General features: G+C 50.9%; 111 protein-coding genes (2 of these 111 running past the window's edge). 51 read left to right on the top strand and 60 right to left on the bottom strand.

Annotated elements, in window-relative coordinates; translation table 11 throughout:
• The 6 genes in view from ACTQ3K_RS00835 to ACTQ3K_RS00810 are tightly spaced (at most 39 nt apart) and all read left to right on the top strand, a layout consistent with a single transcriptional unit that may run on beyond the window.
• Nucleotides 1-1850, top strand: the 3' portion of a protein-coding gene (locus tag ACTQ3K_RS00835; RefSeq protein ID WP_441564788.1) for a peptidase U32 family protein. It extends 424 nt beyond the left edge of the window; only the last 1850 of its 2274 coding nucleotides appear in the window; its start codon lies off the left edge, out of view; the stop codon is at nt 1848-1850.
• Between the two features lie 8 nt (nt 1851-1858).
• The gene (locus tag ACTQ3K_RS00830; protein ID WP_441564786.1) at nt 1859-3301 is read left to right on the top strand and encodes an FtsW/RodA/SpoVE family cell cycle protein; all 1443 of its coding nucleotides are present in this window, start codon (nt 1859-1861) and stop codon (nt 3299-3301) included.
• Nucleotides 3225-4715: a peptidoglycan D,D-transpeptidase FtsI family protein gene (locus ACTQ3K_RS00825; protein WP_441565206.1), complete on the top strand. Its 1491-nt coding sequence runs from the start codon at nt 3225-3227 to the stop codon at nt 4713-4715. The genes ACTQ3K_RS00830 and ACTQ3K_RS00825 overlap by 77 nt, the downstream gene beginning before the upstream one ends.
• Nucleotides 4716-4751: 36 nt before the next feature.
• A complete protein-coding gene (locus ACTQ3K_RS00820; protein ID WP_441564784.1) occupies nt 4752-5195 on the top strand; it encodes an NUDIX hydrolase in 444 nt (147 codons plus the stop codon).
• Nucleotides 5196-5234: 39 nt separating this feature from the next.
• Nucleotides 5235-6746: a carboxypeptidase M32 gene (locus ACTQ3K_RS00815; protein WP_441564782.1), complete on the top strand. Its 1512-nt coding sequence runs from the start codon at nt 5235-5237 to the stop codon at nt 6744-6746.
• The gene (locus ACTQ3K_RS00810; protein ID WP_441564780.1) at nt 6721-7515 is read left to right on the top strand and encodes an MBL fold metallo-hydrolase; all 795 of its coding nucleotides are present in this window, start codon (nt 6721-6723) and stop codon (nt 7513-7515) included. Before ACTQ3K_RS00815 ends, ACTQ3K_RS00810 begins: the two co-directional genes overlap by 26 nt.
• A 171-nt stretch (nt 7516-7686) precedes the next feature.
• Here the strand turns inward: ACTQ3K_RS00810 and ACTQ3K_RS00805 are convergent, their stop codons facing one another.
• Nucleotides 7687-8904, bottom strand: coding sequence for a ribose-phosphate pyrophosphokinase (locus tag ACTQ3K_RS00805; protein WP_441564778.1), 1218 nt, complete (start codon nt 8902-8904; stop codon nt 7687-7689).
• A gap of 188 nt (nt 8905-9092) precedes the next feature.
• Here ACTQ3K_RS00805 and ACTQ3K_RS00800 point away from each other — a divergent pair, with 188 nt between their 5' ends.
• The 8 genes from ACTQ3K_RS00800 (at nt 9093) to ACTQ3K_RS00765 (ending at nt 17135) form a co-directional block, all read left to right on the top strand.
• Nucleotides 9093-10484: a DUF512 domain-containing protein gene (locus ACTQ3K_RS00800; RefSeq protein ID WP_441564776.1), complete on the top strand. Its 1392-nt coding sequence runs from the start codon at nt 9093-9095 to the stop codon at nt 10482-10484.
• On the top strand, nt 10477-11802 hold the full coding sequence (gene der / locus ACTQ3K_RS00795; protein WP_441564774.1) for a ribosome biogenesis GTPase Der: 1326 nt from the start codon (nt 10477-10479) through the stop codon (nt 11800-11802). Before ACTQ3K_RS00800 ends, der begins: the two co-directional genes overlap by 8 nt.
• A 1-nt stretch (nt 11803) precedes the next feature.
• Nucleotides 11804-12442 carry a glycerol-3-phosphate 1-O-acyltransferase PlsY gene (gene plsY, locus ACTQ3K_RS00790; protein WP_441564772.1) on the top strand — a complete coding sequence of 213 codons (639 nt, stop codon included), beginning with the start codon at nt 11804-11806 and terminating at the stop codon, nt 12440-12442.
• A 13-nt stretch (nt 12443-12455) separates the two neighbouring features.
• Nucleotides 12456-13463, top strand: a complete 1008-nt coding sequence (locus ACTQ3K_RS00785) for an NAD(P)H-dependent glycerol-3-phosphate dehydrogenase (protein ID WP_441564770.1) — start codon at nt 12456-12458, stop codon at nt 13461-13463.
• 15 nt (nt 13464-13478) lie between these two features.
• Nucleotides 13479-14681, top strand: coding sequence for an FprA family A-type flavoprotein (locus tag ACTQ3K_RS00780; protein ID WP_441564768.1), 1203 nt, complete (start codon nt 13479-13481; stop codon nt 14679-14681).
• Nucleotides 14682-14744: 63 nt separating this feature from the next.
• Nucleotides 14745-15398, top strand: coding sequence for an HAD family hydrolase (locus ACTQ3K_RS00775; RefSeq protein WP_441564766.1), 654 nt, complete (start codon nt 14745-14747; stop codon nt 15396-15398).
• A gap of 5 nt (nt 15399-15403) precedes the next feature.
• Nucleotides 15404-16351: a TIGR01212 family radical SAM protein gene (locus ACTQ3K_RS00770; protein ID WP_441578587.1), complete on the top strand. Its 948-nt coding sequence runs from the start codon at nt 15404-15406 to the stop codon at nt 16349-16351.
• Between the two features lie 148 nt (nt 16352-16499).
• Nucleotides 16500-17135, top strand: coding sequence for a lactate utilization protein (locus ACTQ3K_RS00765; RefSeq protein ID WP_441564762.1), 636 nt, complete (start codon nt 16500-16502; stop codon nt 17133-17135).
• A gap of 19 nt (nt 17136-17154) precedes the next feature.
• On the opposite strand, the gene ACTQ3K_RS00760 is transcribed toward ACTQ3K_RS00765, so the two are convergent.
• Complete coding sequence (locus ACTQ3K_RS00760; protein WP_441564760.1) at nt 17155-18273, bottom strand: PTS transporter subunit EIIC; 1119 nt, start codon at nt 18271-18273, stop codon at nt 17155-17157.
• Between the two features lie 181 nt (nt 18274-18454).
• Between ACTQ3K_RS00760 and ACTQ3K_RS00755 the strand changes: the two genes are divergently transcribed.
• On the top strand, nt 18455-19270 hold the full coding sequence (locus tag ACTQ3K_RS00755; protein WP_441564758.1) for a carbon-nitrogen hydrolase family protein: 816 nt from the start codon (nt 18455-18457) through the stop codon (nt 19268-19270).
• Between the two features lie 64 nt (nt 19271-19334).
• On the opposite strand, the gene ACTQ3K_RS00750 is transcribed toward ACTQ3K_RS00755, so the two are convergent.
• Complete coding sequence (locus tag ACTQ3K_RS00750; RefSeq protein ID WP_441564756.1) at nt 19335-19550, bottom strand: small, acid-soluble spore protein, alpha/beta type; 216 nt, start codon at nt 19548-19550, stop codon at nt 19335-19337.
• A gap of 251 nt (nt 19551-19801) precedes the next feature.
• Between ACTQ3K_RS00750 and rsmD the strand changes: the two genes are divergently transcribed.
• The 3 genes from rsmD (at nt 19802) to ACTQ3K_RS00735 (ending at nt 21708) form a co-directional block, all read left to right on the top strand.
• Nucleotides 19802-20368 carry a 16S rRNA (guanine(966)-N(2))-methyltransferase RsmD gene (gene rsmD / locus ACTQ3K_RS00745; RefSeq protein WP_441564754.1) on the top strand — a complete coding sequence of 189 codons (567 nt, stop codon included), beginning with the start codon at nt 19802-19804 and terminating at the stop codon, nt 20366-20368.
• Between the two features lie 6 nt (nt 20369-20374).
• A complete protein-coding gene (gene coaD / locus ACTQ3K_RS00740) occupies nt 20375-20851 on the top strand; it encodes a pantetheine-phosphate adenylyltransferase (RefSeq protein WP_441564752.1) in 477 nt (158 codons plus the stop codon).
• Nucleotides 20852-20937: 86 nt separating this feature from the next.
• Complete coding sequence (locus tag ACTQ3K_RS00735; protein WP_441564751.1) at nt 20938-21708, top strand: vacuolar family H+-ATPase subunit H; 771 nt, start codon at nt 20938-20940, stop codon at nt 21706-21708.
• A 72-nt stretch (nt 21709-21780) separates the two neighbouring features.
• Here ACTQ3K_RS00735 and ACTQ3K_RS00730 read toward each other — a convergent pair whose 3' ends face one another.
• A complete protein-coding gene (locus ACTQ3K_RS00730) occupies nt 21781-22695 on the bottom strand; it encodes a hypothetical protein (RefSeq protein WP_441564749.1) in 915 nt (304 codons plus the stop codon).
• Between the two features lie 72 nt (nt 22696-22767).
• Between ACTQ3K_RS00730 and ACTQ3K_RS00725 the strand changes: the two genes are divergently transcribed.
• The 25 genes from ACTQ3K_RS00725 to rsfS all read left to right on the top strand — a co-directional run bounded on the left by ACTQ3K_RS00725 (nt 22768) and on the right by rsfS (nt 47015).
• Nucleotides 22768-24255 (top strand): aminoacyl-histidine dipeptidase, encoded by a 1488-nt coding sequence (locus ACTQ3K_RS00725; RefSeq protein WP_441564747.1) that lies wholly within the window; start codon nt 22768-22770, stop codon nt 24253-24255.
• A 134-nt stretch (nt 24256-24389) separates the two neighbouring features.
• Nucleotides 24390-25208: a GTP pyrophosphokinase gene (locus ACTQ3K_RS00720; protein WP_441564745.1), complete on the top strand. Its 819-nt coding sequence runs from the start codon at nt 24390-24392 to the stop codon at nt 25206-25208.
• Nucleotides 25209-25226: 18 nt separating this feature from the next.
• Entirely contained in the window at nt 25227-26690 is a 1464-nt protein-coding gene (locus ACTQ3K_RS00715) for an RsmF rRNA methyltransferase first C-terminal domain-containing protein (RefSeq protein WP_441564743.1), read from the top strand.
• On the top strand, nt 26690-27349 hold the full coding sequence (locus ACTQ3K_RS00710; protein ID WP_441565204.1) for an HAD family hydrolase: 660 nt from the start codon (nt 26690-26692) through the stop codon (nt 27347-27349). The genes ACTQ3K_RS00715 and ACTQ3K_RS00710 overlap by 1 nt, the downstream gene beginning before the upstream one ends.
• Nucleotide 27350: 1 nt before the next feature.
• Entirely contained in the window at nt 27351-29258 is a 1908-nt protein-coding gene (locus tag ACTQ3K_RS00705; RefSeq protein WP_441564741.1) for a YgiQ family radical SAM protein, read from the top strand.
• A gap of 49 nt (nt 29259-29307) precedes the next feature.
• Complete coding sequence (locus tag ACTQ3K_RS00700; RefSeq protein WP_441564739.1) at nt 29308-30912, top strand: MBL fold metallo-hydrolase RNA specificity domain-containing protein; 1605 nt, start codon at nt 29308-29310, stop codon at nt 30910-30912.
• Between the two features lie 8 nt (nt 30913-30920).
• A complete protein-coding gene (locus tag ACTQ3K_RS00695) occupies nt 30921-31478 on the top strand; it encodes a hypothetical protein (protein WP_441564737.1) in 558 nt (185 codons plus the stop codon).
• 35 nt (nt 31479-31513) lie between these two features.
• On the top strand, nt 31514-32536 hold the full coding sequence (locus ACTQ3K_RS00690; protein WP_441564736.1) for an RluA family pseudouridine synthase: 1023 nt from the start codon (nt 31514-31516) through the stop codon (nt 32534-32536).
• Nucleotides 32520-33053: a Holliday junction resolvase RecU gene (locus tag ACTQ3K_RS00685; protein WP_441564734.1), complete on the top strand. Its 534-nt coding sequence runs from the start codon at nt 32520-32522 to the stop codon at nt 33051-33053. The genes ACTQ3K_RS00690 and ACTQ3K_RS00685 overlap by 17 nt, the downstream gene beginning before the upstream one ends.
• An 80-nt stretch (nt 33054-33133) precedes the next feature.
• Entirely contained in the window at nt 33134-34375 is a 1242-nt protein-coding gene (hisZ, locus tag ACTQ3K_RS00680; protein WP_441564732.1) for an ATP phosphoribosyltransferase regulatory subunit, read from the top strand.
• On the top strand, nt 34375-35022 hold the full coding sequence (gene hisG / locus ACTQ3K_RS00675; protein WP_441564730.1) for an ATP phosphoribosyltransferase: 648 nt from the start codon (nt 34375-34377) through the stop codon (nt 35020-35022). Before hisZ ends, hisG begins: the two co-directional genes overlap by 1 nt.
• 32 nt (nt 35023-35054) lie before the next feature.
• Nucleotides 35055-36344, top strand: a complete 1290-nt coding sequence (gene hisD / locus ACTQ3K_RS00670) for a histidinol dehydrogenase (protein ID WP_441565202.1) — start codon at nt 35055-35057, stop codon at nt 36342-36344.
• A gap of 10 nt (nt 36345-36354) precedes the next feature.
• Nucleotides 36355-36939, top strand: a complete 585-nt coding sequence (gene hisB / locus ACTQ3K_RS00665) for an imidazoleglycerol-phosphate dehydratase HisB (protein WP_441564727.1) — start codon at nt 36355-36357, stop codon at nt 36937-36939.
• Between the two features lie 26 nt (nt 36940-36965).
• Entirely contained in the window at nt 36966-38231 is a 1266-nt protein-coding gene (hisIE, locus tag ACTQ3K_RS00660; protein ID WP_441564725.1) for a bifunctional phosphoribosyl-AMP cyclohydrolase/phosphoribosyl-ATP diphosphatase HisIE, read from the top strand.
• Between the two features lie 27 nt (nt 38232-38258).
• Complete coding sequence (locus ACTQ3K_RS00655; RefSeq protein WP_441564723.1) at nt 38259-40127, top strand: TIGR03960 family B12-binding radical SAM protein; 1869 nt, start codon at nt 38259-38261, stop codon at nt 40125-40127.
• The gene (locus tag ACTQ3K_RS00650; RefSeq protein WP_441564721.1) at nt 40102-40818 is read left to right on the top strand and encodes a TIGR03936 family radical SAM-associated protein; all 717 of its coding nucleotides are present in this window, start codon (nt 40102-40104) and stop codon (nt 40816-40818) included. The genes ACTQ3K_RS00655 and ACTQ3K_RS00650 overlap by 26 nt, the downstream gene beginning before the upstream one ends.
• Nucleotides 40815-42017 (top strand): ribonuclease E/G, encoded by a 1203-nt coding sequence (locus tag ACTQ3K_RS00645; RefSeq protein ID WP_441564719.1) that lies wholly within the window; start codon nt 40815-40817, stop codon nt 42015-42017. The genes ACTQ3K_RS00650 and ACTQ3K_RS00645 overlap by 4 nt, the downstream gene beginning before the upstream one ends.
• A 44-nt stretch (nt 42018-42061) precedes the next feature.
• On the top strand, nt 42062-42433 hold the full coding sequence (locus tag ACTQ3K_RS00640) for a lipocalin-like domain-containing protein (protein ID WP_441564718.1): 372 nt from the start codon (nt 42062-42064) through the stop codon (nt 42431-42433).
• Nucleotides 42434-42648: 215 nt separating this feature from the next.
• Nucleotides 42649-42957: a 50S ribosomal protein L21 gene (gene rplU, locus ACTQ3K_RS00635; RefSeq protein ID WP_441564716.1), complete on the top strand. Its 309-nt coding sequence runs from the start codon at nt 42649-42651 to the stop codon at nt 42955-42957.
• A gap of 23 nt (nt 42958-42980) precedes the next feature.
• Entirely contained in the window at nt 42981-43319 is a 339-nt protein-coding gene (locus tag ACTQ3K_RS00630) for a ribosomal-processing cysteine protease Prp (RefSeq protein ID WP_441564714.1), read from the top strand.
• A 4-nt stretch (nt 43320-43323) separates the two neighbouring features.
• Nucleotides 43324-43614 carry a 50S ribosomal protein L27 gene (gene rpmA, locus ACTQ3K_RS00625; RefSeq protein ID WP_441564712.1) on the top strand — a complete coding sequence of 97 codons (291 nt, stop codon included), beginning with the start codon at nt 43324-43326 and terminating at the stop codon, nt 43612-43614.
• Between the two features lie 77 nt (nt 43615-43691).
• Complete coding sequence (obgE, locus tag ACTQ3K_RS00620) at nt 43692-44978, top strand: GTPase ObgE (protein WP_441564710.1); 1287 nt, start codon at nt 43692-43694, stop codon at nt 44976-44978.
• Between the two features lie 71 nt (nt 44979-45049).
• On the top strand, nt 45050-45340 hold the full coding sequence (gene yhbY / locus ACTQ3K_RS00615) for a ribosome assembly RNA-binding protein YhbY (RefSeq protein WP_441564708.1): 291 nt from the start codon (nt 45050-45052) through the stop codon (nt 45338-45340).
• Nucleotides 45337-46662 carry a nicotinate-nucleotide adenylyltransferase gene (gene nadD, locus ACTQ3K_RS00610; protein ID WP_441564706.1) on the top strand — a complete coding sequence of 442 codons (1326 nt, stop codon included), beginning with the start codon at nt 45337-45339 and terminating at the stop codon, nt 46660-46662. Before yhbY ends, nadD begins: the two co-directional genes overlap by 4 nt.
• The gene (gene rsfS / locus ACTQ3K_RS00605; protein ID WP_441564704.1) at nt 46659-47015 is read left to right on the top strand and encodes a ribosome silencing factor; all 357 of its coding nucleotides are present in this window, start codon (nt 46659-46661) and stop codon (nt 47013-47015) included. The genes nadD and rsfS overlap by 4 nt, the downstream gene beginning before the upstream one ends.
• Nucleotides 47016-47142: 127 nt before the next feature.
• Here rsfS and lexA read toward each other — a convergent pair whose 3' ends face one another.
• Nucleotides 47143-47757 carry a transcriptional repressor LexA gene (lexA, locus tag ACTQ3K_RS00600; protein ID WP_441564702.1) on the bottom strand — a complete coding sequence of 205 codons (615 nt, stop codon included), beginning with the start codon at nt 47755-47757 and terminating at the stop codon, nt 47143-47145.
• A 304-nt stretch (nt 47758-48061) separates the two neighbouring features.
• Between lexA and ACTQ3K_RS00595 the strand changes: the two genes are divergently transcribed.
• The 3 genes from ACTQ3K_RS00595 to vapC all read left to right on the top strand — a co-directional run bounded on the left by ACTQ3K_RS00595 (nt 48062) and on the right by vapC (nt 49090).
• Entirely contained in the window at nt 48062-48385 is a 324-nt protein-coding gene (locus tag ACTQ3K_RS00595) for a LysM peptidoglycan-binding domain-containing protein (RefSeq protein WP_441564700.1), read from the top strand.
• Between the two features lie 70 nt (nt 48386-48455).
• The gene (gene vapB, locus ACTQ3K_RS00590; RefSeq protein WP_441564698.1) at nt 48456-48686 is read left to right on the top strand and encodes a type II toxin-antitoxin system antitoxin VapB; all 231 of its coding nucleotides are present in this window, start codon (nt 48456-48458) and stop codon (nt 48684-48686) included.
• Nucleotides 48686-49090, top strand: a complete 405-nt coding sequence (gene vapC, locus ACTQ3K_RS00585) for a type II toxin-antitoxin system tRNA(fMet)-specific endonuclease VapC (RefSeq protein ID WP_441565200.1) — start codon at nt 48686-48688, stop codon at nt 49088-49090. Before vapB ends, vapC begins: the two co-directional genes overlap by 1 nt.
• A 51-nt stretch (nt 49091-49141) precedes the next feature.
• Here the strand turns inward: vapC and ACTQ3K_RS00580 are convergent, their stop codons facing one another.
• Nucleotides 49142-50206 carry a tyrosine-type recombinase/integrase gene (locus ACTQ3K_RS00580; protein WP_441564696.1) on the bottom strand — a complete coding sequence of 355 codons (1065 nt, stop codon included), beginning with the start codon at nt 50204-50206 and terminating at the stop codon, nt 49142-49144.
• 16 nt (nt 50207-50222) lie between these two features.
• Nucleotides 50223-50945: a tRNA lysidine(34) synthetase gene (locus ACTQ3K_RS00575; RefSeq protein WP_441564694.1), complete on the bottom strand. Its 723-nt coding sequence runs from the start codon at nt 50943-50945 to the stop codon at nt 50223-50225.
• Nucleotides 50946-51410: 465 nt separating this feature from the next.
• Between ACTQ3K_RS00575 and ACTQ3K_RS00570 the strand changes: the two genes are divergently transcribed.
• Together ACTQ3K_RS00570 and ACTQ3K_RS00565 are read left to right on the top strand one after the other, a co-directional pair.
• A complete protein-coding gene (locus tag ACTQ3K_RS00570) occupies nt 51411-52031 on the top strand; it encodes an AAA family ATPase (RefSeq protein ID WP_441564692.1) in 621 nt (206 codons plus the stop codon).
• Between the two features lie 2 nt (nt 52032-52033).
• Complete coding sequence (locus ACTQ3K_RS00565; RefSeq protein WP_441564690.1) at nt 52034-53377, top strand: MATE family efflux transporter; 1344 nt, start codon at nt 52034-52036, stop codon at nt 53375-53377.
• 125 nt (nt 53378-53502) lie between these two features.
• Here ACTQ3K_RS00565 and ACTQ3K_RS00560 read toward each other — a convergent pair whose 3' ends face one another.
• The 8 genes from ACTQ3K_RS00560 to ACTQ3K_RS00525 all read right to left on the bottom strand — a co-directional run bounded on the left by ACTQ3K_RS00560 (nt 53503) and on the right by ACTQ3K_RS00525 (nt 60744).
• On the bottom strand, nt 53503-54462 hold the full coding sequence (locus ACTQ3K_RS00560; RefSeq protein WP_441564688.1) for an aldo/keto reductase: 960 nt from the start codon (nt 54460-54462) through the stop codon (nt 53503-53505).
• 11 nt (nt 54463-54473) lie between these two features.
• Nucleotides 54474-55112, bottom strand: a complete 639-nt coding sequence (locus tag ACTQ3K_RS00555; protein ID WP_441564686.1) for an AAA family ATPase — start codon at nt 55110-55112, stop codon at nt 54474-54476.
• 147 nt (nt 55113-55259) lie between these two features.
• Nucleotides 55260-56171: an RluA family pseudouridine synthase gene (locus tag ACTQ3K_RS00550; RefSeq protein WP_441564684.1), complete on the bottom strand. Its 912-nt coding sequence runs from the start codon at nt 56169-56171 to the stop codon at nt 55260-55262.
• Nucleotides 56171-56743, bottom strand: coding sequence for a signal peptidase II (gene lspA / locus ACTQ3K_RS00545; protein WP_441564682.1), 573 nt, complete (start codon nt 56741-56743; stop codon nt 56171-56173). The genes ACTQ3K_RS00550 and lspA overlap by 1 nt, the downstream gene beginning before the upstream one ends.
• Entirely contained in the window at nt 56740-57846 is a 1107-nt protein-coding gene (gene aroB / locus ACTQ3K_RS00540; RefSeq protein WP_441564680.1) for a 3-dehydroquinate synthase, read from the bottom strand. The genes lspA and aroB overlap by 4 nt, the downstream gene beginning before the upstream one ends.
• A gap of 79 nt (nt 57847-57925) precedes the next feature.
• Nucleotides 57926-58687, bottom strand: coding sequence for an RNA-binding protein (locus tag ACTQ3K_RS00535; protein ID WP_441564678.1), 762 nt, complete (start codon nt 58685-58687; stop codon nt 57926-57928).
• 11 nt (nt 58688-58698) lie between these two features.
• Nucleotides 58699-59226, bottom strand: coding sequence for a cell division protein SepF (locus ACTQ3K_RS00530; protein ID WP_441564676.1), 528 nt, complete (start codon nt 59224-59226; stop codon nt 58699-58701).
• A 93-nt stretch (nt 59227-59319) separates the two neighbouring features.
• The gene (locus tag ACTQ3K_RS00525; RefSeq protein ID WP_441564674.1) at nt 59320-60744 is read right to left on the bottom strand and encodes an HlyD family efflux transporter periplasmic adaptor subunit; all 1425 of its coding nucleotides are present in this window, start codon (nt 60742-60744) and stop codon (nt 59320-59322) included.
• Between the two features lie 86 nt (nt 60745-60830).
• Between ACTQ3K_RS00525 and ACTQ3K_RS00520 the strand changes: the two genes are divergently transcribed.
• Nucleotides 60831-61037 (top strand): DUF378 domain-containing protein, encoded by a 207-nt coding sequence (locus tag ACTQ3K_RS00520; protein ID WP_441564672.1) that lies wholly within the window; start codon nt 60831-60833, stop codon nt 61035-61037.
• Between the two features lie 157 nt (nt 61038-61194).
• On the opposite strand, the gene ACTQ3K_RS00515 is transcribed toward ACTQ3K_RS00520, so the two are convergent.
• From ACTQ3K_RS00515 to coaBC, 40 genes are all read right to left on the bottom strand, one after another.
• Complete coding sequence (locus ACTQ3K_RS00515; protein WP_441564670.1) at nt 61195-61614, bottom strand: twitching motility protein PilT; 420 nt, start codon at nt 61612-61614, stop codon at nt 61195-61197.
• A 156-nt stretch (nt 61615-61770) separates the two neighbouring features.
• Nucleotides 61771-62790 (bottom strand): D-alanyl-D-alanine carboxypeptidase family protein, encoded by a 1020-nt coding sequence (locus tag ACTQ3K_RS00510; protein ID WP_441564668.1) that lies wholly within the window; start codon nt 62788-62790, stop codon nt 61771-61773.
• A 19-nt stretch (nt 62791-62809) separates the two neighbouring features.
• Nucleotides 62810-63205: a methylglyoxal synthase gene (gene mgsA, locus ACTQ3K_RS00505; RefSeq protein WP_441564666.1), complete on the bottom strand. Its 396-nt coding sequence runs from the start codon at nt 63203-63205 to the stop codon at nt 62810-62812.
• 2 nt (nt 63206-63207) lie between these two features.
• A complete protein-coding gene (locus ACTQ3K_RS00500) occupies nt 63208-64356 on the bottom strand; it encodes an FtsW/RodA/SpoVE family cell cycle protein (protein ID WP_441564664.1) in 1149 nt (382 codons plus the stop codon).
• Nucleotides 64357-64367: 11 nt separating this feature from the next.
• Nucleotides 64368-64649 carry a cell division topological specificity factor MinE gene (minE, locus tag ACTQ3K_RS00495; RefSeq protein ID WP_441564662.1) on the bottom strand — a complete coding sequence of 94 codons (282 nt, stop codon included), beginning with the start codon at nt 64647-64649 and terminating at the stop codon, nt 64368-64370.
• An 11-nt stretch (nt 64650-64660) separates the two neighbouring features.
• Nucleotides 64661-65452, bottom strand: coding sequence for a septum site-determining protein MinD (gene minD / locus ACTQ3K_RS00490; protein ID WP_441564660.1), 792 nt, complete (start codon nt 65450-65452; stop codon nt 64661-64663).
• 25 nt (nt 65453-65477) lie between these two features.
• Complete coding sequence (locus ACTQ3K_RS00485) at nt 65478-66146, bottom strand: septum site-determining protein MinC (protein WP_441564658.1); 669 nt, start codon at nt 66144-66146, stop codon at nt 65478-65480.
• A gap of 17 nt (nt 66147-66163) precedes the next feature.
• Nucleotides 66164-69091, bottom strand: coding sequence for a penicillin-binding transpeptidase domain-containing protein (locus ACTQ3K_RS00480; RefSeq protein ID WP_441564656.1), 2928 nt, complete (start codon nt 69089-69091; stop codon nt 66164-66166).
• Complete coding sequence (gene mreD, locus ACTQ3K_RS00475) at nt 69084-69608, bottom strand: rod shape-determining protein MreD (protein WP_441564654.1); 525 nt, start codon at nt 69606-69608, stop codon at nt 69084-69086. The genes ACTQ3K_RS00480 and mreD overlap by 8 nt, the downstream gene beginning before the upstream one ends.
• A complete protein-coding gene (gene mreC, locus ACTQ3K_RS00470) occupies nt 69605-70465 on the bottom strand; it encodes a rod shape-determining protein MreC (protein ID WP_441564652.1) in 861 nt (286 codons plus the stop codon). Before mreC ends, mreD begins: the two co-directional genes overlap by 4 nt.
• Nucleotides 70466-71161, bottom strand: a complete 696-nt coding sequence (radC, locus tag ACTQ3K_RS00465; RefSeq protein ID WP_441564650.1) for a RadC family protein — start codon at nt 71159-71161, stop codon at nt 70466-70468.
• 44 nt (nt 71162-71205) lie between these two features.
• Nucleotides 71206-71460: a DUF4321 domain-containing protein gene (locus tag ACTQ3K_RS00460; protein ID WP_441564648.1), complete on the bottom strand. Its 255-nt coding sequence runs from the start codon at nt 71458-71460 to the stop codon at nt 71206-71208.
• 149 nt (nt 71461-71609) lie between these two features.
• Nucleotides 71610-72893 (bottom strand): methionine gamma-lyase family protein, encoded by a 1284-nt coding sequence (locus tag ACTQ3K_RS00455; protein ID WP_441564646.1) that lies wholly within the window; start codon nt 72891-72893, stop codon nt 71610-71612.
• Nucleotides 72894-72909: 16 nt separating this feature from the next.
• Nucleotides 72910-73854, bottom strand: a complete 945-nt coding sequence (gene miaA / locus ACTQ3K_RS00450) for a tRNA (adenosine(37)-N6)-dimethylallyltransferase MiaA (protein ID WP_441564644.1) — start codon at nt 73852-73854, stop codon at nt 72910-72912.
• A 3-nt stretch (nt 73855-73857) separates the two neighbouring features.
• Complete coding sequence (mutL, locus tag ACTQ3K_RS00445; protein WP_441564642.1) at nt 73858-75849, bottom strand: DNA mismatch repair endonuclease MutL; 1992 nt, start codon at nt 75847-75849, stop codon at nt 73858-73860.
• Between the two features lies 1 nt (nt 75850).
• Nucleotides 75851-78508, bottom strand: coding sequence for a DNA mismatch repair protein MutS (gene mutS, locus ACTQ3K_RS00440; RefSeq protein WP_441564640.1), 2658 nt, complete (start codon nt 78506-78508; stop codon nt 75851-75853).
• The gene (locus ACTQ3K_RS00435; RefSeq protein ID WP_441564638.1) at nt 78508-79452 is read right to left on the bottom strand and encodes a C39 family peptidase; all 945 of its coding nucleotides are present in this window, start codon (nt 79450-79452) and stop codon (nt 78508-78510) included. The genes mutS and ACTQ3K_RS00435 overlap by 1 nt, the downstream gene beginning before the upstream one ends.
• 3 nt (nt 79453-79455) lie before the next feature.
• Nucleotides 79456-80886: a tRNA (N6-isopentenyl adenosine(37)-C2)-methylthiotransferase MiaB gene (gene miaB / locus ACTQ3K_RS00430; protein ID WP_441564636.1), complete on the bottom strand. Its 1431-nt coding sequence runs from the start codon at nt 80884-80886 to the stop codon at nt 79456-79458.
• Between the two features lie 35 nt (nt 80887-80921).
• Nucleotides 80922-82178: a glutamate-5-semialdehyde dehydrogenase gene (locus ACTQ3K_RS00425; protein ID WP_441564635.1), complete on the bottom strand. Its 1257-nt coding sequence runs from the start codon at nt 82176-82178 to the stop codon at nt 80922-80924.
• Nucleotides 82179-82190: 12 nt separating this feature from the next.
• The gene (locus tag ACTQ3K_RS00420; RefSeq protein ID WP_441564633.1) at nt 82191-82742 is read right to left on the bottom strand and encodes a 5-formyltetrahydrofolate cyclo-ligase; all 552 of its coding nucleotides are present in this window, start codon (nt 82740-82742) and stop codon (nt 82191-82193) included.
• Between the two features lie 59 nt (nt 82743-82801).
• A complete protein-coding gene (locus ACTQ3K_RS00415) occupies nt 82802-83029 on the bottom strand; it encodes a DUF896 domain-containing protein (RefSeq protein ID WP_441564632.1) in 228 nt (75 codons plus the stop codon).
• Between the two features lie 85 nt (nt 83030-83114).
• Entirely contained in the window at nt 83115-83963 is an 849-nt protein-coding gene (locus tag ACTQ3K_RS00410; RefSeq protein WP_441564630.1) for a patatin-like phospholipase family protein, read from the bottom strand.
• Nucleotides 83964-83977: 14 nt separating this feature from the next.
• The gene (gene proB / locus ACTQ3K_RS00405) at nt 83978-84820 is read right to left on the bottom strand and encodes a glutamate 5-kinase (RefSeq protein WP_441564628.1); all 843 of its coding nucleotides are present in this window, start codon (nt 84818-84820) and stop codon (nt 83978-83980) included.
• Nucleotides 84821-85190: 370 nt separating this feature from the next.
• Nucleotides 85191-86807, bottom strand: coding sequence for an NAD(P)/FAD-dependent oxidoreductase (locus ACTQ3K_RS00400; RefSeq protein WP_441564626.1), 1617 nt, complete (start codon nt 86805-86807; stop codon nt 85191-85193).
• Nucleotides 86804-88018, bottom strand: coding sequence for an NAD(P)/FAD-dependent oxidoreductase (locus ACTQ3K_RS00395; RefSeq protein ID WP_441564624.1), 1215 nt, complete (start codon nt 88016-88018; stop codon nt 86804-86806). Before ACTQ3K_RS00395 ends, ACTQ3K_RS00400 begins: the two co-directional genes overlap by 4 nt.
• Nucleotides 88019-88219: 201 nt before the next feature.
• Complete coding sequence (locus ACTQ3K_RS00390) at nt 88220-88834, bottom strand: hypothetical protein (RefSeq protein WP_441564623.1); 615 nt, start codon at nt 88832-88834, stop codon at nt 88220-88222.
• Nucleotides 88835-88933: 99 nt separating this feature from the next.
• Nucleotides 88934-90595 carry a putative polysaccharide biosynthesis protein gene (locus ACTQ3K_RS00385; RefSeq protein WP_441564621.1) on the bottom strand — a complete coding sequence of 554 codons (1662 nt, stop codon included), beginning with the start codon at nt 90593-90595 and terminating at the stop codon, nt 88934-88936.
• A gap of 14 nt (nt 90596-90609) precedes the next feature.
• Entirely contained in the window at nt 90610-91113 is a 504-nt protein-coding gene (ybeY, locus tag ACTQ3K_RS00380) for an rRNA maturation RNase YbeY (RefSeq protein WP_441564619.1), read from the bottom strand.
• Complete coding sequence (locus tag ACTQ3K_RS00375) at nt 91110-92108, bottom strand: PhoH family protein (RefSeq protein WP_441564617.1); 999 nt, start codon at nt 92106-92108, stop codon at nt 91110-91112. Before ACTQ3K_RS00375 ends, ybeY begins: the two co-directional genes overlap by 4 nt.
• A gap of 181 nt (nt 92109-92289) precedes the next feature.
• On the bottom strand, nt 92290-93675 hold the full coding sequence (locus ACTQ3K_RS00370) for a sporulation protein YqfD (protein ID WP_441564615.1): 1386 nt from the start codon (nt 93673-93675) through the stop codon (nt 92290-92292).
• Nucleotides 93668-93967: a YabP/YqfC family sporulation protein gene (locus ACTQ3K_RS00365; RefSeq protein WP_441564613.1), complete on the bottom strand. Its 300-nt coding sequence runs from the start codon at nt 93965-93967 to the stop codon at nt 93668-93670. Before ACTQ3K_RS00365 ends, ACTQ3K_RS00370 begins: the two co-directional genes overlap by 8 nt.
• Before the next feature lie 198 nt (nt 93968-94165).
• Entirely contained in the window at nt 94166-94342 is a 177-nt protein-coding gene (rpsU, locus tag ACTQ3K_RS00360) for a 30S ribosomal protein S21 (RefSeq protein ID WP_005603101.1), read from the bottom strand.
• Between the two features lie 107 nt (nt 94343-94449).
• Nucleotides 94450-97053, bottom strand: a complete 2604-nt coding sequence (gene alaS / locus ACTQ3K_RS00355; protein ID WP_441565198.1) for an alanine--tRNA ligase — start codon at nt 97051-97053, stop codon at nt 94450-94452.
• A 53-nt stretch (nt 97054-97106) separates the two neighbouring features.
• Nucleotides 97107-97250, bottom strand: coding sequence for a hypothetical protein (locus ACTQ3K_RS00350; protein ID WP_441564610.1), 144 nt, complete (start codon nt 97248-97250; stop codon nt 97107-97109).
• Nucleotides 97251-97432: 182 nt separating this feature from the next.
• Entirely contained in the window at nt 97433-97990 is a 558-nt protein-coding gene (gene efp / locus ACTQ3K_RS00345; protein WP_441564608.1) for an elongation factor P, read from the bottom strand.
• 94 nt (nt 97991-98084) lie between these two features.
• Nucleotides 98085-98594: a YqeG family HAD IIIA-type phosphatase gene (locus ACTQ3K_RS00340; protein ID WP_441565196.1), complete on the bottom strand. Its 510-nt coding sequence runs from the start codon at nt 98592-98594 to the stop codon at nt 98085-98087.
• A 27-nt stretch (nt 98595-98621) separates the two neighbouring features.
• Complete coding sequence (gene nrdR / locus ACTQ3K_RS00335) at nt 98622-99089, bottom strand: transcriptional regulator NrdR (RefSeq protein ID WP_441564606.1); 468 nt, start codon at nt 99087-99089, stop codon at nt 98622-98624.
• 14 nt (nt 99090-99103) lie between these two features.
• Nucleotides 99104-99364, bottom strand: coding sequence for a PRC-barrel domain-containing protein (locus tag ACTQ3K_RS00330; protein ID WP_441564604.1), 261 nt, complete (start codon nt 99362-99364; stop codon nt 99104-99106).
• A 59-nt stretch (nt 99365-99423) separates the two neighbouring features.
• Nucleotides 99424-101031 carry a peptide chain release factor 3 gene (locus tag ACTQ3K_RS00325; RefSeq protein WP_441564602.1) on the bottom strand — a complete coding sequence of 536 codons (1608 nt, stop codon included), beginning with the start codon at nt 101029-101031 and terminating at the stop codon, nt 99424-99426.
• A 22-nt stretch (nt 101032-101053) separates the two neighbouring features.
• The gene (gene coaBC / locus ACTQ3K_RS00320; RefSeq protein ID WP_441564600.1) at nt 101054-102244 is read right to left on the bottom strand and encodes a bifunctional phosphopantothenoylcysteine decarboxylase/phosphopantothenate--cysteine ligase CoaBC; all 1191 of its coding nucleotides are present in this window, start codon (nt 102242-102244) and stop codon (nt 101054-101056) included.
• 97 nt (nt 102245-102341) lie between these two features.
• Between coaBC and ACTQ3K_RS00315 the strand changes: the two genes are divergently transcribed.
• A complete protein-coding gene (locus ACTQ3K_RS00315) occupies nt 102342-103106 on the top strand; it encodes a type III pantothenate kinase (RefSeq protein WP_441564598.1) in 765 nt (254 codons plus the stop codon).
• Between the two features lie 128 nt (nt 103107-103234).
• Here ACTQ3K_RS00315 and ACTQ3K_RS00310 read toward each other — a convergent pair whose 3' ends face one another.
• Nucleotides 103235-103609 carry a PAS domain-containing protein gene (locus tag ACTQ3K_RS00310; RefSeq protein ID WP_441564596.1) on the bottom strand — a complete coding sequence of 125 codons (375 nt, stop codon included), beginning with the start codon at nt 103607-103609 and terminating at the stop codon, nt 103235-103237.
• Nucleotides 103610-103916: 307 nt separating this feature from the next.
• Between ACTQ3K_RS00310 and ACTQ3K_RS00305 the strand changes: the two genes are divergently transcribed.
• The gene (locus ACTQ3K_RS00305; RefSeq protein WP_441564594.1) at nt 103917-104729 is read left to right on the top strand and encodes a hypothetical protein; all 813 of its coding nucleotides are present in this window, start codon (nt 103917-103919) and stop codon (nt 104727-104729) included.
• Nucleotides 104730-104908: 179 nt separating this feature from the next.
• Here ACTQ3K_RS00305 and ACTQ3K_RS00300 read toward each other — a convergent pair whose 3' ends face one another.
• The 4 genes from ACTQ3K_RS00300 to ACTQ3K_RS00285 all read right to left on the bottom strand — a co-directional run.
• The gene (locus tag ACTQ3K_RS00300; RefSeq protein ID WP_441564592.1) at nt 104909-109915 is read right to left on the bottom strand and encodes a hypothetical protein; all 5007 of its coding nucleotides are present in this window, start codon (nt 109913-109915) and stop codon (nt 104909-104911) included.
• A 62-nt stretch (nt 109916-109977) separates the two neighbouring features.
• On the bottom strand, nt 109978-112293 hold the full coding sequence (locus ACTQ3K_RS00295; protein ID WP_441564590.1) for a transglutaminase-like domain-containing protein: 2316 nt from the start codon (nt 112291-112293) through the stop codon (nt 109978-109980).
• A 17-nt stretch (nt 112294-112310) separates the two neighbouring features.
• Entirely contained in the window at nt 112311-113480 is a 1170-nt protein-coding gene (locus ACTQ3K_RS00290) for a hypothetical protein (RefSeq protein WP_441564588.1), read from the bottom strand.
• A 26-nt stretch (nt 113481-113506) separates the two neighbouring features.
• Nucleotides 113507-115343 carry the 3' portion of a hypothetical protein gene (locus ACTQ3K_RS00285; RefSeq protein WP_441564586.1) on the bottom strand. 416 nt of this gene lie beyond the right edge of the window, so only the last 1837 of its 2253 coding nucleotides appear in the window; its start codon lies off the right edge, out of view — the gene reads right to left on this strand; its stop codon occupies nt 113507-113509.

Raw genomic sequence — 115343 nt, 5'->3', positions numbered from 1 at the left:
GTCTTGGTGCAGACCGGATTGTGACGGCCAGAGAGCTTTCCATTGCAGAGATTAAAAAGATCCATGACGCGGTCAATGTGGAGATTGAAACCTTTGTTCATGGAGCGCTTTGTTACTGTTATTCCGGACAGTGTCTGTTCAGCAGCATGATTGGCGGCCGAAGCGGAAATCGCGGACGTTGTGCCCAGCCCTGCAGACTGCCCTTTGCGTTACTGGAAAACGGAAAAAAGAAGCATCTGCGGGAAGGCGATTACCTTCTGAATCTGAAGGATCTTTGCGGGCTGGATTCCCTTGGTGAGCTTCTGGATGCCGGAGTCTGTTCCCTGAAGATCGAGGGGCGTATGAAAAGCCCCCGCTATACGGCAGGTGTCACAAGTGTGTACCGCCGTTATGTGGATCAGTATCAGCAGGCAGGGAGCAAGGGGTTAAAGGCTGACCTTTCCGACCGGGAATTCCTTCTGGAGCTGTTTGACCGGGGCGGTTTTTCCGATGGCTATTTCCATACTCATAACGGGAAATCCATGGTGGCGCTTCCGGAAAAACCGACGTTTCGCCAGATTGATGAAGCGCGGATGACGGCCTTGGATAAGGCTTATGTCGAAAAAGAAATCAAAGAAAAAATCAAGGGAACCTTAATCTTTTCCAAAGATTTTCCTGTTAAACTGTCTTTAAGCTGTAACGGTATTCCAATCGAACAGACAGGACCGGTGGTTCTTGCGGCAAAGAACCGGCCTATGACCGAAGCGGATCTGGAAAAGCAGATGAGAAAGCTGGGAGGCACGCCCTTTGATCTGGAAGAACTGCAGGTTATCACCGATGGAACGGGATTTCTTCCGGTGGGGGCTCTGAACGAGCTGCGCCGTGCTGCCGTGGAGAAGCTGACGGAAGCACTGTTAAGCCCGTATCGCAGGAAACAGGAAGAAACAGACCAGAATGAGAATCAATCTCATCGGGAGGCTCTGGCTGAAACGCAGGAGACGGACAGTTTCCAACGTGAAGACCGGCAGAACCGGGAAGCACAGTCTCCCCGTATTCCCCGCCTTTCGGTTCTCTGTGATACGGAGGAACAGGTTCTGGCGGCCCTTTCCTTCCGTTCTGTTTCGAGGATCTATGTATCGCTGGAGCAGATTGGCTGGGATCGGTTCCAGGCGCTTTCAGAAGCCTGCCACAGGGCCGGAAAGGAATATGTTCCGGCGCTTCCAAAGATCTGCCGCAGTGATACAGAAAAACTTCTCATGGAAAACCGTGAAAAATGGCTGACGCCGGAGACAGACGGGCTTCTGGTGCGGGTGATCGATGAAATTCCACTGATCCATGCATCGGAGATCAGCAGAGCGGACTGGTGCTGTATCGCCGATCATTCCCTCTATACCTTCAATCAGGAAGCACGCACGGTTTATCGTGATTTTGGCTTTTCTTCCGATACAGCTCCCATCGAGCTTAATGAGCGGGAATTGAAGGCAAGGGGGCTATCAGGAAGCGAGCTGATCGTGTACGGACGGCTGCCCATGATGGTATCGGCCCAGTGTCTGAAAAAGACCGGCGGGCAGTGCCGGAAGCAGCCGGGCCTTACGATGCTTACGGACCGGAAAAACAAGCATTTTCCGGTAAAAAATTTCTGCCGGTTCTGCTATAATGTGATCTATAACAGTGAACCGCTGTGGCTGGCGGATCAGATGGAATCACTTCTGGAACTCGGTCCGGAGCTTCTGAGACTTCAGCTTACAACGGAAACACGTTCCGAAGCCTGTGCGGTGATCGGAGCGTATGAAACTGCCCTTTACGGGGAACAACCGGAATATCAGCCGTCTGCATGGACGAGAGGCCATTTCAGACGGGGAGTGGAGTAGGTGCACACGTGACAAATCTTATTATCCAGGTGACAAAGTATATTATGCTGGTACTGATCCTTCTGTATACCTTGTCAACCTTTCATTACCTCAGAATGAAAACCCATAAAAAGCGGAACCGGGACTGCGCTCTTCAGCTGTTCTGTATGTTTATGCTGCATCTGACCGGCTATCTGGCGATCATTCTTTATACCGGAGAAACGATCATCCTGACCTTTTATCTGGCACAGGTGGTCTTCTTTATCCTGTATCTGGTCCTGTTTCGGGTCATTTATAAGAAATCCTCAAGACTGCTGGTGAACAACACCTGTATGCTCCTTGCCATCAGCTTCATCATGCTGACAAGACTGGGTGTGGAGCGGGCGGTGCGCCAGTTCATCATTACCGTCGCAGCGGCGGCTCTTGCCATGGCGGTACCGGTGGTGGTTCGGAAAATGCGCTATCTGTGGCGGTTCGGCTGGCTGTATGCGGCCATCGGAGTGGCGGCGCTGGGGGCGATCATGCTGTTCAGCCGGACGCAGTTCGGTGCAAATCTGTCCTTCAACATCGGCGGATTCTTTTCTCTCCAGCCATCGGAGTTTGTAAAGATTTCCTTTGTCTTTTTCGTGGCGTCTATGTTTCAGACCAGTATCAGTTTCAGGCGTGTGGTTGTCACAACGGCGGTGGCGGCGCTTCATGTGCTGATTTTAGTGGCCTCCAAGGATCTCGGCGCGGCATTGATCTTTTTCATTGCCTATCTTCTTATGCTGTTCGTCGCGACCCGGAGCTATCTGTACCTGTTTGGAGGTCTGGCGGCCGGAAGCGCTGCTTCGGTGCTGGCCTATAAGGTCTTTTCTCATGTGCGGACCCGTGTACAGGTATGGCGTGATCCCTGGGCGGATCCCACCGGAGACGGCTGGCAGATCCTCCAGTCCTTATTTGCCATCGGAAGCGGCGGCTGGCTTGGAAGCGGTCTGTATCAGGGTATGCCCGACACGATTCCTGTTGTGCGGTCGGATTTTATCTTTTCTGCCATCTCGGAGGAAATGGGCGGTGTCTTTGCCATTGCACTGATCCTGATCTGTTTAAGCTGTCTTCTTCAGTTTTTATGGATTTCCACCTGGATGGACGGCATGTTTTACAAGATTATTGCATTCGGGCTTGCCGCCGTATACGGTGCCCAGGTGTTTTTAAATATCGGAGGAGTGATCAAGTTTATTCCTTCGACCGGAATTACGCTTCCCTTTGTAAGCTACGGAGGAAGCTCGATTTTAAGTACCTTTATCATGTTTGGAATCATACAGGGACTCTACATCTTAAAACAGGACGAGGTGGATCGCATTGAACAGGAAAGAAAACTGGAGCGGCGCAGACGAGAAGTATACAAAAAAAGATATGGAGCAGGTCCGGCAGGCGCTGGAAACCCAGGAACGGGAAGAAAAAGAAATCCGGAAGGTCGAAAAACGTACTAAAAAGGTAAACCGGGAAATCCGGATCGCCAGTGTATGCTTTACGCTGATGTTTCTGGCGGTGATCGGGTATTTTTCGTATTTCATGATCGTGAAAAGCGGCAGTACCGTCAACAGCGCGTATAATGCAAGACTGGACACCTTTTCGGAAAAAGTAGTCCGCGGGGAAATTCGGGGAAGCGGCGGGGAAGTCCTTGCCCGGACGACGGAGGATTCTGAGGGAAACGAGATTCGGGAATATCCGTATGCCAATCTGTTTGCTCATATTGTGGGATATTCCGATGCAGGACAGACCGGCCTGGAGGCGTCGGCCAGCCAGTACCTTCTGACGACCCATTTAAATCTGATGGACCAGGTAAGCAACGAGACCCAGGATATCAAAAATCCGGCAGACAATGTGGTAACAACGCTGGATCCGTATCTCCAGCAGCTTGCTTATGATGCGCTGGGAGAATACAACGGTGCCTGTGTGATTCTGGAGCCGGGGACCGGAAAGATCCTCGCCATGGTCTCCAAGCCCGACTATGATCCCAACACCGTTGCGGAAAACTGGGCGGCGCTGACCTCCGAGGAAAACACCGATGCCAATCTGTTAAACCGGGCAACTCAGGGCCTTTATCCGCCGGGATCAACGTTTAAGCTTCTGACAGCGCTGGATTATATCCGGGAGAATCCCGCAACCTGGCAGGATTACCGATATGAATGTACCGGTTCCATGACATATGGTGACGCAGTTATGAACTGCTTTGACGGTCATGTACACGGAATGCTGGATCTGCGCCTTTCTCTGGCGAACTCCTGTAATACCTCCTTTGCAACCATCGGGGAACAGATCAATCCGGACAGTCTGCACAGCCTCTGTGAAAGCTTTCTGTTCAACAAAGGACTTCCGCTTCAGGATAATTTAGGATATAAGCAAAGCTCCTTTGTCCTGGATGGAAATTCCGGCCTTGCAGAGCGGGTACAGACAGCCATCGGGCAGGGAAAAACTATGATTTCGCCGATTCACAATGCCCTGATCGCGGCAACCATTGCCAACGGCGGAACCATGATGTCGCCTTATGCCATCGACCGGGTAGAAAGCCCGGACGGAAAGATTGTAAGACAGTTTACGCCGACAGCAGCCGGAAAACTTATGTCTGCGGAGGAAGCGGAAACTCTGACCAACTTTATGGTGGCGGTTGTCAATGAGGGAACCAGTCCGTCTCTTCAGTCCGATTCCTATCAGGTGGCCGGAAAGACCGGATCGGCAGAGTTTAATTCAAATAAGGAAGACAGCCATGCATGGTTTATCGGATTTGCCCCGGCAGAGAATCCGGAGATCGTTGTAAGCATTGTGTATGAAAACGGTGGCATTGGCGGTTCGGTGGCGACGAAAGGTGCAAAAAAGATTTTTGAGGGCTATTTTAATCGTTAGAGCGCACAGCAGAAGGACAGACCGGGAGGAATGGGAATGATTGAGGCAGTGAGCTGCGGAGGCGTGGTGATCTTCCGGGGGAAGATACTGGTTTTGTATAAAAATTATAAAAACAAGTATGAAGGCTGGGTCCTTCCGAAGGGCACCGTAGAGGCGGGAGAGTCTTACGAGGAGACGGCGCTTCGGGAGGTGCGGGAGGAAACCGGCGTTCAGGCCTCCATTGCCCGGTATGTGGGAAAGAGTCAGTATTCCTTTCATATTCCCCAGGATACCGTGGAAAAGGATGTCCACTGGTATCTTATGGCGGCGGACAGCTATTACAGCAAGCCTCAGCGGGAGGAATATTTTCTTGATTCTGGGTATTATAAGTATTACGAAGTGTATCATCTCCTGAAGTTCCAGAACGAAAGGCAGATCCTGGAGCAGGCCTATCAGGAATACCAGGAGTTAAAAAAACAGGGGCTCTGGCCGCTTCACTAGACTCTGGTCACCGACAGAGATTCCGCAGGAGGCAGACAAATGGAAAAAGGATTACAGAAGGAATATGAGGCATTTCTGGAGGAATGGAATGCACTCCAGACCACCCTTGTCTTATTTGACTGGGACAACGAAACAGCTGCGCCGGAAAACGGGGCAGTACGGACCGCTGCCGTGGTAGGACGGATTTCGGCCTCCTATCAGACGCTTTTAACCTCGGAAAAAACCGGGGCGCTTCTGGAAAAAGCAAAGCAGAGCAAGGGACTTTCGGATACCGAAACGAGGATTTTTCGTATCATTGAAAAGGAACGGAAGCGGCTGGCGGCAATCCCGGAGGACGAGTACCGGAAGTTTTCCGAGCTGCTCTCCGTATCCACCGGAAAATGGACACAGGCAAAAAAGAAGAATGATTTTTCCGTATTTGCCCCCGTTTTAACCGAAATCCTGGAGACAAAAAAGAAATTTGCCGCCCTCCAGGCAGAGCCGGGTCAGAGTCCTTATGATGCACTGCTGGTTCAGTTTGAGGAGGACTTCCCGACCAGAAAGCTGGACCGCTTTTTCGAAGCCTTAAAGCTGTCGATGATTCCGCTGGTAAAGAAGATCCGCGAAACCGGTATCCAGCCGCCCTATGACTTTTTATTCCGCTCCTATGAGATCGAGAAGCAGCGGCAGTTCAACCGGTATCTGGCAGCTTACCTGGGCTTTGATTTCAGCCGTGGCGTCCTTGCCGAGAGTGAACATCCCTTCACGACCAGTCTCCATAAGGACGATGTGCGGATCACGACCCATTATTATGAGAACAATCTGGAAAGTGCCATCTTCTCCACTATTCATGAAACCGGACATGCACTGTTTGAATTCGGAAACGGTGACGAGGTGACGCAGACTCCTGCGGCAGGCGGAACCTGCGGGGTTCATGAATCCCAGTCCCGGTTATACGAAAACATGCTGGGACGGAGCGAAGCGTTCTGGACTCCGCTGTATGAAAAATTAACGGAACTGTTTCCGGAGCAGCTTTCCGGCATTCCTCTTCCGGCCTTTATCTGTGCCATTAACCGTTCCGTTCCAGGTCCTGTCCGGACAGAGGCTGATGAATTAACCTATTGTCTTCATATCGTGATCCGGTACGAGCTGGAAAAGGAGCTGTTTGACGGAAGTCTGGACGTATATGAGCTGGAAACCGCCTGGGCTGATAAGTATGAGCAGTATCTCGGAATCCGTCCGAAGACAGCCGCGGAGGGCGTTTTACAGGATATTCACTGGGCCATGGGCGAGTTTGGATATTTTCCGTCCTATGCCCTCGGAAATGCCATGGCAGCGCAGCTTTATCATAAGATGAATACAGAGTTCGATATTGAAAAAACACTTCGGGACGGAAAGCCCGGCATGATCGCGTCCTGGCTGAGAGAACGGATCCACAAATACGGGGCATCCCGCTCGATGGAAGAGCTGTTAAAAGAGATTACAGGAGAACCCTTAAACCCGGTGTACTATACGGATTATCTGAAACGAAAATACGGAGGCCTTTATGAAGATTACGTACATTCATCATAGCTCCTTTGCTGTGGAGCTTCCTCATGCAGTATTTCTTTTTGATTATTTTAAAGGAACGATCCCGGATTTTCCAAAAGAAAAGCCGCTCTATGTATTTGCCAGCCATAAGCACCAGGATCACTTTGATCTAAAGATTTTCTCGCTGGCAGAGAAGTATCCGAGGATTCATTATATCCTTTCCCGGGATATTCATCTGAGCCCGGCCTATCTGGAGCGCCACGGAATTCCGAAGGAGCGCCTGTCTCTGGTGACTTTTATCGGAAAAGAGCAGACCAGAAAGTTTCGAAATGCGGAGCCGGTTTCGCCGGACGAAGCGGATCAGAAACCGCTGGTGCAGATTGAATCGGAATCACCGGTTTTAACCGTTGAGACGCTGACCTCCACCGATGCGGGTGTGGCGTTTCTGGTGACCTGTGAGGGTGTCCGCCTGTATCATGCCGGGGATCTGAACTGGTGGACCTGGATCGGAGAAATGAGCGAAGAGTATGAGGATATGAAAAACCGGTTTTTCAGGGAGATGGAGAAGCTTCGTGGGCGGATCTTTGACGTGGCCTTTGTGCCGCTGGATCCCAGACAGGAGGAGCGGTATTACTGGGGCTTTGATGCTTTTATGCGGACGGTCGATGTAAAAGCCGTATTTCCCATGCACTTCTGGGGAGATCCTTCGGTGATCGACAAGCTTCTGGCCGATCCGCTCTCCGAGCCGTACCGTGACCGGATACAGAGGGTCGGAAGAGAGGGAGAGGAATTTCTGTTTGCCGACAAATAAACGGTTATGCAGCGGACATGCACGGGCCAGGCTGGTTAAAATCCGATAAAATTTTGATTGATAAGAGATAACGTTTGTATTAACTTAAAATCTGCCGGAAATCACAGAATCGTGGTTCCGGCAGATTTATCAGTTACAGGTTTTAAGTGGATCATATGCAATCCGGCAATGTTACAGATTCAACTCCAGCTGCCTGAACTGCTCGCTTCTTGCTGCGTTGTAGCGGGAGATCAGCTTCTGGATCTTTGCAGAAGGATCAATGATGTTGTTGATGGACTGATCGTGGTTGATGGTATTGATGATGGCGGCCGTGAACTTGGTCATGTCTGCCTCAATGTACCAGGGCTTTGTTTTCAACTCATCGGGACGGTAGTTCAGGTTTGTGGTCACTACATAGTCGAAGTAGCCCTTCTGGTGGAATTCATCGAATTTCTCAAAGCCATCGGTAAAGAGTCCGAAGGTACAGCAGATAATGACCTTATCGGCATGACGGTCCTTTAATTCTCTGGCGGTATCCAGCATACTTTCGCCGGAGGAAATCATATCGTCCACGATGATGATCGTTTTTCCGGTCACATCATCCCCCAGAAATTCATGAGCCACAATGGGATTTCTTCCGTTGATTACTCTGGTATAGTCACGGCGTTTGTAGAACATACCCATGTTAACATTCAGGTTGTTGGCAAAGTATACAGCACGGCCCATGGCGCCCTCATCAGGGCTGATGACCATCAGATGATCCTTGTCGATCTGGATATCGTTATCACGCTCGAATACTGCCTTTACAAACTGGTAGGTGGGCATGAAGTTATCAAAACCATGAAGCGGGATCGCGTTCTGCACACGGGGATCGTGGGCATCAAAGGTAATGATATTTTCCACTCCCATGTTCGAAAGCTCCTCCAGTGCATAAGCAGAATCCAGAGATTCCCGCTTGGTACGCTTGTGCTGGCGGCTTTCATAAAGGAACGGCATGATCACATTGACACGGTGGGCATTGGCGATGGTCGCGCCGATGATGCGCTTCAGATCCTGATAATGGTCATCGGGCGACATATGATTCTGATGACCGCACACCGTATAGGTTAAGCTGTAATTGACCACGTCCACCATGATAAAGAGGTCGGTTCCGCGGACAGATTCATGAACCACGCCTTTTCCCTCTCCGGTTCCGAACCGGGGGCAGGATGCTGACAGCAGATAGGATTCGCAGTCGTAACCGCGGTACTCTAGGCTTGCCTGACGACGGAGCAGCTCTTCCGTATCATTTTTCCGGAAGGTAACGATGTGCCTGTCCACTTCCTCCGCAAAGGAACGGCAGCTCTCCAGCGCACAGAGCTTTAACGGCGCTACGGGAATTGTATTTTTAAAGGTAAAATCGTTGGACATTACGAGCCTCCAGTTGAAAATTTTTTCGGACAGGGTCTGAAACGGACGCAGATCACCTGCACACATTACCATTATTTATAACATTTTCAGACGGTTTGCGCAAGTATAAAAACACACACAAGCTTTACAAAAAAAGCAAATATTGGTATGATAGGAACGATGTAACGAAGTATAAGCGGAGAAATTTTATGAAAAAAACAGGACATGTCATTACCTGTGTTCCGGAGGGCTCCCTGGCTGAGGAGCTGGAGCTTATCCCCGGAGATACGCTTCTGGAGATCAACGGTCACAGGCTGGAGGATATTTTTGATTATCAGTATTATATGGAAGATACCTATGTGGAGCTGCTTGTCCGGAAGGAAGACGGGGAGGAGTGGCTTCTGGAGGTGGACAAGGATGAGGACGAGGATCTCGGCGTGACCTTTGAAAACGGGCTCATGGATGAGTATCGGTCCTGCCGGAATAAATGTATGTTCTGTTTCATTGATCAGATGCCGCCCGGAATGCGGGAAACGCTGTACTTTAAGGATGATGACAGCCGCCTGTCGTTTCTGCAGGGCAATTATATCACGTTGACGAATATGAGCGAGCGGGATATTGACCGGATCATCGCCTATCACCTGGCCCCCATCAATATTTCTGTTCATACCATGAATCCGGAGCTCCGCTGTAAAATGCTCCATAACCGGTTTGCCGGTGATGCGTTGAAAAAGCTGTTCCGCCTCCGCGATGCCGGTGTTGAGATGAATGGCCAGATCGTGTTATGCCGCGGGATCAACGACCGGGAGGAGCTGGAGTATACCATCAGGGAGCTGGAGCAGTTTCTGCCTTATATGCAGAGCGTTTCGGTGGTGCCTGTGGGACTCACGAAATTCCGGGACGGCCTGTATCCCCTGAAGCCGCTGACAAAGGAAGACATGGAGGATACCATTGACCGGATCGAGCGCTGGCAGCGCCATTTTTATGAGACCTTCGGAACCCACTTTATCCATGCCAGTGACGAATTTTATCTCATGACCGGGCGGGAACTTCCGGAAGAAGCACGTTATGACGGATATCTCCAGCTGGAAAACGGCGTTGGCATGATGCGGCTTCTGGAGCTGGAGGTGCAGGAAGCACTTTCAGACAGAACGATGCTCCGTTCATGGGCGGAAAACGAAAAAAACCGGATCGTTTCCATTGCCACCGGAAAGCTGGCAGCGCCCGTTATCAAAGCGCTGGCTTCTCAGGTTATGAAGGCCTGTCCGGGGCTTACGGTGCAGGTGTTTCCCATTGAAAACCAGTATTTCGGACCTCTGATCACCGTATCGGGACTGATCACCGGAACGGATCTGATCCATGCTCTGTCCGGAAAAGAGCTGGGAGAAGCCCTGCTTCTTCCGGAAAATATGCTAAGAAGCGGTGAGACCGTATTCCTGGATGATATAACCCTGGAGGAGGTACAGGCTGCTTTACAGACCAAAATCTATATGGTAACATCAAGCGGACAGGCGTTCGTGTCTGCGCTCATGGGCATGGACAGCCCCGATGTGGCAGAACGCTTCCGCCCTTATGAAATAAAGGAGAATCTTAATGAGTAAACCGATCGTGGCCATTGTGGGCCGCCCCAACGTAGGAAAATCAACGTTATTTAATGTACTGGCGGGAGACCGGATCTCCATTGTCAAGGACACCCCCGGTGTCACCAGAGACCGGATCTATGCAGACTGTACCTGGCTGGATAAAAAATTCACCCTGATCGATACCGGAGGAATCGAACCGGACGCAAAGGATATTATTCTTTCCCAGATGCGGGAGCAGGCAGAAATTGCGATCCAGACTGCCGATGTGATCATTTTCATCACCGATGTCCGCCAGGGACTGGTGGATTCCGATTCCAAGGTGGCAGATATGCTCCGACGCTCCGGAAAGCCGGTGATCTTAACTGTTAACAAGGTGGACAGCTTCGCCAAATATATGCCGGATGTCTATGAATTTTATAATCTCGGAATCGGTGATCCCGTTCCTGTTTCTGCGGCCTCCAGACTGGGGATCGGCGATCTTTTGGATGAGGTGGTCAAGCATTTCCCCGAAGGAAGCGGAGAGGACGAGGAGGATGACCGTCCCCGGATCGCCATTGTCGGAAAACCCAATGTCGGAAAATCGTCCATCATCAACCGGCTTCTCGGCGAGAACCGCGTCATTGTTTCCAACATTGCCGGAACGACAAGAGATGCGATTGATACAACCATAAAACGAAACGGCAGAGAATACGTGTTTATCGATACCGCAGGGCTGCGCCGGAAAAACAAGATCAAGGAGGAGCTGGAGCGGTTCAGCATTATCCGTACGGTCACCGCCGTGGAGCGTGCCGATGTGGTGGTTCTTGTCATCGACGCTACCGAGGGAGTGACCGAGCAGGATGCCAAGATCGCCGGAATCGCCCATGAGCGGGGCAAGGGCATCATCATCGCGGTCAACAAGTGGGATGCCATTGAGAAGAATACCAATACGGTCAACAAGTTTTCTTCCAAGATCCGCGAGATCCTGTCGTTCATGCCTTATGCCGATATTCTTTATATCTCTGCCCTTTCGGGACAGCGGCTTCCGAAGCTCTTCGACCACATCGATGCGGTCATCGAGAATCAGAACATGCGGATTGCCACCGGCGTGCTCAACGAGATCCTGATGGAAGCAGTTGCCATGCAGCAGCCGCCGTCGGATAAAGGACACCGGTTAAAGATCTTTTACATGACCCAGGTGGCCGTAAAGCCGCCGACCTTCGTGCTGTTTGTCAATGACAAGGAGCTGATGCACTTTTCCTACACCAGATATCTGGAAAATAAGATCCGCGAAGCGTTCGGCTTCAAGGGAACTTCCTTAAAGTTCATTACACGGGAGAGAAAGGATAAAGAATAATATGGAACGTTTGATTTGTCTGGCAGCCGGCTATGTGTTCGGCCTGTTCCAGACCGGTTATCTTTACGGAAAGATCGTACACAAGGATATCCGCCAGTACGGGAGCGGAAATTCCGGAACCACCAATGCCCTTCGGGTGCTTGGAAAGAAAGCAGGAGTCATCGTGTTTATCGGCGATTTTCTGAAGGCCATTATCCTCTGCCTGCTGATCAAGGGTATTTACGGACACCGAAATCCGGATATGGCTCCTCTTTTGATGTTATATGGAGGCTTTGGTGTGGTCCTTGGTCACAACTTTCCCTTTTATCTGAAGTTTAAAGGCGGAAAGGGTATTGCAGCCACCTCCGGCGTGATCATCACCATGGACTGGCGGATCACCCTGGTCTGCCTGGCGGCCTTTATTATCAGTGTGGGCTTAACCAGGATCGTGTCCATCGGATCGCTTTTAGTTGTTACGATCTTTCTTGGTATGTGGATCGGACTGGGAGCTGCCGGACTGCTGCCTCTTCACGGGGCATTCCTGACGGAATCCTATTTTGTCGTGATCGCCTTCGCGGCGCTGGCATACTGGCGCCACCGGGCCAATATCAGGCGGCTGTTAAACGGAACAGAGAACAAGTTCGGATCAAAGAAATCATAAAAGAGGAGACAGCATGACAAAGGTAACAGTGATCGGAGCGGGCACCTGGGGCATGGCGCTGGCGCTCCTGTTGGATAAAAAGGGGCAGCAGGTAACGGTCTGGTCGGCGCTTTCGGAGGACCGGAAGGCACTGCAGGAAACCAGGCTTCATAAAAATCTTCCCGGCATCATAATTCCGGATTCCATTGAAATCACCGGAGATCTGGATTGTATCCGCGGTGCGGAGCTCGTTGTTCTGGCAGTTCCGTCGGTCTACACAAGAGAGACCGCCCGGAAGATGAAGCCCTATGTGGCAGAAAATCAGATCATCGTTAACGTGGCAAAGGGCATTGAGGAAAGCACCTTAATGACCCTGAGCGAGCAGATCGAGGAGGAAATCCCCCAGGCAGATGTGGCTGTTCTTTCCGGACCCAGCCATGCGGAGGAGGTAAGCCGCGGACTTCCGACAACCTGTGTGGCCGGTGCCAGAACACAGAAGACCGCAGAGTTTATCCAGACCGTGTTCATGTGCCCGGTATTCCGTGTCTATACCAGCCCGGATATCATGGGGATCGAGCTGGGCGGCTCCTTAAAGAATGTCATTGCCCTCGCGGCCGGTGTGGCAGACGGCCTCGGTTACGGCGACAATACCAAGGCAGCGCTGATTACCAGAGGCATGGCAGAGATGACAAGACTGGCATTAAAAATGGGGGCCCACATGGAAACCATGTATGGCCTGAGCGGTGTGGGGGATCTCATTGTAACCTGTGCCAGCATGCACAGCCGGAACCGCCGCGCCGGAATCCTCATGGGACAGGGCAAGACCATGGAAGAGGCTATGCGGGAGGTCAACATGGTTGTAGAGGGCGTTTACAGTGCCAAGGCTGCCGCAAAGCTTGCCGATAAATATGAAGTATCCATGCCAATCACAAAAGAAATCAATAAGATTCTATTTGAACAGAAGAAGGCATCGGACGCAGTTGCCGATCTGATGCTTAGGGATAAGGGAATCGAACATCCCAGTATTCCATGGAAAAACTGACAGGAGGAGACAATCATGTATAACGTAAAAGCTATCACGGAAGATCTTTACTGGGTCGGCGGAAGTGACCGCCGGCTGGCGCTGTTTGAGAATGTGTATCCGATTCCCCGCGGCGTTTCCTTTAATGCCTATGTCCTTATGGATGAAAAGACAGTGCTTCTCGATACGGTAGACGCATCCATCAGCGGACTGTTTTTCGAGAATCTGGAGCATGTCCTGGGCGGACGTCCTCTGGATTACCTGGTAATCAACCATATGGAACCGGATCACTGCGCATCGATTGGTGATGTGGTGCTCCGCTATCCCGATGTGAAGCTGATATGCAATGCCAAGACTGTTACCATGTTAAAGCAGTTCTTCACCTTTGACGTGGATTCCAGAACTGTTCTGGTGAAGGAAATGGATACCCTGAACACCGGAAACCATACGCTTGTCTTTGTTATGGCGCCCATGGTGCACTGGCCGGAGGCCATGGTAACCTTCGACACCACCGATGGAACGCTGTTCTCTGCGGATGCCTTCGGAACCTTCGGTGCACTGAACGGAAATCTCTATGCCGATGAAGTGAATTTCGAGGCGGAATGGCTCCCCGATGCCAGACGGTACTTAACCAACATCGTTGGCAAATACGGTCCTCAGGTACAGGCTGTGTTAAAGAAGGCTGCCGGACTGGATATTAAGAGGATCTGTCCGCTCCACGGTCCCGTATGGAGAGAAAATCTGGGCTGGTTTATCGGAAAATATGACACCTGGAGCAAGTATGAGCCGGAAGAGCAGGCCGTTCTGATCGCCTATGGAACCATCTACGGCAATACCCAGAATGCGGCAGAGGTTCTGGCCGGAAAGCTGGCGGATCTCGGTGTGAAAAATATTGCCATGTACGATGTGTCCGTGACCGATCCTTCCTATGTTCTGGCGGAAGCCTTCCGCTGCAGTCATCTGGTGTTTGCGGCTTCGACCTACAATGGCGGTGTATTTACTCCCATGGAGACCCTGCTTTCTGAGCTGAAGGCTCATAATCTTCAGAACCGTACTGTTGCGGTCATCGAAAACGGTACCTGGGCAGCTACAGCCGGCAAGCAGATGAGGGAGGTCTTTGCTTCCATGAAGAATATGACCATTCTGGAAGAGGGACTGACGGTGAAATCCTCCCTGAAGGAAACCCAGCTTGTACAGGTGGAGTCACTGGCAAAGGCCATCAAAGCATCTATGGATTAACATCAAAGACCCTTCCGTCTCATTGGAATCTCAGGCGGGAGGGTCTTTTTGAGGAGTAAGAGTATGATCGATTTTCTATTATTTGACCTGGATGGAACACTGACAAATCCAAAGGAGGGAATTACCCGCTGCGTCCGTTACGGCATGGAGGCACTCGGTTATCCAGCTCCTCCGCTGGATGAGCTGACGCCGTTTATCGGGCCGCCGCTCCTTGATATGTATATGGAAACCTGCGGCTTTACAAAGGAGCAGGGGCTGTTAGCCGTCGCCAAATACCGGGAGCGGTTCGGAACCGTCGGCATGTTTGAAAATGAGGTTTATGAAGGAATCCCCGAGCTGTTAACGGAATTAAAAGCTGCCGGAAAGCATCTCGGCGTTGCCACCTCAAAGCCCAGTGTTTTCGCCGTTCCAATCCTGGAGCATTTTCACCTGGATGGCTATTTTGAACGCATCATCGGAAGTGAACTGGACGGAACCCGTGTGAAAAAGGGCGAGGTCATCACAGAAGCGCTCCGGCAGTTTGGAGAAGAAGAGACAAACGGCAGGGTTATCATGGTGGGAGACCGGAAGCATGATATTTCAGGCGCAAAGGAAAATCATATTCCGTCTATCGGTGTCTGCTACGGCTTTGGCGGAAGAGAAGAACTGAAAGAGGCCGGCGCCGATAATATCGCAGAAACCGTGGAAGAATTAAAAACGCTTCTGCTGTCATTATGAGTACGATGTGCAGGCTTTGGGACGATAAGCCATATCATTCCCTGGACTGGGAGGTTCAGCGGACATTTGGAAAAAAATTATACCGGCTTTCGGTGGATGGCGGAATGAACTGTCCCAACCGTGACGGAACCGTGGGAACCGGCGGCTGCATGTTCTGCAGTGCAGGAGGTTCCGGAGATTTTGCCGAGGACCGGAGATTTTCCGTTTCCGAACAGCTGTCTCTCGCAAAGAACCGGATCAGCCGGAAGCTTCCCAAAACAAAGCCCTACGGATTCATCGCCTATTTTCAGGCGTTTACGAACACCTATGCGCCGGTGGAATATCTGGAGAAGATCTTTACCGAAGCCATAGATACAGACGGGATCGAGGCACTTTCCATTGCAACCCGTCCGGACTGTCTGCCGCCGGAGGTTCTGGAACTGTTAGAACGGCTTAATCAGAAAAAGCCGGTCTGGATCGAGCTTGGCTTACAGACCGCTGACGACCGGACCGCCGATTTTTTCGGCCGCGGCTATCATACTTCCTGCTTTACGGAAGCGCGGGCCGCGCTGAGGCATCGGAACATCCCGGTCATTGCCCATGTGATCCTGGGCCTTCCCGGTGAAGGACAGGAAGAGGTGTTAAACACGATCCGTTACCTGAATGAGCAGAAAATCGACGGGGTCAAGCTCCAGCTTCTCCATATTTTAAAAGGAACCCGCCTGGCGAAGCTATACGAGGCGGACGGTGTCCACGCTCTGACCTTCCCGGAATATGAGGATCTTTTGTTTTCCGCGCTGGCGGCTCTCCGTCCGGAGACAGTCGTCCACCGGATCACCGGCGACGGACCAAAGCGGCTTCTGATCGCACCGTTATGGAGCACCGATAAAAAGAGGGTGTTAAATACTCTGCTGCATGATATGAAAGAGCAGGGCATTTATCAGGGGCAGTGGTTTCTGTCGGGGAAAGGTTAGTCCTTTTATATAAAATCCTATGGAACCTACAGATCCGGTCTGTTATAATAAGTAACAAACATTCCATTTTATCGGATTTTTGAAATAAGTACGATCGGAGGTTTATCTGGCATAGAATGGATTCAGCCAGGAAAAGGGAGGAAGGATTATGACGACAAGAGAACAATTTGCAGAGAAACGAGGAGAATCCGTAAAGAAAGCCCTGGAAGCCAGGGGATTTGAGGCATATTACTGTGCCACAGGAGCGGAGGCGAAGGAGCTGGCATTAAGTCTCATTGAAGAGGGAAGCTCAGTGTCCTGGGGCGGTTCTGTGACCATCCGGGAAATTGGTCTGACCGAGGCGGTCAATAACGGAAACTACCGTGCCATCGACCGGGACAAGGCGGCCTGTCCGGAAGAAAAAGATAAGCTTCATCATGAAGGGCTTCTGGCTGATTATTATCTTACCAGCACCAACGGCATCAGCGAGGACGGAGAGCTGATCAATGTGGACGGAACGGGGAACCGGGTAGCCGCCATGGTATTCGGCCCGAAGCATGTGATCGTTGTCGCCGGGATCAATAAGATTTCCAGGACAGCAGAGGATGCGCTTACCCGCGTAAGAACGGTCGCTGCCCCGTTAAATCATTTCCGTGTTCCCGGAAAAACACCTTGTACGGAAACCGGCGTGTGCGCCGACTGCAAGTCCCCCGCCTGCATCTGCAATCAGATCCTGATCACCAGAAACTGCCGTCCCGCGGGCCGGGTAAAGGTTATTTTAGTGGGGGAGGAGCTGGGCTTCTGATCCGGGGAATGATTAAGAGTTAAGCGTCTGCTTCTTTTTTTGCATCCGGTTCTTCACATTTTCCGCCGAAGAGGAGGGTAAGAACAAAGGCACTCGCCAGGGCGATGGCACCGGCGATCAGTGCCTTTACCAGATTTCCAGGCTCGCCGGAGAACATCAGGCAGGAGGGAATGGCCGGAAACGCATAGATGTAGGCGTGGATCGTGACAATGCCCTGGAACAGTCCGGCGATGGCACAGGCAAGCATGGTCGTGATCAGTGGCCGTTTATATTTTAAGGCTACACCGAAAATGGACGGTTCGGAAACGCCGGTCAGCAGGATTGTGATTCCGCAGCTCAGCGCTGTTTTCTTCGCGGAAGCAGATCTCGTTTTCAGGAACACGGCAAAATCGGTTCCGGCCATGGCCAGTGATAAGATAAAAAACCCGACCAGAATTCCGTTATCCACACCGACAGCGCCTAGCTGGCTGATGCAGGTCGCAATAAAGACCCAGTGGGTTCCGGTAATGACCTGAAGCGGTGTGGTTGCTGCAAAAACAGCCCATGCGGCAGCAGGTGCATGAATCTGAAGCCAGTCGATGATACCGACCAGAAGATTTCCGATCAGAGTTCCGAGCGGTCCGATTGCAAGAAATCCGACCAGGGAGGAAATCAGAAGGATTACCAGCGGCGCCAGAACATCATCTACCGCTTTCGGAAGAAGCTTATGTACTCCCTTTTCAATCCAGATCATGGCGGCAACCAGAAGGATCACAGGGATCGTACTGTATGCGTAGGTTGCTTTTACAAACGGCAGACCGGCGAAGGTCAGCTTTTCCGCAGAAGAAGCCAGCTCCACATAAGTCGGACTCAGCATGGCACCGACGGCTGACATGGCGATCACCGGATTCACATGAAACTGAACGGCAGATGTATAGGCAAGGATCATTGGGAGAAAATAAAGAGGCGCGTCACCAATGAGGGAAAGTACCTGCTCGGTTGTGGTGCCTTCGGCCAGAAGACCGGTCATGGTAAGGATCAATACGATCAGCTTTACCAGCCCCCCGGCGATCAGAACCGGAATGATCGGCCCCATGCAGCCGGTGACATGATCGATCAGACGGGAAAACAGACCTGGTTTTTTTGTTGTTTCATTCATGAATCGTACCCCCTGGAATTAAAGTCAAAACAAAGAATGTGGGTTGGCACATCACCGGAAGATACCGGCAGCAGACAATCTGTTTCGGCTGCCCGGATATCATCACAAAAAGTATAGCATGACTGTTTCCGGTTTTCAAGATTGTACTTTGCCGGAGCCGGCAGAAAGGAATCAGAGTTTGATGAATCATACGTTGTGCAGGGTTTCTGTGATCCAGATGAATACGGGAGCACCAAAGGAGGAGCATCTTTCCATGGCGGAACAGAAAATCCGTGAGGCAGGCAGCCGGGGAGCAGATTTTGTGGTTTTGCCGGAAATGTTCCAGAGCCCCTATGAAACGAGCCAGTTTCCCGTGTATGCCGAGACCGCAGATGGAGAAAGTGCAAATCGGCTTTCCAGAGCGGCAAAAGAAGCGCAGGTTTATCTGATCGGCGGCAGCATACCGGAGTGCGAAGGAGACCGGATCTATAATACCTCTCTGGTTTTCGGACGGGACGGAAGTCTTCTGGCAAAGCACCGGAAAGTGCATCTGTTTGATATTGATGTGAAGGGCGGCCAGTATTTTAAAGAATCTGAAACGCTAAGCCCCGGAAACGAGGCTACGGTTTTTCAGACGGAATTCGGCCCTGTTGGGGTCTGCATCTGTTACGATATCCGGTTTCCGGAGCTGTTCCGGCTGATGGCCGACCGTGGTGCGAACCTGGTATTCTGTCCGGCAGCGTTTAACCGTACCACCGGGCCGAAGCACTGGGAGCTGCTGTTTCGCAGCCGCGCGCTGGACAATCAGCTGTTTCTGGTGGGAGCCGCTCCTGCAGCCGATGAAACCGCCTCCTATATTTCTTATGGACATTCCATTGTCGTCTCTCCCTGGGGCGAGGTTCTGGCCCAGGCAGGAGAAGAACCCTGTGTATTGGAGAAAACGCTGGATCTGTCTCAGATCAAGGAGGTCCGGGAACAGATTCCGGTATTAAAGCATCTGAGAAGGGATCTGTATTAAAAATATTGCAAGAGAAACAGCCATGCAGGGTTTCTCTGCATGGCTGTTCCCCGGGAAAGACGGCCTACTTTCCGGCCATCTGTCTTTCCTGTTCCTCAATCATTTTCTTGACCATATAGCCGCCTACGGAGCCATTCTGGTAAGAAGTGAGGTCGCCGTTGTAACCGCTCTTTAACGGAACGCCGATTTCATTGGCAACCTCCATCTTAAAACGGTCCATCGCGTCTTTTGCCTCAGGGACATTGACCTGATTGCTGTTTCCTGTGTTTTTTCCAGACATGTGAAGCACCTCCTTTTCGGTTGTTATCTGGTACACCCTTATTATGTGCCTGAGAAGGAATAATACACTGGGAAGATCTGCGTCTTCTGTCAGAATCTTCTAACGGAAAATGCCACTTGATTGAAGAGGAAAATCATATTATAATAACGTAGTGACAGACGCAGAACCTCAGATCATTCGCACAGATATGCATGGATCTGCAAAGAGGAGTCTTTTCGTCTGTTTAAAATCAAATAAAACGAGGAATCAACATGAGAGTAATTGCAGGGAAAGCCAGGCGGCTTCCTTTAAAAACACTGGACAGTCTCGACACCAGGCCGACGACTGACCGGATCAAAGAAACGCTGTTTAATATGCTTCAGACAGAGATTACCGGCTGTCGGTTTCTGGATCTGTTTTCCGGAAGCGGGGGGATTGGAATCGAGGCGCTGAGCCGCGGAGCCAGTGCCTGTGTATTTGTGGAAAACAATAAAAAGGCGGCGGACTGTATCCGCCAGAACCTTTCCTTTACCCGCCTGGAACCGGATGCGGTTGTAATGGAATGCGACGCATTGACTGCGCTCCGGAGACTGGAGGATTCCGGAGAACAGCCCTTTGACCTGATCTTCATGGATCCGCCCTATGGAAAAGAACTGGAGCGTCAGGTGCTTATGGCGCTGTCTCATTCCCGTCTGGCGGATGAAATGACTACGATCATCGTGGAGGCATCGCTTCAGACAGATTTTTCCTACGTGGAAGAGGAAACCATTTTCCAGATCGTGAGGGAAAAGAACTATAAAACCAATAAACATGTTTTTATCGAAATGAAGGAGCTTTAACATCGTATGAGAATCGCTGTATACCCGGGAAGCTTTGATCCCGTGACCCTTGGACATCTGGATATCATTGAGCGTTCTTCTAAAATGGTGGACAAGCTCATTGTAGGCGTGTTGAATAACAGCGCAAAAAATCCGTTGTTTTCTGTTGCGGAACGTGTTACTATGTTAAAGAATGTGACGGCTCATCTGTCCAATGTGGAAGTCACCTCGTTTGATGGACTTCTGGTGGATTTTGCGGTTCAGTGCCATGCGCAGACCGTTGTCCGCGGACTTCGCGCCATCACCGACTTTGAATATGAACTGCAGATGTCTCAGACCAATCGTATCATGTGTCCGGAACTGGATACGATGTTTCTGACGACAGACTTAAAATATGCGTATTTAAGTTCCAGTACGGTACGGGAGGTTGCCCGATATCACGGAAATATCTCGGCGTTTGTGCCGCCGTCTGTATTGCCAAGAGTACTGGAAAAATTTAAATAGCCATCGGGCAGTCCATGATCCGGAACCGGGCCTAAGCAGGAACGGCTCTGTATTATGACCGATAAGAAAACTTGGAGGAACGAACCATGAGCAGAATCGAACAGTTGATCAGTGAAATTGAAGAATACATTGATGGATGCAAGCCGCAGCCATTTACCAACAACAAGAAGATCATCGTGGATAAGGATGAGATGGAAGAGCTTTTAGTGGAGCTTCGTCTCCGGACTCCGGATGAGATCAAGAAATATCAGAAGATCATCAGCAATAAGGATGCCATCACCGGCTCCGCTCAGGAAGAAGCAGATCAGATCGTAAAGGATGCGAAAGCACAGGCAGAGCAGATTCTTGCCCAGGCGCAGGAGCAGGCCAATCAGATCATTGCCGAGACCGAACAGCACACTGCCGCTCTGGTAAACGAACACGAAGTAGTCCTGCAGGCAAACCAGCAGGCCGGCCAGGTACTGGATCAGGCATATCAGCAGGCAAATGAGGTGGTGGAACAGGCAAACCAGCAGGCGGTACAGGTTATGGAGCAGGCCAATGCCAGCGCTCAGCAGGTGGTTGACAGTGCCGTAGCGGATTCCGACAATATCCGTGAGGGCGCGATCCGTTACACCGATGAAATGCTCGGAACGCTTCAGACCATTATGAACCGCACCATGGAGCAGGCAAACGAAAAGTTCCGTTCGTTCATCGATTCCTTCCAGGCAAACCTGGATGTGGTGACCAATAACCGCAGTGAGCTGCAGGTTCCAGCAGCAGAAGCGGCGGCAGCGGCTGAGCCGAAGAACACGGAAAGCAAGCCGGCGGCCGACCAGAAGAAAGACGGCGGTATCAATACCGATATGCTTGGCTGATGACAAAAGAGAACTCAGGAGGGGATACTCTGAACGGTATCCCCTTGTTTTATGTTTTCAGATAACGCTGTTTTATCTCTGCAGCATCGGATAAAACCCGTAAATCATCAGAAAGGTCCCTGCTGCCTGCAGCAGCTTCGCCCATCCGATCCGCCGGATGGAAAACGGTGTTCCCTTTAATGCACTTTTGGTCTGTGCCAGGATGGAACAGCCGCCGAAGGCCGCATAAGAAAAGCAGAGTGAAACGGTCAGCCGTTCGGAAAGACCGGCACGGATCGTAAAGGCGGTTCCGGAGGTCATTTCCAGGATTCCTGGAAAAAGAGACTGAAACACCGGATGGGCAGACCAGGAGGTAAGAAAGTAGGAGAGCATGGTAAAGAGCATCAGATATATGCCGATCTTTGCCATGAGGATCATGCTGTCCGTCATGCTTTCTTCAAATAATCCCAAAACATTGTGCTCATTGGAGGCGGGACATTTCTGTTTTGGCAAAGATGTCCGCAGGCTGGAAGCTGTCTGCCGTGTCCGACGTGCTTCTGCCGCAGTCTGTATTCCAAAAAAGATCACAGCAGGCAGATAAACGCTCAGCATATAAACCAGAGCCTTTTCCGGCGGAATCCGCAGCATTCCGGAGCATAAGAATCCGCTCAGGAACATGGGACTCGGTTCGCCTACCAGTGACAGAAGCCTGCGGCCCTGGAATTCCGACAGCCGTTTCTTTTTCCAGAGGGAGGCCACGGTTTTGGCACCCATGGGATAACCGCAGAACCAGCCCACAGTGAGCGCAAGGGCGGACGGCGGAAGACGGCGGAACAGTCCGGAGGCAGTTAAATACCCGGAAAGGATCATACAGGGCAGAAGAGCCGGAAGAACGCTGGAATACCACAGTGCCAGACCGGCAGACGCCCCGGAGACGGCAATGGACGGACGGGAAAGGCAGAGGATAAATAACAGCACAGTCCCAAGGGAAAACAGCAGTCGTTTCAAAATCCTGTCCTTTCGCTTTTTTTCAGTTTATGTTACGGGACGGCGTCCTATGCCGCCCGGAAAGGAGACTATATGGAACCGAAACAGGTCTTTCACTATTTTGAGGAATTATCCCGGATTCCGCGGGAATCCGGACATACAAAGGAAGCCGCCGATTACTGCACGGCCTTTGCCGAGGCACATGGTCTTTCCTGGAGGCGGGATGAATACCAGAACGTGGTGATCCGAAAACCGGGCAGCAGGGGCTTTGAACAGGCTCCCACGGTTATGCTTCAGGGCCATCTGGACATGGTTTGCGTGGCTGATCCCGGTGTTTCCCATGATTTCCGAACCGAAAGCCTTCATTTAAAGACGGATGGTGATTACCTGACTGCAGACGGAACGACTCTGGGAGGGGATGACGGCATTGCTGTTGCCATGGCGCTGGCGATTCTGGATTCGGAGGAGCTGATCCATCCGCCGCTGGAGTGCGTCTTTACCTCTGATGAAGAAATCGGAATGATCGGCGCCTCTGCCATGGATATGAGCGATCTGAAGTCCTCCGTTCTTCTGAACCTGGATTCTGAGGACGAAGGGGTATTTCTGTCCGGGTGCGCCGGAGGAATCCGTTATGATCTTACGCTGCCCATTGAAAGAACGGAAGCGTCCGGAATCCCTGTAGGGCTGCACCTTTCCGGCCTGACAGGCGGCCACTCCGGTACTGATATTGTGTTCGGACGGGCCAATGCTGTGATCCTGGCGGGCGAAGTCTTAAACCGTCTGACGGAGGAGATTCCGTCTCTTTCCCTGCGTGGCCTTTCTGCCGGTCTTCAGGACAATGCCATTCCGACCTCCTTTACGGCGGAGCTGCTGGTTTCAAAAGAGGACCGGACAGAGACCGAACAGGCGGTGCAGGCTATCAAGGCAGACCTGCGGGCGCGGTTTCACGGTACAGATCCGGCGCTTTCCATGACGCTTACAGCGAATGAAGAAATTACCGGGATTTCCGAAGCGCTTATGATGGATACCAGACAGACGGAACGGCCCTGGCAGGTTTTGACCGGTCCGGAGCTCAGACGCCTTTGTGCATGGTTATGGAATCTGCCTGACGGCGTTTCCTCCATGAGCAGCGCGCTTCCCGGTCTTGTGGAAACCTCCATGAACTGCGGAATCCTGCGTCTTTCCAGTACGAATGCACAGGTCTCCTGTCTGCTGCGCAGCTCCTCCGTGTCCGGAAAGCAGGCACTGATGCGGCGGCTGGAGGCGTACATGGATCTGGCAGGAGGAAGCTTTCAGACCTCCGGCGATTATCCTGCCTGGGAATACCGCCCGGATTCCCCGCTTCAGTCACTTCTCCGTGAGGTCTATGAAGAGCAGTATGGAAAAGCGGCCCGGGTGGAGACCATTCATGCCGGAGTGGAATGCGGCCTGTTTGCGGCAAAGATCCCGGGACTGGATGCCGTTTCCATGGGTCCGGAGATCCTGGATATCCATACGCCGAGAGAGCGGCTTTCCATCTCTTCCACGGAGCGGTTTTACCGGTTTTTGACTGAAGTATTAAAACGTCTGGCAGGAGCATAAGATTCCTTACCACCCAATCACTATTTTGTGGTATACTAATAGAACTGGGAAACCATGGTTCGGTATATGCTCAGTAAAAAATGCATTGGCGAACGACTGCTGCATCAAAGAGAAAACAGGAGTGTAGAACATTTATGAGAATTCAGCTTTGGAGAGAAGCACTTGCACCGTATCAGCTTGCCGTTGAGGAACTGATGGTGAAGTTTAACCATATCATAAAGGAATGCCGGGAATCCGGGACGTATTCCCCCATCGAGGCGGTGCAGGGACGGGTCAAGAAGATTTCCAGTATTCTGGAAAAAGCACAGCGGAAGGGGATTCCCCTGGATGAATTTACGGAACGGCTGGACGACATTGCCGGTATCCGGATCATCTGCCAGTTCGTGGAGGATATCGCCACGGTGGTCAACCTGATCCGCAGCCGCAGCGACATGGAAGTGGTAAGCGAGCGGGACTATATCAATCATACAAAGGAAAGCGGATACCGGAGCTATCATGTCAATGTCCTTTATGAAGTGTATACCGCCAGCGGAAAGCATAAGATCCAGGTGGAGATTCAGATCCGTACGATGGCCATGAACTTCTGGGCGACCATCGAACATTCCCTCCACTATAAATACCGGGAGGAGCTTCCGGAGATTCTAGCTCAGCGGTTAAAGACAGCCGCGGAGGCAGTTCTTGCCCTGGACTGTGAGATGTCCGCGATCCGGGAAGAGATTGTGGATGCCCAGCGGCTGTTCCAGGAGAAGGCCTCGGTGGTGGCGGATATTTTAAATAATCTTCAGAATCTTTACAGCGGTGAAGAGGAATATGAGGATGCCATGCTGAATATCCAGAACGAGTTTTATGAAGTCTACCACCACGGATCCCTGGAGGAACTGGAGGATTTCGGACGGCGGCTGGATAAGCTGGCGGCTGTACGGAAGGTTCAGGGGCTTCACACTTTTAACTAGCGTTTATGGAGAAGAATCATGGAACTGCCTCTTACGTATGAAGAAACGATGAAACAGCTTCTCGGAGAAGCCGGGTTTCAGGAATATAGAAACAGCTTTCGCGAGCCGGCCTGCCGCGGGTTCCGGCTAAATCCGGGAAAGGTGCGGACGGATGAAGAACGGGAACGGGTCCTTTCGGCCCTTCCGGTTCTTTGTTCCGTTTCCTGGTCTGGCGGACTGGGTTATGAATATGAGCCATCGGCAGATCTTTCCCACCATCCCTATTATTTTTCCGGCCTTTATTATTTACAGGAGCCAAGTGCCATGGCGCCGGGAGCGCTGCTTCCGGTAACGCCGGGAGATCGTGTCCTGGATCTGTGCGCTGCTCCCGGAGGAAAGAGCACTGCTCTGGGAGCAGCCTTAAAGGGACAGGGGATTCTGGTCTCTAATGATGTAAGTGCCTCAAGGGCGAAGGCACTGTTGAAAAATCTGGAGTTGTTCGGAATCGGTAATGCCCTGGTCTGCAGTGAGGAGCCGGAGCGGCTGGCAGCCTGTTTTCCCGGCTGGTTTGATAAGATCCTGATCGACGCACCCTGTTCCGGAGAGGGCATGTTCCGGAGGGAACCGTCCATGATCGAAAGCTGGAAGGAGCGCGGACCGGAGTATTATGTGCCGATCCAGAGACGACTGCTTTCCTGTGCGGTCTCCATGTTAAAGCCGGGCGGACTTCTTCTGTATTCCACCTGTACCTTTTCCCCCCGGGAGGACGAGGAGAATATCCGATTTATCCTCTCGGAAGCATCGGAGCTGGAAGCGGTTCCGATCCAGACGGAGCACGGCTTTTCCAGAGGCACCGATGAAACCTCTGTCCGTCTGTTTCCGTGGAAGCTGCGGGGCGAGGGACATTTTGCGGCGCTGATGAAAAAGAAAGTCAATGTGAAATGTGCCGATACGGACATTGAAACTTTCTGCGTTTCGCAGGCAAACGGTTTGGAATCAGAGTTCGCGGATCGTTCTGCAAAAGACGGAAGAGAACAGATCCTTCGAAAACAGGCGGCTTCCAACGAGAAATTTTTAAAGAAATTTCCGGCGTTTGCGGAGTTCCGGGATCAGATCCTTCTCTCCCTGGAGAAACGCGGCTGGTACTGGGAGCGGGATGGAAATCTTTACCTGCTTCCCCTTTCGCCGGAGAAGCTTCCGAAAATCCGCTTTCTTCGGACAGGACTGTTTCTCGGCACCATGAAAAAGAACCGGTTTGAGCCGTCTCAGGCTCTTGCCATGTTCTTTTCCAAGGAAGCGTTTTCCAATACTGCTGACTTTTCCTCAGAAGATATCCGTACCGTAAAATATTTAAAGGGTGAGACTATCGATACGGAGGGAGCCGCCTGTGAGGGAGCCGACGGCTGGTGTCTCGTCTGTACAGACGGCTGGAGCCTTGGATTTGCAAAAAGAAATCGCGGAATCTTAAAGAACAAATATTATCCCGGATGGAGATGGCAATGATGAAATTACCAAAGCATACAGAAGCAGTAATCTTTGATCTGGACGGAACCCTGGTGGATTCCATGGGTATGTGGAAGGAAATTGATGTGGATTTCCTGGGACGATTCGGCTATACCGTTCCGGAAAATCTCCAGAAAGAAATCGAAGGCATGAGTTTTTCCGAGACGGCCGCATATTTTCAGAACCGGTTTTCCCTTCCGATGAGCCTGGATAAGATCAAGGCATGCTGGAACGAGATGGCCATGGAGCAGTATTCGAATAAGATCCGATTAAAACCGGGTGCGGAAGACTTTTTAAAAAGCCTGAAGCAAAAACAGATCCGGACCGGGATCGCCACCAGTAATTCCAGAGAGCTTGTGGAAGCAGTAACCGGCGCCAACGGTGTGCGGGATCTGTTTGATGCGGTCGTGGTGGGCTGCCAGGTCCCGAAGGGAAAGCCTTCTCCTGATGTTTATTTATTCGCAGCTGAAAAGATTTCTGTTTTGCCGGAGCACTGTCTGGTACTGGAGGATCTTCCGGCTGGGATTTTGGCCGGAAAGCGGGCAGGCATGACAGTCTGGGCCGTGGATGACGAATATTCCCGTACCATGCGCATGGAAAAAGAAGAACTGGCAGACGGATTTTTAACGTCCTATGCCGAGATCGAGTTGGAGGCGTAACATGATGGATTTTCTCCCGGTAAGCAGGGCAGATATGAAAAAACGAGGCTGGGATGAGCTGGATTTCGTTTATGTGATCGGTGATGCCTATGTAGACCATCCGTCCTTCGGACCGGCGATCATCAGCCGGCTCCTGGAATCCAGAGGCTACCGGGTCGGAATCATCGCCCAGCCGGATTGGAAGAAGGAAGAAAGCGTTCAGGTCCTGGGAAAGCCCCGCCTTGCGTTTTTGGTAAGCGCCGGAAATATGGATTCCATGGTAAACCATTATTCGGTATCCAAGAGACGGCGGGAGACCGATTCCTATACGCCCGGTGGTGTCATGGGAAAACGTCCGGATTATGCCGTAACCGTGTACTGCAACCTGCTTAGGAGGGTCTACAAGCAGGTGCCTATCATCGTCGGCGGGATCGAGGCCAGCCTGCGCCGTCTTGCCCATTATGATTACTGGTCGGGAAGAGTCCGCCGTTCGGTGCTCATGGATTCCCAGGCAGATCTGGTAAGCTACGGCATGGGCGAGCATTCCATGGTGGAGATTGCCGAAGCGCTGGAAGCGGGACTCCCGGTTTCTGAGATTACGTATATTGCCGGAACTGCCTGTCATGTGAAGGAGCTTCCTGATGATCCGGAGATGATCGTGCTTCCCGATTATGAGACGGTGAAGGATGATAAGCGGGCCTATGCCGAAAGCTTCCGGATCCAGTACCGGAACACAGATCCCTTCCGTGGAAAACGGCTGGCGGAAGGCTACGGAACGAGGGGGTATGTGCTCCAGAATCCGCCGGCAAAGCCTTTATCGCAGCAGGAAATGGATGATGTCTACGATCTGCCCTATATGCGGACCTGGCATCCTATGTACAATAAAGACGGCGGGATCCCGGCTTTTTCCGAGATCAAATTCAGTCTGGTGAGCAACCGGGGCTGTTTCGGAAGCTGCAGCTTCTGCGCCCTGACCTTTCATCAGGGACGGATCGTCCAGACCAGAAGCCATGAGTCCATTCTGAAGGAGGCAGAAATCCTTACCGGAGAACCGGATTTCAAGGGTTATATCCATGATGTGGGCGGGCCTACTGCCGATTTTCGGGCGCCCTCCTGCGAAAAGCAGCTGAAGACGGGAACCTGTCCCGACCGCCAGTGTCTCTTTCCATCGCCATGCAAAAACCTCCGGGTGAGCCATCAGGATTATCTGAAGCTGCTTCGGAAGCTGCGGGCGGTTCCCGGTGTGAAAAAGGTTTTCATCCGGTCCGGAATCCGGTTTGATTATGTTATGGCAGATAAGGACGAGACCTTTTTAAGGGAGCTTTGCCAGTATCATATCAGCGGCCAGTTAAAGGTCGCTCCCGAACATATTTCTCCCCAGGTATTAAAGTACATGGGAAAACCGGAGGCAGGTGTTTATCTGTCCTTTGCGGAGAAATACCGGAAGATGAATGAGCAGCTGGGGAAAAAGCAGTATCTGGTTCCCTATCTTATGTCGTCTCACCCCGGCTCGACCATGAAAGAAGCCATTCGTCTGGCGGAATACCTGCGGGACATCAATCATACCCCGGAGCAGGTCCAGGACTTTTATCCGACACCCTCAACTCTTTCCACCTGTATGTATTATACGGGACTGGATCCGCGGACCATGGAGCCGGTCTATGTGCCGAAAAATCCCCATGAGAAGGCCATGCAGCGGGCACTCATGCAGTACCGGCTGCCCAAAAACCGTCCCCTTGTCATGGAGGCACTGGAAACGGCCGGGCGGACGGATCTTATCGGGTACGGTCCGAAATGTCTGATCCGGCCGGAGAATACAAGAGCAGAGGGACGAAGCGGGCATATTGGCAGGAATGCCTGTAAGCGGGAAAACGCAGTTCGTTCCGGAAAGAAAAAGACCATTCGGAATGTTCATAAAAAGAAATCGTAACAGTATGCATTAGCAGCATTCATAAGGATTCCTAAAAGGAGGCGTGTTTATGGAACTGATATTCATTGGTGCGGATCATGAAGTAACCGGAAGCTGTCATATGGTGCGGGCAGCCGGAAAAAATCTTCTCATTGACTGTGGTATGGAGCAGGGCGAGGATGTTTTTGAAAATCAGGAAATCCCGGTTCCGGCTTCGGAGGTGGATGCGGTGCTTTTAACCCATGCCCACATCGACCATTCGGGACTTCTCCCGCTTCTTTATGCGAAGGGCTTCCGCGGACCGGTTTACTCCACCACCGCGACCTGTGACCTCTGCCGGATCATGCTGCGTGACAGTGCCCATATCCAGGAATTCGAGGCCGAATGGCGAAACCGGAAGGCAAAGCGCTCCGGCGGACCGGAATATATTCCCCTGTATACGATGGAGGATGCGGTGGGGCTTCTGGAACAGCTGGTGCCCTGTGATTATAAGGAGATCATTGAGCTCTTCCCCGGAATCCGGGCGCGTTTTTCCGATGTGGGCCATCTGCTCGGCTCCGCCAGCATCGAGCTGTGGCTTACAGAAGGAACCGAGGAGCGGAAGGTCGTCTTCTCCGGAGATGTGGGAAATCTGGACCAGCCGCTGATCCGTGATCCCCAGTATCTGGACAGCGCCGATTTTGTGATCATGGAATCCACCTATGGCGACCGGGTCCATTCGGCAGTCAGAGTGGATTATGTAAAAGAGCTTTCCAAAATCATTCAGGAAACCTTTGACCGGGGCGGAAATGTGGTGATCCCGTCCTTTGCCGTGGGACGTACGCAGGAAATGCTGTATTTTCTCCGGAAGATCAAGGCCGAGCATCTGATCCACGGACATGGGGATTTCAAGGTTTATGTGGACAGTCCGCTGGCGGTAGAGGCCACCAGTATCTTTGACCGTCATAAATACAGCTGCTTTGATGAAGAAGCCACGGAGCTTCTGAATCAGGGGATCAATCCGATCCAGTTTCCGGGATTACAGGTTTCTGTCACCAGCGACGATTCCAAGCAGATCAATTTTGACTCCGAGCCGAAGGTGATTCTATCGGCTTCCGGTATGTGCGAGGCCGGCCGGATCCGTCATCATCTGAAGCATAATCTGTGGCGGCCGGAATGTACCATCCTGTTTGTGGGCTACCAGTCGGCGGGAACGCTGGGAAGGTCACTGCTGGAGGGTGCCCAGACGGTACGGCTCTTCGGCGAAGTGATCGAGGTAAAGGCTAGGATCTGCCGTCTGGACGGAATCAGCGGACACGCGGATAAAAATGGTCTGCTTACCTGGATCAATGCCTTCCGGGACAAACCGGAAAAGGTCTTTGTGGTTCACGGTGAGGATCAGGTCTGCGAAAGCTTTGCGGCATGTCTGAGGAAGGAGTACGGCTATGATGCCGAAGCGCCTTACAGCGGGGCTGTTTATGATCTTTTAGAGAAGTGCTGGAGCAGGGAAGCGGAGCCTATCGTGATCCGAAAAGCAAAGCCGAAGGCCAAAAAAGCAGCTACTGTTTTTGCCCGTCTGGTAGCGGCCGGAGAACGCCTCATGAGCGTGATCCGGAAAAACGAGGGCGGTGCCAACAAGGATCTGGCCAAGATGGCCGATCAGATCAATATGCTATGTGATAAATGGGAGAGATAACAGATACCATGAACAGAGGAGACTATGGTTACGGAATGAAGAAACTCCGGCAGCAGATCTTACTGTGCGCCGGCTGCTGCGTCCTGGTTTTCGGGGCGCTGATCCTGGGAATCTGCCTGACAGGAACCAGAAAGAATATTTTTACAGTGGGAGCTATCTGCTCTGTGTTGCCGGCTGCCACCTTTGCGGTGAATATTGTTGCCCGCTCCAAGGGGCTGCCCTTAAAGAAAGCGGAATACCGCCGGTTTGCAGCGGTGACAGGCGATAACGTGACGGCCTGTGACATGATCGTTACTGCAAACCAGAAGCTGGTGCCCATTCAGGCAGCAGTTTTTTCGGAGCACGGGATTGTCGGCTACACCGCATTGAAAAAAATTGATGTAAAACAGTCGGAACGGGATGTGAACGGTCTGTTAAAAAGCGTTGGAATCTATGGAAAGATCCAGCTGTTTACGGATTATGATGCCTTTTTAAAGCGGGTAAAGGGGATTGCCGCGCCGGAATCCGAGGAAGTACGGAAAGAGCTGGAGAAAAAGCGGTATGATTTCCTGGTATATTCCATGTAATCCGGAAAATCTACAGAAAAAGGACGGAAGTATTCATGCGTGAACTTGTGATCGGGGTGTCCGAAGCCGGAGGCCGTCTGGATAAATATCTCCAGAACTATATGGCTCTTGCGCCCAAAAGCTTTTTTTACAAGATGTTCCGAAAAAAGAATATTACCTGCAACGGAAAGAAATGCGAGGGAAATGAACGGCTCTGTGAGGGCGATGTGATCCGACTGTTTCTTGCGGAGGAGACCATCGAAAAGTTCCGAAAGCAGGCCGCTCAGGCACCGGCTTATCCGAACATGGAGCTTTCGGTGATTTATGAAGATGATCAGGTTCTGCTTCTCCATAAACCGGCGGGTATTCTTTCTCAGCGTTCCGGTGGAAACGAGCCTTCCATGGTGGAATATTTGACCGGATATCTTCTTCGGAACGGTTCTGTCACTGCCGAAACGCTCCGCAGTGTACAGCCTTCGGTCTGCAATCGGCTGGATCGGAACACCAGCGGACTGATCACCGTCGGAAAGACCTTGACGGCGTTACGTGCCTTATCGGAGCTGTTTCGGGAACGGACCGTGGGAAAATATTATCTGTGTCTGGTAAAGGGGCAGATCACGCATGGCTCCAGACTGGAGGGCTATCTTTCCAAGGATGAGAAATCCAATCAGGTGACGATCCTGGAGCATGCAGTCCAGGATTCCAGTCCCATCTGTACAGTCTATGAGCCGCTGGCGCACAGTGCAGACAGCACCTTATTAAAGGTGGAGCTGGTCACCGGAAAAAGCCATCAGATCCGGGCTCATCTGGCCTCCATCGGCCATCCGGTCCTGGGAGATCCCAAGTACGGTGATCTGATGAGAAACCGCCGTCTTCGGGACGGTTACGGCGTGCGTTTCCAGCTCCTTCATGCCTGGAAGATGACCTTTCCGCTTCTTTCCGGTGCTCTTTCGGGACTTTCCGGAAAAACGTTTGCGGATCCGATCCCGAAGGTCTTTGCCGCAGTGATAAAAGGGGAAGCCATGACGTTTTTAAACCGATCCGACCGAAGCGAGGTGCTTTATGGCAACGTGGAATAGCAGAGGACTTCGCGGCTCCACCCTGGAGGAGCTGGTCAATGTGACCAATGAACGGTATGCGGAGGCGGGACTTGCTCTGATCCAGAAGATCCCGACCCCTATAAAGCCTATCCAGATCGACAAGGAAAGCCGCCATATCACCCTGGCCTATTTCGATCAGAAGAGTACCGTGGATTACATTGGTGCCGTTCAGGGGATTCCGGTCTGCTTTGATGCGAAGGAATCGGCTGTAACCACCTTCCCTCTCCAGAATATCCACGAACACCAGATCACCTTCATGGAGGCCTTCGAAAGGCAGGGAGGGATCGCTTTTATCCTGCTGGATTTTACGGCTCTTCAGGAGGTGTACTACGTTCCGTTCCGGGATATTTTACGATGGTGGAACCGCGGAAAAAACGGAGGGCGGAAGAGCTTTACCTATGAGGAGCTGGATCAAAGCTACCAGGTCACCGTCAAAAACGGAACACTGATCCATTACCTGGAAATGCTTCAGAAAGATCTGGAAAGCAGAGATTGACAAAATCCGGTTCTGCCTGTATAATGTTTTTGTTTGCTAATCTAGTATCACGTTACCATGATAAAGTATAGGAGAACATTATGAAACAGTTACTGCACACCCCGGAGGGCGTAAGAGACGTTTATCAGAAGGAATATGCAAGAAAGCTGGTAATCGAGGGACGGATCCGGAGGATCTTAAAGCAATATGGCTATGACGAGCTTCAGACCCCTTCCTTTGAATTTTTTGATATTTTTAATAAAGAGCGCGGAAGCGTGGATTCCAGAGAGCTGTATAAATTTTTTGACCGGGAGGGCAATACCCTGGTGCTCCGGCCTGATATGACTCCGCCGGTGGCCCGCTGTGCGGCAAAATATTATACGGATGAGAATCTGCCGATTCGCTTAAGCTATCTGGCGAATACCTTTATCAATTACAGCAGCTATCAGGGACGCTTAAAGGAAGCGACCGTTCAGGGTGCCGAGCTCATCGGAGACGATACCAGCGATGCCGATGCAGAGATCATTGCAATGACCATTGATTCCTTAAAATCTGCAGGTCTCAGGGACTTCCAGGTGGATATCGGCCAGGTGGAATTTTTCAATGGCCTGGTGGAAGAGGCCGGACTTTCCACGGAAACCGAGGAGCAGCTCCGGGAGCTGATCGAGGAGAAGAACTTCTTTGGTGTAGAGGAGCTTGTTTCCGAACAGAAGCTTCCGAAAGCACTTTCCGACCTGTTTTTAAAGCTTCCGGACCTGTTCGGACCGGTGCAGGTCATCGAGACAGCCCGTTCCATGACGGATAATCCCCGCTGCCTTGCCGCCATCAGACGGCTGGAAAACCTGTACCGGATTCTCGGATATTACGGACTTTCCGATTATGTATCCTTTGATCTGGGCATGCTTGGAAAATATAAATATTATACCGGAATCATCTTCCGCGGCGTGACCTTCGGCATGGGTGAGCCCATCGTATCCGGCGGCCGCTATGACGGACTGATGCGCCAGTTCGGAAAGGATGCACCCTCTGTCGGTTTCTCCATATCGATCGACGGCCTTCTGGCAGCTCTGTCCAGACAGAAGATCCAGGTAGACATACCGAAGACCGATGCCGTTCTTCTTTATGAAAAAGAAGAGCAGCAGTCCGCCATCGCCCATGCAAGAGCACTGCGGGAGGAGGGAACCAACCTCCAGATGATCCGCCGCGGGGACCAGAGGCCCTTATCGGAATATCTGGCCTATCGTGACCGGAACGACATCACGATCCTGTATTACTTAAAAGAAGGAACCTTATACCGGTATGAGCCGGGGAGCGATGATACCGATGATGAGGAGGCAGAGTGATGAGATATCTGACATTTGCCCTGGCAAAGGGAAGAATGGCAAAAAAGACCATGGAATTATTTGAGGCCATCGGCCTTTCCTGTGAGGAAATGAAGGACGAAAAGACCAGAAAGCTGATTTTTACCAACGAAGAACTGGGGCTTCGGTTTTTCCTGGCCAAGGCCAATGATGTGCCGACCTATGTAGAATATGGTGCCGCCGACATCGGAATCGTCGGAAAGGATACGATCCTGGAGGAAGGACGCCGTCTCTATGAGGTACTGGATCTGGGAATCGGCAAATGCAGGATGTGTGTCTGCGGTCCTGCTGAGGCCGGAGAAAAATTAAAGCATCATGAGCTGATCCGTGTGGCGACCAAATATCCCAATATCGCCAAGGACTATTTTTATAATAAAAAGCACCAGACGGTGGAGATCATAAAATTAAACGGCTCCATCGAGCTGGCGCCTATCGTCGGACTTTCAGAAGTCATTGTTGATATCGTGGAGACCGGATCGACACTCCGTGAAAACGGACTGACGGTTCTGGAGGAGGTAGTTCCTCTGTCCGCAAGAATGGTGGTCAACCAGGTAAGCATGAAAATCGAACATGAACGGATCAGCCGGATCATTCAGGATATGCGCGCCTATTTAAACAAGAATGCTTAAGAAAAGACCGAACGAAGCAAAGGAGGATCATGATGAGAATCGTAACTCTGGAAGAAGATTCCAAGAAAAATCTGCTGGAGCTTCTGTTGAAAAGAAGCCCCTCTCAGTACGGAACCTACACGGCAGCCGTGGAGGAAATCGTCGAAAATGTAAAACAAAACGGAGACAAGGCTCTGTTTTCCTATACGGAACAGTTTGACCACTGCACCCTTACGCCGGAGACCATTCAGGTGACGGAGGAGGAATTCGCCCGCGCTTATGAGGAGGTCGATCCGGAACTGTTAACGGTGATCCGGAAGGCTCTGGTCAACATCCGCGCCTTTCATGAAAAGCAGCGTCGTTACAGCTGGTTTGATACGGAGGAAAACGGAATCCTGTTAGGCCAGAAGATCACGGCCTTAAACCGGGTCGGTGTTTATGTTCCCGGCGGAAAAGCCGTGTATCCCTCCTCGGTACTTATGAACATCGTACCCGCCCGCGTGGCCGGTGTAAAGGAGATCATCATGACCACACCGCCCGGAAAGGACGGGAAGATGAATCCGGCTGTTCTTGTTGCAGCAAAGGAATCCGGCGTGGACCGGGTATTTAAATGCGGCGGCGCCCAGGCAGTAGCAGCCATGGCCTTCGGAACGGCCTCGATCCCCAGGGTGGACAAGATCGTGGGGCCCGGAAATATGTTTGTGGCACTGGCGAAAAAAGCAGTATTCGGCTATGTAAGCATTGATTCCATTGCCGGTCCAAGCGAGATCCTGGTACTTGCCGATGAGACAGCCAATCCCCGCTATGTGGCTGCGGATCTGCTTTCCCAGGCGGAGCATGACGAAATGGCATCGGCAATCTTAGTCACTACCTCAAGAACGCTTGCCGAAGAGGTAAACAGGGAGATCGACGGATTTTTACAGGTACTGGAACGGAAGGAGATCATAGAGAAATCTCTGGACAATTATGGTCATATCCTGATCGCCAAAGATCTTGACGAAGCCATTGAGGCAGTCAACGATATTGCTTCCGAGCATCTGGAGATCATGACGAAGGATGCCTTTACCGTCATGACAAAGATCAAAAATGCCGGAGCCATTTTCATCGGTGAGCACAGCTGTGAGCCTCTGGGAGATTATTTTGCCGGTCCCAACCATGTGCTTCCCACCAACGGAACCGCCAAGTTTTTCTCACCGCTTGGCGTAGACGATTTCATTAAGAAATCCAGTATCATTTCCTATTCGAGAGAAGCCCTGGAGCCGATCCATGAGGATATTATGAGGTTTGCGGCCCAGGAAGGATTAACCGCCCACAGAAACTCCATTAAGGTCCGGTTTGAGTAAAGGAGGAGCCATGCGAAGCGCACAGATTGAACGGAATACCAACGAAACGAAGATCCGCCTGTCCTTAAACCTGGACGGAACCGGAAAAAGCATCTGCCGGACCGGGATCGGATTTCTGGATCATATGCTGACCCTTTTTGCCAAGCATGGGCTCTTTGACCTGGAAGTGGAAATCAACGGTGATCTGGAGGTGGATACCCATCATTCCATCGAGGATTGCGGCATCGTGCTGGGACAGGCCATTAAGGAAGCCGCAGGAGACAAGATGGGAATCCGCCGCTACGGGACCTGCATCCTTCCCATGGATGAGGTGCTTATGCTCTGTTCCCTGGATCTTTCCGGAAGACCTTATTTTGTGTCAAACGCCAGGTTTCAGGCTGAGCGGGTCGGTACCTTCGAGACTGAAATGGTTCATGAATTTTTCTATGCCGTTTCCTATGCGGCAGCCATGAACCTGCATTTTGAAGAATTTCACGGAGAAAATACCCATCATGTGATCGAAGCCATGTTCAAGGCCTTTTCAAAGGCTTTGGATTCCGCTGTCTATGTGGACGAGCGGATTCCCGGACTTCTTTCCACGAAGGGTTCCCTGTAAATAAGGTAAATGTTGAGGTAAATACAATGGAAAATGAAAAAAAACTGGCAGCTGTCCTTTCTCTTTCCGCCGCCGGAGAAGCAATGTGCTTTCCGGACACGGAACCGCAGGATCCTCTTTCCCTGTGCCGCCTATTCGATGGAAACGGTGCAGACGAGCTTCTGGTCATGGACGGCTCCGAGAAAGATCAGGATCATGATGCAAACATCGGGATCTTAAAGACTATGATCCGTACGGTGGATATCCCCGTCATCACCGGCGGCAGAGTCCGTCGGATGGAGGATGTGAAAAAGTATCTCTATGCCGGTGCAAAGGCGGTGTATTTAAACGCCTCGGTTCTAGAGCATATTGATCTTTTAAAGGAGGTTTCTGACCGGTTCGGCTCGGAAAAAATCCTGGTCTGGCTGGATACGGAAGAAAGTCTGTCCCGTGTGGAGGAATATCAGGCGCTCGGTGCCGGCGGTTTCTTGCTCTGGAGCGATGCCTGCCCGGACAAAGGAATCAATGCACCGGTGACTTTGTTTTTAAAAGACGGGACATCGGTATCCGAAGCGCTTTTGATCCCCGGAGTTCAGGGCGTTGTTTATACCGGAAGAGCCGAAGCCTCCTGTTCCTTTATGGAGGAAAAAACGGCTCTTGCGGCCAAAGGACTTACCATGAATATCTTAACCAGTCCGGTGGCCTGGAGGGATATGAAGCTTGGCGCTGACGGCCTTCTTCCGGTCATCATTCAGGATTACCAGACCGGAGAGGTCCTTATGATGGCCTATATGAATGAGCAGGCCTTTCTGGACACTCTCCGCACCGGAAAAATGCACTATTACAGCCGGAGCAGGAAGACTCAGTGGCTGAAGGGCGAAACATCCGGGCATTTTCAGTATGTGAAGTCCCTTCACCTGGACTGCGATAATGATACCCTTCTTGCCAAGGTTTCCCAGATCGGAGCGGCCTGCCATACCGGCTCACGTTCCTGCTTCTTCCAGACGCTGGTAAAGAAGGATTATGCCGATTCCAATCCTTTAAAGGTTTTTGAAGATGTTTACGGTGTCATTATGGACCGAAAAGAACATCCCAAGGAAGGGTCCTATACCAATTATCTGTTCGATAAGGGACTGGATAAGATTTTGAAGAAGGTGGGAGAAGAAGCTGCGGAGATCATCATTGCTGCCAAGAATCCCGACCCGGAGGAGATCATTTATGAGATTTCCGACTTCTTATATCACGCCATGGTTCTGATGGCCGAAAAGGGTGTGACCTGGGAAGATATCACCCATGAACTTGCCAACCGATAGGCAGTTTATGAAAGAGAGGAGAGCCGTGTGAAAAAACTGGCACTGAGCGACGAACTGCTCTTAAGTATCGATAAGCCTGCCCGCTATATCGGCGGGGAAGTCAATGAAGTTATCAAGGAGGCGGATCAGGTTCGGATCCGCTTCTGTATGTGTTTTCCCGATGTCTATGAGATCGGCATGTCCCATCTCGGTATTCAGATCCTTTATGATATGTTTAATAAGCGGGAGGATGTCTGGTGTGAGCGTGTCTATTCCCCCTGGATGGATATGGACGCCCTTTTAAGAAGGGAACAGATCCCGCTGTTTACCCTGGAAAGCCAGACACCGGTAAAGGACATGGACTTTCTCGGAATCACGATCCAGTATGAGATGTGCTACACCAATATCCTTCAGATCCTGGATCTTTCGGGAATCCCTCTGTTTTCCAGAGACCGGGACGAGGCCTGTCCCATCGTCATCGGAGGCGGCCCCTGTGTCTACAACCCGGAGCCTGTTGCGGACTTTTTTGATCTGTTTTATCTGGGAGAAGGCGAGGTGGTCTATGACCGTCTGCTGGATCTTTATAACGACTGTAAGGATCAGGGACTTTCCCGTTTGGAATTTTTAGAGCGGGCAGCCGAGATCCCCGGGATCTATGTCCCGCGCTTTTATGATATTTTCTATCATGAGGACGGAACCATCGAGGCTATGGTGCCCAATAATCCTCATGCGCCGAAGACCGTTACCAAGCAGCTTATGGTGGACATGACAAAGGCATCGTATCCGGAAAAGCCCCTTGTTCCGTATTTGAAGGCAACCCAGGACCGGGTGGTACTGGAGATCCAGCGTGGCTGTATCCGAGGCTGCCGGTTCTGCCAGGCGGGCATGGTGTACCGTCCCGTGAGAGAACGGAATCTGGAGGACTTAAAGGAATATGCGGTCCGTCTGCTGGAAAATACCGGACATGATGAGATCTCTTTAAGCTCCTTAAGCTCCAGTGATTTCACCTATTTAAAAGAGCTGGTGTATTTCCTGATCGAACGGTTCGGAAAGAAGGACGTGAATATCTCCCTGCCGTCCCTGCGGATCGATGCCTTTTCCCTGGATGTCATGAGCCGCGTCCAGGATGTCAAAAAGAGCAGCTTAACCTTCGCACCGGAGGCTGGAAGCCAGCGGATGCGCGATGTCATTAATAAGGGACTGACGGAAGAGGTGATCTTAAACGGCGCTGCAGAGGCATTTAAAGGCGGCTGGAACAAGGTCAAGCTTTATTTCATGCTGGGCCTGCCCTCAGAGACGGAAGAGGATATGAAGGGCATTGCGGAGCTCGCCAACAAGGTTGCAGCTGTGTATTATGATACCGTTCCAAAGGAACAGCGCCAGGGACGGGTTCAGGTGACCTCCAGTACCTCGTTCTTTATCCCGAAGCCCTTTACGCCCCTTCAGTGGGCACCTATGTTCACCAAGGAGGACTATCTTTCCAAGGCGCATCTGGTAAATGATACCATGAAAAGCCAGTTAAACCACAAGAGCCTGCGCTACAACTGGCATGAGGCCGATGTATCGGTACTGGAGGGTGTTCTGGCCAGGGGCGACCGCCGGGTAAGCCGGGGAATCTTAGAGGCGTACAGACGGGGCTGTATGTTTGATTCCTGGTCGGAAAGCTTCGACAATGAAAAATGGATGGAAGCCCTGGATGCTGCCGGAATTGATCTTGCTTTTTATAATCTCAGAGAGCGCAGCCTGGATGAAGTATTTCCCTGGGATTTCATTGATACCGGAGTTACCAAGGACTTCTTAAAGCGGGAGTGGAAGCGTGCCATGGAGGGCGTTGTCACCCCCAACTGCCGGGCCCAGTGCCAGGGCTGCGGCGTGAGAAAATTCGGAGGGGGTGTCTGCTTTGAAGGTAAGAATTAAATTCCGAAAGTATGGGATCATGAAATTCATTGGCCATCTGGATGTGATGCGTTACTTCCAGAAGGTGAACCGCCGGGCCGGAGTGGACATTGCCTATTCGGAGGGCTTCAGCCCGCACCAGATCATGTCCTTTGCATCTCCGCTGGGACTGGGGCTTACCAGTGATGGCGAATATGTGGATATGGAGGTCTTATCCAGTGAATCCTCCGCTGAAATGATCCGTCGGTTTCAATCGGTTATGGCAGACGGCTTCGAGATTGTAAGCTATAAAAGGCTGCCGGATACAGCAAAAAACGCCATGTCCATCGTGGCGGCCGCCGATTATCTTCTGATTCCGAAGGAGGAACGGCTGACCGGATTTCCAGACTGGCGTTCCTCGTTACAGACGTTTTTGGAACAGGAGACGATCCCGGTTCTCAAAAAGACCAAGAAGAGTGAAAAAGAGGTGGATATCCGTCCCATGATCTATGAGTCAAGGCTGCGTGAAGACGGCGTATTTGTCCGCCTCGCCTCCGGAAGCGCCGAAAACCTGAAGCCGGAGCTTATGCTGGAAGCCTTCTTCAAGGACAGCGGGCAGGAATGGGATCCGTTTGCATTCCGGGTACACCGGCTGGAGCTGTATGCCTGGGACGGAGAAGAGGATAATCGGAAACTGCTTTCCTTAGATGCTGTTGGTGAGGATATCTTATGAGCAGTGAATCTGTAAGCAGCCGGGCAGCAGGAACCCGTATGATCGTCACAACGCTTCGAGAGCGGCGGCTGACCGCAGAGGAGACGCAGGGACGGATCACCGATCTGTTTTTCGAGGATCCGGAAGAGGATTCCATGGTGGGACGGATCTATGTGGGAACAGTCAAACAGATCCGGACGAATATCCAGGCAGCCTTTGTGGAGCTGGGAGACGGTCTTATGGCCTATTATCCGCTGGAGGACTGGGAACGGTTTCCGGTGGAAGGCGTTGCCTTCCGGGAGGGTGCCCAGATCCCGGTCATGGTAATTAAGGATGCCCAGAAAACAAAGGCTCCGACTGTCACCACGGCGCTGACCTTTACCGGTCAGTACCTGGTTCTGACACCGTCCAAACAGGGTCTGTTTTTCTCGTCCAGGCTGAATGACCCGGAACGGAGACAGGAACTCCGTACGCTTTTAGGTGAGACGGAGGCTTACAGCCTGATCGTCCGCACCAATGCGGCTCACGCTTCTGATTCAGCAGTTCTGGAGGAACGGAACCGGCTTCTTGAAGAGGCCAGGCAGCTTTCTTCGATCTGGAAGACGAGAACCTCCGGATGCCTTCTGCGCTCTCCCGAGCCAGGGTATCTGTCTGAAATCTTCGGGAATCGGCTTTCCGGCCTTTTTGAGGTTGTCACAGACCTGCCGGACGTGTATAATAGAATCGAGACGCGGCTTCAGACACTGAGAACAGAAAATCCGGAGGCAGCTTTGCCGTTCCTCCGCCTGTATACGGATTCCTATCCGTTATCCAAACTTTACAGTCTGGAAACGGTTCTGGAACGGGCGCTGTCAGAACGGATCTGGTTAAGATCCGGCGGATTTCTGGTGATCCAGCCCACAGAAGCACTGGTTGCCATTGATGTGAATACCGGAAAAACGGAGAAGCACCGGAAGAAAGAGGACACCATCTTTCAGACGAATCTGGAGGCGGCAAGAGAGATCGCCGTTCAGCTAAAACTCCGGAATCTGTCGGGAATCATCCTGATTGATTTTATTGATATGGCGGAGGAGCCCCATAAAGAATCCGTTCTTCAGGCATTAAAACAGGAACTTTATAAAGACCCGGTAAAAACTACCGTTCTCGGTTATACAAGACTGAACCTGGTGGAGATGACCCGGAAAAAGGTCCGGAAACCGCTCCATGAGCTGGGCTTCTGAAAGGCGCGTAACTTAATTTAATTCCTATAGGGAGGAAAAGCAACATGAAAAAGCGAATGATGTTATTACTGGCCATGATCCTGACCGTCCTCACTCTGGCGGCCTGCGGCGGATCCAAGATCTCACCGGTTGTCGGTAACTGGAAAGCCACAACGGTTTCTGTCAGCGGTGTCAGCGTGGATGTGGATGAGTATCTGAAGCAGAGCGGAAACGAAGATGTGAAAATGGAAATGGTTCTGGAGAAAGACAATACCATGTCCATCAACATGGCAGGACAGACCGGAGAGGGAACCTGGAAGCTTGACGGATCTACGTTAACACTGACCATTGACGGGGATTCTCTGGATACTACTTATGAAGATGGAAAGATCACCATGGATCTCTCCGGCGTGAGCATGACACTGGAGAAGCAGTAAATCGAATGCTGGTTTTGGAATAACAGGGGCAATTGATAATCCGGAGAAAATCGATTGTTTTACAGGGCATAACCGTGTTAAAAAACCTGGAATGTGGTGTTGACATTCCAGGTTTTTTCTGTTATTATAATTAAGTATGCCGCACAGTGAGGTCGAAAAGGGCCGCTTCGGGCGGACACCGAAACTGGCGAGTAATGATAAATAGGAGGTGCCCTATGTACGCGATTATTGCAACAGGCGGAAAGCAGTACAAAGTTGCTGAAGGCGATGTCATCAAAGTAGAAAAGCTTGGTGTTGAGGCTGGTGAGACTTATACGTTTGATCAGGTTCTGGCTGTAGGCGGCGATGAGCTGACTGTTGGATGCCCTACCGTAGCAGGTGCTACTGTTTCTGCAACCGTTATGAACGAAGGCAGAGGCAAAAAGGTTATCGTTTACAAGTATAAGAGAAAGACCGGATACCACAAGAAGAACGGTCACAGACAGGCTTATACCCAGTTAAAGATTGAAAAGATCAACGCTTAATTGATTTTTCAGTGTAGAAAACGATGATAACGGTAAAACTATTTGTAGATTCCGATGGGCAGTACCGTGGGTTCCGGGTAACGGGACATGCGGAGTACGGCGAACCGGGTGAGGACATTGTCTGTGCCGGTGTTTCCGTTCTGACTCAGAATACAGTGAATGCCATTGATGTTTATACAGAGGATGACTTCACCTGTACCGTGGATGACGGTTATCTGGAATGCATCTTTTCCGATAAAATCAGCCCGGAATCCAAGTTGTTGTTGAACACGATGGTGCTTGGTCTTGAAAGCATCATGGAAAGCTACAGAACTGAAAAAAAGAAAAATCAGTTTCTGAACATATCGACTGAGGAGGTGTAAGACCATGTTGAAGATGAATCTTCAGTTATTCGCTCATAAGAAAGGCGTAGGTTCCACAAAGAACGGCCGTGATTCCGAGTCCAAGAGACTTGGTGCCAAGAGAGCTGACGGACAGTTCGTACTTGCCGGCAATATCCTTTACAGACAGCGCGGTACAAAGATCCATCCCGGCGTAAACGTAGGCCGCGGAGGCGATGATACGTTATTCGCTATGGTTGATGGTGTGGTACGTTTCGAGAGAAAGGGCAGAGACAAGAAGCAGGTTTCTGTATATCCCAAAGTTGTAAACGAATAAACCATGGTTCAAATGAGCCGGCGCGGTAAGCGTCGGCTTTTTTACCATTATGATTCCGATCAGAAAGGAAACGTTACATGTTCGCAGACAGTGCAAAAATCTTTATTAAATCCGGAAAAGGCGGAGACGGACATGTCAGCTTCCGCCGGGAGCTTTATGTACCGAATGGCGGCCCTGACGGCGGAGATGGCGGCCGCGGCGGAGATATTATCTTCGAGGTTGACAAGGGACTGAACGCCCTTACTGATTTCCGCCATGTAAGAAAATATGTCGCCACCAGCGGAGAAGAGGGCGGAAAGAAGCGCTGTCACGGAAAGGACGGCCAGGATCTTGTGATCAAAGTCCCCGAAGGAACTGTCATCAAGGATTTTGAAACCGGTAAGGTCATCGCCGATATGTCCGGTGAGCATCAGCGGGAGATTATTTTAAAGGGCGGCCGCGGCGGAAACGGCAATATGCACTATGCCACTGCTACCATGCAGGTTCCCAAATATGCACAGCCAGGTCAGGAGGGGCAGGAGCTCTGGGTTCTTCTGGAGTTAAAGGTCATTGCCGATGTAGGACTGGTCGGCTTTCCAAATGTAGGAAAGTCCACACTGCTTTCCCGTGTCAGCAACGCCAGACCGAAGATTGCCAATTACCATTTTACGACATTGAATCCAAACCTGGGCGTGGTGGATCTGGGCGAGGGCGCAGGTTTTGTTATGGCTGATATTCCGGGACTCATCGAAGGTGCATCTGAGGGCATCGGACTGGGACATGCCTTTTTGCGTCATATTGAGCGGACAAAGGTTCTGATCCATATGGTAGATGCAGCCTCCACCGAAGGACGTGATCCGGTAGAAGATATCCATGCCATCAATAAGGAGCTGGCGCAGTATGATCCGGAGCTTTTAAAGCGTCCGCAGGTCATTGCTGCCAATAAGATCGATGCGGTGTATTCAGAAGATGAGGATCCTGTGGAGCGGATCCGAAAAGCCTTTGAGACCGAAGGAACAAAGGTATTTGGGATTTCTGCAGTCAGTGGACAGGGTGTGAAGGAGCTTCTGTATCATGTGTACGGACTGCTGCAGAACATGGATCAGACTCCTGTGATCTTTGAGCGGGAGCTGGATCCTGAATCTCTTCGGATCAGTGAGACGCTTCCTTATACCGTTGAAAAGCTGGAAGAAGGCGTATTCTCCGTGGAAGGTCCCAGGATTGAGAAAATGCTGGGTTATACCAATATCGACTCTGAAAAGGGCTTTGAGTTTTTCCAGAATTTCTTAAAGAACAATGGAATTCTGGATGAGCTGGAGGAGGCCGGAATTGCTGAGGGTGACACGGTAAAGATGTATGGTCTGGAATTTGATTACTATAAATAAGAGGAATTTCCGGTTCTGTAACCAGTATAAGCCGCAGATTCCCTTTGATTTCATATAAAAGGATAAAGAACATGAACAGCAGACAGAGAGCTTATTTAAAAAGTCTGGCGATGACCATGGAGCCCATCATGCAGATCGGGAAATCCAGTCTGACGCCGGAAATTACCGAGGCCGTCAGCGAAGTGCTGGAGGCGAGAGAGCTGATTAAAATCAACGTACTGAAAAACTGCATGGACGACACCAGAATTCTGGCGGAAGCCCTTGCAGAGCGTACCCGTTCCCAGGTGGTACAGGTCATCGGAAAGAAGATCGTGTTATACCGGGAATCCAAAACAAAGAAGAAACTGGAGCTGCCGAAATGAAAGCGGAAGCATCGGTTCAGAAACGAATCGGGATCATGGGCGGAACCTTTGATCCTATCCATCTTGGCCATCTGATCCTGGCCGAGCAGGCCATGACGCAGTTTGATCTGGATCAGGTCCTGTTTATGCCGTCCTCCCAGCCGCCCCATAAAAGCGACCGGAAGGTTCTGGATGCCAGACACCGTCAGGCTATGGTTCTCCTGGCTATCCGTGACAACGACCGCTTTTCCTATTCGGATCTGGAGCTCTGCCGTACCGGATATACGTATACCAGTGACACGCTGCGGGAGTTAAACAGCCTGTATCCGGACAGCACGATCTATTTCATTATGGGAGCTGATTCCTTGTTTGCCGTGGACTCCTGGCATGAGCCGCAGGAGATCTTCAACCGTGCTGTGATCCTGGCAGCAAACCGCATGGATCTTCCAGGAGAGCAGCTGCAGAGCCAGATCCAGTATTTAAAGGAACGGTTTCATGGCAGTGTCGGACTGATCCAGATGCCGGATATCGCCATCTCCTCCAGAGACATCCGTAAAAAATGCAGCGAGGGACGTCCGATCCGTTATTATGTACCGAAGGCCGTCTGGGATTATATCGAAGAGCATGGACTGTACCGGCCGGAGGATTCTGAGACAGTGGACGATCCTGTTCAGTCCGAAGATCATGTTTCCCCTAGCTGCACACAGGAGGCTGAAACAGCCGATACAAAGGAGGAATACGCCATGAAGCCGGATCGTCTGGCGATCAAAGAAAAAATGCGTCATAAGCTGGGAATCGGGCGTTATGAGCATACCCTGGGCGTTGCCTATACGGCGGCCTGCCTTGCGATGCGTTACGGCGCAGATTCCGAAGCCGCAGAGATCGGCGGCCTGCTTCATGACTGTGCCAAGCAGTATGATAATGACACCTTATTGAAAAAATGCCGGAAGTATGAGCTTCCCGTCACGGATGCAGAAGTAAGGAATCCTTCCCTGCTCCATGCCAAGGTCGGCGCCTATTTTGCCGAGCATAAGTATGATGTGACGGATCCTGCGATCCTTTCCGCGATCCGGTTCCATACCACCGGAAAGCCGGATATGAGTCTTCTGGAAAAGATCCTCTATGTAGCAGATTACATCGAACCGCGCCGGTTCAAGGCACCGAATCTGGATAAAATCCGCGGCCTGGCATTTCGGGATCTGGACGAAGCTGTTTATGAAATTATGTCCGATACTCTGGAATATTTAAAGGAACGGCCGGAGAGCATTGACGATACCACGAAGGCGGCCTGTGCATTTTACCGGGCCCTTCATGAAACAAGAGCAAAGGAGAGCAGTATATGAGCGATTCCAAAACCATGGCAGCCATCGCCTGCCGCGCCCTCGAAGACAAAAAAGGCCAGGAAGTCACCGTGATCGATATTTCCGGTGTTTCCTGCCTCGCCGATTATTTCATCATTGCCAACGGCGAAAACAGCAATCAGGTTCAGGCCATGGTCGATAACGTGGAAGAGGAACTGGCAAAAGCCGGATTCCATTATACCCAGCGGGAAGGTTATCAGGCCGCCAAATGGATCCTTTTGGACTACAAGGATATCGTTGTCCATGTTTTTTCAAAAGAAGACCGCCGGTTCTATGATCTGGAGCGGATCTGGAGAGATGGAAGATTCGTAGATCCGAAAGAGCTGGAAGAGTAATGTAAAAAAGAATCCTGCGAGCAGGATTCTCCGCCTGCGGCGGGCCGCAAAGCGGTAATCTTCCGTTGTAATGAATGAAAAAGCCTGTCAGACTCCGTTCATGAATCTGACAGGCTTTTTCATTCATTTAAGACATTTTCCGGAACAGCCCGATGACCTGTCCGATGATCTTTACATCATTTAAGATGATCGGATCCATAAAATCGTTTTCCGGCTGGAGACGGAAGTGTCCGTTCTCCTTATAAAAACGTTTTACCGTTGCCGAATCATTGACCAGTGCTACCACAATGTCACCGTTTTCCGCTGTAGAATCCACGGTACAGAGGATCTGATCGCCGTCCAGAATTCCGGCGTTTACCATACTTTCTCCCTTTACATGGAGCATATAGGTTTCTTTATTGGGAAGCATTTCCGCCGGAAAGGGGAAGTAGCTCTCAATGTTTTCCGCTGCCAGGATCGGCTGTCCGGCCGCTACCGTACCGATCACGGGTACCTGTACCATTTCCCGTCTGGTTAAGCCAAAGGTATCATCGACTACCTCAATGGCTCTTGGCTTCGTCGGATCACGCCGGATATAGCCGTTTTTCTCCAGTGTTTCCAGGTGAGAGTGGACCGAAGAGGTCGATTTTAAATGAACCGTCTCACAGATCTCCCGCACTGTTGGCGGATATCCCTTCTTTAAAATTTCCTGTTTTATAAACTCAAGTATTTCCTGCTGTTTCGCTGTAATCTTACCCGGCATGAAAATCCCTCCTCTAAGCAGTCCTTTTTTCTGCTGTTTCTATATATACTACAATAAAAGATCCAGAACACATATCTTTCCATCGCATTTGCGCTTTCATAATATTCCGGCGCAAACGATCGGAAGATCGCAATCCAAGCTTTTCTGAAAATTATCTTTCTTTATAGTACCATGGGATGGCACATTATGCAAGCAAAATCCAAACATTTGTTTGAATTTCTCGTTGACAAACATGTGTTCTTGTAGTAAGATGGTTCTATAAAAAGAACAAATGTTTGTGGCTTTTCTTTATGGGAGGGGTTTTATGAAAACAAAAGCAAAAACATCTTCTTCCTGGATCCGTCTTGCTGTGATCCTTTGTCTTGCCTTACTGGTTTCCGTAATTTTTCTGCGTGTCTTTATTACCGCAAAGGGAAAAGAACCGGAGAACACCGGCTATAAATATTATACGTCAGTCCAGATTAAAAACGGAGACAGTCTCTGGAGTATCGCCGGCCGGTACTGCAGTGATCCGGAGCAGATCCCGGCCTATGTAAAAGAACTCCGCACTATGAACCATCTGGAAACCGATGAGATCCATGCCGGGAATTACCTGACGGTGGTGTATTATTCGGAAGAATATAAATAAACGTACCAAGTTTTTCTCCTTGACCATAGTATATATCATGATATATACTATGGTCAAGGAGGTGTTTAAAATGATGACTGCAAAGCTATTTGAAAATGGAAGAAGCCAGGCTGTCCGTTTGCCGAAAGAATGCCGTTTTTCCGGAGAAGAAGTAATAGTAAACAAGATCGGTGAACTGGTGATTTTAATGCCGGAGGGGAATCAATGGGAAGGATTTGTGAGAAGCCTGAATCTCTTTTCAGATGATTTTATGGATTCGGGACGGGAACAGCCTGAGTTACAGGAGCGTGATTCATTATGATGAAGTATATGCTTGATACGAACATCTGCATTTATACCATTAAGAAGAAACCGCCGATGGTATTACACCGGTTTATGTCTCACAATTCGGAGGAACTGTGTATTTCTTCTATCACGTACGCAGAACTGGTCCATGGTGTTGAAAAGAGCCAGGCTGTCGATCGAAACAGTCTGGCTTTGGCCTTATTCCTTTCACCGATTACAATCCTGTCCTTTGATGACCGGGCAGCGGAGGAATACGGAAAGATCCGTGTTGATCTGGAACGGAGAGGCACCCCGATCGGACCGATGGATACGCTGATTGCCGGACATGCAAAAGCTGCCGGACTAACTCTGGTTACCAATAATACCCGAGAGTTTCAGCGGGTTTCCGATCTGCCTCTTGAAGATTGGAGTATGGAATAAATTCATCCGTACAACCGTGTGATTGCCTTTTCTCTTATATCGCAAAGAGCATTATTTCCCATCCGGTTTTTCCCTCAGTCGAACCGCATTTCTGGCACTGCGCCGCCGTTCATCCTCCAAAGCGGCATAATGCTTTCTGGTTGTATTAACATCGGAATGTCCGAGAACATCCGCCACAAGATAAATATCCCCGGTTTCCCGGTATAAATTTGTGCCATACGTACTGCGGAGCTTATGGGGAGTGATCTTTTTCAGGGGCGTTACCAGCCTGGCATACTTTTTTACCAGGTTTTCCACGGTTTTGACGCCGATCCGTCTGGATCGGAGAGAGAGGAATAGTGCCTGTTCTTCGCCATCGACAGGAATCATCTGTTTCCGCTGTTCCAGATAAGCCAGCAATGCTTCTCGTACCTCATCTCCGAAATAAACAACAACTTCCTTTCCACCCTTTCGGTGGATCCGGATTCCATCATTTTTGAAATCGACATCATCTAAATCCAGTCCGACACACTCGGATACACGGATACCGGTTCCAAGAAGAAGTGTCAGAAGAGCCACGTCACGAACCTTTGTTTTTTCATGAAAGGCTTTCTGATGTTTCGTCAGACCTTCACCGCTTTCCACCTGATCCAGTAAGCTGGCAACCTCATCAATATCCAGACGGACAATTTCCTTGGTATGGAGCTTTGGAAGCTCGATCAGAGCTGCCGGATTTGTCGTGATTGCCTCTTTCTTATAAAAGTAATTATAGAACGATTTCAGTGCAGAAATTTTTCTGGTAATTCCACGTTCCTTATTGATATGTTCCTTTTGTTCCTCATCGGAATAGTATTTCAGATATTCCATATATTCTTCCAGATCTACCGGTTTTATCTTATCAAGATCTTCCAGAGTAATCGCCCGGATTCCTTTTTGGGAAAGTGCAGGGTTATTCTTTATCAAGAACTCAAAAAATACCCGCAGGTCATACGCGTATGCGATCCTGGTACGGGAGGAAGTAGTCGGCTCGATTCCACGGAAAAACGTTCCGCAGAAGGGTGGGAGAGAAGCGATCAGTTCCCGCAGCTTCATGGTATTCTGAATGTCTACCTGCTCATAATATGGTTTCTGTTCCATAGCCTGCTCCTTTCTCTTATCGCTTTCTTTCCGGCCAGTCCGGAAGATTTCCATTGATCACTGCTGAAAACATCCGTTCTTTTGTACCGGGATTTTCTTTCGTCAAGGTACGTACCAGATCTTTCACATATTCTCTCCGGGTATGGCCGTCCGCCGGACATGGATTTTTACAGACCGGAAGATGAAATTTATTTTTGAAGCCGATGATATCCGCCTCCGGTACATAAAGAAGCGGCCGGATCACAGTCAAGTTCATGCGGTCCAGATGAGTGACAGGAGAGAACGAGTGAAATCTTCCCTCATAGATCAGGGACATTAACATGGTTTCCACAATGTCATCCTTATGATGGGCATAAGCAATTTTATTGCAACCAAGTTCCTTAGCTTTGTCATTGAACGCACCTTTCCGCATTTTCGCACACAGCGAACAGGGATTCGATTCTTTCCGCACATCAAATACAATTTCACCGATCTGCGTGGAAACAATCGTGTAGGGAATCTCAAGCTCTTTACACAATTTCTTTACCGGAGATAGCTCCATATCCGGGAATACAGCGATGCTGATGGCTTCGATGGAAAACGGCTTCGGATAAAAACGCTGCAGTCCATGAAGCGCGTATAATAAGGTTAAACTGTCCTTGCCTCCGGAAATTCCAACGGCGATTTTATCACCGGATTCGATCATCCGGTAATCATCGACCGCCCGGCGGGTGTAGCTTAATAATTTTTGAAGTTCCATAGTGAGTAGTCCTTTATGTATGAAATCGTTAATAAATGTAGGTGTTCCCAAACAGCTTTAGATTTTCGTAAACAACGTTAGGTCTTTCTAAACAGAATATAGTATAACATAACGAAACCTATAAATAAATGTTTTAAATTTCCTTTTGCGGCCCACTCAGGCCAGCTAACCGGCACATTTCCCCTGAGAGAGTATGTTCTTTGTATTATTCTATTTATTCGCAAAACTCAACTTTAACGAATAAATATGGTCAGAAAGAGCTTTCGGTTATAAAAACCTGCATTTCAAGCTAAGACATTCATGTAAGGCATTCATATAAGGCATTTATGTGAACTAGTTATCTTACCATGTCAAATTGACATATCAAACATTTAAAATATGTGTTTCCCATTTTTTTACTTTCCCGCTATAATAACTTCGGTGTAAAAAGAACTCCATATCTATCATGGAAAAGAGGAATCCAAGATGAAAAAGACAGTAATCTGTATTGGACGGGAATATGGAAGCGGCGGCCGTGAGATTGGCGAACGTCTTGCAGCGGCACTGGATATTCCCTGTTATGACAAATTAATTTTGAAAAAGACGGCAGAGGAATCTCATCTCTCCTACTCTCTTTTAAAGGATGAAGATGAAAAACCAGTCAACCATGACCGGTTTCTGACCGGTGATGTCTTTGTGGACTCCGCAGGCATCCAGAACGCGTTCTATTCCGAAAGCCAGATCACCTTTGATGCGGAACGCCGTGTGATCGAGGAACTGGCTGCAAAAGGTTCCTGTGTGATTATCGGACGCTGTGCTTCCTCGCTTCTGCGTGATTCGCTTGGGGCGGACAAGGTCTTATCAGTGTTTATTTATGCGAATCTGGAACAGAAGCTTTCCCGGATCATGGATCGAAACAGCCTGAACCGCAGGGATGCCGAAAAGAGGATGAAACGGATCGACCGTATGCGCCGGCAGTATTTCGATTTCTATTCGGAAACCCAGTGGGGAAAACCGGAAAGCTATGACATAATGCTTTCCAGCAGTTCCTATGGCATTGACGGTTGTGTGGATCTGTTAGTAACGAGTATGAAGGAGCGTGTTTAAGCATGAATAAGGATCTTACTGTAGGAAAGCCGGAATCCGTCCTCTGGCGCTTCTGTCTTCCATTGTTTGGAAGTATTATCTTCCAGCAGCTTTATAATATTGCCGACAGCCTGGTTGCCGGCAAATTTATTGGTGAAAATGCTCTGGCAGCCGTCGGAAACGGCTATGAGATCACTCTGATCTTCATCGCGTTTGCGTTTGGCTGCAATATCGGATGTTCCGTTGTCGTCTCCCAGTTTTTTGGAGCAAAACAATATGGAAAAATGAAAACGGCTGTTTATACCACGATGATTTCCAGCGCGATCCTCTGTGCACTGCTGATGCTGCTTGGTATTCTCGGCTGTCATGCGTTGCTGGAGCTGATCAATACACCAGCGGAGATCATCGGTGATTCCCAGCTTTATCTGGATATTTATATCTGGGGGCTTCCGTTTGTCTTTTTCTATAATATCGCTACCGGTATCTTCTCAGCTCTTGGTGATTCCAAAACCCCGTTCTTATTCCTGGCGGTATCCTCTACCTCCAACATCGGAATGGATATTCTCTTTGTGACTGCGTTCAATATGGGTGTAGCCGGTGTGGCCTGGGCAACCTTCATCTGTCAGGGAGTAAGCTGTGTGCTGGCAATCCTGTTTGTATTGAAGCGCTTAAAGACAGTTCCCCATGAAGGGAAGGCATCGCTGTTTTCCTGGCCGATTTTCAAAAAGATTTCGGTTGTTGCAATTCCCAGTATCTTACAGCAGAGTTTTATCTCGGTAGGCAATATTATGATCCAGAGTATCATCAACGGTTTCGGAACCAGTGTTATGGCCGGATATTCTGCTGCGATCAAGTTAAACAACCTGGTGATCACATCCTTTACCACTCTTGGAAACGGTGTTTCCAACTATACTGCCCAGAACATGGGCGCAGCAAAGCTGGAGCGTGTAAAACAGGGCTTCAAGGCTGGTCTCAAGCTGGTATGGACCTTATGCATTCCGCTGGTGCTTCTCTATCTGTTTGCAGGAAAATATTTTCTGCTCCTGTTCATGGATGATCCCACCGGCCCTGCAATCGGAACCGGACTTCTGTTTCTGCGGATTGTAGCACCGTTCTACTTTGTGGTTTCTGCCAAGCTGGTTGCCGACGGCATCCTCCGTGGCGCAGAGATGATGAAGAAATTCATGATTGCAACTTTTACCGACCTGATTCTCCGTGTGGTTCTTGCATTTGTTCTTTCTAAAATCCTGAACAGCGCAGTAGGTATCTGGTGTGCATGGCCCATCGGCTGGTCTGTGGCAACCTGTCTGTCCATGATTTTTTACAGCAAGGGTCCCTGGGGCAAAAACACTGCCGCAGTAAAATAATTGACCGTTTTCGTATGAAAGCGTTTTGGTTTCATAGGACGAACTTTCGTATGAAACCAAAAAATATGCACCGGATCGCAGGTTTTTCTGCGTAACCGGTGCATAAGTAAAATTTCTTTTAGTTATTACGGCAGCTTCTTTCCCGCAGCCTGATACAACTCATACCATTCACTTCTTGTAAGCGGCAGATCCGAACCGGCACAGGCGTCTTTCATCCGACTGGGATTCATGGTACCGCAGATCACCTGGATATTGGCCGGGTGTCTGGTAATCCACGCAACCGCAATGGCGGTGTTCGTAACGTCATATTTTTCTGCCAGACGGTCAATAACCTCATTGAGCTTCCCGAAATGCTCCCGGTCCCCCAGAAAGATATGAGCAGAGGAAGAACTGATCGGACCGCTCACCTGGAACGGTGACCACGCCTGGATCGTCATATCATGCAGTCTGGAATACTCCAGTACCGATCCCTCCTTATCATAGCCCTGCACACTGTCCGTATTGGCGGCAATGCCGGAATCGATCATGGGGCTGTGGTCGATGCTTAACTGAAGCTGATTAACCTGCAGCTTAAAGGGTACATACTTCTGAAGCAGCTCTGCCTGCAGGGGACGGTGATTGGAGACGCCGAAATGACGAACCTTTCCGGCATTATAAAGCGTCTCAAAAGCCTCCGCCACTTCCTCCGGCTCCATCAGGGCATCGGGACGATGCAGAAGCAGAAAGTCCAGATATTCGATTCCCAGACGGCTCAGGATCCCATCTGCGGCCTTTACGATATGTTCCTTGGAAAAATCATACGACCCGATCTCGCTTTTGATGATCCCGCATTTGCTCTGAATGATCATTTTTTCCCGGAGAGACGGTGCGGAAAGCTTCAGCATCTTTCCGAAGATCTCCTCGCACTCTCCTCTCTGGCCGGCGCTGCCGTAGACATCGGCATGATCAAAATAGTTGACGCCGCACTCCATGGCATTCTTTACCAGTGCGTCCGCCTCCTTCGGTGTTTTTCCCTTGAGCCGCATACAGCCCATAATGATATTCGACGCCTTTAACCCCGTTGTACCGACTTCAATATATTTCATGTCATACTCCTTTATTGAGCTTCCCGATTCTTTTTCTTCAGTTCCACAAAGTTCAGGATTGCATCAACGGCACCGTCAAAGCCAACGGCACTGCGGTTGATACAGAGATCATAGCTCTTGGATGCGCCCCACTTTTTGTTGGAATAATAATTATAATAGGAAGCACGCTTTTTGTCGGTCTTTGTAATAAAATCCTTGATCTTTCCCGGTTCAATATGATAATGCTCCTTCAGATATTCAACCTTGTCCTCATAGGCTGCGGTTGTAAACACTGATACCGTATTGGGATAATCCGCCAGTGCATAGTCGGCACACCGTCCGACGATGACACAGGATTCCTTTTCTGCAAGCTGCTTGATGGTATCAAACTGCGCCAGAAAGACCTTCTGATTCAGAGGCATATCTACAAATCCGGACGGATTGTAACTCATGGAATACGTGTCCATGACGAGGGAATATAAAAAGCTGTTGGTGGGCTTTTCATCATGGTGTTCAAAGATCTCTTCACACAGTCCGCTGTTCTTTGCGGACAGGGAAAGCAGTTCTTTATCATAGCATTTCACACCAAGACGCTTTGCCAGCTTCTGCCCGATGAACCTTCCGCCGCTGCCGCATTCTCTTCCGATTGTAATAACCAGGTTTCCGTGCATAATATCCAGCTCCTCTCAAATATAAAATTAAAACAAAAACAGCTGAGATCAGGTCTCGGACCATCTCAGCCGCTTCTGATGAAACAAATCGTCTCACCAGTACCATAATCTATTCATATTATACTGTATTTTCAAGAAAAAGTACAGCTATATGTGCAGATTTACCAACAATTTCTTGAAATATTCCGGAAGGGGAGCTTCAAATTCCATGTAAGCTCCGGTCCGAGGATGAACAAAGCCCAGAACCTTGGCGTGAAGTGTCTGCCCTCCGGTAGGATAAGCCGGCTTCGCCGGTCCGTAGACCGTATCACCCAGAAGCGGATGATGGATCGAAGCCATATGAACCCGGATCTGGTGGGTGCGCCCGGTTTCCAGGCGGCATTCGATATAGGTAAATTTCTTTAAGGGCTCCAGAACATGATAATGGGTAATGGCTTCTTTGCCATTCTGCCGATTGACGGCCATCTTCATCCGGTCGTTTGGATTTCGCCCGATGGGTGCATCGATTGTCCCGTCCGAAGAAAGCTCTCCGTGAACAATGGCATGATACCGGCGGGTAATGGAATGGACCCGAAGCTGTTCCGCGATGGAGGCATGAGCCATATCGTTTTTGCATACCAGTAAAAGCCCTGTGGTATCCCGGTCGATCCGATGGACAATTCCGGGGCGCAGTACCCCGTTGATCCCGGAAAGCTTTCCGCGGCAGTGATATAAAAGACCATTGACCAGCGTATGGCTTTCATGGCCGGCCGCCGGATGAACAACCATGCCTTTGGGCTTATTGACCACCAGAAGATCTTCGTCCTCATAAACGATATCCAGATCCATGGGCTCCGCCTCCACCGAAAGCTCCTTCGGTTCTGGGATCACCACCTGGATCTCATCTCCCGTTCTGACCTTGTAATTGCCCTTTACAGCCCGTTTTCCGACTGTGATGCTCTCTTCCTCGATGAGCTTCTGTAAATAGCTTCTGGAGGGCAATTCGGGCTTCTCAGACAGATACCGGTCAATCCGGCAGCCGGATTCCTCCGGAAGAACTGTATATTCATAGGCCGCCATCAGAGTTCCTCTCCCTTATGCGTCTGCTTTTCTCTCCGTCCGGGAAGAAGTACCGAAAGCTCTTCTTCTTTATAATAGAACAGAAATACAAGGATAAACAGGATTCCACCAACAACTACATAGCAGTCTGCCACATTGAAGATGGGGAAGCTGATCAGGACAAAGGAAAAGAAATCCACCACATAGCCGTTGAACATACGGTCGATCATATTTCCGACCGCACCGGCCGCCACAAGAGCCAGAACAAACCGAAGAAACGTGTATCGTCTGGTTACTGGAGCCTTGAGAAACGCATAAACGATCAGCACCAGCACCACAAGAGTTCCTGCTAAGAACAGCCACCGGCTGCCGGATAACAATCCCCATGCCATGCCGCGGTTTTCCAGATAGGAAAGCTCAAACACACCATCAATCAGCACGAAGGCTTCCTTTCCGCGGAGCTTTGCCACAGCCAGATGCTTTGTCCACTGATCAAATACGATCAGAAGAATACTGAAGATCAGATAACCGGCCAGGATTTTTCCCTTGCAGCCGGTCTGAGTTGTTCCGGAATTTTTCTTCGTTTCTGTCATGCGTCCTCCCTTCCGGCCAGATACAAAAGAGCTCCTTTCATTTCCTCCGTTGTTACGGTACGGTCAATATATGCCTCGCCGATGGAATGCAGAAGAATGAACTTAATTACACCGGAGTCCATTTTTTTATCATGCTTTGCCGCGTCTAAAATCTTTTCAATATCCAGGTCTTCCACACGGACCGGCAGTCCGAAAAAGCTTAAAAGCTCCTCCAGCTGTGCCAGCTTCTCTGCGGAAATCAGACCGCGTTTTTTCGAAATCCATGCTGCTGCTGCACAGCCGGCGCCTACACAGGCACCGTGGCTCATGGTAAAGTTCTTTTCTTTTTCAATGGCATGCCCCAGAGTATGGCCGAAATTTAAATATGCACGGATCCCCTGTTCGGTGGGATCTTCCTCAACCACAGCACGTTTGATCTGACAGCTGCCCTTTACGGTTTCAAAAAGCGCCGGAAGTTCCCGGTTACGGATCTCATTCCGATGAGCGGAAAGCCACTGATAATACGCTGCCGACCGGATACAGCCATGCTTGACAACCTCGCCCATGCCGGAAGTAAACTGTTCCGCTGACAGAGTTTTCAGTACGGACACATTGATGTAGACCAGCTTCGGCATATAGAAGGCGCCGACCATATTTTTATAGCAGTCAAAATCCACGCCGGTCTTTCCGCCAATGCTGGAATCCACCTGGGAAAGCAGGGTTGTGGGAATCTGGACAAAGCGGATTCCGCGAAGATAAGTGGCTGCTGCAAATCCGGTCAGATCGCCGGTCACACCGCCGCCGAGGGCCACCAGCACATCATTCCGGTCGAAGGAATTCCGGATCAGCGTTTCATAAAGCTCCCGTACCGTATCCAGGTTTTTATGCTGCTCTCCGGCAGAAAACACAAAGGAAACAACTGTCCCTGCAAGAGACTCCAGGCATCTGGACACCTCATCCATATAAAGCTCTGCCACCTGACTGTCTGAAACCACACATATCTTTCTGCCGGAAAGAGCAAGGGGCTCCATGGCTTCTTTCAGCCCGTCAAAGGACGCAGATAACCGGATCGGATAGATGGGACGACCGTCCCGATGCACCATCAGTTCTTCTGTCTGTATCATTTTTATGCGTCTTCCTTTCTTTTCGTTTCATGTTTTCGTGCCTCGTCTGTTCCGGCTTTTCTTCCGGCTTTTTGACACGCTAATTATATTGTCGGAGCCGGATCATCTGACGCCCCTTTTTTGTTCCGGAGATTACTCCATCGTAAATAAACTTTCCTGCTCCGCGCACCGAGATCACATCTCCGACCTTTGGTTCGTACGTCTGGGAGGTACAGAGCTTTCCGTTTATATAGACCCGTTCCTCACGGACACAGGAGAGCGCCGCTGAACGCGACATCCGCACTGCCAGGGCAAGGAAGGAATCCAGTCGGAGAGATGCCACTGACCCGGTGATCTCCGTGAACGAGATCTGTCCGTCCAGCTCCGAAAAAGCCACTGCCTCGCAGTGCACCGGATTATGGCGAACACTGGTTAAGGAATCCATCAGAAACTGTGCCATAGGCGCTGTGCAGAGCACGTAGGCATACCCGTCACCCACCAGAATATCTCCGATTTTACTGCGGTCAATTCCCAGGTTCAAGATCGCCCCCAGATAATCACGATGGGAGGCCGCCTCAGTAAACTTCCCTGCTGATGAAGAAATCTTTATCGGCACGATGGGAAGCATCTCCCGGTCAAGTACTTCCATATAAACAGGAAGAAAGCAAACGACCTTTCGTTCTGCCTCCTCATATCCGCCGTCCAGATGGACACGGATGTGGGAAAACTCCGGCAATGCCGATAAAAAGACCGTTTGCTCATGTAGGTTCAAAAAATCTGTATAAACCGGGATCTCTCTCCCGTAGCATACCTTTGCCAGATCTGACAGGTGATTTAAAAATACCTGTTCTTCTTTATTCATGTATTCCTCCGTCAGTCGGTATAGGAAGCATTTCCGCCCATGAGATCCTCAAAATCTCCGGAGAGCTCGATGGCCTGAGGTGTTGCAATGAAGATAAAACTGGAGATCTTCTGAAGATTTCCATTCATGGCATAGCAGGCACCGCAGGTAAAATCAATAATCTTCTGTGCAGTTTCCGTAGGAATCCCCTCCATATTGATCACAACGGCCCGTCCGCTGAGCAGGGTATCACAGATCTCTCTGGCATCACCAATGGAGCTGGGCTTTACCATGCAGACCTCCATGCCGCCCCTTGTTGCGGAACGCATGGGAACTACATTGGAAGGACGGCTCTTGGGCTTTGCGGATGACCTGGGCGCTGCCTGGGGAATATCATCCTCCGGTTCTGCTGTTTTCCTTTCCCGGTGGAAAATACTTTTCTTGGGCTGAGACTCCTCGAAGTCGTCCTCGTCATCATACATCATATCATCATCGTCATAATCGTATTCGTCATCTTCGTTCAATTTCATCGCATCGAGAAATTTATTCATAATACTCATGGGTTAAACCCGCCTTTCTATATTTAATCCTTTACCATTATCAATGTTTTTTTTGTTCCTGTCAACCGATAATCCGGATTTTTTCATGGAATTCTATCGTAGAATATCCGAATCCGATACAAGCTCCGCTTTCAGGACAATATGGTCATACGTTCGGATGCTGTAAGAAACATTTTTCTTTACCACACAGTATTCACTATTTTCATCCAGGATTTTTACATATTTGAACATGGCATAACCGCGGTTGATATTATACACACCGGGAATACTCTCTTTCTGTCCCACCTGGAACCGTGTATTCGAATCCGGAAGCACCAGATTATCACCGTCCTGAAGCGTATCGGTACTTACATAGCAATAACGGGGCACCGCCTCGGTTGTTTCTTCTTCCTTGGCTTTTGCCTCTTCCTCATCGGTAATTCGAAGAATATCCGCCGCCACAAATTCCAGGGAAGAGCTTCCGTCATTGGCATAAACCTCCCGGTAAAAGCCCTCGTCCGCACTGTCACCGCCGACTGTCAGGTATTCCTTTGGAATCACATAGGCTTCCTTTTCGGTCAATGCGGTTTTGGGCAGTTTTAAGCCGCTTGCCTGAGAATTTTTCACTTCCAGTTCCACAAACCGGTCCTCCGCAAACTGGATCATATATTTATTGAAATCCAGCCTTCCGTAGGTTTTTCCGTCACTTCCGGTAAAGGTGGAAAACGCCGCCGAAGCATCTAGGTTTTTCTCTGTGAAACGGACCGACACACTGGTCACATCTGTATACCGGGAAATCTCATCGTCCTTCAGGGGAATCACCACTGACCAGTCGTCCGCGGTTATGAGCTTATAGGCTGGAGACCCGCTCGCAAGAAGCTGACCGGTGCTGTATACGGTTTTCTGATAATGCTCCTTTGAAAAGGTATCTTCTGTGATCTGATCTGCAGCAAGCTGTTCCATTCCATCGGTGGAATAGACCACGATCCCGTTTTCCTTTGCATATCCTTTCTGGAGAGAAAGATCCTCACCGGTGGCACCAAGCTCCGTCAGCATGTTGATGTTCAGATATTCCATGAGTCTGGAGGACATACTGTTATTCAGATCATAAATCCTGGAAAAAGTCTGATCAGAATAGGAGCTGCTGAACGCCGAAAGCTGTGTCTTCAGTTCTTTTAAGTTCGCTTCGGTCAAACGGCTCTCACTTCCGGCTGTTTTATTGAGATAATCATTGACTGCGCCGTTTTCATCAACGGCAAATACCAGATTTCCAACGGCAGCCTTTCCCTTTTCCTGGAGATAATAGCTGACATAGCCGGAATATTCAGAATTGACGACCTGTTCCGTACGTAAAATAACACCGGTGTAATAAGAATCGCTGGCGATATCACCGTCCTGTACTTCATACATCTTAATTTTCGGTTTTACGGCGTACCGGATCATGGTGATCACCAAATATAAGAAAATAACGGCAAACACGATCATGCCGATATTGATATTTTTCGGTTTTTTATATCGGATAATTTTCTTTTTCGCCACGGATCTGCTCCCTTATCTGGATATCATTCCCATCAATAATCGGATGGAAACGGAACATACTAAAAGAAAAAAGGAGGAAAACAATTATGAATTCCAAACCACTGGATTATACAGCCCTTGCCATCGCCATTATCGGAGCCGTCAACTGGGGACTCATCGGCTTTTTCCGATTTGATCTGGTCGCATTCCTGTTCGGAGAAATGACACTGCTTTCCAGGATCATCTACGCGGTTGTCGGGATCTGCGGACTGTATCTGATCAGCCTGTTCGGGCGGATCGGAATAAATGAATAAGGATTCTCCGCCGCAGTGCGATCCCCGCGGAGCGTTTTTGGTTTCATAAGACGCACCTTCCTATGAAACATGAAAGAACGGGACGTGGGGGCACGTCCCGAATTCTTCGCGTTTATAACAGAATGCATTCAGACAAAGCGTTCTGTGTATGTACTGCTTACAGTGAAACAATGACCTTGGATTGTGCATGCTCCGGTAATTCCTGAGCATCCATGGAAATACTGAGAACGATGGAAACACCGTACTGCTGTCCAAGCTGCTCCAGCTCGATCAGCGCTGCGGACACATCCTGGCCTTCCAGGTGTGCCAGTTTTAAGAAGCTGTCCAGGAAAACATATTCCAGATCGTAATCCTGAGAAATGATTCCACATAAGAATCCGATAAACGCATTGTATGAACGGATCGGATAATCGCTGACATTGATCAGACGAATCTTATTGTCAAGCTCGTGCATGCTCTTTGTGTCTTTGTCGAGGTAAACGATCGACCCCTTGCACTCTGCTACGGCTACATTAGCCTTGTCCAGAAGAAATTTTGTCTTTCCGTTTCCCATCTTCCCCGCGATAATCTGCACCATAATGCACTCCTCCTTTAGTCACTTGTTGTAATTCGATTCTGATAAATCTTGATTTAATTATAGGATAAAACTTACAAAAATTCAATGCTTAATTCCGTTTTATTGTGGAATTTTTGAAAGTTTTTTGAAAGTTTAAAAACAACACCGCTTTCTGCCTTATGGTACCTTGGAAAGGAGCGCTGTCATATTGGCGTACAGATCCTCCCTGCCGGATGCCTTTAAGACCACGCTGACATAAGGTGTTCCAGAAGCATCCTCAGAAAGAAGTGACAGACAGTACCCGGCTTCCGGAGTCGTACCGGTCTTTCCACCGATGGGCGTTACCCCATCCGGTGCCTGCGCCTTTCCGTTAAAATACCAGATACCCCGCCCCCAGGTAAGAGAAGTCGGAGATCCGCCGATGGTAAAATCGGCAGTATATTCCTGGGTACTGATGATATCGATAAATTTTTCATATTTCATGGCTTCCCGATAAATTAAATAGATATCGTAAGCGGTTGTATAATGATTCGGATCAGAAAGCCCGTGAGCGTTGCTGTAATGGGTTCCTGCCGCCCCCAGCCGTTTTGCTTCCTGATTCATCAGCTCCACAAAGGCTTCCTCACTGCCGGCAACTCCGTAAGCGATCACATTGGCGGCATCATTTCCGGATGGCAGCATCAGACCGTACAGAAGCTGTTCCAGCGTAAGCGTACAGTCAGGAATGATATGGCAAAGAGAGGAGCCTGGATCTAAATCTGCCAGCATATGTGCCTCCACCGTGATCTCCTGATCCAGATCTCCGTATTTCAGAGCTACCAGGCAGGTCATTACCTTGGTAACACTGGCCGGTTCCAGCCGTTCCAATGCGTTTTTGCTGAAGCATATCGTTCCGTCCGAAGCATTGAAGGTAATTCCGGCTTCTGCCGTAACTGCGGGATCCTCTCCCACATTTCCAGACACTGCCGCCAGGTTTTCTCCAAATAACGGAAATGGCTCCAAATTTTCCGTTCCGTTCGCTCCCTTTGCTGATACTTCATAAGGATGAAGCATAGCAAAAGACGCCGTATGTTTTTCATAACCAAAGCAAAGTAGTCCACCGGCGGCCGCACAAAGGAGCAGTAAGATCAGAATGGCTGACTGTCTTGCACGTCTCCGGCTTTTTTTTACCTGCTCTGCCGTTGTTGTTCTGGGCATAACTCATTCCCCCATGCGTTTATTTAAAGGCTTCTCTCCATTCCATGTCACCGCGCTCCAGTGCCTTTACCAGAAGCTCTGCGGTCGCCAGGTTGGTCGCCAGAGGAATGTTGTGCATATCGCACAGGGTCGCCACCTTGAATACATCCGGTTCATGAGACTTCGGATGAAGAGGATCGCGCAGAAAGATCACCAGATCGATCTGGTTGCTTTCGATCTGAGCCGCAAGCTGCTGCTCTCCGCCCAGATGTCCAGCCAGGAATTTGTGAACGTTCAGATTCGTTACTTCCTCGATGAGACGGCCGGTGGTACCGGTTGCATAAAGCTCATGGCGGCATAAGATCCCGCGGTAAGCGATTGTAAAGTTCTGCATCAATTTTTTCTTTGCATCATGGGCGATCAGTCCAACATTCATGCTCAGAACCCTCCTCTGTTATTTTCATAGTTTCTTTGAAGTCCCACATTTAATACCAGCCCCATACCGATAAAAATACTGAGTAAGGAGCTTAAACCTGCACTGATAAAGGGCAGCGGAATTCCCGTATTGGGAAGCAGTCCCGATGCGACCCCTACGTTGATAAAGGTCTGGACCGCCACAAGAGCTGCCATGCCGCTGCAGATCAGACGGCCCTGGAGATCCTTGGCACGCGCTGCCATATAAATACATTCTGCCACAAGAAGCGCCAAAAGTCCAATGATAATTACACTTCCGATAAATCCGACCTCTTCCCCGATGACAGCAAAGATAAAATCGGTGTCCTCCTCCGACAAAAAGTTGCCGTTCTTTACCGAGGCAAAGGTTGTTGTGGCGATTCCTTTTCCATGAAGTTGACCGGATCCGATGGCCATGATGGAGTTCTGCTGCTGCTGGGTCATATCCGTGGAAAACTTGGACGGATTGATCCAGGACATGATCCGGTTTACCTGATAAGGCTCCAGGAGCTTCTGTCCCTCCTGCTGGATATAGTAAATAAACCAGACCGCAGACGGAACTAAGACCGCCAGGGTTCCCAGAATCCACTTATAGCTGATCTTTGCCACATAGATGAGAACCAGGAAAATAAAAGTCACCACCAGAGTCGTGGAAAGGTTCGGCTGATCAAAAATCAGGTAAGCCGGAACTGCAAACAGGAGCAGGGATGCCAACACGACCTGAACCTTACTGATTTTTTCCCGGTGCTTGTAAAAAAACATGGCGAAGAAGCAGATCATCAGGATCTTTGAAAACTCCGAGGGCTGGATCTGGCCAATTCCGGGAAGCACCAGCCATCGCTGGGCGCCGCTGTTTCCGCTGATTCCCATGAACTTGGTCGCCAGCAGAATCCCGATATTCACGACATAAAGCAGCCAGTACATACTTAAAACCCAGTGGTAATCCACCATGGCAACAAACAGCATGCACGCCGCACCAAGCACTACGCCGAAAATCTGTTTATTAAAGGTATCGGAGCCGGTGCCGATGGTGGCACTTCGTACAAACAGGATCCCGATCACTGCCAGAGACAGGATTAAAAGGATCATCCGGATGTTGAAATATCTGAAACGGTAATCTTTGAATTTAAACATATCTTATGTCCTTATTTCTCAGGATTTCCATTTTTCATGTCCTTAATCGGAATGTTGGCAAACAGCGCCGGTACCGTTCTGTTTCCATCCTCCGACGGTGTTGTGGTGATCTGGATATCCAGCGCGTCTGTGTCCACATCCATATATTTGGAAATCACTTTGATGATGTCATTTTTAATGGCCTCCATGACCTCCGGGGAACAGTTGGCACGGTCTGAAACCAGAAGAAGCTTCAGACGGTCCTTGGCTACATTCCCCGATTTGTTTTTGGAGAAAAAATCAAACAGTCCCATTCCCGTTCCCCCTACTTCTTTTTAAACATACCCGCCAGTCTGGAAAAGAACCCGGTCTTTTCATTTAAATCCAGCATGGGGACTTCTTCTCCTGTAATCCGTCTGGCAATGTTCATATAAGCCTGTCCCGCCAGGCAGTCGGAGCCGGTCAGAGGCTCACCCTGATTAGTGGCGATCACGATATGCTCATCGTCCGGAACAGCGCCGATGAGATGAACGGCAAGAATATCCACAACATCTTCAATGGACATCATATCGCCCCGTTTTACCATGTCCATGCGGATTCGGTTCACCACCAGATCAATCTTATGAATATCGTTGGCCTCCAGAAGTCCGATGATCCGGTCCGCATCGCGGATGGCAGAGACCTCCGGTGTTGTCACGACTACTGCCCGGTCTGCACCGGCAATGGCATTTTTAAACCCCTGCTCGATTCCTGCGGGACAGTCTAACAGAATATAATCAAACTCTTCCTTTAACGACTCGATCAGTTTTTTCATCTGCTCCGGAGAAACAGCGGTCTTGTCTCTCGTCTGAGCAGACGGAAGAAGCTGCAGATTGGGATAACGCTTATCTTTAATTAAAGCCTGGCTTAAACGGCAGCTGCCCTCGATCACATCCACCAGGTTATAAACGATCCGGTTCTCCAGTCCCATAACCACATCCAGATTCCGAAGACCGATATCGGTATCGATTAAAACAACTTTCTTCTGTAACATGGCAAGTCCGGTTCCCAGATTCGCTGAAGTCGTTGTCTTTCCGACCCCGCCTTTTCCGGATGTGATAACGATTACTTCACTCATTTCCATTTCCTCCACGTTTCTCTTTTCAGCGGAAGTCCACCGCATCGATCACTTCTTTACACAACGGTTCCATGCGGATCCTGCCCATATCCAGATAAGCAATCCGTGGTCCGGAATGTTCTCTCTGGCGGACCGGTCTTTCTGAAAGATCTCCGATCCGGATCTGAATGGGGTTCAGATCCAGTGCCACAATAACGGCATGGGGATTTCCTCCCAGACCGGCAATGGCAGTTCCGCGCATGGCGCCGAGCACAATGATATTCCCCCGGGCGGTGATCCTGGCGCCAGGATTCACGTCTCCAAGCATGATGACGCTTCCCTCTGCCTCCAGCATCTGACCGGAACGGAGTGTTCCTTTATAGAATTCTCCGTCCGTCTGGTTTCTGCCTCCCGTTTTCTCTTCCTCTTCTTCCAGAACGCGTCTGAAAAAATCTTCTCGTGCTTTGTCTGTATCGATGACACAGGAGATTTTTATCTCTGAATTTTCACAGATCGTATTTACTGCCTGATTTGTTTCTTCCGGTGTAAGGGTCCGTCCCTCAAAGGAAAGCGCCATCTTTGCGCCCCGGAAAAAGCCTGCCGAATCCCGGATTTTGGTCCCCAGGTATTCCATCAGCTCCGGAAACGGCCGCTCCGGGTCAAGAAAAACTGTCAGACCGTAATGATTTCCTTTGATGATCACTGGCTGATACATCTTACCACCTCTTGTGCTTAATCGGGTATGACGGCACTGTTCATATCTGCCGCCGAGTTGGAATCCAGAATGGTCTGGAGATCCGTATACCCGTAATACAGTTCCAGGGCCTGTTCCGCAATGGAAGCCGCATTGCTCGCTCCATAGCCGTTTGGAACGGAGACGGAAACGGCCACCTTGGCGTCCACCTGAGGATCACCGGGATTTTTCGCTGCCGGGGCATATCCGATAAAGGTACCGTGGTTTGCCCTGGTTTTGGACTGTTCCGCCGTACCGGACTTTCCGGCAAAACCAATCTCCGTCTTAATAGGAGAATCTGCAAACGTATCTCCGTAAGTTCCTCCCAGCGGGCTGATGGCACTCTTTCCGCTTACCACCGCGATCATGCCGTTGTGCATGGTATCCCAGGTTGACTGGCGAAGCTCAATATGGGATTCGATCTGCGGCGTATATTGCTTTAAAATCTCCCCGTCACTGCTCTGCACCTTGGAAATCAAGCTGTACTTGTAAAGATTTCCGCTGCTGGCAATGGCAGTCAGATACCTGGACAGATGAATGTTGGCATAGGTATGGGTACCCTGTCCGATCGAAGACGGAATCGGGTTTTCATCAGAAATATGGGGAGCGCTCTCCGCGATTTCCACCCCGGATTTTTCTCCGAGGCCAAACATGGACGCATACTTCTGGATGGTGGCCAGTCCGGTGCTGCTGTCGTACTCACCGCCGCTTTGAGATACCCGGAAACCGATTTCCGAGAAATAGTAGTTACAGGACTGGGCGATGGCGCTGATGGCATTGACATCGCCGTGTCCGCTGGAGTCCCAGCATTTTAAATGGAGCCCCTGCTTTTCGAAGACGCCGGTATCATTCACAAGTTCATCGGCGGAAATTACGCCCTCCTCCAGTCCCATGGCGGCGGAAAGCACCTTGAAACTGGAACCGGGCGCCGTTTCGACCTGAGTTGCACGGTTTAAAAACGGCTGGCTTAAATCATTATAAAGCTGATTATAGTAAGCGGTATCCACCGAACCGGAAAATTTATTGATATCATAGCCTGGATACGTAACTAAAGCCAGGACCTCCCCGGTCTCCACATCGGTAACCACACAGGAGGCAGAGCAGGGATCCAGCGCCATCTGCGCCGGGGTCAGCTCCAGATTCCCGATCTTTGTTTTCATAAACTCAAAGGATGCCGTATCGCTTCCCGTATTCAGCGAAGCAATGGACGCTTCGTCCTGCTCCAGAACGCCCTGCTCATACAGACACAGACACAGTTCACAGCCGGAGATCACCCGGTCCTTAATGAGATATTTATAGATCAGCTTCTGGAAGCCGGATTCCTGATCCATCGCTGCTGTCAGCGTGTTTACCAGAGTGGTAAACGTATCATCGGTACTGGTATATTTTTCACTGGACGAAAGCTTAGTCGGATCGATCCAGCCTTCCTCCACCACATGATAAAGAAAATCATGGAAGCTGACAGTTTCGTTGACCCAGCCCACATAAATTTCATCGTCACTGCTTAACGATCCGGACAAGAAAAAGGAATTTTTCCGCATGTAATCATACACGTAATCCTGATAATCCTGCATTTCCTGGGAACAGTCCTCAAAGGCCGGCGCATCCGCAGCGGAGAGCTGAGCCGCCAGTTCCGGTATCACCGCGGATTTCCGTTCTGAAAAGCGGGCATAGATACTCTTTTCCAGATCCGAGGAATCTTCCGTTCCGAACCGGCTCATGGAAAGAATGTTGTTATTGATGAGCTGATAGTAGGCGTCACGAATCGGAATCATGACATTGGACATATCCATGCCTTCCTTGACCTCATAAGACCAGTCGTTATTAAGGCGGCTCACCAGGATCCCGGCAAGACTCTGCTCAATCAGAGAATAAACACCCACCTGCAGGTCGCGGTCAATACTCAGATATACATCATTTCCGTTTTCTGCATCCGTCTGTTCTTTGATTTCCAGGATCCGGCCCTCGCTGTCCAGATACATGGTCTGGCTTCCCTTCTTCCCGGAAAGATCCAGCTCCATGGCGGATTCGATTCCGGATTTTCCGACCACATCCCCCAGCTCATAGGAATCATCCTCCTGCTTTAAGGTTTCCAGCTCATCGGCATCCGCCTGACCGGTATATCCCAGAATATGAGCAAATGCAAAGCTGTCGTTGTATTCGCGGATGGTTTCCTCTTCCACATTCACCTCCGGCAGATCACTGGAATTTTCCTTGATATCCGCCACGGTCTCCAGCTTCACATCACTGGCAACTACAACAGCATCATATTTTCGATATCCGTTCAGAGTCATGGCATAACGGATATTCAAGACCTTGAGCGCCGTTGCATCATCAATCTCATAAGTAGTCTTGTCGGCATTGGTTCCGACACCGTACCGTTCCTTTAACTTGTCAAACAGCTCCCGTGCAGAAATATCGGAAGGATACTTTCCCTTTTCATCATCCAGATCATCCACACTTTTTAAGCCATACACATCGCGGAGAAACCGCTTTCTTGCCTCCTCGCTTCCGGTGGTATACTGAAACTGCCCGCTCCCGTCTATGGTAAGAGATAAGGTTGTTTTTAACGTTTCCCCGTGCTTTTCCAGAATCGGGATCAGCTTTAAAAGCATCTGATTTCTCTGATACCCGTTCTGATAATAGCCGTTGTCACTGATCGAGACGGCATACGCAAGCTTATTATAGGCCAGAAGCTTTCCGCTGCGGTCGTAGATGTCTCCTCTTGTTCCGGAAACACTGACCGTCTTTAAGGTCTTCTGCACATAATTTTCCTGGTAATTTTCCCCCTCCACGATCTGTAGCTTAAACAGCCGCAGAACCAGGGAGGTGATCATCACAATACAGAGAATGCTCACCACAAACAGCCTGGACTTCACCACTTTTTTAAGCCCTGCGATCAGAATTTCCCAAATTTCACTAAACAAATTTCGCTGCACTCCTTCGCTCTGTCATTTCGAGTTTGTAGTTGATAAAGGATAATAGCTGGTAGATCACGCTGGTTAAGATCACCGTGTAGAGAACCTCCGGTACGATCACCCGCTTCAGATAAAACAGAAAGTCCAGCCGGTTCCGGATTAGGAACTGGAAACAGTACATATAAAGCCCGTATAAAAAGCTGGAAAACGCTGTTACGATCAGAGGAAACACGATATAGTCCGAATAGAGCCACTGATGGAGCGCTCCGTTCAGATACCCGGTAAGGATAAAGATCACCATATGGAAACCGATGGCATTCATGGAAAGAATATCCATCACGAGACCGCAGAAAAATCCAATGACCATGCCATGGATCTTGCCCTTCATAAATCCGAATGCCACAGTGATGATCAGCAAAATATTCGGTACCGTGTCGATCAACGGACTGTTGGCAAAGAGACCGAACTGGAGAAAGGCGCCTGCCAGAATGATCCCTGCCATGGAAATGATTCTCTTTATTTTCAAGATTGACTCTCCTCGCCTGTCACCTTCAGAGTCTTGATCACCAGCACATTCTGGAGGTGTTCAAAATCCACCGCCGGGATCAGGTATCCGGACTTGGTGACATTGTTACTGTCCACCGCAATGTCCCTGGCATAACCGATCAGGATATTGGGCAGATATTTGTCACTGATGTTGGAGGTGACGATCTTATCATCGTCCCAGATATTGTCGTTTTTGTCGATGTAGCTTAACCGCAGCTTCCCATCACTGTAAAGCTTCAGGTCGCCGGACACGATACAGGTATCGCCGGAGTTTAAAGACATGGCGCTTACATTGCTGTCATCGTCAATGATAGAACGCACCTTGGCAAAATTACTTCCCACCTCGGTAACAATTCCCACCAGGCCGCCATCGGCGATCACATTCATATCCACTTCGATCCCGTCATCGGTTCCCTTGTCGATCACAAAGGAATGATACCAGTTTCCGGCGTCCTTCTGGATCACGCTGGCTCCGGTCATCTCATAGTCGGTATACTGGCCCTTCAGTTCAAACAGCGTCCGAAGCTCCTCCAGCTCCTTCTGCCCCTGCTGATAGTTATTGACCTCTTCACGCAGTGCCGCCAGCTCCTCCTTCAACGTCTGGTTCTCTGCCCGCGCCTCCTCCAGGCTCTTGTAATCATAAGCCGTGTCGGCAAAGCCTGTTCCAAGATGGTTCAGGCCCTTCTGCATGGGCGTAAGCACCGCATTGACCGCATTGGAAACCGGGCTCAGAAAGCCGGGTTTAAAATAGTTCGCCACCAGAAGCAGGATACAGAATAAGAGCATGAACAGCAGCACGTACCTTGCCGGAAGCGACGACTTCTTCTTTTTCTTCATCTAAACCATTCCTCGTTCCTTTAAGCTGATATAGCAGTTGTCCCCGATGATGATGTGATCGTCCACCTCGATCCCCATGAGCTTTCCCGCCTGGACCGTCCGCTTTGTCACCAGGATATCCTCCCTGGACGGCTCCGGATCTCCGCTTGGATGGTTGTGGACCAGGATCAGCCGGACGGCGCGGAAGCGGAATGCCTCCAGAAAAATCTCCCTTGGGGATACCAGGGAGCTGTTTACCGTTCCCACCGACAGACAAAGATCTGCCAGCAGACGGCCTTTCGTATCTAAATACGCAGTCCGGAGTTCTTCCTTCTCCCGATGGCGCATTTCTTCCATGTAATATAACGCAACGGATTCCGGAGAAAGAAACACTTCTTCCCTTCTCACGCTCCCCCTGCTCATTCGTTTTGCCAGCTCCGATATACAGGCAAGCTGGACGGCCTTGACTTCACCGATTCCCGGAACACGCTTATATTCATTCCAGGTGAGATGATAAAGCCCCAGAAGCCCCGGCGCAGCCGGATCCAGTGCAAGGATCTTTCTGGCTGTCTCCAGCACATTCTGGCCCTTTGTTCCCGTCCGTAAAAGCACCGCCAGAAGCTCGGCATCCGACAGCGCCTGCGGTCCCGCCTGTCGGCAGCGCTCATACGGCCGTTCGGGAGCCGGAAGCTCCCGCATGCTTGTTTCGTTGTTCATAAACCGGTCCTCCTTTTTGTTCAGGCGATCCGGTATATGGGTCCTTACAGAAGCCGGTAGATCAGAATGGCAATAATGATCCCCAGGATTCCGCCGATGGTGATCTTGATCGTCAGGGCAAAGGTGATCGTCAGGATCCCAAGATCCAGGATCACCGGGTTCGTCAGACCGAAGGTCTGTCCGAAATTCAGCCAGTGGAAGGCACTCATACCGCCCAGAAGCTGCCCGATAAAACCACCAAGCACGATCCCCGCCAGCACCAAAAGCAGCAGAGACCACTTGTTTTTTGCTGTCCTCATTGGTCAGTCACTCCCGTTTTTCCAAAAACCTCTGTAAAATCAAAAATTTTACAAGTATCAGTTTAACACAAATTCGATTTCCTGTACACCGAAAAAGAAAATCTTAAGGAAATCCCAAGAATCCGACATCTTCCGCCGAATTCCTGATTTTACAGTCGGATCTCGCCGGCCTCCAGCAGCTTCTGGGCCGAACAGAGGATTCCCACCTTGGCATGATACCAGGTCAGTCCTCCCTGGAAGAATACGGTATAGGGCGGCTTTAAGGGGCCGTCGGCAGAAAGCTCAATCGAAGAACCCTGCACAAAGGCACCTGCCGCCATGATCACATCGGAATCATATCCGGGCATGGCCCAGGGCTCCGGCGTCACAAAGGAATCCACCGGTGCAGCCGCCTGAATGCCGCGGCAGAATGCCTTTAATGCCTCCGGCGTATGAAGGTCGATGGCCTGAATAATGTCATGGCGCGATGCCGCGGAAGACGGGAACACCGGATATCCAAGCTTTTCATATAAAGCCGCCGCAAAGATTGCCCCCTTGATGGCGCCTGCTGTCACCGTCGGTGCAAGGAAAAAGCCCTGGTACAGGGTCTGATTGAGTCCCAGGCTTGCTCCCACCTCTTTTCCGAGGCCGGGTGAGCTTAACCGGTATGCCGCCTGCTCCACATAGTCCTCTTTTCCCACAATGTAGCCGCCACAGGGCGCCAGTCCGCCGCCGGGATTCTTGATCAGAGATCCCACGCAGAGATCCGCCCCCACATCAGTCGGCTCAATGGTTTCCGTAAACTCTCCGTAGCAGTTGTCCACCATGCAGATCACGTCCGGCTTGATGGATTTGATAAAGGCAATCAGCTCCCCGATCCGCTCCACCGAAAGAGTCGGCCTTGTGGCATAGCCCTTGGAACGCTGAATGGTTGCCAGCTTCGTCCGGTCATTGATCGCTGCCCGGATCGCATCAAAATCAAAGGAGCCGTCCGGCTTTAAATCCGCCTGGGCATATGTAATCCCGTATTCCCGCAAAGAACCCTTGGACGGGCGGATCCCGATGACCTCCTCCAGAGTATCATACGGCTTTCCCACCGGGGAGAGAAGCTCATCACCGGGACGTAAGTTTGCTGCCAGTGCCACGTTAAGCGCATGGGTCCCGCAGGTGATCTGGGGCCTTACCAGCCCGGCCTCCGTATGGAATACATCGGCATAGATCTGCTCCAGGGTTTCCCTTCCCATATCATTATAACCGTAGCCGGTGGAACCGGAAAAATGGGCCTCTGCCACCCGGTTCTTCTGCATGGCCGTCAAAACCTTTAACTGGTTGTACTCGGCGGTCTCATCAAGAGCCGCAAACCGCTCCTTTAAGGATGCTTCCACCTCTTCCCCCAGCTCCAGCACCCGCCGGTCGATTCCCATGGTTTCATAAAACTGCTTTAATGCTTCCATTTCATTTCCTCGATTTCTATATACTGATGACTCCGCGCCGTCTAAGGATCTCTGTCAGATCTGCCAGCGCTTCCTCGTCTGTTTTCTGATCCAGTGAAAGCCAGTCCGTGTCCCGTTCCCGCTTGAACCAGGTAAGCTGGCGTTTCGCAAAATGTCTCGTATCCCGTTTTAAAATATAAACTGCTTCCTCCAGGGTACATTCCCCGTCCAGATAAGCAAGAAGCTCCTTATAGCCCAGTCCCTGCATGGAAACATATGACCGGTCATAGCCCCGTTTCCGGAGCGTATCCACTTCCTCCAGAAGCCCCGCTTCCATCATCTGATCGACTCTCCGGTCGATCCGCCGGTAAAGCTCTTCCCGGTTCCGGTTCAGAACCACATAGGCAAACCGGTAGGGAGATTCCTTTTCCCGCTGCGCCGCATTGTGGACTGAGATCGGCGTTCCTGTCTTTTCATAAAACTCCAGGGCCCGGATCACCCGCTTCACATTGTTTTCGTGGATCTCCTGCGCCGCCTTCGGATCACGCTCTTTTAATAATCCATGGAGATAAGCCGCGCCCCGTTCCATGGCCAGTCGTTCCAGCGTTTCCCGGTAAGCCGGATCAGCGTCATTCTCCGTAAAATCAATGTCATATAACAGAGCCTGGATATAAAAGCCGGTCCCGCCGGTGATGATGGGCAGATGCCCCCGCTCATAAATCTCCTCCATGGCAGCCCTGGCAAGCTCCTGGAATTTTACCACATGAAAGGGCTCCTCCGGCTCCAGCACATCGATCAGATGGTGCGGGACACCGTCCATTTCATCCCTCCTGATCTTGGCGGAACCGATGTCCATGCCCTTATAGACCTGCATGGAATCGGCGCTTATGATCTCTCCGTCAAAGGCTTTTGCCGCCTGGATGGAGAGGGCGGTTTTTCCTGCCGCTGTCGGTCCTGTCAATATGAGTAATGGTCTTTTCATATCCTATACAATCCTCTTGAATTTCTTTTCCAGTTCTTTCCGGCTCATGGAAATGATGGTAGGACGGCCGTGAGGGCAGGCGTACGGATTCTCCAGGTTTAAAAGCTCATCGATCAGCGCCTCTGCCTCCGCCGTACTGATCCGGTCTCCACCCTTCACTGCCGCCTTGCAGCTCATGGACGCCAGCTTTTCCAAAATCAGCTCCTCCGATTCCTTTCCGTAATCGCCCGACAGGCTGTCTAAAAGCTCCAGCAGGATCTCCTTCTGAGTGATCCCGTAAAGATTCGCCGGAATCGCGTGGACGGCGTATTCCTTTCCACCGAAATGTTCGATTTCAAACCCGAGGGCTTCAAACCGCATTCTGCAGGTATTTAAAATTTCCTCCTCATGGGCACTTAACGAAAGAAGCATGGGTGGATTTACCTGCTGCCCGTAGATCTTCTTTTCCCGCAGGTCCCGCACCATCCGCTCGTAGAGCACCTTTTCATGGGCGGCATGCTGGTCGATGATCAGAAACTGATCCTCATACTGGATCAGCCAGTAGGTTTCAAACACCTGGCCGATAAATCGATAGCTTTTTCTGGCTTCCTTTGTAAACAGAGCCTCCTCAAAAAGCTCCATCTGATGCGGAGGCTCCTGCTGCGGCTTCCGGCTGCCGGAATCATCCATAGGAACACACTGCTTTGCACCTTCCCTCTGCGGAAGGTGCCCGTCTGTCTTCGGTTTTGCCGAATACTCCGCCGTTTCTTTTAAAAAGGCCGGGGGCTCCACCGGCGGGATCGCCGAGGAAAATCCGGGAAGCTTTGATTCACCGGACGGCCGGGCTCCCCCGGAAAGTACTGTACGGCCGACAAGCCCTTCCCTCACCGCGGAAACGCGCTCTCCCATGGCAGAACGGTTCTGCTCCCGTGCGGCCCGGCGTGCCTCAAAGGGCTCCGGCCCGGCGTCTGTCTTTGCCTGCTTCGGTTCCTCCTCCGGTTCCGAAAGCGTTACCCTGCGGATCAGCTCCTTTCCTGCCAGCGTATCGTGGATCGACCGGCACAGGAGCTCATAAATCTCTTCCTGATTACGGAACCGCAGTTCCATCTTGGAGGGATGGACATTGACATCTAAAAACTCCGGCTCCACCGTCAGATGCAGAACCACAAAGGGATACTTGTGCTGCATCATATAAGAATGGAAGCCGTCCTCGATGGCCTTATTGATAAGCCCGCTTTTAATGTATCGTCCATTAATAAAATAGTTTTCATAGGTCCGGTTTCCTCTGGAAATTACCGGCTTTCCGAGAAAGCCCCGGATTGCCATATGATCCCCGTCCGCCTCAACGGGCAGCAGGTTGGCGGTGATCTCCCGCCCGAAGATCATATAGATCAGATCCTTCAGGTTGTGGTTTCCGGAGGTATGAAGCTTCGTCTGCCCGTTCTGGATAAAGCGGAGTGAAATATCCGGCCTGGAAAGGGCCATACGCTCCACCAGGCTGCTGATATACGCGCCCTCGGTCTGGGGTGACTTTAAAAACTTCTTTCTGGCCGGCGTATTATAAAACAGGTTCCGTACCAGAAAGGTCGTGCCCTCCGGCGCGCCGATTTCCTCCAGCGAAAGTTCTTTTCCGCCATGGATCTGATACCGTGCACCGGTCAATGCTCCGGCCGTCTTTGTGATCAGTTCTACCTGGGACACCGCCGCAATACTGGAAAGTGCCTCGCCGCGGAAGCCCAGGGAGGAGACCGTTAAAAGGTCGGCGGCTGTTCTGATCTTACTGGTGGAATGACGGAGAAAGGCCGTCGAAATCTGCTCCTTCTCGATCCCGCAGCCGTTGTCGGTAATGCGGATCATGGTTGTTCCGCCGTCCCGGATCTCAATGGTCACGGCAGTAGCTCCGGCATCAATGGCATTCTCCAGAAGTTCCTTCACCACCGAGGAAGGCCGGTCGATGACCTCCCCGGCTGCGATCTGGTTGATGGTCTCTTGACTTAATACTGTGATATTCGGCATATTACCACCTGTTCTTTAAGCTGTTCTGGAGCCGGTATAAGGTATTGAGGGCGTCGATGGGCGTCATGGACGCAAGCTCCATAGATTCCAGCTCCTTTAAAATATCATCGTCCTTTACCGTATCAAAAAGGCTCATCTGTTTTAAATCCACCTCATCCAGCTTCGGCACCGGCTTCTTTTTCGGCACGGCCGGTTCTGCCTCGGCGATCTGTCTTGCCCGGACGGAAATATCGGCCTCGGAAAGCTCCTCTACCAGCTCTCTGGCCCGCTCCAGCACAGGCTCCGGCACACCGGCCAGCTTCGCCACCTGGATTCCGTAGCTCTTGTCGGCACCGCCCCTGACGATCTTCCGGAGAAACACAATGTCCTCTCCCATCTCACGGACTGCGATACAGTAGTTATTGACTCCCTTTAAAGAGCCCTCCAGTTCCGTCAGTTCATGATAATGGGTGGCAAACAGCGTCTTGGCACCCAGGATCTTCGGATTGGAAATATATTCGATCACCGCCCATGCAATGGAAAGACCATCGAAGGTACTGGTTCCGCGGCCGATCTCATCTAAGATCAGCAGACTGTCCTTTGTGGCATTCCGCAGGATATTGGCAACCTCCGTCATCTCCACCATAAAGGTACTCTGGCCGCTGGCCAGGTCATCAGACGCTCCGACTCTTGTAAAGATCCGGTCGCTGATCCCGATGTTGGCCGATGCCGCCGGAACAAAGCTGCCCATCTGTGCCATGAGGCAGATCAGGGCTGTCTGGCGCATATAGGTCGATTTACCGGCCATGTTGGGACCGGTAATAATGGACAGCCGGTGATTACCGTTATCCAGATAGGTGTCATTGGCAATGAACAGATCGTCCCGCAGCATCTGCTCTACCACCGGGTGACGCCCCTCCTTGATATCGATGACTCCCTTTTCATTGATCTTCGGGCGCACATACTGGTTTCTGGATGCCACAACCGAAAGAGACGCCAGTACATCCAGCCATGCAATGCAGCGGGCTGTCTTCTGGATTCTCGAAACCTCTGCGGAAATGGTACTGCGTACCTCGCAGAACAGATCATATTCCAGGATAAAGAGCTTGTCCTCCGCTCCTAAAATGATCTCTTCCAGCTTCTTTAATTCGTCAGTGGTAAACCGTTCCGCATTGGTCAGGGTCTGTTTCCGGACATAGGTTTCAGGCACCTGGGATAAAAAGGAATTGGTGACCTCCAGATAATAGCCGAAGACCTTATTGTATTTGATCCGCAGATTCTTGATCCCGGTCTTTTCCCGTTCCCTTGCCTCCAGCTCCATGAGCCAGGTCTTTCCCTCCGTCTTTGCCTTCTTTAACCGGTCGGCTTCTTCATTGTAGCCATCCTTTATGATCCCGCCCTCCCGGATTCCAAGAGGCGGTTCTTCCACAATCGCCCGGTCAATCAGATCTGCCAGATCGGAAAGTGGATCCAGATCCTCCCGGAGTCCGGAAAGCAGCGGTGTATGGAACTCCTCCAGAAGCGTTTTGATAGGCGGAAGCATCTGAAGGGAATTTTTAAAAGCAATCAGGTCTCTCGGGCTGGCACTTTGATAGGAGATCCGTCCGATGAGACGCTCCAGATCATAGATCGGATTCAGATACTCGATCAGCTCTTCTCTGGATATGTAGGAGCCGTTCAGCTCTTCAATGGCGTCCTGCCGCTTTAGGATCTCCTCCCGTTCGATCAGCGGCTGCTCAATAAAACTCCGCAGCAGTCTCGCTCCCATGGCGGTCCTGGTCTTATCTAACACCCAGAGAAGCGAGCCCCGTTTCTGCTTTTCCCGCAGCGTTTCCAGAAGCTCCAGGTTCCGTCTTGTTGAGGTATCAAGCACCATATATTTTCCCGAACGATAAGGCGTGATCCTGGTGATATGGGACAGGGAGGTTTTCTGGGTCTCCAGCAGATAATTCATGGCAGCGCCCGCGGCTACCAGTCCTGTCCGGTAATCCTCCAGCCCCAGTCCGGCCAGGGTTCCCACATGGAAATGACGCTTCAGGGTATCCCGGCAGACCGCATCATCAAAGTAATGGTTCTCTAACGGCGTGATCAGAAAATTCAGACGGTTTTTTAACTCCTCTAAATCAACCCCGGACATATAAAAAGCCTCGTTGCAGATAATCTCCGAGGGCGTGTATTTGTAAAGCTCATCCAGCAGCGCCCTGGTGGAATCCACCTCCGTCACCAGAAATTCTCCGGTGGTCACATCTGTGACGGCGATCCCAAAGGACCTGGCAAGATAAACAATACTCATCAGATAATTATTTTTTGTTTCATCCAGGGCCTGGCTGTCCAACAGGGTTCCCGGTGTGACGATTCTGGTGACTTCACGCTTCACAAGGCCCTTGGCAAGCTTCGGATCCTCCATCTGCTCGGCGATGGCGACCTTATAGCCCTTCTGCACCAGACGGCTTAAATAACTGTCCAGTGCGTGATACGGCACGCCGCACATAGGCGCCCGCTCCGCCATGCCGCATTCCTTTCCGGTTAATGTAAGCTCCAGCTCTCTGGACACCGTTTTGGCGTCCTCAAAAAACATCTCATAAAAATCACCCAGACGGTAAAATAAGATGCAGTCCGGGTACTGTTTTTTTGTCTCCATGTAGTGCTGCATCATGGGTGACATGGTCTGTTTACTCATCAGCTCTCCTTATATGCGATCTTGTTAAACTGCGGATAATCCGCGAAAAACTCCGCCAGTGTCGGCCGTTCCGATGAATTGGGATCATTGATCAGAAAATCACCGGTATTTAACTGGGAACCATCTCCCTGATAGCCCACAGCAAGAACCCAGTGCTGGCCGCCATTTTCATTTTTCCCACCGACCAGGACGGGAATCCCTGCCTGCAGCTTCTGCAGGATCACATCCAGATAATCGCCGCCGTCATAACGGGTATAGATCTTCGGAAATCCCAGCATCCCCTGCTCGTTATACCAGAGCCGTTCCATCATGGCATCCGGCGTTGTCTCCTGTCCCTCCAGATAGGTATAGGCCATGGCAAGGCAGGTAGTGGTACAGCCGGCGCTTTCAATGGTCTCATAGCTTCCGCCGAGAGACAGTCCGCCCCATCTGGGATCATACTGCTTATAATCCGGCACATTCAGAAAAATCCGTCCGTCAGACGGCTCCTCCGGTGTCAGCTCTTCCTTCAGACAGTATCCCTCCAGGGCTCCGTCCGTTCTGTCAGCACAGATCTTCACATAACCATTCTGCTCCTGGAAAAAAGCCTGCACCGGATCTTTATAAACCAGATGGCCGAGAATCTCCGTCGTTTCGTCCGGAGCGGCATGGATATTCAGCCGTCCCAGATAACCGCAGTACCGAAGCTCCCCGGACCGGAATTGTTCATAGGAAAGCTTTCCGGACAGGCTTTGCGCTTCTGTCTGCATCGGACCGGCAGCTGCCGGTATCTTTTCAGAAGCTCCGGCTTTTGTCGGTACGACACGCATACGGCCGAACAAACGGGCATCGGAGGCTCCTACCAGACATAATGTGATAATTCCGCTCGCAAGGATCACCAGAAACAGGGCCAGAAGCCCTGCCTGTTTCCGATTCTGCACCTGTTCCTTCAGCCATACGTTCATACGCTATTCCACCCGTTTCCCCATATAATAAAAGCCCCTGGATTCTGTAAGCTCAACCGGAAGGATCTTCCCGATCTCGGAGGCATCCCCCGGAAAATGCACCATGATATTGTTGCTGAGCCGTCCGGTCACATGGGTCGGATCATGGTCATCGATCCCTTCTACAAGAGCCGTCATGACCGTTCCCACATCCTTGCCGCAGCGCTCAGCGGAAATCTTCTGTACTTCCTTTAACAGCCTGGAAAGCCGCTCCTGTGCCACATCATAAGGAATCTGATCCTCCATGGCAGCAGCAGGCGTCCCAGTCCGCTTGGAATAAATAAAGGTAAATGCACTGTCGTAGCGCACCTGGCGCACCACATCCAGTGTCTCCTGGAAATCCTCCTCGGTCTCACCGGGGAAGCCCACAATGATATCCGTTGTCAGGGACAGATCCGGAATTTCTGTCTGGATCTTCTTTGCCAGAGCCAGATACTGCTCCTTATTGTAGACCCGGTTCATCTTCTTTAAGATCCGTGAGCTTCCTGACTGGACCGGAAGATGGAGATGCCGGCAGATCTTTGGACAGTCCCGCATGACTTCGATCAGCTCATCGGAAAGATCCTTGGGATGTGATGTCATAAAACGGATCCGCTCCAGCCCCTCTACAGCTGCCACCCGCCGTAAAAGCTCCGCAAAGGTGATGGGCTCCTCCAGGGTCTTTCCGTAGGAATTAACATTCTGGCCGAGAAGCATGACCTCGCATACACCGTCTGCGACCAGTGCCTCCACCTCTCTGACGATATCCTCCGGCTTCCGGCTCCGCTCCCGTCCGCGAACATAAGGAACGATACAATAACTGCAGAAATTGTTGCAGCCGTACATGATATTGACGCCGGACTTAAAGGAATACTTTCGCTCTGCAGGCAGCTCCTCCACGATCTTGTCGGTATCCTTCCAGATGTCCACCACCATCTTCTGTTCGGTCATCTGAAGATACAGAAGCTCCGCCAGCTTATAGATGTTGTGGGTCCCGAAGATCAGATCCACAAAGCGATAGCTCTTTTTGATCTTCTCTACCACCGTCGGCTCCTGCATCATGCAGCCGCAGAGGGCAATGATCATCTTCGGATTCTTTTTCTTTAAGCTGTTTAAATAGCCGAGGCGGCCGTAAACACGCTGGTTGGCATTATCACGCACCGTACAGGTGTTATAGAGCACAAAATCGGACTCCTCCGAATCCGCTGCCTGAAAGCCTGCTGCTTCCAGAATCCCGAGCAGCTTTTCCGAATCCTTGGCATTCATCTGACAGCCGAAGGTCTGGATACAGGCTTTCAGCTTCCGTCCGGTCCTGCTCTCCCGCTCTGCCACAAGCTTCTTTAATTGTTCCATAAAATACTGCTGGCGCTCCGGCTCGCTCTCCGGTGCAACAGTTACACTGTTTTCAAATTCCACTGAATAATATTCCTTCCTGGACCGGTCCCGCGCCGCTACGGGCGCACCTGTCCGTTCCCGTATATGATGTATTTCGTGCTGGTAAGTGCTTTTAAGCCCATGGGACCTCTGGCATGGAGCTTCTGGGTACTGATCCCGATCTCTGCGCCAAAGCCGAACTCAAAGCCATCGGTAAATCTGGTTGAAGCATTGACATAGACCGCCGCCGCATCCACCTGATCCAAAAACTTCTGGGCATTGTCGTAATTCGTTGTGATAATAGCCTCGGAATGGCCGGTATTATAGCGGTTGATGTGGGTAATGGCCTCATCCACATTCTCCACAGTCTTGGCCGATAAAATATAATCCAGATATTCGGTTCCCCAGTCTGCCTCCGTGGCCGGAACGGCTTCCTCTACCAGCGAGCAGACCGTCTCATCTCCGCGGATCTCCACCTGCTTTTCCTGAAGCCTTGCCTTTAAGCGGGGCCACAGTGCCTCGGAGATTCCTTTATGGATCAGCAGCGATTCACAGGCATTGCACACGCCGATCCGCTGGGTCTTTGCATTGAAAATAATATCCACGGCCATGTCGATGTCGGCACTTTCATCTACAAAAATATGACAGTTTCCGGTTCCTGTTTCAATGACCGGTACCGTACTGTTTTCCACTACGGTACGGATCAGTCCCGCGCCGCCTCTGGGGATCAGCACATCGATCCATTTATTCATGGTCATCAGGGCTTTGGCCGCCGCCCGGTCGGTGCTTTCCACCAGCTGAATGGCATCCTCCGGCAGTCCGCAGGCTGCCAGCGCCTTCCGCAGAACCAGAGCGATCTCCGTATTGGAATGGATCGCATCGCTTCCGCCCTTTAAGATCACAGCATTTCCCGCCTTGAAGCATAAGCCGAAGGCATCCGCTGTCACGTTTGGCCTGGATTCATAAATGATTCCGATCACCCCCATGGGCACTCGCTTTTCTCCGATGAGAAGCCCGTTTGGCCGCTTTTTCATAGAAAGGACTTCTCCGATGGGATCCTCCAGGGTTACGATCTGCCTTAATCCCTCGGCCATGGCCTCGATCCGCGCTTCGTTAAGCGCAAGCCTGTCTAAAAGCCCCTGATGCATGCCGCGCTTCCGGCCGTTCTCCATATCAAGAGCATTGGCTGCCAGAATGGATTCCGTATGTGCCAGAAGTCCGTCTGCCGCTGCCAGAAGTCCCTGATTTTTTTCTTCTGTGCCAAGGCGTCCGAGAAGATACGAAGCCTCTTTCGCCCGCCTTCCCATATCCTCCATCTGTTCCAGTAACTCCATCGCTCTGCCTCCTTACAGCCTGCTGATCCCGTTTTCCGTCACAAGGATCTGCGGCAAGATGTCAAACGCTTCAAAGGGTACGGCTTCAAACAGCTGACAGGAAAAGGCAACAGCCGCAGTCTTAAGCTTCGGCCATTTCTCCAGATAGCGGTCATAAAAGCCGCCTCCGTAGCCGATCCGGTGATGCTCTTTGTCAAAAGCCACCCCGGGCATGATAAAAAACGCATTCTCCTCCTCAGCAATGGGAAGCCCTACTTTTGGCTCCAGGATCCCGGAATATCCGGACTCCAGATCCATTTCCCCGGTGATATAGCAAAATACCATCTCCTTGCCCTCCACCCGCGGGACGGCCACCCGTTTTCCGTCCGCCAGTGCCTGCTTCATGATGGGCCAGGTATGAACCTCATGGTTATAATCCACATAGCAGTAAACCGTCTTTGCTGCCTGATATTCCGGAAGCGAAGCCACCCATTTTCGGATCTGTTCGCTTTTTTCGATCTCCTGAGTCTCTCCCAGTGCTTTCCGGCGTTCCTTGCTTTCCTTCCGGATCTCCTTTTTTGTCATGATCTGCCTCCGCACCCGTACCTGAATTTATTTGCTGCACCTTTCCTCTGTCTGCGTTTCTAATTTCCGCGCTTTTCCTTTGCGTCAATGATCTTTCCGAGATCCGTTACCGAGCCGTCAGGCTCCAGAAGACTCACATTTCGAAGGGAGCTGGTCAGATTTTTCCGTACGGAAGCAATATACTCCCGGCGCAGATCGGCCTGCTCTTTGATCTCCTCCGGTGTCAGTCCCTCCTTTTTTGATTTATGATATAATTCATTGATCCGCTTGATCTTCTCATCCGTCATGAAAATTCCTCCGTATTTCCGCTTTTTGCTGCTGCCGGCGGAAACACCCGCACAGGCAGACTTTCCACATTCCTGAAGCTTTTTATTATTCCAGATACCGGCACAGGGCCTCATAATGGCGCTTCATCTGCTCATAGCCATGGTCATAAAATGCCGTCAGCGCCTCTGTATCCTGCTCCGTCCGTGATACTACCGGCATCTCCGGACGAAGTACAAACAGATGTCCCTCCGCCTCCAGACGCTCAATGAGCTCCATGGTATGATTATAGACCACCGGACGCAGATATAAGGCCTTTACCAGCTCCGGATACTTCTCATAAACCGTCCGGTAAATTCCCACGGCCTTCCTTGAACGCTTTTTCCGGTAGCCTGCGTTTCTTGTCAGGATCACGACACACTTTTTATAGCCCTCCCGAAGCGCATGTGCCACAGGAACGGAATCCGCCACACCGCCGTCCAGATACGGCACGCCGTTGATCTCCACCATCCTTGATACCACCGGCATGCTGCAGGACGCCCGGCAGATCTTCAATACCGCTTCCAGCTCCTCCCGGTTATCCAGGTATTCGGCCTTTCCTGTCAGACAGTTGGTAACGGTCATTTCACAGCCCACCGGCGATGTCCGGTAGGTTTCAAAATCAAAGGGATAGGTTTCCTTCGGATATGTTTCAAAAATCAAATCCATATCGAACAGCGTCTTTGTCCGGAGCATACTGTGAAGTCCCAGATACTGATCCTCCTTCCGTCGGGGGATCATACAGTCTTTCGTCCTCCCGGGCTGCATGGACGCATAATCGATGGCATTGCAGGAGCCTGCCGATACACCGATCACATGGGGAAGATACAGCTTCTGTTCCATGAGATAATCCAGTGCTCCGGCGGTAAAGACGCCTCTGGTGGCTCCGCCCTCCAGTACCAGACATGATTTTTTCATGTTTCCACCTTCTTTTAATATGCAGTCAGATATTCCATCAGATTAAAATTTTTATTTTTATGGGCCAGGAACAGCGTCCCGATAGGATCTCCGTCCAGTACCCGGTAAATATTTTCCACATCATCACCATTGGTGATGACCATGTCGATCCCGGCATCTGTGGCCATACGTGCCGCTACGATCTTCGCCGACATGCCGCCGGTTCCCACATTGCTTCCGGAGGTATCCTTTCCCATTTCCACCAGATCATCGTTGATCTCAGTCACCTCGCTTACAAAGGCCGCATCGGGATTGGTTTTCGGATCATCCTCATAAAGCCCGTCAATATCAGAAAGAAGAATCAGAAGATCTGCCTGGATCACCGCCGCTACAATCGCGGAAAGCCGGTCATTATCACCGAATTCGATCTCATGGGTCGCTACCGTATCATTTTCATTTACGATGGGGATCACACCCATTTTTAAAAGCTCATCGAAGGTATTCTTTGCATTCATCCGGGAATCCTCGTTGAGCATGGTAGTTTTTGTCATCAGGATCTGTGCTACCACCTGATTATATTCAGAAAACAGCTTCTGATAAGTCATCATCAGCTTCGCCTGACCAATGGCTGCCAGCGCCTGCTTTTCCGGAAGGCTGCCCGGCCGTTCCATATAGCCCATAGTCTTCCGGCCAACGGCTCCGGCTCCTGAGCTTACCAAAACCACCTCCATGCCCTGGTTCTGAAGATCTGTCAGGATCCTTGCCAGCTTTTCCACCTTGCTCAAGTTCAGATATCCGGTATACTTATGGGTCAGAGAAGAAGAACCGATCTTGATCACCACCCGGTTCTTTCCCGAAAGTCTTGCTTTTCTGTCCATCTTTTGATCCTTTCTGTACAAAAACTCGCCCGAAACTCCTGCTATTTTATCAGATTTAAAGTTCCTGTGCAAGTCCTGCGCAGATTTTCCGTTCCTTTCACTTCTTTCACGCCTTCGCGGCACACTGCTGCTCCGGGAGACCGCTCCCGCTTATCCCTCGCGACCAGCGGCACATAACCTTCGTCCGGCGCTGATGCTTGGTCTCAGGAAGTGCCGGGGCTCGGGACGTCCCCTGCACAGCAATATGCACGCCTCCGGCTGGTAATGTTCCTTTCTCGCGGATCCACTGCCCAGGCCAGACAGAGGCAACTGGAGAATGTGCCGGTTGGCTGGCCTGGGTGGAGCCGCGGAAAATACGAACCTCCGCCCGTTACTGCGCGGCCGGCGCGAACCGTGCAATCAGTGTTTCCGCCACACGCAGTCCGTCCATAGCCGCCGATGTGATTCCTCCGGCGTACCCGGCGCCCTCACCGCAGGGATAGATCCCATGGATATTAGCTTCCATAGATTCATTCCGTTCGATCCGAAGCGGCGAAGAGGTCCGGCTCTCCACACCGGACAGAACTGCATCATACCGGTCAAACCCTGTCAGCCGGCGTCCGCACTGGCTGATGCCTTCGATCAGTGCCTGGCTTAACCCCTCCGGCAGAAGCTCCCGCAGATTGGAAAGCCGGCTTTCTCCCTTATGATCAGGAAGCACCGCTCCAAGGCTTTTACTCTCCCGGTTCTCTTTAAAATCTCCGAACAGCTGCATGGGGATTGCCCCTCCGCCCAGTGTAAAGGCCCGCTCTTCTAACGTTCTCTGGAATTCCACACCTGACATGGGATCGATCCCGTCCCCGAAATCTGCCGGTGTGACCGTTACGATCATGGCACTGTTGGCATTGCGTCCGGCTCTTGCATGATAGCTCATGCCATTAACTGCCAGCCTTCCCGGTTCGGAAGACGCATTGACCACCTGTCCGCCGGGGCACATACAGAACGAATACACACCACGCCCGTCGGAAGCCTTCGCTGTCACCTTATAAGGCGCTGCCGGAAAAAGCGGTGCGTAATGCGCTCCGTACTGGGCAAGCTGGATCTGGCTCTGAGGATGCTCGATCCGAAGCCCCACCGCAAAGGATTTTGGACGCATAAAAAGCTCACGCGCCTTTAACATGGCAAAGGTATCTCTGGCACTGTGTCCCACCGCAAGGATCAGCTGCCCCGCAGACAAAGAGCGGAGCTCCCCGGTTTTTGTATCCTGGACCTGAATGCCGCAGAGCATTCCGTCTGTGCATTCCAGATCCGTAAGCTTTGTATGAAACTGAAAGGTTCCACCAAAGGCCTCGATCTCTTTTCGCATGGAACGAAGGACCTCTTTTAACACATCAGTTCCGATATGTGGCTTCTGCTCATAAAGGATCTCTTCCCCTGCACCATGAGCCGCAAAGATCTCCAGTACCTTCTGTCCGCGCAGTGCCGGATCCTTTACCAGCGTATTGAGTTTTCCGTCGGAAAAGGTTCCTGCTCCGCCTTCACCGAACTGGACATTGCACTCCGGGTCCAGCGGGCCGCCGTTCCAGAACTGCTCCACTGCCTTTGACCGCTCCTCCACCGGGCCTCCCCGCTCGAGAAGAACCGGCGCATAGCCCTCCTTTGCCAGCAGATATCCACAGAACAGTCCGGCAGGTCCTGTTCCCACGATCACCGGACGGTGGGACAGGCGCTCGGTTCCATGGGGCGGGACCTCATATCCGCGGTTTTCCACATGATGGGCCTCCGACTCCTTTAACCGCCGCAGCACCGGTGCTTCCTTCCGGTTTAATTCCACATCGACCTGATAGATCCAGGTAAGTGCATCCTTTTTCCGCGCATCCAGAGACTTTTTCCGGATCTGCCATGAAAGAATATCCGCTTCCGTAACCCGGAGCTTTTTACAGATTCGGGAAAGCAAACGCTCCTCGCTTTCCTCCGGCTTCAATTTGATCTGTGTGATCCGTATCATAAGTTTCCCCGCTTTCCTGCCAGAACACCACTGGCCCATGCCCATTGCAGATTATAACCGCCGCAGATTCCGTCCACATCCAGGATCTCTCCGGCAAACTGAAGCCCCGGAACCAGCTTTGATTCCATGGACCAAAGATCCACCTCGGAAAGCCGCACGCCTCCTGCCGTCACCTGCGCCCGGTCAAAGTCTCCCGTCTTCGTTACAGTCATGGGATAGGCTGTGATCAGCTCCGAAAGAGCCGCCCGCTTTTTCTCCGGAATCCGTTCCATAGGCGCATGGAGCACGATCCCCGCTTTTTTTAACAGTGCAATCGATAATTTTTCCGGGAACAGGCCGTTTAAAATTGACAGGGTATCCCCACATTTCTTCCATAACTGAGCTAAAAACGTTTCCGGTTCTTCATATTCCGGAAGAAATGAGATCCTTGCCTCCACCGTTTCCCCTTTTTCCAGTCCGATGGACGCGAACCGGCTCACCTGAAATACCGGAATCCCGGAAATTCCATAATCGGTAATCTGAAGCTCTCCCGTGTCGGAAGCAGCTTTCCTTCCATTTACCAGAAGAGTGATCCGCCCGTCTGTCCGCACACCGGCGGCCTTTTTTAATGGCCCGGTTTCTCCATATAATGGAACCAGCGCCGGAAGCGGCGGATTCACCTGATGGCCAAATGCTTTCGCCAATGCGTATCCGTTCCCATCGGAGCCCGTTGCCGGAGCAGCCATGCCGCCGCAGCATAAAATCACCCGTCTGGCCGGAAAGGACTGCTCCGCCGTCCGGACGAGGAATCCATCGTCTCGTTTTTCGACGCCGCAGACCTTTGCCTCCGTCCGCACATCGACGCCTCTCTGTTCCATGCCCTCCACCAGCGCCGAGAGCACCGTTTGTGCCTGTGAGGAACGGGGATAGAGATAACCGTCCCGATTTTTAAAATACAGGCCAAGGCTGCCGAAAAACTGTTTCGTTTCCTCGCATCCAAACCGTCGGATCACCTGCCAGGCCGTCTGCTCCTCCTGTCCCTCTGAGGTATGATAACAGGAAGGCGTCTGTACCAGGTTCGTCAGGTTGCATCTTCCGTTCCCGGTAGAAAGGATCTTTTTCCCCGGCTGCTTTCCACCCTCCAGAAGCACCACGCTGCTTCCGGCATCCGCCGCCGCGATTGCCGCCGCCATGCCTGCCGCTCCGCCTCCGATCACCACAACCTGCTCCATGTTTTACGCCTCCCGATTCTCATTCTGTAAATAGCTCATAACGGTTCAAAGTTTATTTTTATTACAAACCATTGTCGTTTAACGGTCATAAAAAATCCGCCGGACATTTCTGATCGGCGGTTTTATTATACCTGATTGGACAGCCTTTCACAACATTCCTTTGTAAAATACGCTGTGTTTTTATAGTTCTCAGAGGAAAGTTCAGCTTGTAAGGGACTGGAGGTAATCATAAAGCTCCGCTTCGCCCTTCACATAGTAGCCCCGTTTCAGTGCAGGCACTTCGGCAGCTGGCAGCTCCTCCTCGGTTAAATAGGTCTCCAGATATACATCATGGCGGTCACTGTAATAGACCGTTAAATATCCCTCCTCCAGGAGAAGAAGAAATTTATAATCCTCCGGATCTACCTGATTCCGGTCACGGACAACCAGCCTGGAATCAGAAAACACCACCAGTGCTTTTCCATCCTCCTCCTGCGAAAGCTTCGATACCAGCTCGGATCTGGTCAGACCCAGATATTCTTCCGGCATGGGAAGCAGCTGTTCGGTCAGTTCCCCTGCTGCCGGATCATAGCTCTGGCAGACATAGCGCATGTCCATGCTCACCGTAAGCTCCTGCAGCTTTGCGGCTCCGGCTATACCGGATTCGATTTTGCCGCTTTCTGTTTCACCACTGTCTCTGGGGCTGTTCTCTTCTCCCTCTGCCAGTTCTTCTCTCTGCTGCTCTTTCAGATCCTGATAACTGAAATAGTAAACCGCAGACAACAGGAAAAACATCAGACCGAAGGCTGCCAGAATGCCACATACCTGTCTCTTCATCTCAGATCCCTCCGTGATTCATTTTAATTTTACCAAAAAAAGAAAGAAGATCTTACGACCCTCTTTCCAGTATGATCCATTCAGTAAAATTTTATACGTTTACAGCAGATGAAATCTCTTTGCAGCGGACACCAGTTTTCCGCCCATGGGGAAACTTAACAGTTCCCGCTCGCTGATGCCGCGAAGTACCAGCATCATAACCCCGTAAACGACCACTGCCACAACTACTGCAAACAGGCAGGCGATGGAGCTGCGCTTTAATAACAGGTTCAGCAGGTAATAAACCAGATAGCTACATCCGCCCATGACCACAGAAGCAATGCCGGGGATCAGGAACGTTTTCTTAACCTCCTGCCGGTAATTGATATGACGGGCAATGGACGCACTGTTCAGGATACAGATGGTAAGGCCAAGAAGCATATTGGCAATCACCACGCCGTAGATTCCGGTCTTTAAGCCATATAACAGAACGATCAGGATTCCCACATGAATGACGGTGGCGATCACGCCGTTCTTTACCGGGGCATTAAGCTGATTGATTCCCTGCAGGATACTGCAGGTCACCGTTGCCAGGGAGAAGAACACCACCGCAAGGGAGCCTAAAAACAGCATGTCCGCACCGAGCTGAGCGTCCTGGTGGAACAGCATGCTCACGATCGGCGTGCTGAGCACCGTCAGGCCGACCGTCGAAGGGATCGCAATGATCATGGAAAACCGAATGGTCTGGTTGATCTTCCGGAGCACATCACCCTTCTGTCCCGACGCCATGGAAGCCGACAGAGACGGCAGCATGGAGGAAGACAGCGCGTTTGCAATGGCAATAGGCACATTGATCAGCAGATAATACTGTCCGGAGTACACACCCCAGTTTGCCATGTAGCTGTCAGACTCATTGACCGATTTCATATAGTAGCCGTAAATGCTGTTGTCGATCAGGTTGCTGATATTGAACACCGTTGCACTGATGACGATAGGCACAATGGTAACCACCAGCACCCGGCAGATATTGGAATAGGACTCCAGCACAACCGTGTTGTCCCTCCGCATCTGCTTCTTTACCACACGGCGGTAGGTGCGGAACAGCACCACACAGAAGATCAGGGCCGCCAGGGCACCAAAGGCGGTGCCGAGAGTTCCGCCGGCTGCACCGAAGGCATCCGCATAAATATCGGTTCCCTTTTGGGCATCCATGCCGGCGCCCGTATTAAATAACAGGAATGCAGCTACGATGCTTACCACCGCATTGACGATCTGCTCCAAAATCTGGGAAACTGCCGTTGGGATCATGGTTCCCATGCCCTGGAAATAGCCTCGCAGTGTTCCTAAAAACGCCATGATAAAGATGGTTGGCGCCAGAATCCGGAGTGCGTACGCCGCCCCCGGCTCATTTAAGACCTTCACGGCAAAGAAGTTCGCTCCGAAAAAGGTCAGGAGAAATGCGATCCCGCCGGAGATCAGGGAAAAGAACAGGGAGCTCTGTAAGATCCGGTAGGCATTTTTATGCTGCCCGCGCGCCACCCGCTCCGATACCATCTTGGAAACCGCAGTCGGAAGGCTGTAGGAGGACAGGATCAGCATAATGTTATAAATATAATATGCCGAGGAATAAATTCCCATGGCCGTATTTCCGATCTTGTTCTGCATGGGGATCCGGTAGACCATGCCGATGATCCGGACCAGGATTCCCGCCGCGGCAAGGATCCCGCCCTGCACCAGAAAGCTGCTGCTCTTCTTTTTCTGCTTTTGATTATTTGTACTCATATATGTTGTTCACCTTATCTTCTCGGAATGTCCAGCGTCTCCATTAAAAGGCGCTGCCGTTCCTCCATGATTGTCCGGTCTGCCTCCTCAATGTGGTCATAGCCCATAAGATGGAGCATGCTGTGCGCGGTTAAAAATGCCAGCTCCCGGCGCTCCGAATGCCCAAACTCTTTCGCCTGTTCCTTCACCCTGGCCACATTTAAGATGATATCACCTAAAAGAAGCTCCCCTGTTTCCGGATTAAAGCAGTCCATGACTGCGTCATCCTCCAGGAAATCAAAGTCCGCCGGAGCCGGAAACTCCGCCATGGGGAAAGACAGCACATCGGTAGTCCGGTCGATGCCGCGAAACTCCCGGTTGATCCTCTGTACCTCATCGGCATCGGTGAGGGTTACGCTTACTTCTGCTTCATAGGGGCAGGCCTCCTGGTCGAGAGCTGCCTCGATCACCTTCGTAATGATTTCCTCATAGGGCAGATCCAAAGGCTCCTCTGCCTCATAGCTGATTTCAAATGTCATCGGTTTCCTCCCGGCTTTCTCTCCCGTTCCCGTTCCTTATTTCTTGTTTCATACCGCTCATAAGCCTGAACGATCTTCTGTACCAGCGGATGACGCACGATATCCTTATCCGACAGACGGACAATGGCGATGTCGTCGATCTTATGAAGCACCCTCACCGCCACATCCAGGCCGGAGGGGCCGTCTCCGGGCAGATCCCGCTGGCTCATGTCACCGGTAACAATGACCTTGGAGCCGAAGCCGATTCTGGTCAAAAACATCTTCATCTGTGCCGGAGTGGTGTTCTGAGCCTCGTCCAGAATGATATAGGCATTATCCAGGGTCCGTCCGCGCATGTAGGCAAGCGGCGCCACCTCAATAAGCCCCTTTTCTGCATTATGAAGATAGGAATCCGCCCCCATGATCTCATAAAGGGCATCATATAAAGGCCGCAGGTAGGGATCGATCTTGCTCTGAAGATCTCCGGGCAGAAAACCCAGCTTTTCTCCCGCTTCAATGGCAGGTCTTGTCAGAATGATCCGTCCGACCTCATTATTCTTAAATGCCTGAATCGCCATGGCCATGGCCAGATACGTTTTTCCTGTTCCGGCCGGCCCCAGTCCAAACACGATCATTTTTTCCCGGATGGCATCCACATACTGCTTCTGTCCCACGGTCTTCGGCTTTACCGGTTTTCCCGCCACGGTCCGGCAGATCAGATCCCTGTCGATCTCCAGGATCTGATTTTCCTTTTCCTCAAAAGTCAGCGCCAGCGCATAGTCCACGTTCTGTTCCGTAATGGTATTTCCTCGACGGGAAAGCTCGATCAGGTTGGAAAACACCCTTGCCGCTTTTCCTACCATAGCTTCCGGTCCGATGACCTTAATACTGCCATCCCGGGAAATCATGGTCACCCGGAGGGTCTTTTCAATTTTCTTTACATATGCATCAAACTGCCCGCAGACGTTTCTCTCATGCTCTGCGGGAATATCGATCAGGGTTTCTGTGATCCCCATAGATGGTTCTTCTCCTCGTTTCCGTTTCGTGTTGTTTTTTCAAAAAATGCCGGATCCGTATTCCATTCTGACAATCCGTTTCGGTTTCATCCGGCTTTCTCCGAACATACTCCTTATTATTCTAACATCTTTTTCCATAAATAAAAGCCCTTTTTAAAAAAGATTGCACCGGATACGCCGCTCACGGTACACTTTTTCCGGGAGTATCTGTTTTTTCCTGCCGCCGCTGCAGTGTTCCGATCTCCTCCGCTGCCGTTACGGTTCCATAACTTTTACAGTTCCCGTTTTCCATAACAGTCTGACAGTCTGCCTGTTCGATGACCGCTCCGCGCTCCTTTAATGTTTCACAGAATGCCGAAAAACGGAGTTTCGCCTCCCTTTGTGCTTCCGCCTCCGTAAGCACATGAACACCTGTTTTATATTCCCGCTCTGTGATCGTTCCGATTCCCACGGGCAGATAAAAATTTCCCCAGAGACGTGCCGCCTCATAGGTTTCCTCCCGGTCCTCTGTTTCATAGGCGTCTTTATGCCCCAGCGGCCCGATCCGTTTTCCGAACAGCCAGAGCACATGGCGCGTTCTGCTCCGCCCGGTGTACTGCTTCTGCTCCTGTGTGAGCGGAAAGGAATCTTCATAATGGATCTGTGTTTCTGCCAGAATTTCTCCATCGGGAATCGTCTGCCGGGTCTCCAGCACAGTTCCGCCCTCGTCCACCAGCTCCACACTTCCGGAGATCAGAACCTGACCGGCCTCCACAACATCACCGTTGTGAACCAGCGGTGTTCCCGACCGGGTAATGATCGAAATCACCGTTCCGCTTTTTACCGCTGTCAGATCCATACCCGTTTCAGACGGTACGGTTTCTTCTTTTTGTCTGCTTTCTCCGTCTTCATCCTCTTCCGAAAAACCGGTCATCAGGTCTCCGGTTTCTTTTCTTACTCTGTCTGCATCGCCTGCCTGATTTTCCTTTACCCGGATCAGCAGCCGGTTTCCATCGATCTGCGCCGATACCCAGGTCAGATCCTCGAACTGATTTCGGAACTTCTTTTCCAGCTCTTCGCAGACCAGTCCTGCCTTCTTCATTCCGTGAACATACCCCTGCTCCTTCATAAACCGCAAAAGAGCAACATCGGTATACCTGGTATTTCCTTCAAAATGAATATCCCAGATAAACAACGATGATCCGTATAAAAACGCCGCACAGCCTACCATTCCGACAAAAAAAGCCAGCCGCTTCCGATACCTGCGGATCAGGAAAAAGAGGCCGTGTTTTTCGATAATTTGAAGCTTCACACCTGCCTTTCTCCCAAGTCCCGCCGCCCGAAAAAAATCTGCTGCCGCCATATGGACGGAGATACCTAAAGATTCCTGTAGGCGTTCTGTATCTGCCGCAGCCTCCGTTGTCCGCACACGGTCCGTCCGGGTTCTGCCGGAAGCTTTTCCGCATACCGGTTCCTGACGACCTGCTTCGATCTGCTCCAGTCCGATTCCGTGATAGCTGCATAAATTAAAAAAGCGCTCCGGGTTTTCTCCTGTAACCCGGACCGCAATCCACTCTTTCCTATTCATATTGAATCTCCCCGATCCGTCCGTCGATCCGCAGGGAATCCCGATTAAAATAAGAGATCACCAGTCCGGTTCCCAGGATCCGGATCCGGCTGTTTTTCCCAAGAATCCGGATCCGTTCCGGTCCATATTCCAGGATCCCCCGGTGATTTTCCACCGTCACCGACATGCTTCCCACACACGTCAGGACCGGCGCTCCCAGAACCAGATCCCGCGGAAGCGACAGCGTTTCCGCCAGCCGCTCTCCCCGCGTCCGGAGCGTCTGATCCTCTGCTTTCCCACGCGTTTTGTTCATCGGCGCACCCTTCGTTTTGTCTTTTCAGTGTATGACAGATACTCAAAAACTATGCGTGGACACGGAGCGTAGACCGCAACGCGGCAATCTTCCACTCCGCCGCAGTACGATTCCCCGCGGAGCGTTTTTTGTTTTTATAGGACGCACTTTCCTATGAAACAAAAAGAGCCCTGCTTCCAGGACTCTTTCTCTGCACAATTAATTGTATTTACGCTTTCTAGCGGCTTCAGACTTCTTCTTGCGACGAACGCTGGGCTTTTCGTAATGTTCTCTCTTACGAATCTCCTGCTGAATACCGGCCTTTGCACAGTTTCTCTTGAATCTGCGTAAGGCACTATCTAAGCTCTCGTTTTCTTTTACGATAACATTTGACATAGACTCACACCTAACCTCCCTCCAGTTGTGTATTGTGCATAATACAACTGTTTGGGTATATTTTCGCACTACAACCAGTATACCATAAATCCCGGATTCGTCAAGTATTATTTTACCTGTTCTTCCAAAACCTTATAAGTTTTTTCCAGTGCTTCATCGATTCCGGCAGGATTCTTTCCACCCGCCTGTGCCATACCGGGACGACCGCCTCCGCCGCCTCCTACGCAGGCCGCAATTGCCTTGATGAGATTACCGGCATGGGCACCCTTTTTCTGTGCCCCATCGGTTGCGGTTGCCATAAGGCTTACCTTTCCGTCTGTCTCGGAAATGATCACGACAACGCCCTCACCCAGTTTTTCCTTCAGCTGATCACCAAGGTTCCGAAGGCCGTTCATATCAACATCCTTGACCCGGATCGCCAGAACCTTTACGCCGTTTACGGTCTTTACCTGGTCCATGACATCGCCCATGGCCTCGTTGGCAAGCTTGCTCTTCAACTTCTCATTTTCGGAATGAAGCTCCTTTATTTCCTCCTGGAGCGCTTCGATCTTTCCAACCAGACCGGAAACTTCGGTCTTTGCTGCCCTTGCGGCCGCATGAAGCTCTTCCTCCAGACTCTTATAATAACGGAATACACCCTTTCCGGTCAGTGCCTCGATCCGGCGTACACCGGCTGCGATTCCTGCCTCGGAGATAATCTTAAAGGACGAAATAGATGCCGTATTTGCGACATGAGTACCGCCGCACAGCTCCTTGGAGAAGTCTCCCATGGAAACCACACGGACCGTATCGCCATACTTTTCACCGAACAGCGCCATAGCTCCCGCTTTTTTCGCCTCATCAATGCTCATAACATCCGTCTTTACCGGAACAGCCGCTGCGATCTGCTCATTGACCAGATCCTCAACCTTCTGAATTTCCTCCGGTGTCATGGAGGAGAAATGCGTAAAGTCAAAACGCAGACGGTCTGCCGATACAAACGAACCAGCCTGTTCCACATGGCTTCCCAGTACCAGACGCAGTGCCTTCTGGAGCAGGTGGGTTGCACTGTGATTCTTGCAGGTCTCGACACGATTCTCCGCATCTACCTTCAGGGAAACGGCATCGCCCACCTGGAACATGCCTTTCGTCACCCTGCCTACATGACCGATCTTTCCTCCCTGGAGATGAATAACATCCTCTACGGCAAATTCACCATGAGGTCCGATGATCGCGCCGGTATCAGCCTTCTGTCCGCCCATGGTTGCATAGAACGGCGTCACATCCGTAATGATGGTGCCCTCCAGGCCATCGGTCAGCGCTTCCACAATCTCGTCGGCAGTGGTAAGGGCTGTTGCCCTTCCGCTGTCCTCCAGACAGTCATAGCCGGTAAACTTTGTGGTCAGGGATGCATCCAGAGACTGATAGATGTCATCGCGGCCCATGTAATTGCTCTTCTTTCTGGAGCTTCTTGCCTTTTCACGCTGAACATCCATGGCCTTTTTAAAACCATCCTCGTCAACGGTAAAGCCCTTCTCCTCCAGGATCTCCTTCGTCAGATCCAGCGGGAATCCGTAGGTATCATATAAACGGAACGCATCCTCGCCGGACAGGATTTTGCTGCCCTCGGCATTGAGCTTTTCTTCCAGATCAGAAAGAATGTTTAAGCCCTGATCGATCGTCTTATTGAATTTATCTTCTTCCTCGCTGAGGACCTTGAAAATCATATCCTTCTTCTCATCCAGTTCCGGATAGCCGTCCTTGGAAAGCGTGATCACCGTCTCTGCCAGCTTTGCCATAAACTTTCCTTCGATTCCGAGGAGTCTTCCATGGCGTGCCGCACGGCGCAGCAGTCTTCGGAGCACATAGCCTCTTCCCTCATTGGAGGGCATGATGCCGTCGGAGATCATAAAGGTACAGGAACGGATATGGTCGGTGATCAGACGAAGAGAAACATCCTTTGTCTCATCCTGCTGATACGAAACTCCCGCCAGCTTTGCCACCTCATCAAGAAGTGCCTTAATGGTATCTACCGCAAAGATAGAATCCACATCCTGGACGATCACCGCCAGACGCTCCAGTCCCATACCGGTATCAATGTTCTTCTGAACCAGAGGGGTATAGTTATTATGACCGTCGTTGTTAAACTGGCTGAATACGTTGTTCCATACTTCCATATATCGGTCGCAGTCACAGCCTACGGTACAGCCGGGTTTTCCGCAGCCGTATTTTTCACCGCGATCATAGTAGATCTCGGAACAGGGGCCGCAGGGACCTGCACCATGCTCCCAGAAGTTATCTTCCTTACCGAAGCGGAAGATCCTCTCCGGAGCAATTCCGATCTCTTTATTCCAGATCTCAAACGCCTCGTCATCATCCTGGTAGATGGACGGATACAGCCGATCCTCCGGCAGTCCGACTACCTTGGTTAAAAATTCCCAGGACCAGGCAATGGCTTCATGCTTAAAATAATCGCCAAAGGAAAAGTTCCCGAGCATTTCAAAAAAGGTACCGTGACGGGCAGTCTTTCCAACATTTTCAATATCGCCGGTCCGGATACATTTCTGACAAGTGGTAACCCGTCGTCTCGGCGGAATCTCCTGTCCCGTAAAATAAGGCTTCAAGGGTGCCATACCCGAATTGATCAGCAGAAGGCTGTCATCGTTATGAGGCACCAGCGAAAAGCTTTTCATCACAAGATGTCCCTTGCTCTCAAAAAAATTCAGGAACATGCGACGAAGCTGGTTTACACCGTACTTTTCCACAATTTCTCCTCCAAATATCTTTATTTTTCTGCAGGGTTCTCCCCCGCCTTTGCATCTTTATGCTTCCGCAGCTTGATACCGCACATAATCCCGCCAAAGGCCACGGCTCCCAAAAACACAAATTTTACTGCCGTCTGGCAAAGCGTTGATAAAAATGCTCCCATGGAAATCCCTCCTTGCAACTATAACAGATTTTCACTCATTATTATATCGTACCACAGACCATGCATTTGCGCAAGAGGCAGGAACAAAAAGGAAGAGCTCCGTCTCCGAAACTCCTCCTGAGCTGCTCAGTGTCTGGCAAAACATCCGATTGTTCCGCACTTCACACTCCGCAATATGTTTTTTATACTCTTGACAGATACTCACCGGTTCTGGTATCGATCTTGATCTTGTCGCCCTGATCTACGAACAGGGGAACATATACGGTTGCACCGGTCTCCACAACTGCGGGCTTTGTAGCACCGGTTGCGGTATCTCCCTTAAAGCCGGGCTCGGTCTCGGTGATCTCCAGCTCTACGAACAGCGGAGGCTCGATGGAGAATACCTGGCCCTTATGGGAACAGATCTTAACCATTTCATTTTCTTTTACAAACTTCAGGGAATCGCCTACCATATCGCTGCTTAACGGGATCTGGTCGTAAGTATTTACATCCATGAAGTAATACAGGTCACCATCATTGTACAGATACTGCATATCAGCTCTGTCAATATGAGCGTTCTCAAACTTCTCAGTAGGACGGAAGGTCTTTTCTACTACGCCGCCGCTCTTGATATTCTTTAACTTTGTTCTTACGAACGCAGCACCCTTTCCGGGCTTAACATGCTGAAACTCAATAATCTGATATACGTTTCCATCAATTTCCACGGTCATGCCGTTTCTGAAATCACCAGCAGATACCATCTTTTGATACTCCTCCTTAAATTCAAGTTCTCAGGCGCCGGCCGGCATGGACTGTTTTCCTAGTGCCAACTGACATTATCTGTTTAATTTTATACTATATTGTCGTTTTTTTCAAGGACTTTTTATAAAAATACAGCACAATCCGTTCCAGTCTTCGTTTTAAAACAATCTGGATCTCCTCCTTCGGATGGATCGGTTTTACCAGAATGCTGTAGATCCCGGCTTTTTTCGCACCCCAAACATCGGTGAACAGCTGATCACCGATAAACACGGTGTCGGTGAGCCCCGTTCCCATCTTTTCCATGGCAAGAAGATAATTCTTCGGCAATGGCTTATGCGCATTATAAAGATAACGGGTCTTCATCGCCTTCGCAAAAGGCTCCACACGGGGCTTCTGGTTATTGGAGATCAGGCAGGTCTCAAAGCCCAGCTCATGAAGTCGCTGAAACAGCTCCACCGACTCCTTCGTGGCCGGCTTTCCGTGGGGCACCAGTGTATTGTCAATATCAAAGAGCAGTCCTCTGATTCCCCTTTTCCTCAGCTTTTCAAAATCGATCCCATAGGTGGAATCCACATATTCATCCGGATAAAACCGTTCTACGATCATGCCTTTCCTTCTTTCTGTCGTCTCTTACTGCCGTTTTTTCTGATCCCGGTACAGCTTTTCCAGCTCCTTCAAAAAGGTATTCACATCCTTGAATTCCCGGTAAACAGAGGAAAAACGGACATAGGCCACCTCATCCAGATCCTTTAGCTTGTCCATGACCAGGTTTCCGATCTCCGTGGTCGCCACCTCTTTTTCCTCGGTATTGACCACCTCATTTTCTACCTCGTCCACCAGGCGGCTGATATCCTGGGCCGACACGGGACGCTTATGGCAGGCAAGAAGCACACCGGCCTCGATCTTGGAACGGTCAAAGGGCTCTCTGGTGTTGTCCTTCTTCACCACCATAAACGGGATCGTCTCAATCTTTTCATAGGTGGTAAACCGGCGGCCGCATGCCTCGCACTGCCGTCTCCGGCGAATGGCATTGTTGTCCTCCGCCGGCCGGGAATCGATGACCTTAATGTTTTCACTGCTGCAGAACGGACACTTCATGGCACGTTCCTCCTTTATGGTTTGCATTTATGGACACAGTCCGACGTTATGACCTTCACCAGGACAAAATCCTCACCGATCTGCTCCACGGCACAGAACGGGATAATGTACTCCGTATCCCGTCCTAAAAATCCACAGATCGGGGCCGGCCCGGGAATAATAAATTTCATGATACAGCCGGTCTTGCAGTCGAACTCCATGTCGGTGATGTAGCCCAGCCGCTTTCCGTCACAGAGGTTGATGACCTCCTTCAGCCGCAGATCACAGATACGCAAGGGAATACCCCCGAACCGTCTTTTTCTTAGAATATGAACATTTTCTCAAAAGCGTTCGGCTAATTCCGGCTGAATTCCTCTAATTTCAGGCCGGGATTCCGGTCGAGGACCATACCGACGCTCCAGCTGTTGGCAAACAGAAGAAGGGGATTGCCCTTGAGATCCATGACACGTTTCATATCCGATGTACCCTGGATCTTCTCCACATTGATCTCGTCCTTGTTGGCTACCCAGCGGATATACTCATAGGGCAGCGGCTCCAGCTTGACTTCCACGTTATACTCATTATTCAGGCGGAACAGCAGTACATCAAACTGAAGGACACCGACCACGCCCACGATGATCTCTTCCATGCCGGTATGAAACTCCTGGAAAATCTGAATGGCACCCTCCTGGGCGATCTGGTTGACCCCTTTTAAGAACTGCTTCCGTTTCATGGTATCAATCTGACGCAGTCTCGCAAAATGCTCCGGTGCAAAGGTCGGGATTCCCTCATAGGCAAATTTTTTACTGGAAGAAGTAAAGGTATCGCCGATGGCAAAGAGGCCCGGATCGAACACACCGATGATGTCACCGGCATAGGCCTCGTCCACGATCTTACGCTCATCCGCCATCATCTGCTGGGGCTGGGAAAGCTTCACCTTTCTGCCACCCTGGATATGGTTGACCTCCATACCCGCCTCAAACTTTCCGGAACAGATCCGCATAAACGCGATCCGGTCGCGATGGGCCTTGTTCATGTTTGCCTGGATCTTGAACACAAAGGCCGAGAACTCTTCAGAGAAGGGATCAATGATGCCGATATCGGCCTTTCGGGGAAGCGGCGGTGTTGTCATTTTCAGGAAATGCTTCAAAAAGGTCTCCACACCGAAGTTGGTGAGTGCGGAACCGAAGAATACCGGAGAGAGCTTTCCTTCCCAGACCAGTTCCATATCGAGCTCCTGACCGGCGCCGTCCAATAATTCAATATCATCCATAAGCTGGCTGTGGAAGCTCTCGCCGATGAGATCATGAACCTTCGGATCATTGATATCCAACACGTTGGTATCTACCGCTTTCTGTCCGTTCATGGCAGCCGTAAACGTGGTAATGCACTTCTTATCCCGCTCATAAACGCCCTTGAATTCCTTTCCTGATCCGATGGGCCAGTTGATGGGGCAGGTCGTAATCCCCAGAACAGATTCGATCTCGTCCATCAGTTCAAAGGGATCGTTTGCTTCCCGGTCCATCTTGTTGATGAACGTAAAAATCGGGATATGACGGAGCAGACAGACCTTGAACAGCTTGATGGTCTGCGCCTCCACGCCCTTGCTGGCATCGATGACCATAACGGCCGAATCCGCTGCCATGAGGGTTCGGTACGTATCCTCGGAGAAATCCTGATGACCGGGGGTGTCCAGAATGTTGATGCAGAATCCGCCGTAATTAAACTGCAGTACGGAGGAGGTAACGGAAATACCTCTCTGCTTTTCGATCTCCATCCAGTCGGAAACCGCGTGCTTCGCCGTTTTCTTGCCCTTTACGGAGCCCGCCAGATTGATGGCGCCGCCGTAAAGAAGAAATTTCTCTGTCAGCGTCGTTTTACCGGCATCCGGGTGGGATATGATAGCAAACGTCCTTCGTTTTTCAATCTCTTTTTTCAATAATTCCTGCTGTTTGTCAGCCACTGTTTCCGTCCTCCTCGTATCTCTATGACAGGCGTTTTAAGATCTCATCCAGGATCTTATCCGCCACTTTTTCTTTTGACAGCATCGGAAGGGTCATATCTCCGTCCGATGTCAGGATCGTCACCACGTTGGTATCGGTACCGAAGCCGGCACCGGCCACCTTTAAATTGTTGGCCACGATCATATCCAGGTTTTTCTTCTGCAGCTTTGCTCTGGAATTTTCAACCATGTGCTCCGTCTCCATAGAGAAACCGCAGAGGAACTGGTGCGTCTTATGACTGCCCAGATATCCCAGGGTATCCTCCGTCCGTTCCAGTCCGATGGACATGGCTCCATCCTTCTTTTTTACCTTTTCGCTGCTCACATGCTCCGGCCGGTAATCCGCCACTGCGGCTGCCTTGATGATAATATCCTGCTCTTCCGCACGGGAGGTGACTGCCTCATACAGATCCTTCGCTGAGGTGATTTCCACCACCTTCATAAAGCCGGGCTTCTTTAACGCCGTCGGTCCGGTTACCAGCGTCACATCGGCGCCCCGGTACATGGCCTGCTTCGCCAGGGCATAGCCCATCTTTCCTGTGGAATGATTAGTGATATACCGCACCGGATCAATGGCCTCACAGGTGGGTCCTGCCGTTACCAGAACCCGCTTTCCAGCCAGATCCTTTTCACAGGCCAGCTCCTTCATGATATAAGAAAGCAGCGTTTCTTCATCGGCCATCTTTCCGTTTCCCGTATCGCCGTTGGCCAGCATACCGACAACCGGGTCTACAAATTCATAACCGTAGCCCGCCAGCTTTTTCATATTATCCTGAACGATCGGATTGTTATACATATTGGTGTTCATGGCCGGTGCGATCATCTTTTTGCAGGGGCAGGCCATGATGGTCGTTGTCAGCATATCATCGGCGATCCCGCCTGCCAGTTTTCCGATTACGTTAGCGCTTGCCGGTGCCACCATGACAAGATCTGCCTGCTTCGCCAATGCCACATGCTCCACGGAAAATTCAAAATTCCGGTCGAAGGTGTCGATCAGGCATTTCGTTCCCGTCAGCGTCTCGAAGGTGGTTGCTGTGATAAAATTCGTGGCGTTCTGTGTCATCAGAACATGGACCGCAGCATGCTGCTTTTTCAAAAGCCTTGCCAGATTCGGTATTTTATAGGCTGCAATGCTTCCCGTCACTGCAAGAAGTACTGTTTTTCCTTTTAACATGGTTCTCTCCTATCCCGCCAACTGCTTGCGCCGCCCGGCGATTCATGCTATAGTTAAGGCTGATTCATCAACTTTTATAAGAAAGGACTTCCTATCCATGATTCTTGCCATTGATATCGGAAATACCAACATCGTAGTCGGCTGCATCGACGAACAGGAAACCTGCTTTGTGGAGCGGATCTCCACCAGCACGGATCAGACCACCCTGGAATATGCCATTACCTTTAAGAATATTCTGGAACTGTATCATATCAATCCAAAGGGGCTGGAGGGCGCGATCATCTCCTCTGTGGTTCCCAATATTTCCAACACCGTCCGCCGTTCTGTGGAAAAGGTCATCGGAAAACCCTGCCTGCTGGTCGGCCCCGGTGTGAAAACCGGACTGAATATCCAGATGGACAACCCTGCCACGGTCGGAAGTGATCTGGTGGTTACGGCCGTTGCCGGTATTAAGGAATACAAGGCTCCCTTTGTGGTCATCGACATGGGAACCGCTACCACCATCACCTGTGTGGACAAAAACCACAACTACATCGGCGGCGCCATCATGCCCGGTGTCCGTGTTTCTCTGGAATCCCTGGCCCAGCGTGCCGCTCAGCTTCACAACATCAGTCTGGAAACGCCGAAGCGTGCCATCGGGAAAAACACCATCGACTGTATGCGCAGCGGAATCGTATTCGGAAACGCTGCCATGCTAGACGGCATGATCGACCGGTTCGCCACGGAGCTTGGCGAGCTTCCGACGGTCATCGCCACCGGCGGTCTTTCCAAAGCGATCATCCCGCACTGCCGTCATAAGATCATCTATGATGACAGCCTTTTGTTAAAGGGATTGTGGATCATTTATTCCAAAAATCAATAGAATGGTTCTTTGTTCGGAGACAGGTTCCACGCAGGCGTGTGTGTCCCGAACGGATACCGGTAAAATTTTACCATAAAGGATCTGAAAGTGCAAGCCCCGGGATTTCCCGGGGCTTGGTTCCGTTATTCTCAGCAAAAAACGTACACCGGTTCTGTTTCCGGATCACGGTATTCGTGCTTTTCATAATATCCGATGAGAGTTCCGTCTTCGTCACGGAGAGCGATCATGTAATCGTCCCGGTTTTTCTTTTCACTGTGGTGAATATAAATCTGATTATGTTCCGGAGCTTCAGAAAACCAGGCGAGGACCTGTTCGATCCGCTTAACCGATGCCGGGTTATGGCAGCCGCACAGATTCTTTCCGACCAGCAACGCACCTCCGTAGTTCTCATACTGGCGGACTGCCGCCGGATTCATATAAAGAATGGTATGAGACAGGTCACAGAGCACCACCGCCGCATGATCCTGCTCCAGTACACTTTTGAAAAAAGGATTTAAGTCCATGAGATATACCTCCTGATATAGAATACAGTTCAAAACCGTTATGCTCAAACACAAGTGCGTATCACTGAAAGTAGTATAGCACAGGCGACAGACAGCGTCATTATTATTTTTCTATCTCACAGATCCATTTACCCCGGCATATCGTTGCTTGGGAATTGCCTTTTGCAGACCATCCAAACCAGCCAACCGGCATACCCCAAAGAATTTTATCGAAAACCAATTGACAATATCCTGGACTTCATGTATATTATAACGATTTAGATTGATGAAAATCTAATTGAGCGGCTTGGGATAAAAGGAGATCATTATGCACAGGTTTGAGTATGTATTAAAGTCTGAGTGGTTCTCCGTGAAACAGGAATTATTGAACATCATTCAGAAGTTGCAGGAGCAAGTCAGAGACAGGTTCACGTTTCAATATCATTTTGTCGGCAGCAGTCAGAGAAACATGATAACACGTGACCGAAACACCAATGTCGGTTTTGATTTTGATGTAAATCTTGAAGTAAATGATCCTGATGAACAATATTCGCCAAAGCAAATTAGAGATATTCTGCGCAACGGTCTTGATAACATTACGCATCCATGCCATTCTGTTTCTAACGATATACATCGTCCTAGTATCTTTTCTTATGATCACTCGGGTGGCTCCACTATTATTGTTGGCGGCGTAGGTATACATTCTCTCATCGGTTCTTATCCTCACAGACAATACACTCCTTGTGACTATTTTTGTGGACTCGACAGAGGCGTCAATGAGGGATATGATTATGCCGAAGACTCCACCCGTGTTCTTACAATTAAGGTAAAAGATCAGAAAAACGCCCGCATTCTTCATAGCTGTGACTTCTGTATCGTGCGCCAGTCCGATGACGGGAGGCAGCAGTATATTCATTATAATAAAAAACAAAACAATTATTCATGGAAATATCAGCCCGAAGGCTTCGGCCAGTTACCGAAAAAAATTGACTTTTGCAAAAAAAACAAGAGGTTATGGTCGGATGTCCGGAATCTTTACCTGGACAAAAAGAATACCAATACCGACGAGCATAAAAAATCAAGATCCATTTTCGCCGAAACGATCCATCAGGTATGCCAGCATAACGGATATTATGACTAGGTATATGAACCGGACACTTTTATTGAAATAACTTTCATCATTCGAACCATGCGCCCTTTTCCGAGTATAAAAACCGGGGGATAAGATAGAAACCATCTTACTCCCCGGTTTTTCAGTTCAATTCTATATTCCCATTTTTCTTTCCAAACATCAAGGCCAGTGAACCATTCTGTCTCCCTTTAATACCGTACCCGTTTCTCTTTCCGTTTCTTTGCGGAAGCAACGGCAGTTCCCACCAGGAACACAGCCACGGTTCCGGAGGCGGCGAGAAGGATTCCCAGAAGCCGAACCGTCCGTTTTCTGGAGGCTTTTAATAATGTGCGCCGTTCTTCTTCGACAGATACCTGTCCGGCTAACGGATCTTCCGCTTCTGTTTCTGCCTCTGCCGGAATCCCGTCTGCCGCTTCGTCATAAACATCCTCTGTCAACAGTACTCCCTGCTCCCCTGCGTCCACGATCTGCTCCAGCAGTTCTTCCAGAAGCAGCTGCGGATCATCCGCAAGGGCTTCGCTTTCCGTGCCCGCTGCTGCCTCAGCTGCCCCGGCACCTCCGGTATGAAGTTCTCCGTTCGTTTCTCCCCTTCCGGCATTTCCGCCTGCTCCGCCGGTATGATAGCCGCCGCCCTGATCCAGATCAGGCTCCGGTGCAGTCAATGCCCGATAAGCGGCTTCTGCCTGCTCCAGCACCCCATAATTGGTGACCTGTGCTTTCTGCTCTGCATCCAGCGCATCATAGGCTGCTCTGGCCTCCTGGATTGCTCCGCCGCTTGCACTGCTCACGGCACCGATCCGGTCAATTTTCAGGATAACATCGGCAACTGCCGATAAGCGGTCAAAGGCTGCCGCTGCCTGTTCCAGTATGCCATAATTTGATACAAGAGCCTGCTGATTCCCGGTCAGTGCATTGTAGGCCAGGATTGCCTGCTCAATGGCCGCCTGGCTGTTTAAGGTCACTTCTCCGATGGATGCGATCAGTTTTTCCACCGGAGCAGCCGCAGTCAGATCCTTGAACCGCTCCACTGCCGCTGCCAGCACCGGATAGTCCGTAACATAGGATTTCTGCGTTTCCGTCAGACTGTCATACAGGCTCTGAGCATGCTCGATCACTTCCCGTCTGTCCAGCGTGATCATACCCATAGACGCGATTACGGCCGAAACCTCTGCCGCCCGCAGATGATCATAGGCTTCCTCCGCCTGGAACAGTATTTCCGGACTTTCCACTAACCGCTTCTGTGCTTCGGTAAGGGAATCATAGGCCAGCCGCGCCTTATGGATCGCTTCTTCGCTTTCCGGCGTTACTTCCCCGATGGCTGCAATCAGGGCATCTACCTGCTTTGCCAGCTCGATGTCTTCATCCGTAACCTGGAATTCCTCTTCCAGCTTTCGATATGCCTCCTCCGCGTCCAGTAACGTCTGATAATGCTCCACCAGCTCTTTCTGTGCGTCCGTCAGGCCATCATAGGATGCTCTGGCGATCCGGATCGCCGTCTTTACATAAGCTGCCAGCACCACATCTCCGATGTTCCGAATATAGCTGTCGGTCTGTGCCGCCGCCGCTTTGTCCGCCGCATACTGATACTGGGAAGCCGTTGGCAGGGCATCGATATTTTCTTTTGTTTCCCTCAGATGACGCGCCACCTCATCCCTGGTTTCTGCCGCTGCAATAAGCTTTCTTGCATCCGCCAGATAGGTTTCCAGCTTCATCTGCTCTTCTTCCCGATACTGCTCCGGATCCACATAATGCTCCAGCAGGGAAAGAGCGGCTTCTTTCTCTTCTTTCAGCTTCCGCGCCTCCGCATCTGCCTTGGATTCAATCTGATAAATCGCTTCTTTTGTTTCTGTTAAAATCGCGCTTACCTCGTCCATGGTGGATCCGGCCCGGATCCGTTCTGATCCGGCTTCGATCTCCTGTTTGACAAGCGCCCAGTTTTCCGGCTCATAATCCTCTTCCGAGACAAAGCTCTCCAGCTCTGAAACAGCTCCCGTTTTCAGATCCTCCAGGGTAAGCTGCCAGGAAAGGATCGGATAGCCGCTCTGAAAGCCGAGATAATCATGGATAAAATGATTTCCTCCACCGTTTAAGCTGTTTAAATACTCATCACTTTGCAGCTCCGAAGCCGACAGGAAATAGCCTGGGGATGTAAAATCAGCTGAATATCCGACCATGGCACGGTCTGGCTGATCGGTCCGTTTTAATGCAAACAGGTTTTCATAATCTCCGGCTTCCATGCCTCCGAAAATGGCTCCCATATATCTGCCGTTGATATTTAAGTTGATCGGTCCGCAGTTATAGCACCAGCTCACCTGACTTCCTGCTGCCTCACTGCCGATCTGTCCGACCAGACCTCCGGCATAACGCTTGCTTTTCACCTCACCGCTGTTATAACAGGAGGTCACCTTCGCTCCGGAGCCTGCCAGCTTTCCGACCAGTCCCCCGGCACTGGAATCTGCCTGCACCGATCCGCTGTTATAGGAACGGCGAAGGCTTATACTGAGACCGGTGCTTCCGATCAGACCTCCGGCATAATAATGGATCCCGCCCTTTCCCTCCGTTGGAAAGGAGACGGTTCCGGTATTGGAGCAGTTCCGGAACCAGGTGAATTCCGCCCGGCCGGCGATACCTCCAATGGCAGAGGAACTGATCCGAACCTCCCGGACTGTCACCGAGGCTTCATTGTGACAGTCCTGCACACTGGGACGCTGTCCATCGTTTTTTCCGTAAATATAACCGATCAGTCCTCCGGCATACTGGACACGGTTGGAGCAGTTCACCGTTCCCGCCACGGTCAGATTCCGGATGGAATCCTTCTCATCTCCGTATACGATTCCGAACAGTCCGGCATAATTCTCAGCTTCTGTTACAAGCAGACCACGGATTTTATAGCCTCCGCCATCGAAGCTGCCCCGATACACGTTCTTCTTCATTCCGATGGGGGTCCATTCCTGATTTCCCAGGTTAATATCATTACAGAGAACCGCCTGAAACTTCGTCCGGCTTCCGCTTTTATTTACCAGCTCCGCAAACCATGCCAGCTCCGCACCGGAGGTGATCTGATAAACGCCCTTGTCATCGGACTTCGGCTCCGTTTTTGTCTCTCCGTCCCATGCGTCCTCATCGGGGATCTGCTCCAGAATCCGGTCGATCATTTCCCTGGCTTCATTCAGAGCCTCCGTGATCCCGGAAACGGATTCCGCCGCCCGGATTTTTTCGATTCCGGTGCTCCTTGCCGCTGCGATCTGAGCTGCCCATGGCTCCTCCTGCGGTTCGGTTCGATACGCATTCAGGGCATTCACCGCATTGCGGCGGACCTCCTCGATCCGCTTTGCCTCCTCACAGGCCGCAATATAAGCATCCATATCATCTTTTCCATTCCGGACAAGGCGCTTTACTTCATCTGAATCCTTCGCATTCTGAAGCTGTCCGCTGTAATCTGTTACATAGAAGTCCAGTTCCTTTTTCTGTTCTTCCTTAAGATCCTCATGTGCTTCTAAAAGACTGTCCCGATACTCCTCCAGTGCCGTAATTCCCTGGTCAATGGCTTCTGCCAGTTCCGAATCCACCTGTGAGCCTGGCTTCACCGCGGAAAGCTCCTCTCTGGCGCTCTTCATCAGTTCCTCCAGTGCCTTTTCGCTGTCGATCAGACTGAGCTTTTCTTCATAAGAGGCTACGATCCGTTCCAGCTCCTGATAGGCCGTCCCGTATTTTGCCCGGTTTTCCTCACTGAGCCAGCCCTTCAGCTCTAAAAGTGCCTCATCAACCTGCTTCGCCAGCTCCGAGGTCTGCCCCTGCCATACAAACCGGGGATATCCGTTATTTTCTGTATCCGATCCATCCGGTAAAGCAAAGGCATTTCCAAGCCTCCGTACAAACAGTGCTTTTTTCATGTCGGCTTCCGTCTTTAACGCCACCTCACCCGAAAGCGTTGTGCCCTTGATATCCTTCAGGGCAATCGGCTGCAGCTTTCCGTATTGTAATCCATACAGTCTTCCTGCGGTGCCGCTCTTGAAATATCCAATCACCGCTCCCCGCATGTCAAACACGGTACCTTCATAAACTGCGGTGGAATAGCCTGTCTCGATCACCGGCATGGGCGGAAGCTCCTCTTCTTTCCAGTCATCATACCCGGCTTCCCCGACAATTCCTCCCATGTGGGATGGAGAATTCGTTATATCGCCGCCCTCGATGGAGCCCAGGTTATAGACTGTGGAAATCACCGACTGCTTTGCCGTTCCGTCTGAGGCCGTTCCTGTTCCGCCGATCTTCCCGGCAATTCCACCCAGGATACTGTTTCCCACAATGGTTCCGTAGTTACAGCAGTTTCGGATCTCTGCGCCGTACTTAACTGCTCCGGCAATTCCTCCAACGGTGAAATAGCCCTGTACCTCACCTTTGTTGACGGAATAAAGAATCTGTGCCTGTTCACCATAAAGCAGCCCGACGATTCCGCCGATCTGATTCTGTGCCATATGGACCTGCGTGGTGATCACACCCTGGTTCACGCAGCGGATCACCTGTCCCTTACAAAGCCCGACGATTCCGCCGGCATTGCGGTTCATGGTTTCCCCCTCCATAGTCGTTGTGGTCTTATTGGTGCAGCGGATGATCTGGCCGTTTTTCAAATATCCGGCAATGGCACCGCTTCCGCAGGCTGTTTCGTCATATGCCCCGAATTTTCCATAATTACCGAACGCATGCTCCACACTTCCCATGACTGTCAGGTCTTTTACCACGCCGCCGTCAATGACACCGAACAGACCGCCATAGGGGCGGCTCATATCGTCCGTGGTGATCCGTACACGCATATAATTGATCCGCTTTCCATTACCGTCGAAGCTTCCGCGGAATGGATGTGCGGTCGTATCACCGATCATCATCCAGAGATATCTGGTATTATAATTGTTAAGATAAATGTTTTTTTCCAGTCTGGCATTGATCCGTCCGTTCCCGCTGTTGACCTCTTTGGCAAACCATGCAAGCTCTGCTCCGGTGCTGATAAGAAAGGTTCCGTTCTCATCCGTCTTCGGCATACTGACGGATTCTCCGTCCCAGATCCCGCCAGGCGGCGCTGCAAAGACGGTTCCGACCGGCGTAAGCGCCGCACCAAGTAACAGTATTACGGCCAGACACCAGGCCGCTGCCCGGATTCCTCTCTTCTGTTTTCGACCTTGTATTTTACGCTCTCTCATGCCTGACTCCTCTTGTCTGTCCTGATTTTCATGCTGCCGGATTTTCTGCACCGTCCGCCGTGTTACAGGAAATAAATATAGGTTAATCGAAGCTTCTGCAGTCTGGTTCCATTCTCATACACCTGCTTCCAGAGCTGATCCTTGAAGCGCAGAAGAATCTTCCGGTCCTGCTCATCGGAGGTCCCACCGCTGTACACAGCCTTCTGCCGCAGTGCAACGCTTTCCTCATACTGTGCTGCCGTCTCCGCTCCGAACAGCTTTTCCACCTGTTTCCGGTAATCATACAAAGAAACATGCTCATCCGGAAGTCCGGAAACCGCCAGAATGTTCATGACATAATTAAAAATATGGCGCACCGCCAGGGCACAGTCCTCATGCGCAAACAGCCGGATTTCTTTCCGGCTCTTCTGCCGCTTCCAGATGATCCAGACAAAAAAGCCGAGGATCAGAAGCATTACAAGAACCAGGAGCACAAGTAACAGGATCTCGATCAGAAGCAGCCAGTCAAAGCCCGGCGTCTCCTGTGCCGCGGAATCCTGCGGCGTTTCCTCCTGCTGATCCTCCTCTACCTGACTGCCCTCCGGCACCATGCCGGAGATATCCTGATAGTCCTGTGTCTGCTCCATCACATTCATATAGGCCGGTGTCACCTCAAAGGGAAGCCATCCGACCCCATCCTGGTAATACTCTGCCCAGGCATGTGCATGACTGTCATCCAGATCATACCATTCTCCTGCTTTCATGGAACGTGCATCCTCCGGCGTGATCAGACAGCCCTCCACATACCGCGCGGGGATCCCGTAATATCGGAACATCATGACTGCCGCACTGGCATAATGAACAGAGTAACCGGTTTTTGTATCCGAAAGAAAGTCTTCGATGAAATCGGTTCCCTTCCATGGCTGTTCCAGGATCTCGGAATAGGTACAGCCTGACTGAAGTGCATAAAGGATTTCCTCCTTGGCTTCCGTGTAATCGGCATGCTTCCCGCCCTCCGGAGTCTCATACGCACCGAGAAGATTTCCGATCTGCGCCCTGAGGTTTTCCGGCAGCTCCAGACAGGTTTCATAGACATAGGAATTATAATAGGATTCCTGCTCCGCATAAGCAGTCTCTGCCGCCGTGAACGACGACGGATCCGCCAGGGCTTCTGTAAGACGCAGATACCTGGAAACCTGGCCGGATACCGCTTCATAAGAATACGTCCGTTCCCCGGAAATTCCGGTTGTTTTTATCCCCTCTTCGCCCAGCCTCTGCCCGGCCAGAAATGCGCTTCCGGTCAGCTCATACGGCGCATACAGGTAATGGCTGCAGGCCGAGTGATTCTCCACCGTAATGCTATTCCGTTCCTCTGTCACCGTTTCCGGATCCAGAGTAAGAGCTGCACTGGCAAGCTCCGTCTGCCCGTAAAAACCGGCTTTATGAAGCCAGTAAAACAGATCCCGTCCCTTCCAGCTGTTTTCCGGATCCGCTTCCTTCCAGGACGTCCCGGTATAGTTACTTCCCGTAAAGCCGCGGAGGTAATAGGACTGGGGATTTGTCATGGTTACGCTTAAATAATCCTCTCCGGCCGGCTGAAAGGAGGCGAGTCCCGAAAGCTGTCCCTCCGGCAGTACCGGATCAGACCCGTAACGCGCCTCATGAACGGCTTTCCCCAGAGAATCCCGAAGCGCTGTCACGGTTTCGTTTTTCTGATACGTCCGGACAGGACAGATAATCTGGAGCAGTCCGAACAGCATCATACCAGCCAGAACCAGAACTGCCAGAAGCGCCGGAAGCACAAGCCGTCTCATTCCATCCTCCAGACGCTCGCCATGCCCTCTGAGCCAGACAGCCAGCGATGCTGTTAAGAAGACTGCGTTCCAGAACAGGGACGGTGTAATCCCCGTAATGGTCTGGATTCCCAGAATTCCAACGACCAGAAGCACCAGAAAATACCGGTTGCCTTTCCGGATCAGCAGGGCTGCCGGAGCCGAAGCGCAGCAGATCAGCCAGAGCCAGACAACCTGCGCCATAACTGCTGCGTTCTCCCCGGTTTCAAATACCGGAAATTCATAGGGAAACCTGGCTCCCACCGTATCCACCGCATGGTTTAGAAGCGTATTGATCCCACTTTTCCAGAATGGCAGAAGTATGGCTGCCCAAAAAAACAGGCATCCGTATCCCACCAGCAGGCTCCTTCTTTGCCGTTTTGCCGGTTTCATCATAATCAGGACTGAAAAAAACGACGGAACTGCCGCAGGCAGCAGAAGAAGCTCTGATATGGGAAGCTTCAGCATGGATGCGATCATTCCAAAAACCGCCGTCAGATAAAACCACAGAAGGCCGCCGTCTGCCAGAACGGTAACCCAGAGGGCTGTTCGTTTCTGTTTCATCATAAATCTGTTTCACTCCGTTATATCTCAAGATAAGAAATCGTCTCCGCAAGCTGCTCCGGAGAAGAAACACATACCGATACACCAGCCTGCTCCGATGTCCCTGTGCCGTCCGGGGTACAGAGAACCTCTGTTACCATACAGTGTTCCGCCAGTGCAGCTGCCTCGTCGATTGCTTCTGCCGTAAATAACACCACATGGGCAGACTCCATCTGCTCATGTCCTTCCAGATAATGCTCCAGCACCGATTCCGGATCCTCCCCGCAGGCTGCGTTCAGAAGCCCGGCCATGGAGAGCGTCCGGTCTTCGGTTTCATCGATTTCCATACAGGAAAAGCTCCCTGTTTCATGATCCTGCCAGCCGATGCTGTGGGTAAGCTGCATCTGCCCCAGGCTCTCCGACACTGAAAGAAGCCCTTCTGCCAGTGCGCTTATACACGCCGGCTCCGGCTTTTCCCCGCCTGGTGCATAACCGGTTTCCAATAAAAGCAGGATTGTATTCTGGATCGGCAGACCGTAGTCCCGTACCATCAGCGTTTCCAGCTTTTCCGACAGCTTCCAGTGGATCTGGCGGATTCCGTCACCTACCCGGTATTCCCGGATTGCAAAGGTTTCACTGGGATCAAAGCCCGCCCGCTTCATGGAATATTCCTCGCTGTCCAGGCTCATGCTCTCGCCGTAAAGGACCGAAAGTTCCGAAGGATAAAGCTCCGGCCGCACCAGCGTATCCGCTTCTCCCTGTAACGGCACCCGAAAGCAGAACAGCCCAAACGGATCGTAAACGACTGCCTCCGATAGCGTCAGCTGTAATACTCCACAGGTCTCCGAGGAAACAAAAAAACTCTGTCGCGTCTGTGCTTTCGGAAGGGCTGCTGTCCGGATCCGAAGGACCTGTTTTTCCCCGGTCAGACGGTTTTTGCAAACTCCCCGGATCAGCACCCGGTCCAGGGGCAGAAGGCTTTGATTCCGAAGCGTCAGGATTCCCTCCAGCCGCTCACCTTTTTCCCCCTCCCGTCTTATGGAAAGCTCTGCATAAAGCTTCTTCGCTCCATGCCGCGTGACCGGAGCGGACAACAGCGGAAGCAAAACCGATACCACCGGCAGAAACACCGCCAGATAACTGTCGGAAAAGAACCAGTAAACCACTGTGAGCACCAGCCACAGCCCCCACAGAAGCCTCGATTTTTTCATAACAACCTCTCTTTTCTGTAAACCGGTCAGTTCATCGTGCTCCCAAGATCCCGTCCGTAATCCAGCGTAAACGCCACATGAATGAGATCGCCGTCCCGGTAATCTCTGGACCCCATACTCTGGCCGATATAATAATCCTCATTGATGGAGATCATCCATCCGGAACCTTTTGTAAAATCAAATTCTCCCAGGCTCCCCAGCTCGTCCTCCAGCGGCTCCCGAATATCAAATCCGGATGCGAAAAGATCGGCTCTCCGTTCATCGGAAATATGCCAGCCGTTTAAAATTCCGGGCTTCAGGATCCGCGCCAGATAATAGGAGCCGTCAGCCGGATCACCCTTATAATTTGTGGTATAGCCGTACGCTGCCAGCCGCTGTTCCAGAAGCTGTCCGATGGAAAGATCTCCGCGGACCTGAACCGTCTCCCGGATCATGGGCGCCGCACCAACATTCTCTGCATCGACCACCAGCGTCACCGTGATCGTATCGTCGGTATCCGGCGGCGCGTAGGTGATCGTCCTGTGCTCCGTCACAAAATTCTGCTGGGCATCGGTCACCGTTACTTCCAGATCATTTGCCCCCTGCTCCAGAAACAGGTTGTATTCATAGTACGTGCCTGTGATTCCGCTGCAGTCGATTTCGACTCCGTTCAATGTCACTACAAAGTTCCCGGAATTGAGGGCATTGAGCTGATAATCGTTAGCGGAGATCCCGACGATCGTTTTCGGATTCGTGACCGTCTCGTTGGCCAGCCGGATCAGCACATTGGGCTTCTTAGCCTCCGGCGTACTCAGGCGCCGGTAACGGATCTTCCAGGTATAGACTTTGGCATTCCCGTCGCCGTCCTGTCCGGTGACCTGAATGGAAGTCCCGATGCTGGAACCTTCCAGTGTACAGTGGATATACCCGTCTCCTCCGGTCATGTAGACCATTTCCGTTGAACCAAACCGGTTCGTCACCAGCACACTGGTGATCTTCTCTTTTCCGGTCGTTCCCGCACAGCTTACCCGAAATGCGAACGCATCGGAATCAGACGCATACTCTGCCGAGGTTGTCCCGCCGAACTGATCACCGCTGATGGTCTGGTTCACCGCCGCGCTCTCAAAGCTTATGGAAAACCTGGAATCCTGTGGCTGATAATAAAACTGAAGCACCATAACCGCCTGGTTCACGCCGGAGCCGGCCATGATCTTAATGGTATTTTCTCCCAGCTTTAACGTCATATGATAATTGCCATCGTCCTGCTTTGATATGGTTTTGAGATTCTGCCGGACTCTCGCCTCTTTTGCATTCTGACCCTTCTGAGCCGTTACATGGAGTACCAGCTCCGGATCTTCCGTTGTCTCCTCCCATCCGTCGCTTAACCACTCCCCGGTCTTTACATTCTGAACCGTCAACAGATAATGGCTTTCCGGCACATAATAAACGGTATACGTTTTTGACGGCGCCACGATCTGATTTAATTTTTCATCACGGAACCGCAGCGTCACCACGATTGAATTACGGCCCTCCCGGAGCGTTACGCTTCCGCCGCTCTCGAAGGGAGACGCCGCCCCGTTGACCTCCACGGTGGTGCTTACCAGTGTCAGTTTCTTTCCTTTTTCGGTTAAGGAAATCGTAAAAAAGTAATCCGGCTTTGTGACCGTTTCCCCGTTTTTAATGGACGTTGTAAAAAGCTCGGACGCCTCGTCCGGCGACACCTGGTTCTCGCTGCCTCCCCAGACGGGATTCTTGGTTCCTCCGCCTGATCCCTGATCTCCGTTTCCGCCTCCCGGCTTTGTTCCGTTTCCGGCTCCGGAGCTGTCTGTTCCACTCTCCGCCTGCTTCCTTGCGATCAGAGAACGTAACCCTTTTGTTCCTGCC

This window comes from Candidatus Paralachnospira sp. LCP21S3_A2, assembly GCF_052118925.1.
GTDB lineage: Bacteria > Bacillota > Clostridia > Lachnospirales > Lachnospiraceae > Lientehia.
The sequence above is the reverse complement of the archived record's forward strand: the minus strand, read 5'-3'. Positions and strand labels throughout refer to the sequence as shown.

Bases quoted from the DNA above. Each gene is read 5' to 3' on its own strand.
- ACTQ3K_RS00825 (WP_441565206.1), top strand. From the start codon at position 3,225: ATGGAGCAGGTCCGGCAGGCGCTGGAAACCCAGGAACGGGAAGAAAAA.
- ACTQ3K_RS00820 (WP_441564784.1), top strand. From the start codon at position 4,752: ATGATTGAGGCAGTGAGCTGCGGAGGCGTGGTGATCTTCCGGGGGAAG.
- ACTQ3K_RS00815 (WP_441564782.1), top strand. From the start codon at position 5,235: ATGGAAAAAGGATTACAGAAGGAATATGAGGCATTTCTGGAGGAATGG.
- ACTQ3K_RS00810 (WP_441564780.1), top strand. From the start codon at position 6,721: ATGAAGATTACGTACATTCATCATAGCTCCTTTGCTGTGGAGCTTCCT.
- ACTQ3K_RS00805 (WP_441564778.1), bottom strand. From the start codon at position 8,904: ATGTCCAACGATTTTACCTTTAAAAATACAATTCCCGTAGCGCCGTTA.
- ACTQ3K_RS00800 (WP_441564776.1), top strand. From the start codon at position 9,093: ATGAAAAAAACAGGACATGTCATTACCTGTGTTCCGGAGGGCTCCCTG.
- der (WP_441564774.1), top strand. From the start codon at position 10,477: ATGAGTAAACCGATCGTGGCCATTGTGGGCCGCCCCAACGTAGGAAAA.
- plsY (WP_441564772.1), top strand. From the start codon at position 11,804: ATGGAACGTTTGATTTGTCTGGCAGCCGGCTATGTGTTCGGCCTGTTC.
- ACTQ3K_RS00785 (WP_441564770.1), top strand. From the start codon at position 12,456: ATGACAAAGGTAACAGTGATCGGAGCGGGCACCTGGGGCATGGCGCTG.
- ACTQ3K_RS00780 (WP_441564768.1), top strand. From the start codon at position 13,479: ATGTATAACGTAAAAGCTATCACGGAAGATCTTTACTGGGTCGGCGGA.
- ACTQ3K_RS00775 (WP_441564766.1), top strand. From the start codon at position 14,745: ATGATCGATTTTCTATTATTTGACCTGGATGGAACACTGACAAATCCA.
- ACTQ3K_RS00770 (WP_441578587.1), top strand. From the start codon at position 15,404: ATGTGCAGGCTTTGGGACGATAAGCCATATCATTCCCTGGACTGGGAG.
- ACTQ3K_RS00765 (WP_441564762.1), top strand. From the start codon at position 16,500: ATGACGACAAGAGAACAATTTGCAGAGAAACGAGGAGAATCCGTAAAG.
- ACTQ3K_RS00760 (WP_441564760.1), bottom strand. From the start codon at position 18,273: ATGAATGAAACAACAAAAAAACCAGGTCTGTTTTCCCGTCTGATCGAT.
- ACTQ3K_RS00755 (WP_441564758.1), top strand. From the start codon at position 18,455: ATGAATCATACGTTGTGCAGGGTTTCTGTGATCCAGATGAATACGGGA.
- ACTQ3K_RS00750 (WP_441564756.1), bottom strand. From the start codon at position 19,550: ATGTCTGGAAAAAACACAGGAAACAGCAATCAGGTCAATGTCCCTGAG.
- rsmD (WP_441564754.1), top strand. From the start codon at position 19,802: ATGAGAGTAATTGCAGGGAAAGCCAGGCGGCTTCCTTTAAAAACACTG.
- coaD (WP_441564752.1), top strand. From the start codon at position 20,375: ATGAGAATCGCTGTATACCCGGGAAGCTTTGATCCCGTGACCCTTGGA.
- ACTQ3K_RS00735 (WP_441564751.1), top strand. From the start codon at position 20,938: ATGAGCAGAATCGAACAGTTGATCAGTGAAATTGAAGAATACATTGAT.
- ACTQ3K_RS00725 (WP_441564747.1), top strand. From the start codon at position 22,768: ATGGAACCGAAACAGGTCTTTCACTATTTTGAGGAATTATCCCGGATT.
- ACTQ3K_RS00720 (WP_441564745.1), top strand. From the start codon at position 24,390: ATGAGAATTCAGCTTTGGAGAGAAGCACTTGCACCGTATCAGCTTGCC.
- ACTQ3K_RS00715 (WP_441564743.1), top strand. From the start codon at position 25,227: ATGGAACTGCCTCTTACGTATGAAGAAACGATGAAACAGCTTCTCGGA.
- ACTQ3K_RS00710 (WP_441565204.1), top strand. From the start codon at position 26,690: ATGAAATTACCAAAGCATACAGAAGCAGTAATCTTTGATCTGGACGGA.
- ACTQ3K_RS00705 (WP_441564741.1), top strand. From the start codon at position 27,351: ATGATGGATTTTCTCCCGGTAAGCAGGGCAGATATGAAAAAACGAGGC.
- ACTQ3K_RS00700 (WP_441564739.1), top strand. From the start codon at position 29,308: ATGGAACTGATATTCATTGGTGCGGATCATGAAGTAACCGGAAGCTGT.
- ACTQ3K_RS00695 (WP_441564737.1), top strand. From the start codon at position 30,921: ATGAACAGAGGAGACTATGGTTACGGAATGAAGAAACTCCGGCAGCAG.
- ACTQ3K_RS00690 (WP_441564736.1), top strand. From the start codon at position 31,514: ATGCGTGAACTTGTGATCGGGGTGTCCGAAGCCGGAGGCCGTCTGGAT.
- ACTQ3K_RS00685 (WP_441564734.1), top strand. From the start codon at position 32,520: ATGGCAACGTGGAATAGCAGAGGACTTCGCGGCTCCACCCTGGAGGAG.
- hisZ (WP_441564732.1), top strand. From the start codon at position 33,134: ATGAAACAGTTACTGCACACCCCGGAGGGCGTAAGAGACGTTTATCAG.
- hisG (WP_441564730.1), top strand. From the start codon at position 34,375: ATGAGATATCTGACATTTGCCCTGGCAAAGGGAAGAATGGCAAAAAAG.
- hisD (WP_441565202.1), top strand. From the start codon at position 35,055: ATGAGAATCGTAACTCTGGAAGAAGATTCCAAGAAAAATCTGCTGGAG.
- hisB (WP_441564727.1), top strand. From the start codon at position 36,355: ATGCGAAGCGCACAGATTGAACGGAATACCAACGAAACGAAGATCCGC.
- hisIE (WP_441564725.1), top strand. From the start codon at position 36,966: ATGGAAAATGAAAAAAAACTGGCAGCTGTCCTTTCTCTTTCCGCCGCC.
- ACTQ3K_RS00645 (WP_441564719.1), top strand. From the start codon at position 40,815: ATGAGCAGTGAATCTGTAAGCAGCCGGGCAGCAGGAACCCGTATGATC.
- ACTQ3K_RS00640 (WP_441564718.1), top strand. From the start codon at position 42,062: ATGAAAAAGCGAATGATGTTATTACTGGCCATGATCCTGACCGTCCTC.
- rplU (WP_441564716.1), top strand. From the start codon at position 42,649: ATGTACGCGATTATTGCAACAGGCGGAAAGCAGTACAAAGTTGCTGAA.
- ACTQ3K_RS00630 (WP_441564714.1), top strand. From the start codon at position 42,981: ATGATAACGGTAAAACTATTTGTAGATTCCGATGGGCAGTACCGTGGG.
- rpmA (WP_441564712.1), top strand. From the start codon at position 43,324: ATGTTGAAGATGAATCTTCAGTTATTCGCTCATAAGAAAGGCGTAGGT.
- obgE (WP_441564710.1), top strand. From the start codon at position 43,692: ATGTTCGCAGACAGTGCAAAAATCTTTATTAAATCCGGAAAAGGCGGA.
- yhbY (WP_441564708.1), top strand. From the start codon at position 45,050: ATGAACAGCAGACAGAGAGCTTATTTAAAAAGTCTGGCGATGACCATG.
- nadD (WP_441564706.1), top strand. From the start codon at position 45,337: ATGAAAGCGGAAGCATCGGTTCAGAAACGAATCGGGATCATGGGCGGA.
- rsfS (WP_441564704.1), top strand. From the start codon at position 46,659: ATGAGCGATTCCAAAACCATGGCAGCCATCGCCTGCCGCGCCCTCGAA.
- lexA (WP_441564702.1), bottom strand. From the start codon at position 47,757: ATGCCGGGTAAGATTACAGCGAAACAGCAGGAAATACTTGAGTTTATA.
- ACTQ3K_RS00595 (WP_441564700.1), top strand. From the start codon at position 48,062: ATGAAAACAAAAGCAAAAACATCTTCTTCCTGGATCCGTCTTGCTGTG.
- vapB (WP_441564698.1), top strand. From the start codon at position 48,456: ATGATGACTGCAAAGCTATTTGAAAATGGAAGAAGCCAGGCTGTCCGT.
- vapC (WP_441565200.1), top strand. From the start codon at position 48,686: ATGAAGTATATGCTTGATACGAACATCTGCATTTATACCATTAAGAAG.
- ACTQ3K_RS00580 (WP_441564696.1), bottom strand. From the start codon at position 50,206: ATGGAACAGAAACCATATTATGAGCAGGTAGACATTCAGAATACCATG.
- ACTQ3K_RS00575 (WP_441564694.1), bottom strand. From the start codon at position 50,945: ATGGAACTTCAAAAATTATTAAGCTACACCCGCCGGGCGGTCGATGAT.
- ACTQ3K_RS00570 (WP_441564692.1), top strand. From the start codon at position 51,411: ATGAAAAAGACAGTAATCTGTATTGGACGGGAATATGGAAGCGGCGGC.
- ACTQ3K_RS00565 (WP_441564690.1), top strand. From the start codon at position 52,034: ATGAATAAGGATCTTACTGTAGGAAAGCCGGAATCCGTCCTCTGGCGC.
- ACTQ3K_RS00560 (WP_441564688.1), bottom strand. From the start codon at position 54,462: ATGAAATATATTGAAGTCGGTACAACGGGGTTAAAGGCGTCGAATATC.
- ACTQ3K_RS00555 (WP_441564686.1), bottom strand. From the start codon at position 55,112: ATGCACGGAAACCTGGTTATTACAATCGGAAGAGAATGCGGCAGCGGC.
- ACTQ3K_RS00550 (WP_441564684.1), bottom strand. From the start codon at position 56,171: ATGGCGGCCTATGAATATACAGTTCTTCCGGAGGAATCCGGCTGCCGG.
- lspA (WP_441564682.1), bottom strand. From the start codon at position 56,743: ATGACAGAAACGAAGAAAAATTCCGGAACAACTCAGACCGGCTGCAAG.
- aroB (WP_441564680.1), bottom strand. From the start codon at position 57,846: ATGATACAGACAGAAGAACTGATGGTGCATCGGGACGGTCGTCCCATC.
- ACTQ3K_RS00535 (WP_441564678.1), bottom strand. From the start codon at position 58,687: ATGAATAAAGAAGAACAGGTATTTTTAAATCACCTGTCAGATCTGGCA.
- ACTQ3K_RS00530 (WP_441564676.1), bottom strand. From the start codon at position 59,226: ATGAGTATTATGAATAAATTTCTCGATGCGATGAAATTGAACGAAGAT.
- ACTQ3K_RS00520 (WP_441564672.1), top strand. From the start codon at position 60,831: ATGAATTCCAAACCACTGGATTATACAGCCCTTGCCATCGCCATTATC.
- ACTQ3K_RS00515 (WP_441564670.1), bottom strand. From the start codon at position 61,614: ATGGTGCAGATTATCGCGGGGAAGATGGGAAACGGAAAGACAAAATTT.
- ACTQ3K_RS00510 (WP_441564668.1), bottom strand. From the start codon at position 62,790: ATGCCCAGAACAACAACGGCAGAGCAGGTAAAAAAAAGCCGGAGACGT.
- mgsA (WP_441564666.1), bottom strand. From the start codon at position 63,205: ATGAATGTTGGACTGATCGCCCATGATGCAAAGAAAAAATTGATGCAG.
- ACTQ3K_RS00500 (WP_441564664.1), bottom strand. From the start codon at position 64,356: ATGTTTAAATTCAAAGATTACCGTTTCAGATATTTCAACATCCGGATG.
- minE (WP_441564662.1), bottom strand. From the start codon at position 64,649: ATGGGACTGTTTGATTTTTTCTCCAAAAACAAATCGGGGAATGTAGCC.
- minD (WP_441564660.1), bottom strand. From the start codon at position 65,452: ATGAGTGAAGTAATCGTTATCACATCCGGAAAAGGCGGGGTCGGAAAG.
- ACTQ3K_RS00485 (WP_441564658.1), bottom strand. From the start codon at position 66,146: ATGTATCAGCCAGTGATCATCAAAGGAAATCATTACGGTCTGACAGTT.
- mreC (WP_441564652.1), bottom strand. From the start codon at position 70,465: ATGAAGAAAAAGAAGAAGTCGTCGCTTCCGGCAAGGTACGTGCTGCTG.
- radC (WP_441564650.1), bottom strand. From the start codon at position 71,161: ATGAACAACGAAACAAGCATGCGGGAGCTTCCGGCTCCCGAACGGCCG.
- ACTQ3K_RS00460 (WP_441564648.1), bottom strand. From the start codon at position 71,460: ATGAGGACAGCAAAAAACAAGTGGTCTCTGCTGCTTTTGGTGCTGGCG.
- ACTQ3K_RS00455 (WP_441564646.1), bottom strand. From the start codon at position 72,893: ATGGAAGCATTAAAGCAGTTTTATGAAACCATGGGAATCGACCGGCGG.
- miaA (WP_441564644.1), bottom strand. From the start codon at position 73,854: ATGAAAAGACCATTACTCATATTGACAGGACCGACAGCGGCAGGAAAA.
- mutL (WP_441564642.1), bottom strand. From the start codon at position 75,849: ATGCCGAATATCACAGTATTAAGTCAAGAGACCATCAACCAGATCGCA.
- mutS (WP_441564640.1), bottom strand. From the start codon at position 78,508: ATGAGTAAACAGACCATGTCACCCATGATGCAGCACTACATGGAGACA.
- ACTQ3K_RS00435 (WP_441564638.1), bottom strand. From the start codon at position 79,452: ATGAACGTATGGCTGAAGGAACAGGTGCAGAATCGGAAACAGGCAGGG.
- ACTQ3K_RS00425 (WP_441564635.1), bottom strand. From the start codon at position 82,178: ATGGAGTTACTGGAACAGATGGAGGATATGGGAAGGCGGGCGAAAGAG.
- ACTQ3K_RS00420 (WP_441564633.1), bottom strand. From the start codon at position 82,742: ATGACAAAAAAGGAGATCCGGAAGGAAAGCAAGGAACGCCGGAAAGCA.
- ACTQ3K_RS00415 (WP_441564632.1), bottom strand. From the start codon at position 83,029: ATGACGGATGAGAAGATCAAGCGGATCAATGAATTATATCATAAATCA.
- ACTQ3K_RS00410 (WP_441564630.1), bottom strand. From the start codon at position 83,963: ATGAAAAAATCATGTCTGGTACTGGAGGGCGGAGCCACCAGAGGCGTC.
- proB (WP_441564628.1), bottom strand. From the start codon at position 84,820: ATGGACAGAAAAGCAAGACTTTCGGGAAAGAACCGGGTGGTGATCAAG.
- ACTQ3K_RS00400 (WP_441564626.1), bottom strand. From the start codon at position 86,807: ATGATACGGATCACACAGATCAAATTGAAGCCGGAGGAAAGCGAGGAG.
- ACTQ3K_RS00395 (WP_441564624.1), bottom strand. From the start codon at position 88,018: ATGGAGCAGGTTGTGGTGATCGGAGGCGGAGCGGCAGGCATGGCGGCG.
- ACTQ3K_RS00390 (WP_441564623.1), bottom strand. From the start codon at position 88,834: ATGAAGAGACAGGTATGTGGCATTCTGGCAGCCTTCGGTCTGATGTTT.
- ACTQ3K_RS00385 (WP_441564621.1), bottom strand. From the start codon at position 90,595: ATGAGTACAAATAATCAAAAGCAGAAAAAGAAGAGCAGCAGCTTTCTG.
- ybeY (WP_441564619.1), bottom strand. From the start codon at position 91,113: ATGACATTTGAAATCAGCTATGAGGCAGAGGAGCCTTTGGATCTGCCC.
- ACTQ3K_RS00375 (WP_441564617.1), bottom strand. From the start codon at position 92,108: ATGGGGATCACAGAAACCCTGATCGATATTCCCGCAGAGCATGAGAGA.
- ACTQ3K_RS00370 (WP_441564615.1), bottom strand. From the start codon at position 93,675: ATGAATAGGAAAGAGTGGATTGCGGTCCGGGTTACAGGAGAAAACCCG.
- ACTQ3K_RS00365 (WP_441564613.1), bottom strand. From the start codon at position 93,967: ATGAACAAAACGCGTGGGAAAGCAGAGGATCAGACGCTCCGGACGCGG.
- rpsU (WP_005603101.1), bottom strand. From the start codon at position 94,342: ATGTCAAATGTTATCGTAAAAGAAAACGAGAGCTTAGATAGTGCCTTA.
- alaS (WP_441565198.1), bottom strand. From the start codon at position 97,053: ATGTTCCTGAATTTTTTTGAGAGCAAGGGACATCTTGTGATGAAAAGC.
- ACTQ3K_RS00350 (WP_441564610.1), bottom strand. From the start codon at position 97,250: ATGGGAGCATTTTTATCAACGCTTTGCCAGACGGCAGTAAAATTTGTG.
- efp (WP_441564608.1), bottom strand. From the start codon at position 97,990: ATGGTATCTGCTGGTGATTTCAGAAACGGCATGACCGTGGAAATTGAT.
- nrdR (WP_441564606.1), bottom strand. From the start codon at position 99,089: ATGAAGTGTCCGTTCTGCAGCAGTGAAAACATTAAGGTCATCGATTCC.
- coaBC (WP_441564600.1), bottom strand. From the start codon at position 102,244: ATGTTAAAAGGAAAAACAGTACTTCTTGCAGTGACGGGAAGCATTGCA.
- ACTQ3K_RS00315 (WP_441564598.1), top strand. From the start codon at position 102,342: ATGATTCTTGCCATTGATATCGGAAATACCAACATCGTAGTCGGCTGC.
- ACTQ3K_RS00310 (WP_441564596.1), bottom strand. From the start codon at position 103,609: ATGGACTTAAATCCTTTTTTCAAAAGTGTACTGGAGCAGGATCATGCG.
- ACTQ3K_RS00305 (WP_441564594.1), top strand. From the start codon at position 103,917: ATGCACAGGTTTGAGTATGTATTAAAGTCTGAGTGGTTCTCCGTGAAA.
- ACTQ3K_RS00300 (WP_441564592.1), bottom strand. From the start codon at position 109,915: ATGAGAGAGCGTAAAATACAAGGTCGAAAACAGAAGAGAGGAATCCGG.
- ACTQ3K_RS00295 (WP_441564590.1), bottom strand. From the start codon at position 112,293: ATGATGAAACAGAAACGAACAGCCCTCTGGGTTACCGTTCTGGCAGAC.
- ACTQ3K_RS00290 (WP_441564588.1), bottom strand. From the start codon at position 113,480: ATGAAAAAATCGAGGCTTCTGTGGGGGCTGTGGCTGGTGCTCACAGTG.